The following is a 91,778-nucleotide window of genomic DNA, read 5'->3' as shown; positions in this document are numbered from 1 at the left end:
GTGCGTTCTTGAAGGTTGTGCGGCTCATGCCCATGGCCTTGGCTGTGCGGGTCATACGGCGCGCAAAGGCGGCCTCGGATCCGCTGAGAGCGATGCCGATCGCGGTCGCGGCGTCATTGGCCGATTTCACAGCGGCCGCGCGGATGAGATAACGGAACGCGATGGTCTGGCCCGCCCGCAGGCCCAGCTTGGAGGGCGGCTCGGCCGCCGCGGCCTTGGTGATCCGCACCTGGGTGTCCAGCGTGATCTCACCGTTCCGCACCGCTTCGAAGGCGATATAGAGGGTCATCATCTTGGTGAGAGAAGCAGGGTGCAGCCTGGTATCGGCGTTGCGGGAGTGCAGAACCTCACCGGTTCTGGCGTCAATGACCATTGCCGCATAAGGAGCCGCAAGCGCCTGAGTCGCCAGGACCAGCGCCATCCATACCACTGTGACTACGAGCAAGCCCGCCCGCGCCGGAACTATCCGCCGAATCTGCACGATCTTTGCCTCTGTCTGCCTCGCGCCGCCGAGTTTTCCCGGTCAGCCTTTTTGATTATTTGGTCGAGGCTAACACACAGCACTGCTGAAATAAACCGAAAGCTGAAAAATCCGCGGCAGCGGCTCCGCTCGGTGGCGTCTAGATGTTGCGGCCCAACGGATGGCCGCCACCAAAACGGCGAAGATGTCAAAAAGTTGGCGCGGCTTCGTCGTAAAAGTTTGAAACTGGGGCCAATCTGTCACAGGTCAGGAAATCTGCCGGACCAGATCAGGAAGATCTCCCAAATCGCGGATCTCCCGGAAACGGGGATGGCTTGTCGGGATCTCGGCCTGCTCGATCTCCCACACCAGACCGTGCGGTACGTGCACGCCCCAGCACCCCGCCTGGATCGGCGCGACCACATCCGACCGCATCGAATTGCCGACCATCATGGCACCGGCAGGTGACTGCCCCATCCGCCGAAAGACTTCGCTATAGGTGTCGGGCGTCTTTTCCGACACGATTTCGACCGCGTCGAACAGTTCACCCAATCCCGATTGGGCCAGTTTGCGCTCTTGATCAATGAGATCACCCTTGGTGATCAGAACAATGCGATGGGTGCCTGCGATTGTCTCGACCGTCTCCCGCGCGTGAGGCAACAGCTCGATCGGGTGGGACAGCATCTCCTGCCCAGCTTCGATCAGTTCGCGGATGACCCTGGCCGGGACTTTGTCTTCCGTCACCTCGATTGCGGTTTCGATCATCGACAGGACGAAACCTTTGATGCCATACCCATAGTGGCGGATGTTGCGCTTCTCGGCCGCCAACAACCGCTCCATCAGATGGTCACGGTCCGCATGATCCGCCAGTAGCGCAGCAAAATGCGCTTGGGTCAGCTGAAAGAAACGCTCGTTGTGCCACAAGGTGTCGTCAGCGTCGAAAGCGACGATGGTCAGGTTTTCATCCATTTCGAATCCGCCCGGTTGCTCTTTCCTCTGGGTGGGTCGACGTTATATAAGCCCTGAAACGACCCGAAGTGTGAATCGGAAAATCTCGCGACATGATTGAAGCCCGTTGGATGATGGCTGGCAAATCGGAAGACGATGGCGACACGTCAATCCTTGTTCAGACCAAGCCCAAGACCAAACGACCGCCCTTGTACAAGGTGCTGCTGTTGAACGACGACTACACGCCCATGGAATTCGTGGTTCATGTGCTCGAGCGGTTCTTCGGGATGTCCCATGCGCAGGCCTTCGAGATCATGTTGACCGTGCACAAGAAAGGCGTGGCCGTGGTCGGCGTATTCAGCCACGAGATTGCCGAGACCAAGGTTGGGCAGGTGATGGATTTCGCTCGTCGGCACCAACACCCGCTTCAATGCACCATGGAGAGAGAGGAGTAGGGTCGCGACGCGCGACTCTGCCCCCTTCAACCCGCTCTGATGTCCTCACGATTGTCTCTCGCCCTCGACTCGGGCCTGACCCTGTCGGAACCGATATCGGTCATTGGACCGACGCCGGATCATGACCTGTCGGCGCTGCCGAACGGTGTCGAGATTGTTCAACCTTTCAAACCATTCCACGACCATTTCCGGGACCGCGGCTTTGCAGCTGTGCCCGAAACCGACAGCGCCTGCGAAGACGTGGTTCTGTTTCTGCCCCGCGCCAAAGCGCAGGCACGCGCCATGATCCATCATGCGTGCAGCCGGGCCTCGGGAACGGTTGCCGTTGATGGTGCCAAGACAGATGGCGTGGACAGCTTGCTGAAGGACGTTCGCAAGCGGGTCGAGATCGAGGGCCCCATCGCCAAGGCGCATGGCAAGATCTTCTGGTTCAAGGCCGATCCCGACGCATTTGCAGACTGGGCCGCGTCCACAGGACAGATGGCGGATGGCTTCCAAACCGCGCCCGGGGTGTTTTCGGCCGACGGGGTCGATCCTGCTTCGACACTGTTGCGCCAGACCCTTCCACCAAAGCTTGGACCTCGGGTCGCCGATCTGGGTGCCGGGTGGGGCTATTTGTCCTCCGGGCTGCTGCAGGATGACACTGTGCGCACGCTGCATCTCGTCGAAGCCGACCATACTGCCCTGACATGCGCCCGGACCAACGTGCCCGACCCAAGGGCACAGTTCCACTGGGCAGATGCGGTGACGTGGTCTGCGCCAGAACCCGTGGACACCGTTGTCATGAACCCGCCGTTTCACACGTCGCGCAGCGCCGATCCCGACCTGGGGCGTGGGTTCATCACCGCCGCCGCGCGCAACCTGTCCCGCTCGGGCCACTTGTGGATGGTCGCCAACCGCCATCTCCCCTATGAAACGACTTTGACTGACGCTTTCGCGCGGGTCGAGGAAATTGCAGGCGACAACCGGTTCAAGGTATTCCACGCCTCTCGCCCTCGGCGGTGAAGCCGATTAACCTGCGCCGCGACTCAGGAGGAAACACATGTCCTTTTCCATAGCCGGCAAGACCGCCATCGTTACCGGAGGCGCCAACGGCATCGGCCTTGCCATCGGCCGTCACTTTGCCGATGCGGGCGCCAACGTGATGTTCGCCGACATGGACGAGAAACGTCTGGCAGAAGAACTGGGCGAACAGGCCGACGACAGCAACGTCCGCTACTTCGCCGGTGATCTGCGCGAAAAGCTGACGATCGCCAACCTCCTTTCGGCCACTCTGGATGCATTCGATCAGGTCGATATTCTGGTCAACGGGGCCAGACAGGTCATCCCGACGGATCCGCTGGACCTGGAAGACGACTCGGTTCGCACCCTTCTGAACCAGAACCTGATGCCCGCCCTGCGGCTGAGCCAGCTTGTGGCCAAGCGGATGATCAAACAATCCGAGGATCAGGAAGAGGGACCGAATGGTTCGATCATCAACCTGTCCTCGATCGCCGGTCAGCGCGCGCATCCAGGCCTTTTGGCCTATTCGGTTTCCAGCGCCGCGCAGGACCAGTTGACCCGGTCCCTAGCAGTGGCGCTTGCGCCTCATCGGATCCGCGTGAACTCGATTGCGTTGGGGTCGGTCATGAGCGCATCACTGCAGGCCACCCTGAAAGACAATCGGGACTATCGGCGGGACATTGAGGATCATACCCCACTGGCCCGCATTGCCGCCCCGGCCGAGCTGGCCGAAACGGCGCAATACCTTGCCTCGGACGCGGCTGCGTTCATTACCGGGCAAGTCCTGACAATTGACGGTGGACGGACCCTTCTGGACCCGGTTGCCGCTCCCGCGCATTGAGCCTGACGATGTTTGAAACGGAAAAATCCACCGCCTCGGCCTGGTTTCGCCAGTTGCGCGACGAAATCGCCGCGGCCTTCGAGGCTTTGGAAGACAGCCACCACGCGGGGCCGTTTTCCGATGCCCCCGCCGGGCGGTTCGAAGTCAAGGAAACTCGACGCCAGTCTGAGGATGGCTCGGACGCGGGCGGTGGGCTGATGTCGGTCATGCGCGGTGGCCGCGTGTTCGAGAAGGTCGGCGTCAATGTCTCGACCGTCTACGGCACGCTCGGCGAGCGGGCACAACAGGCGATGGCCGCGCGCAAGGGCATCCCCGGTATGGCCGACGACCCGCGTTTCTGGGCCTCGGGCATCAGCCTTGTGGCGCATATGCAAAACCCGCATGTCCCGGCCGTTCACATGAACACCCGCATGTTCTGGACGCCCCATGCCTGGTGGTTCGGCGGCGGATCCGACCTGAACCCCTGCATCGAATACCCCGAGGACACGGCGCATTTCCACGCCACGCAGAAGGCGCTTCTGGACCCGCACGGACCAGGGCACTATCCGCGCCTCAAGGAGTGGGCCGACGAGTATTTCTATATCCCGCACCGCAAGCGCGCGCGGGGCGTCGGCGGGATCTTCATGGATGATTACTGCACCGGCGACTGGCAGGCCGATTTCGCGCTGACCCAGGACATTGGCCGCGCTTTCCTGCCGGCCTTTCTGCCGCTGGTCGAAAAGCGGCGCGCGCAGCCATTTACCGAAGCGGACAAAAACACCCAGTTGGTGCACCGCGGGCTCTATGCCGAATACAATCTGGTCTATGACCGGGGCACGAAATTCGGGTTGGAAACCGGGCATGACCCAGACGCCGTGCTGATGAGCCTGCCGCCGCTGGCCAAGTGGGTCTGAGACGTCAGAACCCGAAATCCATGAAGTTGTCGTAGCAGTAGTTCTGCGCCGAGGACGCTGACATGTTCTCGCCCACCCGCTTGACGGTGATTGAATAGCCGGGGGTGGTATCCACGCCCGGCGGCGGCTTCAACGAGAATTGCACGGTTCGGACACCCGGCTCGTAAGCCCTCCAGATGTAGATCCGTTGCGAACCGGGGACACCCAACTGCCGAATGGCGAAATCGCCGATCCCGCACCAGTAGTTGACCGGTGCTGACGACCCGATTGCCTTGACCTCATACACACCGTCTCCGACGGATCTTATCTCGGTGCGGTAGGTCGGGCGGACGCCGATGCCAAACCCGACAGCTTGTGCGGCGATCGGAGCCAACAGAGTTGCAGACAGAACCAAGGCTGAAATCGAATGCTTCATCAAAACTATCCGCCAAAAAACCGGGTTGTGCCAATCATAGGCCGCATGTCCATTGAGTAAAGCCAAACCCGGTCACCTTTGGAAACAGGCCGCGCCCACACGCCCTCTCAGCTTCGGCGGCGACAGAAAACAAGTAACATTTCAAGACTTTGCCCGATATACTGCCGATGTCCCAAGGGGTTGAGGTCAGGTTTGAGCAGAAAATTTCCAATGGACTGGTTTGATATCTCTCCCGAGAAATACGCCGATTTCGGCGCGCTCTTCTACCTTGCCGGGCTGACCAAAACCCACCAGCAACGCAGCCTCGCCTAGGTTCTGTAAGCATTCGAAACGCCTTTGTGGCTGGGGCAGTATCACATCTTTCGCCAAAACGGATTCCCGCGCGGTTTCGTGACCTTTGCCGGGCTCAGCCCTGAAGCGGAATACCGATATGCGGTGCAGGAAAAGCCTTTGATGGATACTGATTTCACCAGCGGTTCATCTTTCTGAATCGTCGATTTGGTCGCACCTTTCGGACAGACCAACCAGATGGTCGAGATTCTGAAACGCGAGATTCCGCACCCGAGGGTGCGCACGAACCGCATGGACAGCGACATGACCCGAAACCGCATCGTCGAATGGACCCGGGATGAGGCCGGCAAGGTCCATATGAAGCTGTACCGGAAAAAGAGTTCTCGCAGCTTCTGAAAGAACAGGGTGATTGACCCTGCCGCCTAAGATTTGGCGACCCGTCCACCGACATCCTGCGGTGCCAAGGCTACGGTCTTGACGACCGCGTGGCACGGTTTGCCGGGCTGCAACGCCAGGGCATCGACCGACCGGCGCGTCACACGGGCCAGCAGCGTGCCCGCCGGTGTTCGGACCGAAACGATCGCCCCTGGCCCTTCGCCCGCGCGCACGGACTCGACGGTGCCCTGCAGGACGTTCAGCGCCGACAGACCCTCGGGCTTTCGGTCCGACAGTATGACTTCCTGGGCGGGGATGCGGATCCGAAGCGTGTCGCCAACCGAATGCGGGATGCGCGGCAGGAACAGTCGGACACCGTTTGCCGTCAGTTCCGTCAGGCCGTCTTCGTGATGCGCGGCCACACTGACCTCAAGCACCGCACCCACAGCCCGCACACCTGTCGGCGCAACCGAGGGATCCGCCAGCACTTCGGAGGCCGGTCCCTGCCGCAGCACCTTGCCGTCCTGCAACGCCACGACCGAGGTGGCAAGGCGGGCCACTTCTGCCGCAGAATGCGTGACATAGAGGATCGGCACCGAGACCTCGTCCCTCAATCGCTCGAAATAGGGCAGGATCTCGGCCTTTCGGGCTTCGTCCAGCGCAGCGAGAGGTTCATCGGCCAGGATCAACCGCGGGCTTGCCAGCAGAGCACGGCCAATGGCGACACGCTGCTTTTCACCGCCCGACAGGTGGGCGGGGCGGCGGTCCAGCAGGTGGCCGATGCCCAGCATCTCTATCACGTGATCGGGATTTTCACGGCGCGCGTCCCGGGGAGCGAACCACCGGCCGTACGACAGGTTTTGGCGCACGGTCAGGTGCGGGAACAAGCGGCCTTCCTGAAAGATATACCCCAGCCGGCGGCGATGCGGCGGCAGCCAATGGCCTTGCTCGGTATCGAACAGCACCCAATCATCCACCGCGACCCGCCCGGCTTGAGGGCGCAGCAACCCGGCCACGGCATCCACAATGGTGGTTTTGCCCGACCCCGATCGTCCGAACAGAACCGTCACACCCCGCGGTGCCTGGAACAGGATGTCCAGGTCAATGCCCGGCAGGCGGTGTCTTATCTGCACGGACAGGCTCATGTTCCCGCCACCCGGGCCGCTGCGCGACGCCCCACATATTCCGACAGAAGCAGCGCCCCCATGGCGATGACGATCGAGATGATGACCAGCCGCATCGCGGCGCTCTCACCGCCCGGCACCTGAAGGAAGGCATAAACGGCCGACGGCAGAGTCTGGGTCTGGCCGGGAATGTTCGACACGAAGGTGATCGTGGCTCCGAACTCGCCCATCGCCTTTGCGAAGGCAAGGATTGCCCCTGCGATGATCCCCGGCAAAATCATAGGCAAAGTCACGGTGACAAAGACAAAAGGTTGCGATGCCCCAAGCGTCGCTCCGGCCTGTTCCAGTTTTGGATCAACCGCCTCGATCGACAGGCGGATTGCCCGAACCATCAGCGGAAATGCCATGATCCCGGCGGCCAGTGCGGCTCCGGTCCAGCGGAAAGCCACAACGACGCCCAGATCAGCCAGCACCCGACCAACCGGGGCTTGTACGTTGAAGGTCAGCAACAACAGATAACCGGTCACGACCGGTGGCAGGATAAGCGGCAGATGCACCAGACCGTTCAGCACTTGTCGGCCGGGAAACCTCCAGCGGGCCAGTGCGTAGGCCACGAATATCCCGAGTGGCAGCGAAACGATCGTCGCCCAGAAAGAGACGCGCAGCGACAATCGCAACGCTTCGATCTCGGCGGGACCCAGCCAACCCATGGCGCTATCCGTGCGGCAGGGTGAAACCCTGCGCCTTGAATATGCCGGTCGCCGGTTCGCTCTGCAGGTAGTCGAGGAAGACCTGCGCCTCAGGCCGTGCGGTCGCGGTCAGGGCTGCGGGATAGACGATCACCGGGTGCGTGCCTTCAGGGAAAACTCCGACCACATCCACCCGAGCCTCGGCCTCCGCATCGGATCGGTAGACAACACCCATTGGTGCCGCGCCACTTGCGACAAGCGCCAAGGCCGCGCGCACGTTGTCGGCCTGAGCCACCTGATCCTGAACATCGTTCCACAGGTCCAGGGCAGTCAGCGCGGCCTTGCCGTAGATTCCGGCGGGAACCGCATCAACGAGGGCCATCGCCAGATAGCCGCCTTTCAATTGACCGCTCAGATCGAAGTCCGGCGTAAGCGTCTGTTCGCTGGGCTGCCCTGCGCGCGCAATCAGCACCAGCCCGTTGCCCACAAGATCGACGCGCGACGCCGGGTCGATGTCTCCGTTCCGCTCAAGAACATCCATCCAGGCGGTATTGGCCGAGATATACAGATCGGCCGGCGCGCCCAGCTGAATCTGCCGGGCCAAAACGGAAGAGGCTGCGAAGGAAACCGTAACCTGTTGACCTGTCGCGGCCTCGAATTCCGGAGCGATCTGGTCCAGCGCGGTCTTGAGACTGGCCGCCGCGAACACCAGGACCTCAGCCGCCGCAACCCGAACCGGGGCAACCAACGCGCCGCAAACGGCGGCAACCGCAACAAGACGGCGGCATGTGTCGAACTGCATCCCCGGCTCTCCTGTTCGGACGGTCGCACTGCTTTTGGCATATCGGAGGCAGCGGGCCACAGGCAAGGTGTATTCCCGCCGGCGTGCCATGCAGAGTCCGGAATCAATTGGTCTTTCCGGCGTCGAAAGAGTAAGCCCGGAGAAAAAGGCGGCATCCCAAACCCGCAATCTGTCGCAAACGAAATTGATGTCGCGAACTCGCAAGACGAGTCTGGGCATGAACTAAACAGGACGTACACCATGCTGCACCAAACCCCGGGATTGATCGACACTGTTCGCGCGCGGTTTGCCCATGTGGACATCTGCCCCTTTCAGGGTCCCCGAATCTTTTTCGAAAATGCCGGCGGCGCACTGACCTTGAACTCGGTGGTCGAAACCTCGGCCCGTTTTGCGGCCATCCCGGACAATCAGGGGCGGGACAACCCCGCCAGTCACGCGTTGGTCGACATCATCAGCCGTGCCAAGGCAGATCTTGCCGTGTTTATGAATGCGCCTTCGGGGCAGTTCTTCGTGGGTGAAAGCGGAACAGAGCTGCTGTTCCGCATGATCCGCACGGCCTGCGTGAATGCGCCAAAAGGGGCAAAGGTGATCGGCAGCTCGATCGAACATCCCGCCAGCCGCAGCGCCGCGCGTCGCTGGGCGGGCCTTGCCGGCTTGGACTATGTGAACGTGCCGCATAACGACGCGACAGGTCTGGTTACCGCCGCAGATTATTCGGCCCACATGACACCGGACGTCGCGGTCGCCACGATCCTGCACGCCTCGCCGGTTACGGGTATGGGAATGGACGTGGCTGAAATCTCGCGCGCGATCCGGGCGGTGTCACCGGAATGTTTCATCATCGTCGACGGCATCCAGCACGCAGCACACGGACAGTTGGATATCGACAGCTACGGAGTCGATGGATACGCGATTTCACCCTACAAAGTGTTTTCCCGGCATGGCTACGGCATAGCCTGGATATCCGACCGGCTGACCGCCCTGCCCCATGACCAACTGATTGACGCGCCCGCTGATGGTTGGGAATTCGGCACGCGCGATACCGGCGCCTACGCCACGATGTCCGACGTGGTTGCCTATTTCGACTGGCTGGGCGGACAGGTGTCGGACGCCGCTGACCAACGCACCAGAATCGAGGCCGCCGGCCAGGCGATTCATGCCTATGAGACCCATCTGACCGACGCGATGATCAACGGTGTAGGCAACCTGCCCGGCCTGCGCGACATGGATCACGTCGCGATTCTGGCCGGAGCAGACAACCCCGCCCGCGAAGGGTTGGTGTCGATCGTGGTCCGCGACATGCCCTCGACCGACGTGGTCTCGCGCCTGAACGCGCAGGGCATCCGAACCCACACCCGCAAGGCCGACCATTACAGCGGGAACGTGCTGAACCCGTTGGGCTTGTCCGACTGCATCCGGATTTCGCTGTGCCACTACAACACCGAGCACGAGGTTGCGCAGCTGCTGACCGCATTGAAGGACATAAATCCCTGAGACACACGGCCACCGGCGCAGAATTTCTGAAAGACCCTCTTGCGCCGGCCCACCAGCTTGGCTAAATCCCCCCTCACGGGTGATTAGCTCAGTTGGTAGAGCGCTTCGTTTACACCGAAGATGTCGGGAGTTCGAGTCTCTCATCACCCACCATCCCAACCGCTTCTCCATTTACAGTATTTGCGCGGGTATGACCTGCCATTTCCGGCGCGTCGCGCCAACCCATGCACAAATCAAAATACCATTTTGGTTTGGCAGCAGCCTCCTTTACTGTGGGGCAAAGCCAAAACGGGCTCACCGGAGGGACATCATGAAGACGGTACGGATCGCGAAACCCCTGATGCTTGGCCTGTCGCTGGCGATTTCAGCAGCGACCTCGGCACTGTCTCAGCAGTCCGACTGGTCGTATTCGGCCACGATCTACCTGTTCACCCCTGAAACGGAAGTGTCGCTGGACACACCGGCGGGCACGCTGGATGGCACGCTCAGCTTCTCTGACGCGCTGGAAAACCTCGACCTTGCTTTCATGGGCACGTTTGCCGCGTCGAACGGCCGTTGGTCGTTCCTTGCGGACTACAACTATACGAACCTGTCCTTCTCGAACGAGACTCCCGGACCGGCAAGCTCGGGTCTGGACACATCGTTCAAAACCCAGTTCCTGAGCGGCTATGTCGGCTACCGTGTCCTCGAAACACCGACAGCCAGCGTCGATCTGGCTGGCGGGTTCAGATGGTTCAGCACTGAAACCAAGTTCAACCTGTTGCCCGGAACAGCGCCCGGCAATCAGACCTCGGTTGACAGCAGCTGGACCGATCCGGTGATCGGCGTCCGTGCCCGGGTCGCGTTTTCGGACAAATGGTCGGGAACCGGGTTCCTGGACTATGGCGGGTTCCGCAGCGACAGCGAAACCTGGCAGGTCCTGCTGACCGCGGACTATGCGATCAACGACCGCTGGCTGTTACGCGGCGGGTACCGCTACATTTCCTTTGATCACGACATCAATGGCAATGACTTCAGCTTCCACCAATCCGGCCCGGTCATTGGCGCAACCTACCGATTCTAGGGCATTTGCCACCCACTAGGTGACGCTCGACATGCAAAGCCCGTCCTGCGACGCACAAATCCTGTCTTTCGGCACCCCGATGACGTTCGCTTTTTTGGAGTTCCGGCTTCAGACCCCCTAAGATCAACAGTCAAGGTTACTCTGCCGCGATCGCCTTCTCTTGCCGTCTCTCGACGTCTTCGATCAGCAGCGTGCGGGTCGGAAACGGAATATTGATATCGGCTTCGTCCAGCGCTTCTTTGACTTTGCGCTTCATGTCTGCCTGGTACTGGAAGTAGTCCGAAGACTTGCACCAAACGCGGACAAGAAAATCGACGCTGCTGCTGCCAAGATTGTTCACCTGGATGAACGGTTCGGGATCTGCCTGCGAACGGGCGTCCGACATGATCGTATCGCGAATGACACGCTCGGCCTCCGCCAGGTTGACGCCGTATCCAACGCCAAAGGTCCACTCGGCACGACGTGTTTCATAGACGGAATAGTTCTTGATGGTGTTTCCCCACACCTCGGCGTTGGGAACGATAACCTTGACGTTCCCCATATCAGCAATTTCGGTGTAATTAAGGGTGATATCTTTTACGGTTCCGAGCACGCCGTTCACGTCGACGAAATCGCCGATCTTGAGCGGCCGGAACAGGATGATCATCACGCCGGCTGCGACGTTGGACAATGTGCCTTGCAGGGCAAGACCAATGGCCAAACCTGCGGCACCGATCAGCGCGATGATCGACGTCGTCTGCACCCCGAACGTGTTCAGAATGAACAACCCCGTAAACGCCAGGATCGTATAGCGCGCCAGATTGCCAAGAAAGTTGAAAAGCGTGTCGTCAAGACGTTCCGATTTTTCACCGACGCCCCGGATCTTCCGGCTGACATATCTTGAAATCACAAGCCCAAGCACCAACAGGATCAGCGCGGCGATCGTGTTCGCGACGAGGCCAAGAAGGGCCTCGAGCGTCAACAGGTCGCTCAGCGATTTCCCGTCATACAGCTCGGTATTCAGAACTTGCGACAGTTCGGCCCAAACGGTGTTCGTCACGGTCTCTGCGGTCTGTGCAATCTCGTTTTCCATGGTGTTCCTCGTGTTTCATCGCCTGAATTTTCGTATCTTGCAGCGCGGCCCTGCCGCGTCAGACCTCGATTACGGCGCTAGAGGCAAAGAACATGGCCTGGCTGACGGCCGATTTGACTTGTTCTTCGGTGTAGGGTTTGGAAATCAGAAAGGCGGGTTCGGGGCCTTTGCCCGTCAGAAGGCGCTCGGGGAATGCGGTAATGAAAATGACGGGACAATCGCCGTGCTGGGCAATGATGCGGTTCACCGCATCGATTCCGCTGGATTTGTCCGCCAGTTGGATGTCCGACAGGATCAGGTCGAACGGCTCGTGCTCGGCCAGTTCGATGGCGGCGGTCTCGGTGCGTGCGACGCCGGTGACCCGGTGGCCTAGGTCGGTCACCATCGTTTCAAGATCCATCGCAATGATTGCTTCGTCTTCGATGATCAAAATGCGCCCAGAAGTGTGGCGGGCCATTTCCTCGTAGGCGATATCGATCAGCTTCTGAGCCTCGGCGGGTTCTATCTGCATGATTGCGGCGATATCGCTGACCGAGAACTCTTCGACCGTGCGCAGCAGCAAGGCCTCGCGCGTGTTCGGCGTCAGTCGTGCCAACTGGGCGTGGGCGCGCGATTGAATGTCGGAACTGCCGCCATCGGCGTCAACGGGCATTCCCGACGTTGACCAGATACCGTGAAAAACACGAAACAGCGCGACCCGCGGCGTGAGATCTGCATCGAACTGGGCGGGATCGGCAAGGATCGCCTCAAGCGACGCAGCGGCGTAGGCGTCGCCACTGTCCTGTGAGCCGGTGAGGGCACGGGCATAACGGCGCAGAAACGGCAGCAGCGGGCCAATTTGATCTGCGACGGAAACTCCGGTCAGCTCAGTCATCTATGTTTTCCTCATTTTTTTCTCTAAACTCGGGAACCAAACGCATACTGGGGCGTTATGGTTCCAGCAAAAGTAAAAATTTTTGATGATGCCATGACAAAACCACAGCCAAGCCGAAGCCATCGGCAAGAAATAGAAAAGCGGATCGACGAAAACCTCAAGCGAGCTTTCGATGAGGTTGCCAGCGAACCGGTTCCGGATCGGTTCGTCGATCTTCTTGAAAAACTGCGCAATCAGACCAGTGTCTCCAAAAGCGGTGACACGGGAGGCTCGGATGGTTGATCCGCGAGAAGAGCTCGTCGAACATATTGGCGCGATGCGTGCCTTTGCGATCAGCTTGTGCCGAAACGGCGCCACGGCCGATGACATCGTGCAGGACGCATTGATTAAGGCATGGAGCAATATCGACTCGTTCCAAGAAGGCACCAACATGCGGGCTTGGCTGTTCACCATTGTCCGGAACACCTATTTTTCCCTGCACCGCAAACGCAAGCGCGAGGTCGAGGATGTCGATGGTGTCATGGCGGAGAGCCTGTCGCAGAAGCCCGACCATGACGGACGTTTGGCCTTGAAGGATTTTGCGGTTGCTTTTGAGCAGTTGACGGATGAGCAGCGCGAAGCGTTGGTGCTGGTCGGTGCACAAGGGTTTTCCTATGAGGAAGCAGCCGAGATGTGCGGCGTCGCCCTTGGAACGATCAAAAGCCGGGTGAACCGGGCCCGCGCGCAACTGGCCGAACTGATGGATTTGGAAGATGACGAACCCATCGAATTGACCGATGCGGTAACGGCGGCAATCGTTCAGACGCAACCGGCGGCCTGACGATCAATGGATGCGAAGCCGCGCAGCCTGACCGTTTATCTTGCCGCGCTGGTCACCTTGGCGCTTCTGCCGCTAGGGCTGATTGCGGTATTGCAGACACGCGCTGTTATTACCGAGGCCGACGAAAGATCGCGGGCCTCAGTGCTGGCGCGCACGATTGAGGCTGCCAGCCGGGAACGGGAGCTTCTGCAGAAAGCTGTTGGTGCAAGTTCGGGACTCACAGCCGCGCTTGCCGAGGGAGGCTTGGACAATGCTGCTTGTTCGGACCTCATGCGCCGGTTCGTCGAACGCCAGCCCGAGTTCGTATTTGCCGGATTTATTCAGCCAAACGGGGTCATGGCCTGCTCGACCGTCGAGCGAACCATCGATTTGTCGGACGCGCCCGGTTTCGGGCAGATCTCTGAAAATCCGCAACTTACGTTTTCTGTCAATCGTGCCGGCGAGGCGACCGGGCAATCGGTGATCATCGTGACCCAGCCGGTCCTGAACAGGACCGAGCTTGTGGGGTTCGTTTCCATCTCGATACCTCATGCGCTGGCACGGACGCCCCTGGATGTTGGCAACATCGGGAGCGACGTCGTCATCGCCCTGTTCGACGCGACCGGAGAAGTGCTGTCGTCAAATGTGGGCTTGGACGCGGTCCAGCAATTCCTGCCGCCCGTGCAGGAAAATCTGTTGGTTCTATCCAGTTCCGGCAAGACCTTTTCCGCCAAGACGGTTGGCGGCGAGGATCGGGTTTTTGCAGTTGCCACCATCATTCCGGGCGAAGTTGCCGTGATCGGCAGTTGGCCGCGCGAGGCGGCGCTGGCCTCTGTTGGCGCGGGCAGTACGGCCCTGACCATTGCGTTTCCCATCCTGATGTGGGTGACCGGACTGGGAGTTGCCCTGTGGGGCCTGCATCGGTTGGTGATCCGGCATCTCGACAGCTTGCGTTCGGCCGTGCGTCGCTTTGCGTTGGGCGAGCGCGACCCCATTGAAAGCCTTGCAGGCGCGCCGCAGGAGTTCCAGCAAATCCAGACTGCATTCAACCGCATGGTCTTGTTGATCCGCGAGGCTGAGGCGCAGCACGAACGGGATCTTGTCGAAAAAACGCTGTTGTTGCGCGAGGTTCACCATCGTGTCAAAAACAACCTGCAACTGATCGCTTCGATCATGAACATGCATTTGCGCAAGGCTGAAACCCCCGAGGCCCGGCGCTTGCTGGAACAGTTGCAGCGTCGGGTTCGCGGCCTGGCCATGGTGCACCAAACCTTGAACCAGAACTCGCAGATGACGACGATCAACACCGAGGCTCTCATCGGGCATTTGGTGGCCGAACTGGCGCATCGACCGCCAATTCTGGGTCAGGTGGTCGAGGTCGACTGCCGGATCGCGCCGGTCGAACTGGGGCAGGATCAGGCCGTCACGATGTCGATGCTGGTGGCCGAGGCGCTGACGAACGCGGTCAAATACGTAGGCGTACCGCAGGACGGACCGCCGACAATCTCGGTGGAATTGACCCGCCCCGAGGAGAGCACCCTGCATCTGAAAATCTCCAACACGCGCGGGCAGTCGGACGACGGTTCGGATCTGTTCCACAGCGGCGGGATCGGTCAACGGCTGATGCAGGCCTTCCTTCGCCAATTGGACGGTTCGGAAACCATAACCGAGACATCATCGCATTATGTGTATGAGGTGACGTTCGAAATCGCCGAAGTAGAAGGGGATAGCGAACCACAGACCATTGCGGATGAGAGAGGCGGTGATGCCCGTGCCGCAGCAGAATGACTTTGAAGTCCTGATCACGGCCGAGCAAGCCTGGCCCGCCTTGGAAAAAGCGGTTCTGGAGGCCCGGCACCAGATCAAGGCAAGTTTTCGGATATTCGATTTCATGACACGGCTGCGCAGCGATGAGGCGCGCCGGATCGGCGATACCTGGTTTGACCTGATCGAGCATGTCATCCGCAAGGGTGTCTCGTTTCATTTGGTCATCAGCGATTTCGATCCGATCTTTGCGACCGAGTTGCACGAACTGAGCTGGCGCACCAAACGGCAGGCAATTGCGCTTGCGGAAATCCTTGGCCCAGATCTGGCCGCGCGCTTGAGCGTTCGCGTGTCCATGCATCCCGCGCAGGCCGGCGCATTGCCTTGGGCCACGCTGTTACCCGCGGTTTTGCGAAAAAAGGCGCAGCGGATGCAGGAGCTGTCCCGCGAACGACGCGAACGGCAGGCGGTACGGCTGGGGTCGGACATGTTGCCCCGGCTTCACACCGTGTCGCACCATCAGAAAGTCGCCGTGATCGACAATGAGGTCTGCTACCTCGGCGGATTGGACTTGAACGAAAGGCGCTTTGACACACCGGATCACGACCGTCTGGCCAAGAACACCTGGTCAGACGTTCAATTGCTGGTCCGCGGACCCGAGGCCGCCGAGGCCGCACGCCATATCGACCGGTTCGAACATGAAATCGCAACCGGACAACCGGACCCGCAGACGACCCATCTGCGCCGCACCCTGTCCAGCCCGCGCCGGTTTGCGTTCTGGCGGCTGTCGCCAAAGACCATCGCGCATGAGATCGAGGAGGAACACATCGCCGCCTTTCAGGCCGCGCGGCAACTTCTGCACATCGAGACCCAGTATTTCAGATCAACCCGGCTGGCCGAGGCCTTGGCTGAGGCGGGCCATTCCAAGCAGGATCTGAAACTGGTGCTTGTTCTCCCAGCCTTGCCCGAGGAAGTGGCCTTTGGCGGGCATGACGGACTGGACGCGCAATACGGTTTGGACCTGCAGGCCAAATGCCTGGAGATCATCCAGCAGGGGTTCCAAAACCGGGTTTCGGTGTCGACCCCGGTCCAACCGATTTCGGCCAGTGGGGCCGATGCCAGCGCTGAAGTTCTGAGCGGGTCTCCGATCATTCACGTTCACAACAAAGTTCTGGTCGTGGATGACAGCCATGCCTTGGTTGGGTCCGCCAACCTGAACGGACGGTCTTTGCGGTGGGACACAGAGGTCGCCCTTCGGATCACCGCCCGGCAGCGGGTCGCGGTTCTGCGGCAGGCCTTGGTGGACCATTGGTGGTTCTCGGACGATCTGCGCAGACAGATCGAGCCCGATGCCACGTTCGACTGGTGGGGGCGAGAGGTTCAGGCCAACGGCGTGCGGCGCCCCGAAGCGCGCAGCGGTTTCCTGGTCCCGCATGACGCAGACGTTGCGCGCGATATGCGGCAACCTCTTCCGGGGGTAACTGAAAACATCGTCTAGGTGGTCTAGACCGGGCTCATGACCTTGGGGTGCATCAAAACACCGAACCACAGCAGGATCGGCAGCGCGACGATGGCGCCGACCGGTCCCCACAGCCAAAGCCCAAAGATGATGGCGATGAATACGACCAGCGGGTTCACCTGCAGACGTTGGCCGACGAAGGCGGGTGTTACGAATTGTGCCTCGGACAGATTGATCGCCAGGAAAATCAGGGGGGGCAACAGGGCCGCGGCTCCGCCGAACTGGGTTAAGCCGGCGATCAGAAGGCCGGTCAGTATCATCAGCGGGCCGAGATACAGCACAAAATTCAGAAGGCCGGCGGCCACCCCCCAGACCACGGCGTCATTGATGCCGATCAGCCCCAAGGCCACGGCCGTTACCGTCCCGAGGCCGATATTGACCAACGTCACGGCAGCGAAATAGCGATAGACCGCGCGGTCGGCCAGATACAGCCGCTCCGTCAACGGGCCGGCTGCGGCATAGAGCTCGGGTCGGGTCAAAACGAAAAAGAAGAGCGTGCCGATGAAAATCAGGATCTTTGATCCGAAATTGGGCGCCAGCCACAAGGCATCCATCACTGACGGAAGGGCGGACTCCGTTTCCGCTGCCCCATCGGCGCCGACGGTTTCCTCGATCTCGCGTCCAAGCGTTTCGATACCCCGAATGAACTCGGACATCGCGGCGACCCAAGAGCGCAACTCGCGTTTGATGGCAGGCAACTGTTCGACCAGCGTGGACAGCAATGGTTCAAGCAGAAGGAATGCCGCGACGATGACGGTGCTGGTCACGAACAGCAGTGCCGAGGCGGATATCACACGCGGGCAACCGACCTTCTCAAGCTTGTCCGCAAGCGGGGCAACCACGACCCCCAAAACCAAAGCGAAGGTGATCGGCGCAACGATCGACCGGGCCAGGTACAAAGCGGTGATGATGGCAATCCCGGTCAGGATCGCCAGCATCGCACGCAGGGCCGATGGAGAGCTGAAAGCAGTTTGCATGGGTGCGCTTCACTGACTGCGCAAAGCGTCAGAGGCCCGATCAGCGGCCTCATCCAGCCGTGCGTTGGCCGCGGCATGCAGTTTGTCCAGTTCTTCGTTCAAAACCCGTTGGGCCTGTCGCATCAGCTGATCGCGCCGATGGCCCAGCAACTCGTCCTCTTTGCGGGTGTTGGGCAGCAGAGCGCCAGCCAGAATACCTACGCCCAGCGCTAATGCTCCGGCCGCCAGCGGCTGATCATGAACGAAGGTTTGCGAGGCCTTCGCCGCCTTCCGCGCACGCTTCTCGACCGCTTGCTGCGCACTGATTGCGGCCTTGCGCGCCTCGATCACCCGGGCACGGGATTGGGGGGACAGCTTGTCCAGACCACGGTCCAAGGCGGCGGACAGCGCACTGGCAGATTGGCTGTGTTCAGTCATTCCAGTCATCTCCTGTTTCATGCGGCTGTCAGCGTCGGCGACACGCCGGTCAAACCCGTCGAAGGCTTGCTGCGGAGGCACGGCCTGGGGCGGGGATTGAGTTCTTTTTGCGCCAGACCCGGGACCCGCAACCAAAAGGGCTGCCCCTGCACCGAACAGAGCAAATGCGGTCGGGTTTTTTCGAGCCGCGGACCAGAGTTGCGCACCGATCTGTCCGCCATAGGTTTCGAGCGTCGATTTCGCCTCGTCTGCCAGGCGCTGTGGCGCCAGCGTATCCGACAGAGCATTCAGCGAGCGCGCAAGGGCGCTGCGTTCATATGCGATCTGCCCCTCGAGGGGTGTCAGGTCAGACATGGGTCGACTCCTTCATCGCTTCGATGTCGCGCTGCAGGTTTTTCATGGCTTTCTCGGGGACCAGCGCGGTGGCGGACATGCGGGACCGGCCAAAAAGCGCCAGGCACGCAGCAGCCAGTGCCAAGCCCGCGCCAACGAGCAACGAGGCCATACCCGCCGACAATCCTTTGGCGGCGAAATACGCGACCAAGGCTGTGGCCATGAGGTTCAGCGCGATCATCAACAGGATCAGAGCAATGCCAATGCAGGCCAGCCCTACGCCCGCTCGCGTCAGGTTTCGGGACAACTCCTCCTTGGCTAGCTTCGCCTCAGCGTGAAGCAAACCCGACAGATGTTTGAGCGCGTTTGCCAAAAGCCCCGGTGCCGATCGCAGATCGTTGGGGTTATGCATCGCGGCCACCATTCATCCGCGCCAGCGCGCTGGTGTGGCCCGACGTATCGACCGAAGTCCCATGCAGCGGCGACGGATCAATATCCCAAGGATCTGCACCAAAAGATGCGGATTGAGCCGCGCCCGTATTGCGCGCGCTCAGAAAACGGGCTGCGGCAAACCCGGCCAGGGCAACCGATCCGACGAACAACAGCGGGTTTTGCTGGGCGAAATCAGAGACCTTTCGGCTCACACTGGCCAAATCGGCAGAGCGCACCTGCCCAGCCACGGCCTCCATGTTGTCCGCAATCCTCGACAGGACCTGATGCTGCACAGATTGGTCGGGAAATGCATCGGCAGCTGCGTCGGCTGCATGAGCGGCACTCTCAGCCTCCTGCGCTGCGCTGTCTTTCAAGGCTTCGGCCCGGGCCGAGGCCTCTGCGGTCACGGTGTCCTTAACCTTGTCGGCCAGATCTTGGGCATGGGCTTTTGCCTTCTCCGTGGTCTCAGTTCGACGTGGCATGGTTCGATCTCCTGTGTTGAGGTCTCGGTCACCCAACGCATGGCCGGCGAGATTGTTCCCAAGACCAGTTCGAACGCCACGGTGGACCCAGTTCGGATACCGTCAGATCGCCCTTGCACGTTGTCAGTTGCAGAAAAAACGCCGCCGCCCGGAACCAGCTCGCGTTTGGCGCGTTTCACTGACAGCGACGAAGCAATCGAAAGGAAGTTACGATGAACTGGGACCAAATTCTTGGACGCTGGACCGAATTCAAAGGCAAGCTGATCGAGTGTTTCGGCGAGCTGACTGATGACGAAATCGAACAAGCGCGCGGCGATCGCGAGCAACTGGAAGGCATCATCCAGAAGAAATACGGAGACTCGAAAGAGGACGTTCGGGAAATCGTGGATCGCCTGATGAAGGACATGTAGCGCAAAGGCGGATGCACATATCGCGTGGGGTGGCGTCAAACCAACGGCGCCCCACACACTCCCAAGACCGACCCCAAAGGTAATTACGAGCGCCATGAAGCTGTCTGACCTCATTAACACGCCCGTTGTCTCAGCTGGAACCGACCACTCAATTGGTCGTGTTTCCGATATCGTCATCCGCGCTGGGCAAACCGAGTTGGAGTACGTCTTGGTCAATCTGAGCGTGACCGGAGGGAATGACCCGGTGGCATTCACCGCCGATACGCTTGAACTTGGCGCAAGCGAAGTAACGTGCGCGTTCTCCCAACAACAATTGGATCACCTTCGTCAGCGCAAAGAAAAAGAAGATGAAGATCCCCTTGCAGTGGACATCGAAGGCTTGCCGCCCCTGGTCATAGGGCCGTTCGGCAACGCGATTGCACCGGTTGTGATGGGGGCGGTCCTGAAGGACGCCCTCCGCCAACGCCCCCAACCGACGCCACCCGGTAGCAACTTCCGATGGTTTACGAAGTTGCAGGGCAACCCCGTGTTTGACTCGACTGGTGAGTTGGGCAGATTCAAGGATATTGAGTTCGACCCTGACACCAAGGCACTGCGGTTTCTTCTGATCGACGGGCGACCAGATATCCTGAGTTTTCCATTCGCCGAGTTACGCAATATTCCCGACGACGAACACTACATGGTTCTATCCAGGTCCTCCGACCCGCTGCACCCGGTCTGAGTATCTGGACACAGCTTATTAAACCGCGCAGATGCGCGGTTTTTTCTTTTTAAAACAAATATTTTTGTGTTTTTTTGGGAACAAGTCGCGGCGTCATTCGTTTGTTCAACAAGACCGCGGGAAATGCGGTCAGAACAGACCAAAGGAGTGAGCTATGAAACGTTTTCTGACCACAACTTCGATCGTTCTGGTGATGTCGGCATCGGCCTATGCAGAAAGCTCGAATGTCGAAGAAGTCGGCAAGAACCTGGAAGAGGCAGCCGAGGCAGCCGGTGATGCGCTGTCCAATACCGCGCAGGATATCAAGAACGCTGCGCAGAACACGGCGGAAGACGTCGACCAGGCAGCCGAAGCAACCGGTGAGTACATCAGCGAAAAAGCCGGACAGATGGCTGATGCGGTTGATCCAACCACCATCGACATCGAGGGTTATGTCCCCGTTGCCCAGGGCACTATCCCGGCCGAAGACCTGACCGGCATGCGCGTCTATGACGTCTCGCAAGAGTGGATCGGCGAGATCGAAGAGGTCGTCGTCGACATGGACGGAACGGTCGATGGGGCCGTGATCGGCGTCGGCGGGTTCCTCGGCTTGGGGGAAAAGGATGTTCTGATCGATTTCTCGCGCGTGTCGCTGATGCGTGAAGTCGATGGAGACACCACCTATGCCTTCGTTCACGCTGACAAGGAGATGCTGAAGGATATGCCGGCCTACGAAGGGTCGTAAAACGGCTCCTCGGTCGCAAAGCATGTGATCAAGCCGCCGGCCGATTTTTCGGTCGGCGGTTCTTTAATTCCTGTCCATCCACCACGTTTAGATCAGCGGGCGCGGAACGGGTTCGGTGATTTCGACCAAGCCAAGCTCGGCCAGACCCTCAAGATCGTTGATCTGCAGCACATTGTTGGACCACTCGGCCAGACCGAGATCCTTCAGCCGGCGCAGGGTCTTGTTCGTGTGAACCAGCGACAAGCCCAACGCATCCGCAAGATCCTGCTGCCGGTAGGGCAGCGGACACCGCAAGCCTTTGGCCAATCCGACGGCCTGCGACCTTGTGTAGAAGCGGTGCAGGCTCCACGCGATCTTCTCGATCGCGCCGCGCTGGCCGACGGTTGTCAGGGCGTCGCCCAGGAAATGCTCTTCGACGGCTGCCAGGAATGTCAGGTCAAAGGCCCGATCAGGCTGGTTCTGATACAACTCGAACAGCCGCGAGCGATTGAACACGCACAGCCGCATCGCAGTTGTCGCTTCGACGGAGTGCCGCATCTCGCCCATGACCCCAGCCTGCAACCCGACCAGATCGCCGGGAAGCACAAAGCCGATGACCTGCCTACGACCGTTTTCCAGCGTTTTGTAACGAACGCCCATCCCGCTTAAAACCGTGAACAAATGCGCGGATTTCGCACCCTCGATGAACAGCTGTGTTCCGGGTTCGGCCTGCATCTCGCCAGTTTTGAAATCCTGCATGAACCGCAGGTCGTCTCCCGAGAACGGCAGGAATACATCCATCTGCCTCAGCGGACAGTCCGCACATGCGATCAGAGAAATTTTTCGTTGCTGTGTCATAGTTTATTGCGGCGCTGCGGGATTGCCCTACGGTGGCATCGAACAGATTTCAGGATGGTATTTATGGAAGCCTCTTCGCGCAGCGTAGCAGATGTTTTGATTGTTACGGAAAACTTTATCGAAGCAGCGGACATCAGTGACGCCATCCCCGGAGTTTCGACCGATCGCATTGTCCATATCCGCGAGCTGCACGCGGGTGGGCTTTTCTGGCAGGATCCCAAATTCGCCCCGGCCTTAAGCGTTCTGAGCTATCGCAGAAGCGAGACGTCATTTGACGCCGTCGCGCGTCTGTTGGTTGAACGCGGCAGTGCACTGTTGCTGTTGGACCCGTCCCCCGAGGTGCAAGCGCAATTTGAATGCGCGGCTCTGATACGGCCTTTCACGGCTGCAGATCTTGCACGCAAGATCGCAGCCATCGATTTCAGTAGGAACGGCTTGAAGGTCGGTTCAGATCCTAGGTGAGCCGGCGCAGGGCGCATTGTGGCCCCAAGATCCTTGAACCAAAAAAGCGCGGCCGATGCCGCGCTTTGATTTTGTACTAACAATTTCCGAACTTATCAGATGGCGCTGCGCGCGGCCTTCGGGCCAAAGATCAGCCAGCAGATGAATCCGATGACCGGAAGCAACAGAACGAAAAGGACCCACAGAATTTTCGCACCGGTCGTCGCAGACGAACCGATGATCGAGATTATGGCCCAGATCGATAAAACCAGGACGATCAGACCGCCGATGCCATATACTTCCACCATACCGAAGTTCCTTTCGAATTACGTGTCGTTGTTCCTACAAGGACACAACGCGATAGGTGGCTGAAAGTTCCCGACAAAGATCTGGGCGTGTTCCCAGTTCTTTCAGAAGGTTTGAGGAACTTTGTACCTGACGGAACCAAAACGACCGGCAGAACGTTGGGTTTGAAGGTCGATACATGGGGTCAAAATGTCCGATAAAAACAAAGCGCCGCGAAAAGATCTTGTCGAGAAGGAAAGTGAGCGCGAAGCGGTCGAAGAAGCGTCCGGCCTGTCTCCGCGCCTGATATTCGAGACCATCCGCCAAAACGGCGAGGAGGAACTGGACCGCCCGACCAAAGCGTTGTTCTGGTCTGGGATTGCCGCAGGCGTGCTGATCAGCTTTTCGGTGCTCGGCGAAGCGATCTTGCGGGCACATCTGCCCGAAACCAGCGGGCGCTTTCTGATCGAGAACCTGGGCTATTCCCTCGGCTTTGTCCTGGTCATCTTGGGGCGGATGCAGTTGTTTACCGAAAATACCATTACGACTGTCGTTCCAGCCATGCTAAATCCGTCCGTTGCCTGCTTCACCAAAACCGCGAGGCTGTGGGCAATCGTACTGGGTGCCAATGTGCTGGGGGCGTTTGCGATATCTGCCTTCCTGATCCATACGCCGGTGTTGTCACCAGAACTCGTCTCGGTCATCAACGACCTGAGCCACCACGCCACCGGCATGGGCGCCCGGGTTGGCTTTCTGCGCGGAATACCGGCGGGGATCCTGATTGCGGCGATCGTTTGGATGCTGCCTTCGGCACAGAACAACGAAGTGCTGGTCATCGTAATCTTCACTTGGATGATTGCGGCCGGTGACTTTACCCACGTCGTTGCCGGATCGGTGGAAATGGCGGTTCTGATGCTTCAGGGACAGTTGCCAGTAGGCGCAGCCGTTTTCAGCTTTTTCCTGCCCGTACTGGCCGGCAACATCATCGGAGGAACCGCTGTCTTCACGATGCTGGCCTACGCCCAGATAAAACCCGAAATAGAAGAAGACCCAAAGCGCGGCTGAGGCGCTTTGGGTCTTTGGGATGGCGGGCTGGTTGGCGTGGCAGTGACGAATAGCGCTGTCAGCGATTCCTGATGAAAAACCAGATCAGTAGACCGGCCAAACCCAAGCCGAGCATGGCCGGCAATACGTATTCGATGACCATATCGGTCGCGGTGTAACGCGTGTCCTAGCTGCGGTTCGCCTTGCGCAACGCGAGGCCCAGCAGGACACCCACGCCCAACGCTCCGACCATTGCCAAGCCCGGGTTCTCGCGCACGAATGCGGCACTTTTCTCGGATGTCCGTGTCAGCTGCTTTTGCGCCTCGTCGCGCGCCGTCTTCAACGTATCACGCGTTGCGGTTACGCCATCTTCCAACGCTGATTTGGCCTCCTTGGCCACTTCGTCGATCCGCGCCGCCATCTCGACATGGGGAGTGTCCTGAGGGGCCTTCTTCGCCGTTTTCTGTGTCATGTCAGTTCTCCTTTCATCGGCCCAACGCGGGCGGTCGCCAAAGGTTCCACCAAAATGATCCGGAACCAATCTGGGGTTCCAAGCGTTGACCCGTCAGTAGTCACAAAAATGAAAGGAAATCCCATGTTGTCTTGGGCGCTGATCTTTTTCGCACTTGCTATCGTTGCTGGCATCTTCGGGTTTGGCGGCATCGCGTCGGCCTCGGCCGGTATCGCGCAGATCCTTTTCGTGATCTTTCTGGTCCTGTTCATCGGTTCGCTGATCTTGCGGCTGATCCGTGGGTAAAACCCCGCGCATCCGCACTCCCTGAAACAGTACCCCGAGGTTCAAAGCCCTATGAAAGATGCCGTCCATACCCAAACCGCCGCCGAATTGCTGATTGCCTGCCTCGAGGCCAACGGCGTGACCTGTGCATTCGGTGTTCCGGGTGAGGAAACAACCGATCTGATCGCCGCATTCGACAAGTCGAGCATCGACTTCGTTCTGTGCCGGCACGAGCAGTCGGCGGCGTTCATGGCATCGGTTCACGGTCGATTGACGGGGAACCCGGCGGTTTGCCTTTCGACGCTTGGACCTGGAGCGACCAACCTTGTCACCGGTGTGGCTGACGCCACGCTTGACCATGTGCCGCTGATCGCCCTCACGGGGCAAGGCGCGCGGTCCAGGCTGGGCCGCGAAAGCCATCAGATCATTGATCTCGAAGCGCTCTTCGCGCCAGTCACCAAGTCGAGCCGAACGCTGATGGTCGCGGATGAAATTCCCCAAGTCGTGGCCGAGGCCGTGCGGTTGAGCAAGCTCGACAAACCCGGAGCCGTCCATCTTTCCCTGCCCGAAGATCTGGCCGAGGTCCCGATTCTGGCCGAACCTTTCGTGGCGCCGCCGCCAGCGGAGGTACGACCGGCAGCCGATGCGGTCATCCGTTCCGCGCGCCTGCTGGCCGAGGCGAAAAAGCCCTTGATCCTTGCAGGACACGGGGTGATCCGATCCGGCACCGCAAGCGACGTTCGGGCACTTGCGGAAAGCCTGTCTGCCCCGGTCGTCACGACATTCATGGCCAAAGGCGTTCTGCCTCCGGGGCACCCGCTCTCGCTGCATTCGATCGGTCAGCCGGGCAAAGAATTGGCATCAGAAGCCTTCGACCTGTGCGACCTGATCATCGCCATCGGGTTTGACCCGGTTGAATATCCACCCTCGAACATCTCGATGGGCGGTATGAAGCCGGTTCTCGAGATCTCGGATGTGGCCTCGACTGTTGATGTGGACTGGCCGGTAAAGGCCGCTCTGACAGGCGACCTTCCGCACTGCATCGACGTTCTGGCGAAGGCCACGGCCGAACGTCCCCCGCAAAGCTGGTTCAAAGGTCTCCAGCGGAGGATTGACGCCTCGCTGGAAGGTGGATCAACAGCTACCGATGCCGCTTGTGTCGCGCCGTCGGACATATGTCAGGCGATTTCCGAAACGCTTCGCGAAAGCGACGTTCTGTTGTCTGGCGTGGGCCTGCACAAACTTTGGGTCGCCAGCAAGGTTCAAGCGCGCCGGGCGGGGCAAATCATCATTCCGAACGGCCTGGCCGGTATGGGCCTTGCGCTGCCCGGAGCGATCGAGGCTGCCCGTCTGTTGGACGAGGGTCGGGTGATCGCCGTTTGCGGTGATGGGGACTTCCTGATGAACATTCAGGAGATGGAGACGGCGGCCCGGTTGTGCGTGCCCATTACCGTTCTGATCTGGGAAGACAACGGCTATGGTCTGATCGACGAAAAACAGCCAGGTGCGCGCGAGTTTTCCTTCGGCAACCCCGATTGGGAGTCACTGGCCCGATCCTTTGGCTGGGTCTACCACGATATCGAAAGTCACAGCAAACTTGCTCCTGCGCTGCAGGCGGCGGCTGACGTCGCCGTTCCGACCTTGCTGCGGGTATCGGTCGACTATTCGGCTGATGGCGGGATGCCGACTGTCACCTGATTTTTCCGCCGGAAGTGGAACCAAATCCGCCTTTGGGCGTTTCTTCCCCAGTAGAAAAAAGGAGTTGTCATGACCGACGCATTGAACGTTGTCCCGAACGAAAACCCCGTTTCCACTGGCGTGCGCGACACCGCACCCTTGGCCAAGGGTCTGGCTGATGTTCTGGCCGACACCTACCGACTGACTTTCAAAACACATGCGTATCACTGGAACGTGGAAGGCCCGCTGTTCTATTCAATCCACAAGCTGACCGAAGAACAGTACGAAAACATGTTCGCCGCCGCTGATGAGATCGCGGAACGCATCCGCGCGCTAGGACATCTGGCGCCCTCGCGTATGTCCGACATCCTGGATTCTTCGGCCATCAAAGATCGCGAAGGGGACTTGTCCGCCGCCGACATGATCGAAGATCTGGCCGCCGATCACGAGCGGGTGGCGCACCGCCTGCACGCCCTGACCGAGCTTGCAGGAAGCCGCAAAGACGTCGTGACCGAAGATCTGGCGACCGAACGTTCGGCATTTCATGAGCAGGCAGCTTGGATGCTGCGGGCGATCTCGAAATCAAGCTGACGGGGTGACCGGGCGCGTGTGTCGTTTTGCGACCCAACTGTGCGCGTCTTAGGTCTTGCGCAGGCTTGCCGAAAAACTGGCAAGCCTGCACATTCCGATCTGGCGGCCAGTCCAAAGGGCGACAATGTCTGACAAAAGCACGAAAAGCCAAAACTTGGCCGAGGAGCGGACCGACTGGGCCGAAGACCGCACCATTTTGGCAAATGAGCGCACATTTGCGGGATGGATGAGAACCGGAATGGCATGCGTGGCCATTGCCCTTGGCCTAAAGGCCGTATTTTCCGCCGTCGAGCCCGAGTGGCTGGCGAAAGCCGCAGCCACTCTTTTTGTGTTGATCTCCTTGCTGATCTATTGGGGAGCCTGGATGAACGCCCGCCGCGTATATTCCCGATTGGAAGCGCACAGCGCTCAACCGGCCTCCCGCTTCCACTTGCAATTGGTTGTTGGAAGCCTGTCCCTCGGATCAATCGCATGTTGTCTCGTGTTGTGGCTTGTCTAAATGAGGCGCCTGGCGTGCCCCCATCGGGTGGTACGGTTTGATAGTTGGTGTATCATCAGACTCTGGTCCACCGGCACGATGCATTCTGGCGCGAGCGGACAGTAGCCCAGTGAGCTGTGTGGCCTGACGGTATTGTAGTGGACACGCTAGTACTCGATCAGAATTCTGGCTTCCTTTAAGCCGTAGAATAGCTCGCCGTTGCGCAGTTCATCGCGGAACCGTGCGTTGAAGCTTTCGCAGCAGCCGTTTTCCCAAGGTGAGCACATCGGCCTCCCACAGGATGTCCTCGAACCCCCAGGCCTTGATCGGATCGAGCCCATGGCGCTGATAGCGGTCGAAATGCAGATCACCAAGAACCACGAGGGTACCGGTTTGGTACGGAATGGTCACATGGGTCATGGTGGTCGCCTCAGTGCAGCAAGGGGCGCATAGCCAGTGCCTCGGCGCGGTCGAGCATCCGGGCGACGGTGCGCAGGTTCAGGCGGCGGTTGGACAATGCACCGGTCTCGAAGATGGCGGCGAGGGCGTCGACAGCGGGCAGGGGAAGTCCACGCCGGACGGCTTCGTTCATGGCGAAGTCCCTCAACTGCCCCGTGATCAGATCCGGCAGGTCAAGCACCACGCAGCGGCTCTGAAAAGGTTCCGGCAGGCCCTGCGTGCTGTTCGCCGTCATCACCCAGTTGACCCAGGACATGTCCATCTTGACCTGAAAGAACGGGCATTCCCAAGTCGCCGCCGTCATCCGTTCCAGCAGCGGCAGGAGCGCATCCGTCAGCGTGTGCCGCGCGCCTTTGTTGGAGTGGACCTCGTCGGCCTTCTCGATCTCGTCGATGATGACCAGCGGTCCGGCATGCCGGTGGTTCAGGACCGTGGTGACCAGTTTGCCCGCATGGGCGCTGCCCCAGCCGCGCTGGGATCCGGTGAGCGCAAACGACGCCGGCTCCCCCGTTGCGTCAATCTTGGTCGCGGGGACCTCCAGATGATGGGCCAGTCGCCGGGCCCAGAAGCTCTTGCCGATGCCGGGCGGGCCGTTCAGGACGAGCGGGGTGAAACGGACACCCGGCAGGCCCTCACGCGCCGAGGCCCGCAGCCCGTGCCAGACGGCTTCGCTGGCGGGCGCCATCCAGGGCATCTCGGCGTGGAGCGCGGCGGCAATCTCTTCCGCCTCGTGTTCGGTGGTGATGCGGGTGACCGGCACCCCGCCACGCAAGGGCGTCAGCTTCGCACGGTTCTCCTCGCTGAGATGAGACAGGCCGGACAGGGCGTCCAGCCGCTGCACGTAGCGGTGCGCGCGACGCCGGATCTTCCGCCGCTCGGCCTCATTCAGATAGTCGAAGAACTGATCCATCTTGTCACGGCCGTCTTCATCGTCACCGGTCTGGGCGGCCTGGCGTTGCCTGCGGAGGCCGCGCAGAAATGTCTTCAGGCGCCGCTCGACCTCGTGCAGCGTCGGCAGGTCGTCTTCGAACCGCAGCGCATGGAATAGAATCGTGGTCGTGGCACGGGGCATCGCAGAATCCTTTCGTGGCGCGACAGGGCTTGCCGCGCTGGTGTCCACACCGCCGGGGCGGGCGGGGCTGATGGGTGTGAAAGGTTCCGGAACCTGTGGAACGATTAGGGAACATCTAACATGCTGCGTGTCAATGCATCCTGATTGGGTTGCGCCATCGAACCCGGCCGGAATGAACGAACCGCTACACGGCGCACAAGTTGTTGAAAGAACTGCGCTAAAAACAAAAGCAGATTCGAGTTCAATTCAAAAAACCGTTTTTTGTCGTAAAAACGGACTTTGGATGTCGAACGTCAACTAGGATCAGGAACTGGCGATCCCGGAAGGACTCGAACCCTCAACCTGCTGATTAGAAGTCAGCTGCTCTATCCAGTTGAGCTACGGGACCGCTGGGCCCTTCTTGATCGGTTTAGGGCCGGGGTTCAAGAGCCAAGCGCATGAACGCGCTGTTGGGATCGTCCCGATACCCAAAGATCGGACCGCAATAGCTGTATCCCAACGCTTCATAGAGTTTGCGTGCGGCGTCGTACTCGGCCAGATGGGCCGCGCCGGTTTCCAGAACCAGAGCAGAGATTCCGTCGGCGCGTGCGCATTCGGCCAGGTGGTTCATCATCGTCCGCGCCAAACCGCGCCCGCGCGCCTTGGCCAGGATATGGACCGACTTCACCTCGGCCGTCCCGTCCGGCAAAGCCTTCAATGCGCCGCACCCCACAAGCTCGTCGTCGTCGAACAGGGCCCAGAACCGAATATCCGGCCCAGAGAGCGCCTCGGCATCCATTGTGTGATTGCTTTCGGCGGGTCCCGCGGTTTCGCTGTGCGCGAAATGCGCCTCGACCACCGGCCGCAGCGCGGCCGAAGTCGGATCCGCCTCGCGGATGTCAATCATTCAGTGGGTCCAGGGACCGCGGCGGTCTGTTGCAAAGTTCTCGCCGTACCCGCGCTGGCGCAGGTTGGGTTTGCGCTTGTGCGGTTCGCTGACCAGAACTTCGATGCCATGATCCTTGGCATAGTCCAACGCTTCTTCCTTGGTGTCGAACTTCAGGCGAACCTGGGATTGCGTGTCCGAGGACGACGTCCAGCCCATCAGCGGATCAACCTCGCTCGCCGACGCAGGCGCGAATTCCAAAACCCATTTGCGGGTCTTGGCCATACCCGACGTCATCGCATTTCTTGCAGGCTGGTAAATCCGTGCGCGCATGTCGCCTCTCCATACTCGGTTGGTCGCGACCGTTTATGCGTCAGAGTGCGGGCGGGGACAAGATTGCAAATGCCGCAGGGCCATGCAAATGACCGGTGCTGCAGGGGTTGCATGCGGACAAAATAAGAACAAATGTAAGAAGCCCAAGCGGAGCCTGCCGATGCCCTATGCACATTCTGACAAAACCCAGCTGACCGTCGACGATGTCCGCGCCCGCCTGAAGCTTGAGGGCGGCAAGCGGTTCGTCATGCATACGGAGTTTGCACCGGCCGGGGATCAGCCAACGGCCATCAAGGAACTCGCCGCCGGTGTTTTGGACGGCGAACGCGATCAGGTGCTGCTGGGCGCCACCGGCACCGGTAAGACCTTCACCATGGCCAAGGTGATCGAGGAAACCCAACGCCCCGCCATCATCCTCGCCCCGAACAAGACGCTGGCGGCCCAGCTTTACGGCGAGTTCAAGGGCTTCTTCCCGGACAACGCGGTCGAGTATTTCGTCTCGTACTACGACTACTACCAGCCCGAGGCCTATGTGCCGCGTAGCGATACCTATATCGAGAAGGAGTCGCAGATCAACGAACAGATCGACCGGATGCGGCACTCGGCCACCCGCGCGCTGCTTGAGCGTGACGACGTCATCATCGTGGCCTCGGTCTCGTGCATCTATGGCATCGGCTCGGTCGAGACCTACGGGGCGATGACGCAGGATCTGAAGGTCGGGAACGAATACGACCAGCGGCAGGTGATGGCCGATCTGGTGGCCCAGCAATATCGCCGCAACGATCAGGCCTTCCAGCGCGGCAGCTTCCGGGTGCGGGGCGATTCTCTGGAGATCTGGCCCGCCCACCTGGAAGACCGCGCTTGGAAACTCTCGTTCTTCGGCGAAGAACTTGAGGCCATCACCGAATTCGACCCCCTGACCGGCGAGCGCACCGACACGATGGAGCAGATCCGGGTCTACGCCAACTCGCACTACGTGACACCGAAACCGACGATGCAGCAGGCGATCCTCGGCATCAAAAAGGAGCTGCGCCAGCGGCTGGATCAGCTGGTGGGCGAAGGCAAACTGCTGGAAGCGCAGCGGCTGGAACAGCGCACCAATTTCGACCTAGAAATGCTCGAAGCCACCGGCGTCTGCAACGGGATCGAGAACTACTCGCGCTATCTGACCGGCCGCGCCCCGGGCGAGCCGCCGCCGACCCTGTTCGAATTCATCCCCGACAACGCCATCGTCTTTGCCGATGAAAGCCACGTCAGCGTGCCGCAGATCGGCGGCATGTACCGGGGCGACTACCGGCGCAAGTTCACGCTGGCCGAACACGGGTTCCGCCTGCCCTCCTGCATGGACAACCGCCCGCTGAAGTTCGAGGAATGGGACGCCATGCGCCCGCAGTCGGTCTTCGTCAGCGCCACACCGGCCAAGTGGGAACTGGAGCAGACCGGCGGCGTCTTTACCGAACAGGTGATCCGCCCCACGGGCCTTTTGGACCCCGAGGTCGAAATCCGCCCCGTCGAAATGCAGGTCGACGACCTGCTGGACGAGGTGCGCAAGGTCTCGGCCAAGGGGTTCCGCACGCTGGTCACCACGCTGACCAAACGCATGGCCGAAGACCTGACCGAATACATGCACGAACAGGGCATCAAGGTCCGCTACATGCATTCCGACATCGACACAATCGAGCGGATCGAGATCCTGCGCGACCTGCGCCTTGGGGCGTTCGACGTGCTGGTGGGCATCAACCTGCTGCGCGAGGGGCTCGACATTCCCGAATGCGGGCTGGTCGCCATTCTGGACGCGGACAAAGAGGGCTTCCTGCGCTCGGAAACCTCGCTGATCCAGACCATCGGCCGCGCCGCGCGCAACGCCGAAGGCCGCGTGATCATGTATGCCGACCGCATCACCGGCAGCATGGAGCGCGCGCTTGAGGAAACCAACCGCCGCCGCGCCAAGCAGATCGCGTACAACGAGGAACACGGCATCACGCCCGAGACGGTGAAGAAGAATGTCGAGGATGTTCTGGCCGGGCTTTATGCCGGCGACGTGGACATGAACCGCGTCACCGCCACCATCGACAAACCGATGCACGGCGCCAACCTCGAGGCCCATCTGGACGGGTTGCGCGATCAGATGCGCAAGGCGGCCGAGAACCTGGAATTCGAAGAGGCCGCCCGCATCCGGGATGAGATCAAGCGTCTGGAAGCGGTCGATCTGGCCGTCGCCGACGACCCCATGGCGCGCCAATGGGCGGTCGAGAAAGCCTCGGAAGACGCGGTCCGGTCGCAGGGGCGGTCAACGGCTGGACGGCCGGGGCAGCGGGGTGGAAATGTGAAGAGACGGAAGAGGTAAATTGAATAAGCAAAAGGTTTCGAGCAAACACCACTACGTCGCTAAAGCGATACTTCGTAACTTCTGTGTGACTGGTGAGTCTCTGTATTATTTATCTAAGCAATCTGGCTCTACGGTTCCGGAGCGCCGTAACATCGACAGTGTTTTTCGGCGAATGCACTTTAACTCCTTCGAACGCAGCGATGGTTCCAAAGATGATACTATTGAGAAGTTCTTCGCATATGAATTGGACAATTACATTCCCGACTGGGTGGGTGCTTTTCAGCGTGCACTCGACACCGGCATTCTGACCTTTCCCAGTAAGGATCTTCGGTATAGGTTCATTCAATTTTTTTACAATCATATGAAAAGGTCCCCAGACTTCATTGACCCGATTGTCCAAGAGGTCGCGAAGGAGACTTTCACAGCTGACTTGGCAAGCGAATTTGAGGCCAAGTACCGCCCCTTGACCGAAGACGAGAAGTTACGTCTCAACGATGAGAACTTCAGAGCGCGGGCTTTGCGAAATAGCCGAGTAGAGAACTTTGGGCGTCAATCTCCAAAAATTCTTTCTAGGCTTGAAAAGATGAAGATCGTTATCGGCACTCCAAAGCGCGCGAACAAACAGTTCATTGTCTCCAGCAATCCTGTCGCACGGTTTGAAAATTATCCAAAGCAAGAGTTAGGTGAATTAGGTGTCGAGGAGTGGACAACGTTTTCACCAAAAATTGCAGTAGGCTTCGTCGCTGACCATTCGGCTCCCGACTGCATACTATTTGACGATAACGTCGTACGAAGGATGAACCGTGCCTTGACAAAAAATAGTCGAGCGGTTGCATCCGCTTCACAACGATTGCTTCGGTCGCTTGCAAACTCAGAGTGGTGAGCGGGCATGGGGCGGGTTTCAACCCTTCGCTGCGTTAACTTTCAATGCCTTTCGGAATAAAGTGCCCTACTGCTTCCCAACTCTTAATCCACGCTTGCCACCCACCTCCCCGTCCTCCACGTTTGAAATCACAAATTGTGATTCCAAACGGCTGCCATGACGAACGCCAAGAACCTGCCCTCTACACATGAGGTCCAAAACGCCATTCACCGGGTGCGCGGAACCCGCGTGGTGCTGGCCGAGGATCTGGCGCGGTTCTACGGAAAATCCGTCAGCGCCTTCAATCAGGCCGTCTCGCGCAACACCGACCTGTTCGAGGGCTACCGGTTTCAGCTGACCGACGACGAGGTGGCCGATTTGATATCACGGAATGTGATTTCAAAGCCCAAAGGCCGCGGCGGGCGGCGGGTCAATCCGTGGGTCTATACCGATTACGGCGTGGCCATCGCCTCGACCCTGTTCAAGGACCCGCGCGCGATCAAGATCACCCGGATGATCACCGAGGCCTTCGTCGACGGCGCCAACGCCCTGGCTGAAACCCCACGCAGCGCGCCCGAGATCCTGCCGCCCGAAGGCACTCCCGCCCCGCTGCTGCCCAATGGCGAGCAGTTGCGGGCGCTGGCCGAAAACATCCTCGATTCCGGGCAGCAGAGCCTGGTCGATTACATCGCCAACCCCACCACCAAGCGCCAGCAGGCGGTGGCGGTGATCATGAAGACCCTGGCCGAAACCGCAGGCGAAGAGGTGCGCACCCAGCACGAGCGTCTGCGCCTGCGCATCGCCGAACGTCTGGCTACGGGCGACTATGCCGATGACGATGACCGCAAGCGGCTGATCGAACTGCTGCAGGCGATGAAAGGCTAAAGCCCCAGCTCGGCCCGCATCTTTTTCGTCAGCTTGGCCACGACCATCTCGTAGGACGTCACGATGTGGTCGCGCAGGGACGCGTCGCTCAGTCCGCGTTCGTCATAAACCTGCAGCCATTTCATGCCGCGCGAGGCCAGATAGGGCGCGGGCCGGATGCCGGGCTGATCCTGCAGCACCTCATAGGCCAGGTCGGTGGCCTTGAAGGTAAAGGCGTCCTTGCCGTCGTTCCAGCCGCAGATCGCGAACACCTTGCCGCCCACTTTCCATACATCCGCATTGCCCCACTGCACGACGTGGCTTGTGGCCTTGAGAGAGGCGCAGAAGGCGTTGAATTCGTCTCGGGTCATGACGCCGATCCTGACCGGCCGGCAAGGATTTCGCAAGCAAGCATGACCTGTCGGGCCTAACCGAACAGGTCTTGCAGAACGTCGCCGATCTGCACCGTCGCCGCGCTGGACCAGTCTGGCCGATAGGACGGTTTTCGCACCTGATACTCGGTTCCGGTGCCCGTGCCCGACCAGACGCCATCGAAGAACAGAGCGCGCTCGTTGCGCCGCCGTGGGCGTATTTCAGGCGGCCGCCGCCAATACATGATCGCGCGTCGAGCACCGGCCACATCCCCGGCCTTCCACCTGCGCACCCAAACGGCCCGGTCTATGGCCCCGGTGTTGTAGTGAAAGGACAAGGCCGCGCCCAACTGCGCCTCGGTCAGGGCGTGGCCGGCAAAGGCCGTTTCCACCGCAGGCAGATAGTTGGTGCGGATGGCCCACTCATACACTTCAAAGCAGCGCCGCAAGGTCTGGGGGTTGTCCAGATAGCGCGGCCAGACCGTGTGGCCCGAGGCCGACGTGATCCCCACGCTCCAGGTCCAGACATCAACGGAATCCAGATAGGCCTCGCGCACGATCGCTTCGTGCGCGATAAGCTCGGCGGCAATACGCGGCGTGATCTTGTAAGGCATCAGGCCATCCCCGAGTGGCGGCCGATGTCACCCCTTGTCCCAATGGGCGATGACATCATACCCCATCGGCGTCGGAGGTCCTTCAAGATACTCGGCAAACTGGCCCCACAACTCGGCAACCTTGGGGGCGTTTGCGTTTGATGTCGCCTCGCTTTCGACGACCGAGATCACATAGCCGCTGCCATCCTCGTTCATCACATTCGTAAAGCAGTGCATACCGGGCATGCCCATGATCTGATCCTTCAGATCGTTCATTCGGGCCGTGGCGGCCTCGCGGGTGCCGGGCTTCATCTTGAACTGGGTAACGCGTGCAAACATGGTTATCCTCCCTCGCATGGGGTCCAGACCCCGAACCGCGGCAAACTGCCAGCGGACGGTATGATCCTACCACGTCCTGCCCAAATCACGCAGGGACACAGGCAACGCGGTCATCTGCGAGAAAAGGTTCAACCATGAAGATAGGCGTCTTCAAGGACCGTCACGGGCGGACAAATTTGGCGTTTCCGACAGCCCGGGGTTTGGGCGCCGCGCTTTGCGTGGACGCAGGAGCCTGGACCGGCACAGCCGACCGCGTCGCGGCCCGGACACTGGACTCGCATGCGATCCCGTCGCCGTCAGGGTCGTTGCGTTTGTGGTACCCAAGCTGTCCCTCGCGCATCGGTCCAAGACCAACGGAGCGAGCCGCGTCGCAACCAGCCAGCGCCACAAGGTGCATCACGGCTTCGGTCCGCTCCAGATCCGAGGTCCGGAGATATACGCCCAGCGCGATCATCCCAGTCGTCAGCGGCAGGGCCAGCACCATCAGCAGAATGCGCAGCGGGGACAGCGCATGTCGGCGCAGGGCATCAGCCTTGCGCTGGCGACGTGCCAAGCGTGGATCTGGTGCGGGTTCGTTGTATACGGTTGTCTTCAGCTTCATAAGCTTGGCGATACACCAACTATGTGGCAAAGCCGAGGCATCGGAATGACGCAATCCAGCGAGGGCGCCACGTGAACACTCGAAACCCATTTCGCCCGGTCGACGAGACTGCGCGGGAACTGGCCCTTGATCTTATCGCGCAGGCCCGTTTTGCCGCCCTGGCCGTGGTACATCCAGACAACGGACTGCCGTCGATAAGCCGCATCGCATTGGCCACCGACAGTGCTGGATGGCCGCTGACCCTGATCTCGGACCTAGCGGAGCACTCACGCGCGTTGGAGGCAAATCCGGCATGCGCGTTGCTGATCGGCGAGCCCGCTGACAAAGGTGATCCACTGACCCATCCCCGGCTGACCCTGCACTGCACGGCGCGCCCGATTCCACGGGCGACCGAGGAGCATACCGCGCTTCGGGCACGCTACTTGTCACAGCGCCCGAAGGCCGGACTATATGTCGACTTCGCGGATTTCCGTTTTGTGCGTTTTGAGATTGTCGATGGGCTTCTCAATGGCGGGTTCGGCAAAGCGTGGAAGATGACACGCGAAGACCTTTGCCCACCATCAGATCAGCGAACGACGTGAACTGCGCAGCTGGCGTGGCGCACCACATGTGTCGCGGTCGAGCCGAGCAACAGATCCTGCATCCCCGGTCGGTGCGAAGCCATGATGATCAGGTCAGGTTTGTTGGTTTCCGCCCAATCCAGGATTGTGCGCCCCGAATGGCCCTCGACCACAACGCCCTTGGCGTTCGGCAGCTTGGCGGCCAGAATGTTCAGTTCATCTTGGATCGCGCGCCGCGCCTCGGTCAGGTATTCGGCCGGCATGTAAGAGATTGCGTAGTCCGGAATATGCTCGACAACATGCAACAGGGTCACTTTGGCATCTGGCGTCGCCAACAGCTTGGCCAGCTTCAGCGGCCCCGACGTGTCACGCTCGGCATCGAAGGAAATCGGGACAAGAATATTGTGATACATGGTTGGCGCCTCCTTGAGTTTCGCGTTCAGATAGCAGTAGTCAAAGTCTTCTGACCTTGATTCAGGTCAGGATCAGTCAAATGTTTCGGCCACGTCGTACATCACCGGCTCGAAGCTTTTGCACAATTCGTTGATCTTGCGGTTGCGCTCGCGCATTTCAGGCGTTCGCAGCATGGCCAGAAAATCTTCCCGCCGCTCCCACTGCGAATAGTTCGCGATGCGGGTCTGGGCATCGTTGACATGCAGTCCGGCCGCGACAAAACCGGGCTGCTTGGAAATGAAGTTCGCATAGGCGTCGGTCAACGCTTCCAGCAGGTCCTGGCAGGTTCCGGGGGTCATTTCGAAAGTGGTGATAACGGTCTGAACACTGGCGTCTTTTGATATCTTCGGCATCGGTCATCTCCCTTGTCTGACCCAAGCCTAGCACAGGTTTTTCAAACGTCCTGCCTTTCGTTGAGCTGGCGCGAAAAAGTTTCCGAAAAATGAACCGAGCGCTAACCTTCCGTTAACCAAGGTTGATGATCCTGCGCCAATGGCCCGCCTAATCGCCTTCCTGTGTGCAAGCCTTGTGTTTTCGACTCCGGCCGTCGCCGGGGCGTGGCTGCGTGAAAAAGGCGCCTCGTTCACCTCGTTGGCCCTGACGGCGTTTTCCGAGCCCGGGAAGGACATCCGCTTCAAGTCCTCGCTCTATGGGGAATGGGGAATGCGTCCAAACCTGACGCTGGGTTTGGACGCGGAAGAGCATCAGGACCTCTACGGTCATGCCGTGGTGTTTGCACGCCTACCGGTTGCCGAATTTTCCAACGGTGGGCGGCTGGCGGCCGAGTTGGGTGTCGGCGCGCATCACCGTGAAACCCGCGCATGGGCGATGTACAAGGTAACCCTGTCTTGGGGCAAAGGATTTCAGGCCCGATATGGCAGTGGCTGGATGGCGGCTGATGCCGCGCTGGAATACCGAAGCCATGACGCTCTGATCCGCAAACTGGACCTGACAGTGGGTTTGTCGTCGCACCGTCGGGTCAATCCCCTGCTCCAGATCGAAACGTCCTATGTACCTGGCCGCCCGCTCTATTGGAGCGCGCGACCCTCGGCGATGTTTCGATCCGAAAGCGGCCCCAACACCTGGATATTCGGGGTCGAGCGCAACGCCGCCCGGGACAGGCCAGGCCTGAGATTCGCGTTGTGGCGCGAGTTCTGAATGCAGCGCGCCGGCCGCCCCAAAAGCGACCGGCCGACACGGATCAGACCTCGATCCGCATGATCACCGAAACTTCACCGCTCAAGGCCTCGGACCAACGCAACTTGATCTGGTCCTGGTTTGTCCCCTGCTGCAACTGAACATAGGGGGCCGTATAGCGCAGAGTTCCAAAGGCGGTTCTCAGCCCGTCCAGCACGACGACGCTGTCACAGCTGCGGGCCTGCCCACCAAAGGGGAATGCACCATCCGAGTCCACCGTCCAGGCAGAGGCCGCCGTATTCTGTTCGTGTCGGACCCGCAGCGGGTTCGCGGTCTTGAGTGTCACGTTGTGATACGTGTTGTCTGCGAACGTGACATTCACATGCCGATCAGGATTCAGATCGGCAAAAGTTGTATCAACCTTGTCCACGCGGTCGATTGACCCGTTCGCCGTTCGGAACTTGTTGCCCGTGACCGTCATTCCGTTCAGGAAATGCCCGACGCCATGCGGGCGCACGACGATATAGGCGAACCACGGGGCAACGTCACTTGAATAGAAGATGTTGTCGGTGATGCTCATGGCGCTGAAGGAATAGCCCGAGGTGTAGTCGGGCTCGGCATCGCGCTCATTGCTCCACTCGATGAAACAGTTGTCGACATAATTGTCGGCGATCGAAGAGCTGTTGTAGGCCCCGATCATCACCAAACCTGCATTGCGCACACCGTTCGACACGCTGTCGCCCTGAAAGAAATGGTTGCCGAGAACCAGGTTGTTGTCTCCACCCAGAACCGCGAAGTGGTGGAAACGAACGGCCCTGTTGTGGCGCAGCTTGACGTCGTTGGCATTGGCGTTGATGGCAATCGAACTGCGGTCGGGCACGTCCAGAGACTCCTCGCTGGACAGGAACTGGCAACCGTCGATCAACATGCCCTGGCACCCCACCCCGATCGAAGTGATACCGCGGTCCAACGGGCGGCTGACAAAGCAGTTCTTCAAAACGAACGTGTTCCCGCCCGGCGACAGGCGGATCGCGCTGCAGCGCCCGTTGCATTGAAACTCGATGTCTTCCATGGCGAATTTCTGGAGCGCACTGAAGCCCGAGAAATCCAACAGGTACTTGAAAGCAACGAACGTGAATGTCTGCGTGCCAGCCGCATCATAGATAGGTGCGTTCAAGGTGATCTCACCGGCACCTTCATCCTTGGACCGAACATAGATCTCACGTCCAACGCCGCTGCCCTGAACCAACGACCCGAGCGGGATATTGGCCACGTTGGCCACACCGGACAACTTGTAAGGATCCGCCGGATCGTATGTTGCGACAGAGGTAAAGGTCTCGGTGTCCCATGAGGCGCTGCTTTTGACGTCGAACTGCCCGTTGCGGATCACGCGGCGAGTGGAGTAGCTGCCGCGATTGGGTACGGCGGCCTGCATGTCGATCGGCTCGGACACCGAGATCTTGCGGCCGCCCAGGTCCAGCGATTCATGATCCGAGTTGTTCAACAGCGCCTGAAACGCCTTTTTGAAGGCCAGGGCTTCATCGCCGAAGGCGGAGATGTAAGTCGGCAGATCGAAATTCTTGGTCAGAAGAAGCATCTTGTCATCAGGCATCGTGACCGTGCCCTCAAAGTCGACCTCCGCGTCCAGCCCAACATCCTGTGCCAGGTGATAGGTTCCCTGCGGCACATAGATGCGGCGACCTCCCGCGGCTTGGTCTGCCGCTTCAAACGCGGCCGAGTCGTCGGCCACACCATCTCCCAACGCGCCATAGTCCCGCACGTCCACAAGGCTGATCATGTCGCGCAAGAAGACCCCGGTGACATCGGTAATTTCGATATCATCGATCCGAACGAGCGCGCCGTTTGCCCCCTCAATATCGAGGCCGAAATGCCCGTATAGCGCCGAAATGCCCCAAGGCATGTCCACGCCCGGCCGCTGCCCAATCCCAACGATGGCTGTGACCTCGTGCACCACGCCATAGGCCGACAGCTGAATGGCCGGGCCCTGTTCGGTCAGTCCGGAAAGGTGCACGTCGCCGGCCCCTCCGGCCCATCCAGCGATCCGGACCTGCGGCAATGGCCCGCTGATCGCTTTGACCCGCGCCTTGATCTGCAAATAGCAGCCCGGCAGAAGCGGCGTCTGCCCCATGTACCGCAGTTGCTGCGTGGCATTGACCTTCAGTATCTCAAGGCAACCGCCAAACTCCGCATCTGCAGGCACGAACACTCCCGTTCCCGATCCGTCATAGGTCGGTGAGCCCGGAGTGCCGTCGCCGCTGGACCACACATCCAGACCATTCGCGAATTGCGGCGGCGTGAAAACGATGCCGTCGGTGATTGCCTTGTTCATTGAATACCCTTTCCCAAACGCGCCCACTCTTCAGGCTATGGCGCATGCCAGATTTCGGATCCGGAAGCCGCCCGGACACGCTGGTCTGAGTATCGAAAAGGGATTAACCGTCGCTCATATCATCGTGACGGTGGGTGTTGCGTCAGGCGGATGGGTCGGAGTTGCCAAGCAGTTGCACCCCGTTGATCTTCCAGCCGTTTTTCAGCTGGACCATCTGATAGTCCAGGATGTGAACCCCGCCGTTCGCATCCACCACCATCACTTTCTGCCACCAGAACCCTGAGATCTGCCGCAATTCCAGAAACCGAATCTCAGCTGGGCGCCAGACCATTGGATAGCCGTTGCGCACCATCGCGCCAAAATTCTCGGGCGTACGGAACATTGTCTGGATGTTGGGGCTGGCGAAGGTGAAGGCCGTGGCGAAGTCATCGGCCTTGAAGGCTTCGATCTGCGCCGCGATATTGGCTTCGATGTCGCCACTTTGGGCAACTGCGGCTGTTGCCAGACCGGCGTTCAGGGAAACTGCAAGCAAAAGTCGACGCATGGGGTCACCTCCTGCCGGAAAGGTAGCCCCATGCAGTATGTGGTCAAATCAGGCCAGGTCTCCGGCCAGGGCCTTGTCGATCAGTGCAATCGTTTCGGGGACGCCATAAAGGGCGATGAACCCGCCGAACCGAGGACCTTGGCTGGCGCCCAACAACACCTCGTAAAGGGCTGTGAACCAGCCGCGCATCGGGTCAAAGCGTTCGCGGCCGATGGAATAGACCACCGATTGCAAAGCTTCGTCCTCGACCGGACCGTCATAGGCTTCAAGCGCCGACCTCAGGGCCTCAAGCGCCTCGCGCTCTTGCTCCGTCGGCGTCCGATGCTTGCGGGTCGGCTTCACGAAGTCGTTGAAGTAGCGCACTGCAAAACCGGCGGCCTTGTCGAGGTCCGGGTGGCTTTCGGCCGTGGCTTCGGGCGCATAGCGGCGGATGAAGCCCCATAGCGTCTCTTTGTCCTCGGCACCTGAAACCGACGCGAGGTTCAACAGCATTGCAAAGGGAACGATCAACGTCGATTCCGGCACGTCACCGCCGTGAATGTGCCAGACCGGGTTGTTCAACTGAGCCTTCAGATCCTGCCCGGGGTAGGCACGCAACTGCTGATGGTATTCATCATACGCCTTCGGGATGACGTCAAAATGCATCCGCTTTGCCGTCTTCGGCTTTTGATACATGAAATAGGCCAGACTCTCGGTCGGCGCATAGGTCAGCCACTCGTCGATCGAAACTCCGTTTCCGGACGATTTCGAGATTTTCTGCCCGTTTTCATCGAGGAACAGCTCATACGAGAAATGCTCGGGCGCACGGCCGCCCAGCGCCCGGCAGATCGCGTCATAGATCTTTTCGTTGGTCGCATGTTCCTTGCCATACATCTCGAAGTCGACGCCCAACGCCGCCCAGCGCGCCCCGAAATCCGGCTTCCACTGCAACTTCACATTGCCGCCGGTCACGGGTAGCGTCCACTCCTTGCCATCTTCATCATCGAAGGTGACGGTGTAGGTCTCGGCGCACACCTTTCTCATCGGCACATAAAGAACCCGGCCCGTTTCCGGATGGATCGGCAGGAAGATCGAATAGGTCTGCTGACGCTCCTCGCGCAGGCTTTTCAGCATGATGGCCATGATGTCGTCATAACGTTCGACTGCACGCTTCAGGATTTCGTCGAACTGACCCGAACGATAAAAGTCGCGCGCCGAATAGAACTCGTATTCGAACCCGAACGTATCAAGGAACCGACGCAGCATGGCGTTGTTGTGTTCACCAAAGCTGGGATACTCGCCGAACGGATCAGGGACCGAAGTCAGCGGCTGCTGCAGATAGGCTTCAAGGGCCTCGGGGTTCGGCACGTTGCTGGGGACCTTGCGCATTCCGTCCAGATCATCCGAAAAGCAGATCAGCTTGGTGGGAATGTCCGACAGGGCCTCGAAGGCGCGCTTGACCATCGTGGTCCGTGCCACCTCACCGAAAGTGCCGATATGCGGCAGGCCCGACGGGCCATATCCCGTTTCGAACAGAACGAAGCCCTTCTCCGGTGGAGACTTCTGATAGCGTTTGAGCAACCGGCGCGCCTCTTCGAAAGGCCAGGCCTTTGACGTCATGGCGGTTTCACGCAGTTCAGACATTTCGTTCGTTCTCCATCGGGAAATCAGCGAGGGTCGCTCAATGCGACCGACCGGCATCTCCTATTGTGCAGATGCAGCGTGAGTCAATGACCACAGGCGAGAAACGCCGCCCCTGCTACGATTTCAGACGGTTGCTCGTGACCAGGAACACGGCAAAATCTGATCAGGGCACAAGCAGACATCGGTATGTATTGGAAAACAAGATATTGAACCCTTTGCCACACCTCAATAACGTGCGGCACGATACCAATCGCAGGACGTTCCCATGACCCAACCCGTTTCCCACCCGATGTCGCCGCAGGATTGCCTTGTGGCGATCATGGTGGCCGTTTCAGCCTCGGACGAGAACATCCGCACCGTCGAACTGGTCAAGATTGAGACAGCCGTGAACATGCTGCCTGTGTTTGCCGACTACGATATCGACCGTATGCGCCGGGTTTCGCAGATCGTGTTTGATCTGTTCGAGCAGGAAGATGGTCTGGACGCACTGTTTGGTCTGATCCGGGACAACCTGCCTGAGCGGTTGAACGAAACGGCCTATGCTCTGGCCTGCGATGTCGCCGCCGCCGACGGCTCGCTGGCCGAAACCGAACTGCGGCTGCTGGAAGAGATCCGGTATGAGTTGGAGATCGATCGGCTGCACGCCGCGGCGATCGAGCGCGGCGCACGGGCGCGTCACACCGTCTGATCGGATTCAGCTGCCATAAAGCGCGCCCCAGCGTTCGATGAGGGCCTGCTGTAGTTTGCGAGACCTGCGATTCCAGCTGCGCGCGCCTTCAGGGCGTTCGCGGCTTTCACGCGCGATGGTCGCCCGATGCGGAAGATCGGCCGTGAATATCGCAAAGGCCAGTTCTGATCCTCCGGCGGTGGTCAGATACCCGCCCAGGCCAGATACAAAGTTCAAGGTCCCGGTCTTGGCGTCGACCTTGATCGGGTGCCCTTGGATCCGCTGGCCTTTGGCGTCGGTCAGGGTAAACGGCTTCAACAGATGTCGCAGCGTTTCATGTTGCTGAGCGGCCACCAGAACTTTGACCAGGCCAGACGGCACCATTCGCGAAGCATCGCCCAACCCCGAATGATCCACCATAGCAATACCGGACGCGCCATAGGTCTGAGCCGACCAGCGATTCATCTCATCCGCGGACTCTGCCAGTGTTTGCGGCCGCCTACCCCGCGCGACGGTCGCAGCCAGCCCCACCATCTCGGCCGTGAGGTTGGTCGAATATTTCAGCATCCCTTTCACTATGCTGGTAAGTTCATCGCTCTGATGCGTGACCAGAACGGTGCCGCTGGGGGCCTCGCGTGTGACTTGAACCCGCCCCAGGACGATGCCGTTCACCCGGGCCAGAGTGCGGAACACATCCCCGGCGTACAAGCCCGGTTTGCGCACGGGCAACCACCTGGCGCCACCATTACCCAGCGCGCCCTTGGCAACTGTCCAGCGGTCCTGCCGCGCGCTGGGTTGATAGCTGTAGACCGGAAGATTGCGATTTTCGATCCGCATCGCGGCCATGTCCACCGACGGCGTATAACTGGCACTGCGTGCGTCCATGGTCACGTCATAGCTGGACCCTTGGCGTTTCCACTCGAAATGCACACGGTTGAAGTTCAGGGAAATTCCACTGATCGCAGGGCTATAGCCCACATGATCAGGCTGACCGGGGTCTATGCTGAATACATAGGGCAATGCGCCGCTGTACACTTTGAACGCCCCCCGAACCTCGGTCAGTCCGGCCTTGCGCAGGTTGGCGGCCATCGTGGCCAGAGCATCGGTATCCAATACCGGATCGGCGCCTCCGACCAGTATCAGATCACCCTTGAGGATCCCGTTTTCAATCGGACCATCTGCGATCAGCTTTGTTTCGAACCGATGGTCCGGCCCCAGAACGTCCAGCGCGTAAAGCGCGGTCAGGGCTTTGGCGACGCTGGCCGGCGGCAAGCCGCGGGCCCCGCCGAATTCCTCCAGTTGCGCGCCGGTTTTTACGTCGGCCACAGCGAAGACCACTTCGCCGTTCAATCGCGCCGCCTGAATGATGCGTTCGACACCGCTCAACTCGGCGCCACGGGCAACAGGCCGCAACGAGACCGTTGGCGCCCCGGCAAGACCCGCGGTGGGGATCAGAAGCGAACCGGCGCCGGCCAAAAAGAAACGTCTCGAAATACGATCAGTCATGGGTCAAATAAAATCCCAGAGATCACAGGCAAACAACCATGCACCTGAATTATGTGCCCATCGGGGCTGTTCAGGCAACACCTGTCAGGTCCAGCCGCCTTTGGAACGTATCTGAGTCGAGCTGACATCGACCATCGGCACGTTCACGAAACACCAGGCCGGCGCATCGGCCCGACCCAAAAGATGCCGCGCCGTTCCGTCAATCCGGTATTTGGCATAGACACGCGCCGCCGGTGACATGCGCGCCGAAATCCGATCTCCGGGGCGCGCCACCACGCCCACAGGAACGGTGTCCATGATCAACCGCCAGTCCTTCCATTTGTGAAACTGGGCCAAGTTGTCAGCCCCCATCAGCCAAACGAACCGAACCTGCGGATAAAGCCGCCGCAAGGCAGCAAGTGTGTCAGCCGTGGCGCGGGTGCCGGTCAGATCCTCAATGTCAGTCACCTCAACCTTGGGATGCTGCATGATGGACCGTGCGGCCTCAACTCGCTGATCGATCGGAGCCGGGCCGCGAGCCTTCAGCGGGTTCCCCGGCGACACCAACCACCAGACCCGATCCAATCCAAAAGCCTTCATCGCCTCCAGTGTAACGTGCACATGCCCCTGATGCGGTGGATCGAACGATCCCCCGAACAGCCCCACGACCTGACCGGGCCGCGCATATGGTATCGCGCTTCGCAACATCCCCTGCTGTAGTCCAGAACTCGCCGGCCTTGTCAATCAACAGGTTGCACAGCATCGCCCAAACCGACCGCCCCCGATCGCACCACTTCGGCACACCAGCCGCCATGCCCACGCACGGCAGAGTACCCCCCGTTGCCCAACGCCTCTTCCATCCTGCTGCAAGGCGCGCAGATAACCGTGATCCGCAAAATGGCTGTGCCGACCTGAACCTCGCGCCCTTTGAGAGCGCCCAGATTGATGCCGGAAACCACCAGATTGCGCCGCAGCACGTCCGGTGTGACCGGACCTTGTCCCAAATAGCTGCCGATCGCGGCAAGATGCTCGTGCTGAATCAGGGTCACCGCACGCTTCCCCGGGCGACTCCGATCGCCCTCAACCCCGTCTTCCCGGATCATCGCCTGACCCAGCGCCATCATGTCCAATCGTCGCCCCGGTCTGACGCCGATCCATTCGATCCGTCCCGCCTTGGCCCAACCCGATACCAATTGCGCAAGTTCCGGCATTCCCAGCATCCTTCCCAGTCCGGTCCGGCCGGCGCATAAGGCCAGCCAGAAATTCGCCAAAGCACCAGCTTGCCCCGCCCGTCCCGCTTGGCTATCAAGCGGGTCAACCTGAATTCCCCGACCCAGAGGACGCGACATGGCCGCCTATCAATATGTCTACCACATGCAGGGTGTCTCGAAGACCTATCCCGGTGGCAAGAAGTGCTTTGAAAACATTCACCTGAGCTTTCTGCCCGGCGTAAAGATCGGTGTCGTCGGCGTGAACGGCGCCGGTAAGTCGACCCTGATGAAGATCATGGCCGGCCTGGATACCGATTTCACAGGCGAGGCGTGGGCCGCCGAGGGCGCAAAGGTCGGCTATCTGCCACAGGAACCTCAGTTGGACGAATCCCTGACCGTCCGTGAAAACGTCATGCTGGGCGTGGCCGAGAAAAAGGCCAAGGTCGACCGTTTCAACGAGATCGCGATGGAGATTGCCGAGAACTACTCGGACGAGTTGATGGAAGAGATGACCGCCCTGCAGGACGCGATCGACGCGGAAAACCTGTGGGACCTCGACAGCCAGATCGACGTTTCGATGGAGGCGCTGCGCTGCCCGCCGGACGATGCCAACATCGCCAACCTCTCGGGCGGCGAGAAACGCCGCGTAGCGCTCTGCAAGCTGCTGCTGGAAGCGCCCGACATGCTGCTCTTGGACGAACCGACCAACCACCTGGACGCCGAGACCATCGCCTGGCTGCAACAGCACCTGATCGACTACAAGGGCACGATCCTGATCGTCACGCACGACCGCTACTTCCTGGATGACATCACCGGCTGGATCCTCGAGTTGGACCGCGGCCGTGGCATCCCGTACGAGGGCAACTATTCCTCGTGGCTGGAGCAGAAAGCCAAGCGGCTTGAGCAGGAAGCCCGCGAGGACAAATCCAAGCAGAAGACCCTGCAACGCGAACTGGAATGGATGCGTCAGGGTCAAAAGGCCCGTCAGGCCAAATCCAAGGCCCGGATCAACGCCTACAACGAGTTGGCGGAACAGTCCGAGCGCGAAAAGCTGACCCGCGCACAGATCGTCATCCCCAACGGCCCGCGCCTGGGCAGCAAGGTGATCGAGGTCAACGGGCTGGCCAAGCATATGGGCGACAAGCAACTGATCGAGAACCTGTCCTTCAGCCTGCCGCCGGGCGGCATCGTCGGTGTCATCGGCCCCAACGGCGCCGGTAAATCGACCCTGTTCAAGATGCTCACCGGCCAGGAAAAGCCTGACGCGGGCACCATCGAATACGGCGACACGGTACAACTGTCCTATGTCGATCAGTCGCGCGACGACCTCAATGACAACGACACCGTGTGGGAGGCGATCACCGGCGGCGCCGAGATCATCCAACTGGGTGACGCTCAGGTCAATTCCCGCGCCTATTGCTCGTCCTTCAACTTCAAGGGCGGCGACCAACAGAAGAAGGTCTCGCTGCTGTCAGGGGGTGAGCGTAACCGCGTCCACATGGCCCGCCTGCTGAAAGAGGGCGGCAACGTCCTGCTGCTGGACGAACCGACCAACGACCTGGACGTCGAAACCCTGCGCGCGCTGGAAGATGCCCTTGTCGACTTCGCCGGCTGCGCCGTGGTCATCTCGCACGACCGTTTCTTCCTCGACCGGATCTGTACGCACATCCTGGCCTTTGAAGGTGATGCGCATGTCGAATGGTTCGAGGGCAACTTCGAAGACTACGAAGAAGACAAGAAGCGCCGCCTGGGACCGGACGCGCTGGAACCCAAGCGGCTTAAGCACAAGAAATTTGCGCGGTAGTAACACTGACCCAAGCAAGCAGTGCAACGCTGTATTCGCATAGGCCATCGACCGGCTAAGAAGAAGGCACACAATGCAGCAAAAAGGATTTGGGACGTTCTGGCACGGGTCCGGTCTCGGGCCGTTGGAGCGCGCTTGTCTGTCTTCGTTTGTGCGAGCGAACCAATCGCTTCAGCTCTTTTCTTACGAACCAAACCAAGTTTGTCCACCAAAGGGAGTAATGCTCCGCAACGCAAACGATGTACTGCCGCTAACCGATCTCCTGAAGCAAGTGCTAACGAAGCATCCGGCAAGGTTTTCAGACTTATTTCGGTTGAAGATGATGCAGGTTGAGAACCTAATTTGGGTAGATTGCGATGTCTATTTTCTTCGACCGGTAACTTGTAACCCAGAAATTGTGACAATCGGCAGGCAACTCAGAGATGGAACCCGGTACTGCTGGAACGGGGTCATCTATCTGGAACCTTCCTCTAACCTTTTTGCTGATTATCTGGAGCTGTTAACGACCAGCCGTATTGAATACAGGGAAAACTGGGATACTAATATCGACATCAAGGGTGAAGACAAATCAGCCCGCAACTTCTTCCTAAAAAACCGAAACATAAACTTCCATTCCGAAAACCTTCCGAGAAATTTCTTTGGCCCTGTATTGCTTTCGCTACTCGTACTTGATCACAAAGAGGTAAAATTGACGCCGTCGCATGTTCATTATCCATACGGTGCGCCAAAACTTCGAAAGAACATCCTTGATCCGCAAAGCTATTCGCTTTCTCCACCGAAGAATAGCGAGACGATTCATTTTTATGGATCTATGGTTCGACAGGTTTGCGCAAGATATTGGGCGCAGTCACGCAGCTTCAAACAAGACTTACCCCAAGGTAGTCTCCTGGCTCAAGCACTAAGTGGAAGGTTGGGTCCAGTGTCAGGACAATACCCCTGATCGAATTGAAAACGCTTGGAAGCGATACCCCTTGCCTCATGGCGTTCTCAGTGCCATATGCAAAGAGCTTACGTTTTTCTACTTCGACCTACTGTCTCCGTTTTCGGCGTTCAGTCTATCGATCCAGACAACGACGCCGGGCTGCCGCAATTCCGTGGGCAGCACTAATAACAGGAGATACGGATATGCCCGCAGGCACCGTAAAATGGTTCAACACCACCAAAGGCTACGGCTTCATCGCACCCGAAGAGGGCGGCAAAGACGTGTTCGTGCACATTTCGTCCGTCGAGCGTTCGGGCCTGACCGGCCTGGCCGACAACCAGAAAGTCACCTACGAACTGCGTTCGGGTCGTGACGGTCGCGAAAGCGCCGACAACATCGAACTGGCCTAAACCAGGTCTCTGGGGGCGACGGATGACCGTCGCCCCCATTTTTTTGCGCGGTTTCTGATCGCGCTTTCCAGCCCCGGTGGGGCAGGAAAACAACATCACTTTCCGGTGAAACCCGCGCGGGAATTGACCGGATCGGCTATTCTGAACAGACTGCTACCCTGTTTTCTTTGTTGATTAGCCGAGTATTGCCATGTTCTCACGCCGCAATTTTCTGATCTCCGCTGCCGCTCTCAGCGCCGTGCCTGGCACGGCCCACGCGAAAAAGAAGCCGGTCGAATACGACCCGACCCCGCAAATCGTTCGGATCAAGAAGCAGTTTTTGCCCGGGCAATTGTTGGTCGCGCCACGTTCGTTCTACCTGTATTTCGTGACCGAGCCCCGCAAAGCCATCCGTTATGGCTGTGGCGTCGGCAAGGCCGGGCTGGAATTTACCGGAACTGCGACGATCGACGTGAAAAAGGAATGGCCCACCTGGCGCCCGACCGAAGAGATGATCGAGCGGGACCCCGTTGCCTATGCCAAATTCAAGGACAATGACTATGTCCAGCCCGGTGGAGGAGACAACCCGCTGGGCGCCCGTGCCTTGTATCTGTTTCAGAATGGCGTCGACACGTATTTCCGCATCCATGGAACGACCCAGCCGCAGACCATCGGACGAGCCGTGTCGAACGGGTGCATCAGAATGCTGAATGAGCACGTGATCGACCTGTACAACCGCGTCCCGATCGGAACGGTCGTCACCGTCGTCTAAGGCAGCGGTCAAGGCCCCGACCAATCCACCCCTTCGGCTTTTTCAATCTTCAGTCTTCCGTTTGGCCACGGGACACAAAGGCTTGCCGCTTGCCTGTCCGATCCGTTCAGCCAGGTCCGGACGTCTTCGGGCCGCAACAGGACACCCATGCGGTGGTGGATCGGCCGCAGATCATCGTTCGGCTCGCAGGTCACAGCAGCGAACTGATCGACATGCTGACCACCGGGCGCGATCCATCTGTCCGTAATCGCGGCAAACAACAAGGGGATTCCGTCGGCGGATTCAATCCGCCACGCGGTTTTGCGGCGCTTTTCGCCGGTCCACTCGTACCAGCCATCAACCGGAACAACCGCGCGACCGACACCTAGAAAAGCAGATTTGTCAAAAACCGTTTCCGACCGCGCATTGATGATCGTTTCCATGACCGGCCGCCCCCGGGCATTGACGCGCCCTACGGGAATCATGCCCCACCGCATGGGCCCGGCGCCTTCAGCGGTCAGAACGATAACTTCCTGACCGGGTTGTATGTTCTGGCGCGGCTGTTCATCCGGCCAAGCAGTTTCTCGACCCAGGAATTCGGAAATCTGGGAAAACGGCCGCGTCAGAAAGAACCGCCCGGGCACGGTTTACGGCCGCTGTTTTGCGGCGGCGATCAGATCAAGGACAGCAGGTCCAAGATCATCCACGATCAGCGCAACGCCGCGCGCATTGGGATGAATCCCGTCTGGTTGCATGTAGGTCTGCACGGCTTCAGGGTCGCCACTCGCCTGCAACCCGGAAAAAAAGCTGGGGGAATAAAGTGTGCCGAACTGGGTGACCAAATCCGGATACATCGCATCAAACGCCTGTTTGTAGTCCGCGCCATAATTGCCCGGAGCCTGCATGCCGATCAGCAGAACCGGAACCTTGGCCGTTTGCGCCTCGGTCAGAATTTTTTCCAGATTCGACTTCGAGACCGCCGGGTCGATCCCACGAAGAACGTCGTTTCCGCCCAGCGCCACGATCATCCCGTCCACCTCTGGTGTCAGGGTCCAGCCCACACGCGCCGCACCACCGGCCGTTGTGTCCCCGGAAACACCGGCGTTGATTATCTTCACCTCGACGCCTTGCGCATCCAGCCACTGGTTCAGTTGAGGGACGAACCCATCCTCCTCAACAAGGCCGTAGCCTTGGGTCAGCGAGTCTCCGAGAGCGGCCAGGACCACCGGCTCGGCTGTGGCAGCAATGCCGCAGAGCGACAACAGCCCCGCCGCCAGAGCCTTGCGCAAATTCCTGACCGCTCCATATCCCAAATGACTGCCCCTTTCGGAAAGACTTATGACTGAACCCGTTCTGACACTCCAAAATGCCGCTTTGTCGCTGGATGGCAATGCCGGACCCGTTGAAATCTTGCGGGACATCAATCTGACCGTCAAAGAGGGAGAGACGCTGGGCCTCGTCGGCCCATCCGGTTCGGGCAAATCCTCGCTGTTGATGCTGATGGGCGGGCTGGAGCAGACGACCGCAGGTCGCATCACCGCACTGGGGCAGGACCTGACCTCGATGAGTGAGGATGCGCTTGCCCGGTTTCGGCGCGATGCGATGGGCGTCGTTTTCCAGAATTTCCATCTGATTCCGACCATGACGGCGCTTGAAAACGTGGCCACCCCGCTGGAACTGGCCGGTCACCGCGATGCCTTCGAGCGGGCCGAGGCCGAATTGGCGGCGGTGGGGCTTTCGCATCGGCGTGATCACTACCCGGCGCAACTGTCGGGCGGCGAACAACAGCGGGTCGCGCTGGCCCGCGCTTCGGCCCCGCGGCCTCGGATCCTGTTGGCGGACGAACCGACCGGCAATCTGGATGAGGCGAATGGCGCGGCCATCGTTGATTTGCTGTTCGGCCTGCGTGACCGGCACGGGGCAACGCTGGTTCTGGTCACACACAGCCACTCGCTGGCCCGCAGTTGCGACCGGGTCGTCCGATTGCGCGACGGCCGCATCACCGAAGAGGCCAGCCAAGAGGCAGCGGAATGAGCTTGCGCCTGGCGACGCGCCTGGCCCGACGTGAACTCAGGGGCGGCTTACGCGGCTTTCGGGTTTTTCTGGCCTGTCTGACCCTGGGGGTTGCCGCCATTGCTGCGGTTGGATCGGTGCGGCAAGCAATCATGACTGGCCTTGCACAGGAGGGGGCAGCCTTGCTGGGCGGCGATGCCCAGATCGAGCTGACCTACCGCTTCGCAAACGAAGCAGAAACCGCATGGATGGAGCAGAACGCCGATCGCGTGTCCGAAGTCGTCGATTTCCGCTCGATGGCCGTGACCCGCAGCGACGCACCGCAACGCGGACTTACTCAGGTCAAGGCCATCGATGACGCCTATCCTCTGATCGGCACCGTCCAACTGGACCCCGAAATCTCGCTGTCCGAGGCGTTGGACGGAAATGCCACTCTTCCCGGGGCAGTGATGGACCCGGTTCTGATCGAGCGTCTGGGGCTGGACATCGGCGACAGTCTTGCACTGGGCACGCAGGACTTTGTGCTGTCCGCCGCCCTGATATCCGAACCCGACGCGGCCGGAGATGGGTTCACCTTGGGCCCGCGCACATTGGTTCGCACAGCCGATCTGAAAGACTCGGGCCTATTGCAGCCCGGCACGCTGTTTTCCACTAAATACCGTATGGACCTGCCGGTCGGAGCCGACCTCACAGAAGTCTCGGAACAGGCAGAGAGCGTTCTGCAGGGTTCGGGGCTGCGCTGGACCGATGCGCGCAACGGCGCACCCGGAATTGCCGAATTCGTTTCGCGCCTCGGCGCGTTCCTGGTGCTGGTGGGTCTCTCCGGTCTGGCTGTGGGCGGCATCGGCGTGTCCGCGGCCGTACGCGCCTATCTCGCCCGAAAGACCGAAACCATCGCCACATTGCGCACCCTCGGCGCTGACCGCGCCACGATCTTTCAGACCTATCTGATCCAGATCGGCGTCCTTTCGGTTGTCGGGATCGCCGCTGGTGTAGCCCTTGGCGGGCTGGCCCCGATTCTCCTGGCATCCCTGATTGAAAGCCGGCTTCCCGTACCGGCCGTTTTCTCTGTCTATCCGCAACCGCTGTTCGAGGCGGCATTGTATGGCCTGCTGACCGCCTTGCTTTTCACCCTGTGGCCCCTTGCCCGGGCGGAGGACGTCCGGGCAGCGACCCTGTTCCGCGATGCGCTGAGCAGTGCCCGCAGGTTGCCCCGCGCCGCTTACCTGTTGGCGACGGGCCTTGCCCTGGCGACACTGATCGCCACCGCCGCTTGGTTCAGCGGATCCCCCTGGCTGACCCTCTGGACCGGAGGTGGATTTGTCGGCGCATTGGTGCTGTTGGCGCTGTCGGCCCAAGGCATCCGCTATGTGGCAAAAAGGGCCGCCACACGCGCCCGTGGCCGCCCGGCGTTGCGTTGGGCACTTGCCGCAATTTCCGACCCCCGTGAAGGTGCCGCATCGGTGGTCCTGTCTCTGGGATTGGGCCTGTCGGTTCTGGCTGCGGTCGGACAGATCGACGGCACTCTGCGCAATGCGATATCCGGGAACCTGCCGGACGTGGCGCCGTCGTACTTTTTCGTGGACATTCAAAAAGACCAGATGCCCGGCTTCAGCAGCCGGCTTGAAAATGACCCCGGTGTCACACGCGTAGAAAGCGCACCAATGCTGCGCGGAATCATCTCGCAGATCAACGGCCAGCCCGCACATCAGGTTGCGGGCGATCATTGGGTTCTGGAGGGCGATCGCGGCGTGACCTATTCGGACAACGCGCCACAAAACGCCCGCATCACCGCCGGGGAATGGTGGCCAGAGGACTATTCAGGCCCGCCTCAGATCAGCTTCGCCGCGGAAGAGGCCGAGGAAATGGGTCTCAAGCTTGGTGACGAACTGACTGTGAACATTCTCGGGCGTGATATCACCGCGACCATAACATCGCTGCGCGAGGTGGATTTCTCGAACGCGGGCATGGGATTCATCATGTCGATGAATCCGTCCGCACTGGCCGGCGCGCCTCATAGCTTCATTGCAACGGTTTACGCCGAGGAAGAGGCCGAGGCAGCCATTCTTCAAGACCTTGCGACCCAGTTCCCCAACATCACCGCGATCCGGGTTCGGGACGCGATCGACCGTGTCTCGGGCCTGCTTGCCGGTTTGGCCTCGGCCACCTCCTACGGCGCCGGTGTCTCTTTGCTGACCGGTTTTCTGGTCCTGATCGGCGCAGCGGCCGCGGGAGAGCCCGCACGTCGCTACGAGGCCGCAATCCTCAAGACGATCGGCGCAGATCGCCGACGGATACTTCTCAGCTTTGGCTTGCGCTCGGCGCTTCTGGGTGCGGCCGCCGGCTGCGTGGCGCTGCTGGCCGGCATCCTTGGCGGCTGGGCTGTGGCGACATTCATTTTCGATACCAGCTTTGCGGTGATATGGCCTTCGGCATTGGGTATCGTCGCTGCCGGGCTCGCCGTCACGCTGCTGGCGGGGCTGTTCTTCGCCCTCCGCCCGCTATCCGTCAGCCCGGCCCGCGTCCTGCGGGCCAGCGATTGAATTCAACGCGCGCAGGTGACGGGTTGCAGAATTTTCAGCAGCGGATCGTTGTCGCAAACCAAAGCGTCCAGCGATATCTCATCCAGCGACGCAAAGAAGACCTCGGCCGCGTCCTGCAGCGCCAGACGCAGGCGGCAGGCATCGGTCAACGGACAGGTGTTGTCGGCATCCGCAAAACACTCGGCGATCGGCAAACTGCCCTCGACATGGCGGAAGACGGATCCGATTCGGATCTGGTCCGCCGGCCGCCCAAGAGTCATGCCACCGTTGCGACCGCGCTGCGTGCTCAGATACCCCAACTGACCCAACTGGTTGATGACTTGCGCCAGATGGTTTTCCGAGATGTTGCAGACATCCGCAATCTCGGATTTCGTGACGAGCCGGTCCGGATGTGCAGCGCAATACATCAACAGCCGCACGGCGATATTTGTTCGTTTGGTGATCCGCATCAGATCCTCCCCCCGAATTTCAAGATGCAGCCTTATTGCACAGACCGCAAAAAAACGGTTTGACATACATCAATCGTCAAAAAGGACAGCACGCGACATGGCAGAGCCCTATTTCTTTGGCTATGGCAGCCTCGTAAACCTTGCCACGCATGACTTTCCCGACCCGCGACCGGCGCAACTCAAAGGCTGGCGCCGGGCGTGGCGGCATACCGATCTGCGTCCGGTCGCCTTCTTGACCGCGGTGCCGGATCCCGCCTGCGAGATCGACGGCATGATCGCACATGTCCCCAAAAACGACTGGGCAGCACTGGATGAACGGGAGTGGGCCTATGATCGGATCCCCGCCACCCACGCCATAACTCATCCTCTGAAGAAAGAGGTCGAGATTGCGGTCTATGCTGTTCCGGAACAGCGCCGCAAGGACCCGACGCACAGTCACCCGGTTTTGCTCAGCTATGTGGACGTTGTGGTGCAGGGGTATTTGCGCGCATTCGGCTTGCCGGGTGTCGAGCGTTTCTTCGCCACGACCGACGGGTGGGACGCGCCGATCCTGAATGACCGGAACGCGCCGCGTTATCCGCGCCACCAACAGCTTCACCCCGACGAAACAGCCTTGGTCGATGAGCACCTGTCCCGGGTCTCGGCCCGGATCGTTCAGACCGCGTGAAAAAGGCGGGCGCCTGCAGCACCCGCCTCTGGTTCTTGTTCAGATCGAAGGCGACACCGCTCCGCGGTGTCTTATTTTCGCGCCCGCACGACCTGCAGCAACGGCAGAAAGGTCGCCATCTCGGGGCCACGCTCCATTCCGGTCAGCGCCTTGCGCAACGGCATGAACAGGCCCTTGCCCTTGCGGTCGGTCGCCTCTTTCACTGCCGCGGTCCACTTGCCCCAAGTCTCGCCGTCAAACGGCCCCTCGGGCAGCAGTTCCATCGCCTGCGCGACGAATTCGCGGTCTTCGTCGTCGATCAGCGGCTCGGCCCCGTCGCGGCACAGCTCCCACCAGCCCTTCAGGTCGTTCAGCGTGGTGATGTTCTCGCGCGCCATCATCCAGAACGGCTCGGCCAGTTCATCGGGTACACCGGCCGCGGCCACCGCGTCGGCAACCTTCTCGAGCGGCAGCGTCTGCAGATACCGGGCCGTCAGCGGGAACAGATCCTGCAAGTCGAACTTGGTTGGCGCCGACCCGAACCGGGTCACGTCGAAACCTTCGATCAACTCGGCCATGTCGCTGCGCAGTTCGACCGGGTCGGACGAGCCCAACCGCGCCATCAGGCTCAACAGCGCCATAGGCTGCACACCCTGCTCGCGCAGATCGCGCAGCGCCAGCGTTCCAAGACGCTTGGACAGCGCCTCACCCTGCGGGCCGGTCAGCAACGAGTGATGGGCAAAACGCGGAACGGTTCCGCCCAGCGCCTTGATGATCTGAATCTGGGTCGCTGTGTTGGTGACGTGGTCGGCGCCGCGCACCACGTCGGTCACGCCCATCTCGGTGTCGTCCACGACCGAGGCCAGCGTATACAGCACCTGCCCGTCGCCACGGATCAGCACCGGATCCGATACCGAGGCCGCGTCGATCGACACGTCACCCAGAATGCCGTCCGTCCACTCGATGCGCTCATGATCCAGCTTGAACCGCCATACACCGTTGCCACGTTCGGCTCGCAGCGCCTCTTTCTCGGCCTCCGACAGGTTCAGGGCGGCCCGATCATAAACCGGCGGCTTGCCCATGTTCAGCTGCTTCTTGCGCTTGAGGTCCAGCTCGGTCGGGGTCTCAAAGGCTTCGTAGAACCTGCCGATCTCGCGCAGCTTGCCGGCGGCTTCCGCATAGCGGTCCAGCCGGTCCGACTGCCGCTCCACCCGGTCCCAGTGCAGACCCAGCCACTCGAGATCCTGCTTGATCGCATCAACATATTCTTCCTTCGACCGTTCGGGGTCGGTGTCGTCGATACGCAGAATGAACGTGCCGCCGGCCTTGCGGGCGATCAGATAGTTCATCAGCGCGGTGCGCAGGTTGCCCACATGAATATAACCGGTGGGCGAAGGGGCGAAACGGGTGGTTGTCATGGATGTCTCCTGTTGGCGCGGCTCATGTCACATGAGCGCGTTTTTGTCCAGAAGGCGGTGCGAATGCTTGCCGTTTACTCGGACTTGATCGGCCAACGTGATGACAGGTCATCCAACCCTGCGCGGATCAATTCGGCCAACACGTCCTCGTCAATGTCCGACAGCTTGTTCACGTACAGACATGATTTGCCGGTCTTGTGCTTGCCCAAGCGCGCCAGAATACTGCCGAAATCGGAGTAGCCCGGCATGATATAGATCGAAAACGCGGCCTTGCGTGGGGAAAACCCGGTGGCAAGAAATGTGCCTTCCCGCCCGGACTTGTAGCGGTAGCCATATCGCCCGTATCCAACGATGGATGGCCCCCACATGACCGGCCGAAACCCGGTGACGGTTTCAAACAGGGTGTTCAGCCTCTGCGCATCCGCAGCGCGCGCGGCCGGCAGGATCGCCGCCAAGAATTCCTGGACGCTTTGATCCGTCGGAACGGTTTTGTTTCCTGAGCGGGACATGAACAAGATTTAACATGCGATCGGCCAACGCGCAGCCCATATGGTAGAGTGGAAAGTGGCAATTATCCGAAAGCGTTCTAATTCGTCGCACGTAATCTGACAGGGAGACTTTGAAATGACCATGAAACTGACCCGCCGGGCCGCTTTGGGCACGGCCGCTGCGCTACCTTTTGCATCTATCGCGACACAGTCACTGGCTGCCGGGGCCGAAACCAAGGCCAACTCGACCGTCGCCCGCAGCTTTCAACTGGGCGATTTCACGGTCACGACCCTGCTGGATGGCAGCCTGCCGCGAGACGGCGCCCAAGAGATTTTCGGCGGTGGCGCGTCAGACGAGGAGTTTGCCAAGGTATCGGCCGACAATTTCATCTCGCCCGACATCGCCCAGTTCTTCTTCACGCCAACGCTCGTCAATACCGGATCCGAACTGATCCTGTTTGACACGGGATTGGGCCAAGGCGGTATCCAGAAGGCTCTGGCCGATGCGGGCGTTGGCCCTGAGGCGATCAACGTCGTCGTCCTGACCCACATGCACCCCGACCACATTGGCGGCATGACGACCAACGATGCCGCGACCTTTCCGAACGCACGCTATGTGACCGCCGCGGCCGAGTATGACTTCTGGTCAGCACAGGAGGCCGGCAACCGCGTCGGCGATCTTGTGGCAGCCAAGGTCACTCCGATGGCTGAAAAGATGTCGTTCATCGAAGACGGTGGCGAGGTCGCATCCGGCGTGACCGCCATGGCGGCCTTCGGGCATACGCCCGGCCATATGGTCTATCATCTCGAAAGCAACGGTCAGCGGCTGATCCTGACCGCCGATCTTGCCAATCACTATGTCTGGTCCTTCGCGCATCCGGAATGGGAAGTCCGGTTTGACATGGACAAGGCAGCGGCCACCGCATCGCGTCGGAACGTGTTGGGTATGCTGGCCGCGGACAAGGTCCCGATGATCGGGTACCACATGCCTTTCCCGGCCGCCGGCTATGTCGAGCCGCGCGGCGGAGGCTTCCGATTTGTGCCTGTCAGCTATCAGATGATGGGCTGATCAATACCCTGGGTCCGGCCGTACTTTCGTACCGTCCGAAAACCGCGACAGTCGAAAGGCGGCCGGGTCCACACAAGGCGCTGTGTTCGTCACCAGATCGGCCACCAGGCGGCCGGCCCCGGGCCCTATGCCAAATCCATGTCCCGAAAATCCGGTTGCGATCACCAGTCCCGGGATTTCCTGCACGTTTGAGATGACCGGGATTGCATCCGGGGTCACATCGATCATCCCTGCCCAGCTCTGCACGATTTCGGCACCAACCAGTGCCGGAAGCGCCTGACGGGCCTTGGCCCATGACTTGCGGAGCGCCCTTTGCGACGGCTCGGGGTCCAGTATCCGACAGAGTTCGAACGGGGTTACGTCGGTGGGCGCCCATGACCGGCGCTGACGCGCCTCAATGGTCCAGCGGTGCGACAGGCGGAATCTGAGCGATTTCCATTCCTGCGCGAATGCCGGCAGGAATTTCGCGGCCAACCGAAAACTGTCAGGAACGATATCCACCGTGTTTTCATGGCCCGAGGCGATCGTGTACCCGCCGTCGGCGCGTTTGCGAATGGCAAAATCATCCGACCACAGAGCTGTTTCCGGACCCGGCTCCACAGGCGAGGTCCGCAGAACCGTGTTCAGCACCTTCAGCTGTGGCAGGGCGATTCCTTCGTTACCGGCAAACAACCGAGACCAAGCCCCCCCGGCCAGAACCACTTGATCGCAAGCGACCCGCCCCCGTTCCGTGTAAACCCCGGCAACACGACCAGCTTTCAGGTCGAGACAGCGTACCGCGCAATTTGTCATGATGACCGCGCCTTGGTCACGCGCCGCCTCGGCCAACGCAGGAGCAACCCATTGTGGCTCAGCCCGTCCGTCCTGCGGCGTGAAAAGCGCGGCCTTCAACTTGGTCTGGAGGCCGGGCATGTTCTGTTCCAACTCGGATCCGGAAACCATGCGCGCTCCGGTCTGGTAGCCCTCGAGGTTTCGCAACCAGCGCTCCATATCAGCTGCGGACCGGTCGGTCCGCGCACCGAACAGAATGCCGGATTGCACATAGCCGGTTTTGCGTCCGATCCGCTCATCAAGCGATTGCCAGATCCTGAGCGACTCGGTCATCAACGGTATTTCGCGCGGGTCGCGCAGCCCCAGGCGAACCCAGCCCCAGTTCCTGGAACTCTGTTCAGCGCCGACCTGGCCCTTTTCACACAAGAGGACGGAATTGCCACGTTCCGCCAGTTCCAGCGCAGTTGAGACACCGATAATCCCTCCGCCGACGATCACGACGTCAACGGATTTGGGCAGGCAAAGATCGGATTCAACAGGGTTGGGCTTGGGGCCGGGCATCAACGGATCTTGTTAGTCAGACACGAGCTTCATCGAGCCTTGGCAAACGTCATCCGGCAATCCTGAATAAAGGAAAAAGCATCACTTTGTTCGGCTGTGTGGCGTCGATGCAAACGCCACAATGCAATTAGACCGGCACCCGGTTCAGGCCGCGCCCGAGAACTCGGCCCATTTCTGACGCAACAAAGCTGCGACACCCGAGTTTTGGGTCTCTGTCTCGGTCTCTTCGGGTTGAAGCTCGGGCAATTCCGGGTGTTTGGCTGAAAACTCCTCGGACGGCTCCTCGCTCTCTGCATCAGCCTCGGCCAACACACCGGCGATTGCCGCTTCCAGACGCGCCTCATCCAATTCGCGCGCCGGTGTCTCCATTGTCTTGTACCTCAACGGCGCATGCAGCGGTTTGTCATATCCATCAACCATCGGACCACCTAAACCTTATAACCGGCACCCCACCACGGATGCGTCACCAGAAAACTTGGTCTTCAACTGCGCTTCGGCCGACAGATCAATGCCCGGCCCCCGCGCGCCGATCTTTCAAAATATGTGGCAAGATCGGTCCTAAACTATGGCAAAAAAATGTCCAAAAAACAAGGATGCGGCCAAGCGCTGTCAGCAATTCCGCCCCACCTGCAGAACAGTTAGCATGAGACCCCCCTCATTGCCGCCCATTTGTAAACAAACACCCGGACCCGGGCACGGGGCGCTCAGCCGCAGTTTCCGTCAGCTCGGATCGCGCCAACGATTCACGATCGGATAGCGCCGGTCCAACCAGAAGGCCCGAGGTGTCAGGCGCGTGCCCGGCGCGGACTGAAAGCGTTTGTATTCGCTGATATAGATAAGGTGCTCGACCCGGCGGGCATCAGCCTCGTCGTACCCGGCTGCAACACAATCCGCGATCGAGCCATCCTGATCAACCAGGATGTCGAGAATGCCGTCCAGGACCGGGTAATCGGGAAGGCTGTCGCTGTCCTTCTGATCCTCGCGCAGCTCGGCACTGGGTGGTTTGTCGATGACCGAGGGGCGAATGACCTCGCCGGCCGGTCCTTTCATCCAGTCGCGGTGATTGGCATTGCGCCAGCGGCAGGTTTCGAACACCCGGGTCTTGTACAGATCCTTGATCGGGTTGTAGCCGCCATTCATGTCGCCATAGATCGTGGCATACCCGACCGCCACTTCGGATTTGTTGCCGGTGGTCAGCAGCATCTCGCCAAACTTGTTGGACATCGCCATCAACAGCAGACCGCGCAGACGGGACTGGATGTTCTCCTCGGTAATATCGGCCTGAAGACCATCAAACAGCGGCGCCAGGGTCTCGGTGACGGCGGCGCGGGACTGGCTGATCGGAACATAGTCGTATCGCACACCCAGCGCCTTGGCGACGGCTTCGGCATCCTCCAGCGACTCGGCGCTGGTGTATTCCGACGGCAGCATCACGCAACGCACATTTTCGGCCCCGAGAGCGTCAACCGCGATGGCCGCAACAAGCGCGGAATCGACCCCTCCGGACAGTCCCAGCAGTGCTTTGGAAAATCCGGTCTTGCCCATATAGTCGCGCAACGCCTGCACCATGGCGCGATAGTCCTGCTCCCACGCGTCAGGCTGCTCGGCGATTTCGGCGGGGACGATGGCCCATCCTTCATCACCGCGCCGCAGATCGATCTGCATCACCGCCTCGTCGAAGACTGGCATTCGAAAGGCCAGTTCGCCGCCGGGATTCAGGCCAAATGTCCCGCCATCGAAAACCTGATCATCCTGCCCGCCCACCATGTTGAGGTAGATCACCGGCAGCCCGGTTTCGACCACACGGGCCACCATCTGGTTCAGGCGCACATCGTGCTTGTCGCGGAAATAGGGTGATCCGTTGGGGATCAGAAGAAACTCGGCGCCCGTCTCCTGCAACGTCTCGGCAACATCCTCGTGCCAACCATCCTCGCAGATCGGACTGCCGATGCGTGTGTTGCCCACCGCATAGGGGCCACCCAACGGCCCGGCGTCGAACAACCGAACCTCGTCGAACACAGTTTCGTTGGGCAAATGGTGTTTCAACACCTTGCTGACGATCCGCCCCCGGCTGAGGATCAGATAGGCGTTGTAGAGATTGCCACCTTCGACCCAAGGCCCACCAATGGCCATCGCCGGTCCATCCGCGCAGGATTCCGCCAACTGCTGCACAGCCGCCATGGCAGCCATGTGAAACGACGGCTTCAGAACCAGGTCCTGAGTGTTGTAACCGGTGACGAACATCTCTGGCAGAGCCACCAGATCGGCCCCCGCAGCGCGGCCCTGCTCCCATGCGGAACGGGCTTTTGCGGCGTTGCCTGCAATGTCGCCCACCGTCGGGTTCAGCTGCGCCAGCGTGATGCGGAAATGGTCGGCCATCTTTGCCCTCTTGCCCTCGTCACCTGAAAAGGCATTTAGCAGATCAGGCCGCAAGTGAAAGGCCAATGCGGCAAAACCCGTTGCCCGACCTTCATCAGTGTCATAGTTTTGCACGAACCAATGCACCACGGGACAATCGGGCAGGCAGGGACTACCATGAACGCTTTTCGTACAACGATTGCCGTTGCCGCAATGGGCATCGCCGCACAGAGCGCGTCCGCGCAGCAGGGCCAGATCATCACCGCAGATGACGATGTGGGCGGGGTCTACGAAGGCACCTTTGAAAACGGGCTGCGTCACGGAACCGGCACCTATCGCCTACCCGACGGCTTTGAATACACCGGTGAGTGGGTCGAAGGAGAAATTCAGGGCAAGGGCGTGGCACGTTACGCCAATGGTTCGGTCTACGAGGGCGATTTCGTCAAAGGTCGCCCGCACGGCAAGGGCAAGATCACCTTTGCCGACGGCGGCACCTACGAGGGCGACTGGACCGACGGCGCGATAAACGGAACCGGCATCGCGCAATACGCAAACGGAATGCGTTTCGAAGGTGGCTTCAAGAATGCCCAGCATGACGGCAAAGGCGTCATGACCGACCCCGGCGGCTATGTCTATGATGGCGACTGGGTGGACGGAGTTCGCCAGGGCAAGGCCAAGATCACCTATGCGGACGGCGCGGTATACGAAGGCGATATCATTGCCGGCCAGCGTCAGGGCAACGGATCGCTGACCTTGCCCGACGGCATGATCTATTCCGGCGAATGGACCGAGGACCGGATCACCGGAACCGGCGTACTGAAACAGGCCAACGGTGACGTATACGAAGGCGCCCTGGTGGACGGGCGCCGGCAGGGCAAGGGAAAGGCGACCTACGCGAACGGCGATACCTACGAAGGCGATTTCGTCGACGACCGCCGACACGGCAAGGGTACATTCACTGGCACCGACGGCTATGTCTACACCGGAGACTGGAAAAACGGTCAGATCGAAGGGTTGGGCGAACTGACCTATCCCGACGGCTCGGTCTATGTCGGTGACTTCAAGGCGGACCTCGCCGATGGCAAAGGCCGGATCACCTATCCCGACGGGTCGTCCTATGACGGCGACTGGGTTGCAGGGGTGATCGAGGGTCAGGGCACCGCGACCTACACAAATGGTACGATCTACAAAGGACAGTTCAAGAATGCCCGAACGCATGGCACCGGCGTTCTGACCCGTGCCGACGGGTCCAGCTATGACGGAGACTGGGTGGACGGCGTGCGCCAGGGCAAGGGCAAGGCGACCTATGCCGACGGCACTGTCTATACCGGCGATTTCCTGAACGGCCAGCGCCACGGCCAGGGCGAGGTGGTGATGCCCAACGGCTTCAAATATTCGGGCGCGTGGTCCGAGGGCAAGATCACCGGATTTGGCGTTGCGACCTATGCCAACGGCGACGTGTACGAAGGCAATTTCGTCAATGGCAAGCGTCAGGGCAGCGGCACGATGCGCTATGCCAACGGGGAAGAGGAAACCGGCACCTGGGAAAACGGTGCGCTGACCGAAGCCGACGCCGAACAGCCGACCGAGGCTGAACCGCAAGCGCCCGAGGCCGAAACGGACCCGGATGCCGCCCCGTCGGACGGGTAGAACGTCACCAGGGCACCGGCTTTCCGGCCCAGTCGAAGAACTGCCCTGTCTGCTCGGGACGTAGACCATCGACAACCTGCATCAGGTTGCTCGCCGCCTCGTCCGGCGGGACCGCAGGGTGCCGGCCCAGGTATTTCTGCGTGAACGGGGTCTTGACCGTTCCGGGGTGCAGGGCGACGCAGATCGCATCCTTGTGGGTTCGGGCCAGTTCGATTGCGGCCGTATGCACGATCTGGTTCACCGCTGCCTTGGCCGAGCGATAACTGACCCAACCGCCCAGACGATTGTCCCCGATCGAGCCCACGCGCGCCGACAGTACCGCAAACACCGACCGACCGTTGCGCGGCAACAGGCGATGCGCGTGTTTCAGCACCAGAGCCGGTCCCACCGCGTTCAGGGCGAACTGGTCCATCATGGCCTTAGCCGAAACCGCCCGAATAGTCTTTTCCGGTTCCGCCCCGTCGATCTCGAGCGCACCGGATGCCACCAGAACAAGGTCGAACGGCCCTTCGACACGGCCCAGCATCTCGTCGGCCAGTTCCGGCTGCATCAGATCCAGCCCGTTTTCCGACCGCGACAGACCGACGACATGAACCGACCGCGACAGAAGCTCATTGCAGACGGCCCGGCCGATCCCGCCGCTTGCACCTATGACCAAAGCATTTCTCATCGCTCTCCAGCTAGCGGAGTTGCCTGCGCAATCAATCCCCGTTTCCGATCCTTTCGCGAAATCGGACGGCCGCGCATTTTCCTTCTTTTCATTCCCGGTTCGGGGTGTATAACCTCGAACCCATGATCAACCGCGCAGATATCCCCTCGTTCGACGCCACCGCCCGTGGCGCGTCCCTGCGTGGCCTACTGATCCTAATCCGCCTCTGAGCGTGCCATCCGGCGCGCCCGCTCAGAGGAGGACGCCTGCGCGCCAATGGCTTTAGGACAGACAAGAAAGTGACCCCCATGACCAACGTGACCGACCAAGACCGCGTCTTGATCTTCGACACCACTTTGCGCGACGGCGAGCAAAGCCCCGGCGCAACCATGACCCATGACGAAAAGCTGGAAATCGCCGAGCTGCTGGACGACATGGGCGTCGACATCATCGAGGCCGGCTTTCCGATCGCTTCCGAGGGTGATTTCAAGGCCGTGTCGGAAATCGCGCAGCGCGCCAAGAACGCCCGCATCTGCGGCCTGGCCCGTGCGAATTTCGCCGATATCGACCGCTGCTGGGAGGCGGTGAAACACGCCGAGAAGAACCGGATCCACACCTTCATCGGCACCTCACCACTGCACCGGGCCATTCCGAACCTGACTCAGGACGAGATGGCCGAAAAGATCCACGAGACCGTCAGCCACGCCCGCAACCTGTGCGAAGACGTGCAATGGTCGCCGATGGATGCGACCCGGACCGAATGGGACTATCTGTGCCGCGTGATCGAGATTGCGATCAAGGCCGGCGCGACCACGATCAACATTCCCGATACGGTGGGCTATACTGCTCCGGCGGAGTCGGCCGATCTGATCCGCAGGTTGATCGAAACCGTTCCGGGCGCCGACGAGGTGATCTTTGCCACCCATTGCCACAACGATCTGGGCATGGCGACCGCAAACGCCCTGGCCGCGGTTGCCGGCGGCGCACGGCAGATCGAATGCACGATCAACGGGCTGGGCGAACGCGCGGGCAATACCGCGCTGGAAGAGGTCGTGATGGCCCTGCGTACCCGCAATGACATCATGCCGTGGAAAACGGGCATCGACACCACCAAGATCATGCATATCTCGCGTCGGGTGGCGACGGTTTCGGGCTTTCCGGTGCAGTTCAACAAGGCGATCGTCGGCAAGAACGCCTTTGCGCATGAAAGCGGCATCCATCAGGATGGCATGCTGAAGAACCGCGAGAATTTCGAGATCATGCGCCCCGAGGATATAGGCCTTTCGGGCACCTCGCTTCCGCTGGGCAAGCATTCGGGCCGGGCCGCGCTGCGCGACAAGCTGGAGACACTCGGCTACGAGGTCGGGGACAACCAGCTCAAGGACATCTTCGTGCGGTTCAAGGAACTGGCCGACCGCAAGAAAGAGGTGTTCGACGACGACCTGATCGCGCTGATGAGCGCTGATGACGCGACCAACGACCACCTGCAGCTGGTCTCGATGAAAGTCACCTGCGGCACCGGCGGTCAGGCCGAAGCCACGGTCGAACTGGAGGTCGACGGCAAGGATGTCATCGCCACCGAGCACGGGGACGGGCCGGTCGACGCCACCTTCAAGGCGATCCGAGTGATCTACCCGAACAAGGCGCATCTGCAGCTGTACCAAGTGCATGCCGTGACCGAAGGCACCGACGCACAGGCCACCGTTTCCGTCCGCCTGGAGGAAGACGGCATGATCGCCACGGGCCAATCCGCGAACACGGATACCGTGGTGGCGTCGGCCAAGGCCTATATCAGCGCGCTGAACCGCTTGATCATGCGCCGCGAAAAGGCCGGCCCGGGCGCGGATGCACGCGAGATCAGCTACAAGGATCTGACCTGATCAGAAATGGCAGGCAGGGCTCCCGCGCCCGCGGCAGCCCGGCTTCGCCGCGCAGCCTGGCGGCCTTGGGCCCGGCACCGCGCCAAGGCGCGGTGCCGGGCCCAACACGTTTGGCGGCATCTTTGATGCTGTCAGACGCGGCGGGAAACCATCGCCCCTGAAGCGCCGTCAGATCTTTGCGAACAGGTCGGAAAGACGCGCCGCCTCGTCTTCGATCCCGAAGGGTGCATTGACCACGAACATGCCCGAACCGATCATCCGGTGCCCCTTCCGCGCAGGCGGAAACCGAACTTCGTGCACGAACGTTTTGGGAAGATCCAGGCTCTTCAGTGCCGACACCATCGAAACGTGCCGATCGTCCGTCAGGATCGGGTACCACAGGGCAATGAGGCCCACGTTCCACTTGCGGTGCAACTTGGCGATCAGCCCAGGCAGGCGGCCATAATCCGCCTTAACCTCGTAGCTGGGGTCAATCAGCATCATCCCGCGCCGAGGTGTGGGCGGCAGAACCGACTGAGCCAGCTCGAACCCGTCCTGTCTGTAGGTCTTGGCACCGCGCCCGGTCAGCGCATTTTTCAACGCTGCGTATTCCTGCGGATGAAGCTCGGCGAAATGCAGACTGTCCTGCGGACGCAGCAGGCTTGCCGCAATCATCGGCGAGCCCGGGTAGACCGTTTCGCCAAACTGCGCCTGGACCGCGTGCAACGCGCGTGCCAGCGGGTGATCGTCGGCAAACCACCCGTTGCTCAGCGCGCGCCCGATCCCTGCCGCCGCCTCTCCGGTCTGCACGGCCTCGGCCGCATCGAGGTGGTACAGACCACGCCCCGAATGGGTCTCTAGATAGCTGATCGGCTTGTCCTTGCGGGTCATGTAGTCCAGCATCCATGCCAACAAAGCGTGCTTTTGCACGTCCGCCAGATTTCCCGCGTGGTAAATGTGTTGATATGAGAGCATGTTGCCTTCTAAAGTCCCTGTCAAAGAGGCGGAAAGGTGCTGATTTACGCGGAATCAGGCCTTTAACCGGGCGTCATGGCACCCTATAAGTCATCCGTCCCGGAACCGTCGAGTCGCGGGCAGTAGAAAACATCTGACAGACAGGATCAGGGGAATATGGGGATCTTTGACAGTTTGGGCGGCCTGTTCACAGCGGATATGGCCATCGACCTCGGGACGGCCAACACGCTGGTCTACGTCAAGGGGCGTGGCGTGATCCTGTCGGAACCCTCGGTTGTTGCCTACCATGTCAAGGATGGGGTCAAGAAGGTTCTGGCCGTGGGCGAGGACGCCAAGCTGATGCTGGGCCGCACCCCCGGCTCGATCGAGGCCATCCGCCCCATGCGCGAAGGGGTGATCGCCGATTTCGACACCGCGGAGGAGATGATCAAGCACTTCATCCGCAAGGTGCACAAGCGTTCGACCTTCTCGAAGCCCAAGATCATCGTCTGCGTTCCCCATGGGGCAACGCCGGTTGAAAAGCGCGCAATCCGTCAATCGGTTCTGTCAGCAGGCGCGCGGCGCGCGGGTCTGATCGCCGAGCCGATTGCCGCCGCCATCGGAGCCGGGATGCCGATCACCGATCCCACCGGCAACATGGTCGTGGATATCGGCGGCGGAACCACCGAAGTGGCTGTCCTGTCGCTGGGAGACATCGTCTATGCTCGCTCAGTCCGCGTGGGGGGCGACCGCATGGACGAGGCGATCATCTCGTACCTGCGTCGTCAGCAGAACCTGCTGGTGGGCGAATCCACCGCCGAGCGGATCAAGACCACCATCGGCACCGCCCGGATGCCCGATGACGGGCGCGGGCAGTCGATGCACATCCGCGGGCGCGACCTTCTGAACGGTGTTCCCAAAGAAATCGAGATCAGCCAGGCCCAGGTGGCCGAGGCGCTGTCGGAACCCGTCCAGCAGATCTGCGAGGCGGTGATGACCGCGCTGGAAACCACCCCGCCGGATCTGGCCGCGGACATCGTGGACCGGGGCGTGATGCTGACCGGTGGCGGCGCGCTGCTGGGTGATCTGGACCTGGCCCTGCGCGAACAGACCGGATTGGCCGTGTCGATTGCCGACGAAAGCCTGAATTGTGTGGCTTTGGGCACCGGCAAGGCACTGGAATACGAAAAACAGCTGCGCCACGCGATTGACTACGAAAGCTAAGGCGCGCACCCTCTGATCTGAGGGTTCAAGATCGGGCACGAGCAGCACGGGAAGGAGTCCTGTGGCAAAAGACCGAGCACAGCGCGACGACTACACCACCCCCTTGCGCCGCTTGTTCATGGGGATCCTTGTTCTGTGTCTGCTGGGCATATTCCTGATTTGGCGCATCGACAGCCCGCGGGTCGAAAGGTTCCGGGCCCAAGTGGTGGATGCCGTTGTGCCCTCGATGGAATGGGCGATGGTTCCGGTCACGGCCGCGATTAACCTCGTACGGGATTTCCAAAGCTACCAAAGGCTGAGCGAGCAGAACCAGGAACTGCGCAGTGAACTGCGCCGCATGCGCGCCTGGAAAGAGGCGGCCCTGCAGCTGGAGCAGGAAAACGCGCGGCTTCTGGACCTGAACAACGTTCGACTGGATCCGCGTCTGACTTATATTACCGGGGTCGTCATGGCCGACAGCGGCTCGCCATTTCGGCAATCTGTCTTGCTGAACGTCGGCGAGCGTGACGGGATCGTCGACGGCTGGGCCGCAATGGACGGCATCGGGCTGGTGGGCCGGATTTCTGGCGTTGGCCCGGATACCGCGCGGGTCATCCTGTTGACCGACGCCTCGAGCGCGATTCCCGCCACGATCCAGCCCTCGGGCCAGACCGCGCTGATTACCGGTGACAATACCCCTGCCCCAGCCGTCGAGTTTCTTGAAAACCGTGAACTGGTGCGACCCGGCGACCGTGTGGTGACCTCAGGCGACGGCGGCGTATTTCCTGCGGGCCTTCTGATCGGCCAGATCGCCGCCGATCCAGGGGGGCGTCTGCGCGTCCGACTGTCCGCGGATTTCGAGCGTTTGGAATTCCTACGCGTCCTGCGCTACCACTCGGCCGCCCCGATCCGAGACCCGGGCGGCATCGTCGGACCTCCGCGCCCCGAGGCTCTTCTCCCGACCGAGGAGGCCGCCGATGGATAGCGCCGCGTCACGTCTATGGCTGATGCGGGGCCTGTACCTGTTCCTCGCTCTGACGGTGATGTTCTTTCACCTGTTGCCTCTGAACACGCAACCGGGTCGTCTGCCCTTTCCTGACTTCCTGATCTGCCTGACCTTTGCATGGGTCCTCAGGCGGCCGGAATATGTACCGACACTCAGCATAGCTGCGGTCATGCTGATGGCCGACCTGTTGCTGCAACGGCCGCCGGGACTGCTGGCGGCATCCGTCGTCATCGGTTCTGCCTATCTGCGATCGGCAGGCCCCGGAATGCGCGACGTCGGATTCGTGGGCGAGTGGACGACGGTGGGCGTCGTCATCGCGGCAATCTTTGCCTTCAACCGGACAGTTCTGGCGCTGCTGTCCGTCAGTCAGGCCAGCATTGGCCCGGTATTTGTCCAAGTGGTCTTCACGGTCCTCGCCTACCCGCTTGTCGTTGCATTCAGCCAAACCATATTTGGCGTCCGCAGGCCATCTGCGGTAGATGTTGCCACTGTGGGAACACGCTCATGAAACGCACACCCAAAACACAAGGTGCCGCATACAAAAGGCTGACCCGGCGCGCGCTGGTGCTGGGTGGCATGCAATTCGCATTCGTCGGCGGCCTGGCGGCCCGCATGCGTTACATGCAGGTCGATCAGGCCGACCAATATCGCCTGTTGGCCGAAGAAAACCGCATCAACATCCGGCTCATTCCGCCAACCCGAGGGCGCATTTATGACCGCAATGGTCAGATCATCGGGCAGAATGCGCCGTCCTACCGCATCGTGATCGTGCGCGAGGATGCGGGCGACGTCGACAAGGTCATTGCCAAACTGTCACAACTGATTCCGCTGAACGAAGACGAGATCGAGCGGGCCAAAGCCGAGATGAAACGTACAGCGCCGTTTCTGCCGGTTACGCTGGCCGACCAGGTCACCTGGGAAGATATCTCGAAGGTGGCGATCAATGCCCCCGCCCTTCCCGGCGTCACGCCCGAAGTCGGACTGACCCGCCAATATCCCCGCTACGAGGATTTCGCCCATGTGGTCGGGTATGTCGGACCTGTCAGCGACTATGACCTGAGCAAGATGGAAGACCCCGAGCCGGTTCTGATGATCCCGCGCTTTCAGATCGGCAAGGTCGGGCTTGAGGCCAAGAAGGAAGACCTGCTGCGCGGCAAGGCGGGCGCCAAGCGCGTCGAGGTCAACGCGACCGGCCGGGTGATGCGGGAACTTGACCGCCGCGAGGGCCAGCCCGGCGCCGACCTGCAATTGACCATCGATGCCGACCTGCAGGAATACGCGCAGGCGCGGCTAGCCGGCGAAAGCGCCGCCGTGGTCGTGATCGACTGTGAGACGGGCGATCTGCGGGCCATCAGTTCGACCCCCAGCTTCGACCCCAACCTGTTCGTGCGCGGGATCTCGGTCGCGGATTACCAGGCTCTGACCCAGGACAACCACCGCCCGCTGGCCAACAAGACGGTTCAGGGCACCTACCCGCCCGGTTCGACATTCAAGATGATCACCGCGCTGGCCGCGCTCGAGGCCGGCGTCGTCGGTCCGGGCAACACCGTCTATTGTCCCGGCTACCTGAAGGTGGGCAGTCGGCGGTTCCACTGCTGGAAGCGCGGCGGACACGGGATGGTCGATCTGGAGACCTCGTTGAAGCGCAGTTGCGACGTCTACTATTACGACGTGGCCCTGCGAGTCGGGATCGACAAGATTTCGGACATGGCGCGCAAGTTCGGCCTCGGCATCAAACACGACCTGCCGATGTCTGCCGTGGCGGCCGGCCTGGCGCCGAACCAGGAATGGAAGCAGACCACCCACGGACAGGACTGGCTGGTCGGTGACACGGCAAATGCCTCGATTGGGCAGGGCTTCATGTTGGCCTCGCCGATGCAACTGGCCGTCATGACTGCACGCATCGCGACCGGCCGATCGGTGACACCGCGTCTGATCCGCAGTGTCGACGGGGTCGAACAGCCTTCGGGCGCGGGCGAGCCGCTGGACGTCAATCCGGCCAACTTGGAACAGGTGCGCAACGCGATGTACAAGGTCTCGAACGACCGTCGCGGCACCGCTTATCGCAGCCGGATCATCGCAGACGAGTTCCGCATGGCCGGCAAGACGGGCACCAGCCAGGTGCGCAACATCACCAAGGCCGAACGGGCCGCCGGGGTCATCCGCAACGAAGACCTGCCTTGGGAACGGCGGGACCACGCGCTGTATGTCAGCTTTGCCCCTTACGACAATCCGAAATATGCGGTGGCCGTCGTTGTCGAACATGGCGGCGGCGGTTCGAAGGCTGCAGCCCCGGTGGCCCGGGACGTGATGCTGCAGGCGCTGTACAACGGCACCCCGCCGCTGGATGCATATCCCGTGGCCGACCGCGACCGCATCAAGGAACAGCAGAAACGTCTGGAAGGCGATCGCCGCCCGAAAGCGCGCCCTGACGAAAAGGACCGCGCATGAGCTATCTTGAATATGCGGTCAAGACCACGCCGACGGGGATCCGCAAGGTTCTGTATATGAACTGGCCGCTGACGCTTTTACTGATCAGCGTCGCAAGTGCCGGTTTTCTGATGCTGTATTCGGTGGCCGGCGGCTCGTGGTCGCCGTGGGCGGAACCACAGATGGAACGGTTTGGCCTGGGCCTGACGGTCATGTTCATCGTCGCATTGGTTCCGATCTGGTTCTGGCGCAACATGTCCGTCGTCGCCTATCTTGTTTCTTTGGGGCTTCTGCTGTTCGTCGAACTGTTCGGCACCATCGGCATGGGCGCGCAACGCTGGATCGACCTGGGGTTCATGCGCCTGCAGCCCTCCGAGCTGGCAAAGGTGACTTTGGTCATGTTGCTGGCGGCCTACTACGACTGGCTTCCCTCCTACAAAACCTCGCGCCCGGTTTGGGTCTTGATCCCGGTTGTCCTGATCCTGATCCCGACCTTCATGGTGCTGCGTCAGCCTGACCTGGGAACTGCAATCCTGCTGTTGGCGGCCGGAGGCGGCCTGATGTTTCTGGCAGGCGTGCATTGGGCCTATTTCGCAGCGGTCATCGCGGCGGGTGTCGGCTTGGTTTCAACGGTGTTCAAAAGCCGCGGCACCGATTGGCAGTTGCTTAAGGACTATCAGTTCCGGCGCATCGACACATTCCTTGACCCCTCGACCGATCCGTTGGGCGCGGGGTATCACATCACCCAGTCCAAGATTGCCCTGGGATCCGGCGGCTGGAACGGTCGAGGCTTCATGCAAGGCACCCAGTCACGCCTGAACTTCCTGCCCGAAAAGCACACCGACTTCATCTTCACGACACTGGCCGAAGAGTTCGGTTTTGTCGGGGGCACAACCTTGTTGCTGCTTTACGGACTGATCCTGATCTTCTGCCTCGTCACGGCGCTGTCGACCAAGGACAGGTACTCATCGTTGGTGACACTGGGCATTTCGCTGAACTTCTTCCTGTTCTTCGCCGTCAACATGTCGATGGTCATGGGGCTGGCGCCGGTGGTCGGTGTTCCGTTGCCGATGGTCAGCTATGGGGGCTCGGCCATGTTGGTTCTGATGGCCGCCTTCGGCATCGTGCAAAGCGCGCATATTCACCGTCCTCGTTGATCCGAAAGGCCGACCATGTCCGTGAACGTCCTGTTTTCCGCCCGCCCGACACTTTGGCCGGTTTACGAGCCCTTGCTGAACATCGGGCTGGCCGATGCGGGGATCAAAGCCACTATCGCCACCGACCTGCCGCCCGATCAGGTGGATTACATCGTCTATGCACCCAATGGCGGGCTGCTTGATTTCACGTCCTACAAGCGCGCAAAGGCCGTGCTCAGCCTATGGGCCGGTGTCGAGAAGATAGCCTCGAACGACACGCTGACCGTGCCGTTGGCCCGGATGGTCGATCACGGTCTTACCCAGGGCATGACCGAATGGGTCGTGGGGCACGTTCTGCGCTACCATCTGGGCATGGATCGACACATCACGGTCCAGGATGGGGAATGGGCCCCGGATCCGCCTCCGCTTGCCACACAGCGATCGGTCTGCGTTCTGGGACTTGGCGCCCTGGGGCAGGCTGCGGCACAGGCGCTGGCGGCGTTGAGCTTCAACGTGACAGGGTGGAGCCGTTCGGCCAAGGACGTGTCTGGTGTCACGTGCCTGCACGGACCAGACGGGCTGCGCGTGGCCCTGAGCCAGGCCGAGATACTCGTCCTGCTGCTGCCTGAAACGGCAGCCACGGAGAACACTCTGAACGCGGACACTCTGGCACTTCTGCCAAAAGGTGCGCGCATACTGAACCCCGGCCGAGGCCCGCTGATTGACGACGAAGCGCTGTTGCAGGCGCTGAACACCGGCCAAGTGGGGCATGCCACGCTGGATGTGTTCCGCGCCGAGCCGCTGCCCCCCGATCATCCGTACTGGGCGCATCCAAATGTGACCGTCACGCCGCATATCGCGTCGGAAACCCGGCCCGAAACGGCTGCGCAGGTGATCTGCCAAAACATCCAACGCAGCGAATCCGGACGGCCGCTGCTGCATCTCGTCGACCGCGCACTCGGGTACTAGGGCCATCGGGGGCCGCCGCCCCCGTCTTGCCGGGCGCTATTCGACCGCTACGCGTCCACCAGTCCCCGACCTTTCAGCAGGGCTTCGACACCCGGCAACCGGCCCCGGAACGCCAGATAGAGATCTTCGGCCTCCTTCGAGCCTCCTTTGGACAGAATGTTGTCCTCCAGAGCCTGCGCCCGCTCGGGATCAAACGCGCCTCCTGCCTCTTCGAAGGCAGCAAATGCGTCGGCATCCATCACTTCGGACCACATGTAACTGTAGTAACCCGAGCTGTAGCCATCACCCGCAAATACATGGGCGAAATGCGGCGTTGCGTGGCGCATACCAATGGCATGCGGCATCCCGATCTCGGCCTGAACCTCAGCCTGCTTCGCCATGGGGTCAGCCGGGGCCGGACCGTCGTGGAAGGCCAGGTCGACCAGTGCCGAGGCGACGTATTCGACCGTCTGAAAACCCTGATCGAAATTGGCGGCACCCAGAACTTTGTCCAGCAGTTGCGGAGGCATCGGAGCTCCGGTTTCGGCATGAGTTGCGAACTCGGCCAGAACCTCCGGTACTTCCAGCCAATGCTCATACAGTTGGCTAGGCAGCTCAACGAAATCCCGCGCAACGCTGGTCCCCGAGATACTGTCATAGGTCACATCCGACAGCATTTGGTGCAGCGCGTGCCCGAATTCATGAAACAGGGTCCGTGCGTCGTCATATGACAGCAGCGCCGGATCGCCCTTGGCGAAGTTGCAAACATTGATGACGACTGGCGTCTGGACCTTGGGAAACTTGGCCTGCGCCCGCATCGCGCTGCACCACGCACCCGACCGTTTCGATCCACGCGCAAAATAGTCTCCGATGAATACGGCAACGTGTTTGCCACGCCGGGTCACCTCCCAGGCTCGGCAATCCGGATGGTACAGCGGCACGTCCAACGGCGCGAACTCCAACCCGAACAAGCGGTTGGCGCAGGTAAAGGCAGCCTCGATCATGCGCTCCAGCTGCAGGTAGGGTTTGAGTTCTGCCTCATCCAGATCATGCTCGGCCTTGCGCCGTTTTGCGGCATAGTACCGCCAGTCCCAGGGTTCGAGCGGACCGTTGGCGCCGTCCTCCTGCATCATCCGCGTCAGGATCTCCGCGTCGGCCTCGGCCCGGGCCTTGGCGGGTGCCCAGACCTGCATCAGCAAGTCGCGCACCCGTTCGGGGGTTCGGGCCATCTCGGTCTCGAGCTTGAAGGCCGCAAAGCTGTCATAGCCCAACAGCTTGGCCCGTTCCTCGCGTAGCTGAAGGATTTCGGCGGCAATCGCGCGGTTGTCGGTCTCGCCTCCGTTTGCCCCGCGTGACGCCCAGGCGCGGTAAGCCTTTTCGCGCAGGTCGCGACGTGGCGAGAACTGCAGGAACGGCACGATCAGAGACCGCGACAGCGTGACAACCGGCCCCTTGGCCCCTTTTTCCCGACCGGCCGCGTGTGCCGCATCAACCACGAAACCCGGCAGTCCCGCCAGATCATCTTCGGTTAGTTCCATGAACCAGCCACGCTCGTCCGCCAGCAGGTTTTGCGTGAACGCGGTGCCCAATGACGCCAGACGCGCCTTGATCTCCTGCATCCGGGCATCTTCCGCCCCGTGCAGCGCCGCACCCGAGCGGACGAACCCGCGATGGGTGAGCATCAAAACCCGATCCTGTTCCTCGGTCAGATCCAGCGTATCTCGTTTCGCCCAAAGGTCGTCCACACGCTGGAACAGCGCCTTGTTCGAGGAAATTGCGGCGAAATGCGCTGCAAGCTTGGGCGAAAACTCCCGTTGCAACGCCTCGCGCTCCGGGTTGCTGTCTGCGCCAGCGACCGTGAAGAACACCGACAGAACCTTGTTCAAGGCCTCGCCCGCCGCTTCCAGCGCTTCGATCGTGTTGGCAAAACTCGCGGGCTGGGTATTCGTCGCGATGGTGTCGATCTCGTCGGCATGGGCCTGCAGAGCAGCTTCCAGTGCCGGGGCAAAATCGTCATCCGAGATTTCGGCAAAGGGCGCGATTTCAAACGGGGTCGTCCAGTCGGACAGGATCGGATTGGTCATTGGGGTCTCCTTCAAGCGTCAAGCTAGGAATGCAGGGCAAGATCGTCCAGTGGCCGCGATCAAACGGATTGCCCGCAAACCGGGCAATCGTCCCGCCGGGACAGGGTGATCTTGCGGCTTTCGCCATAAAGCGCGTCATAGATCAGCATCTCGCCACGCAAGGCCTGACCTGCACCCGTGACTACCTTGACCGCCTCAACCGCCATCATCGCCCCCACCACGCCCGGCAGTGGCCCGACCACCCCGGCCTCGGCACAGGAAGGCGCAAGACCCGGCGCAGGCGCTTCGGGAAAAATGCATTGGTAGCAAGGGGCGTTGTTGGCGGGGTCAAACACGCTCAGTTGGCCTTCCCATTGGGACAGCGCGCCTGAGATCAGGGGCTTGCCCAAAGCCACGGCGGTGCGGTTGGCCAGATACCGGGTTTCGAAATTGTCGGTGCCGTCGAGGATAAGGTCATAATCCGCGAACAGGTCGGCCGCAATGTCGTCCGTCAGGCGGCGGTGATAGGGGCGAACGATGACATTAGGGTTCTGCGCCTCCATTGCTTGCTGCGCAGAAAAGACTTTGGGCATTCCGATGTCTGCATCCCGATGGATTACCTGCCGCTGCAGATTGGCATTCTCGACCATGTCATCGTCAATGACGCCAATCGTGCCCACGCCGGCGGCTGCAAGGTACTGCAGCGCCGGTGCGCCCAATCCACCTGCCCCGATCACCAATACCCGAGCAGTCTTCATCCGTTTCTGCCCGGGTCCACCAAGCTCGCGCAGGACGATGTGACGGGCATAGCGCTCCAGTTCGGCTTCGCTGAACTGGTCAGATGGGCTGTTCGGACGAATATCCGACGGTGGATTGGCCCGACGCCGCAGGGCTTTCACCACAGCGCCATAACCCATGGCAAGCAGAACGAAACCACCCAGGATCAGCCACATCGCGGCCGAGCCGCCTGTGGCCTCGCGCAGTGGGTTCCCGTCGGGCAAAACCAGATGAGACAGAACCACCCCTGCCAGCAACACCAATACCGACACCCAACGGGCTGTACGCGAGGCACCAGCGAGGTAGCCAAGCCCCCACAGCCCCGCTGCCAGTGCCAGTACCAGAACCATCAGGCGCGCCCCGTGGATCCGAACCCACCGGAACCGCGCTGCGACTCCTGCAGGCTGTCCGCCATCTCGAACCGCGCCTGGATCACCGGGGCCACGACAAGCTGCGCAATTCTGTCGCCATGTCCGATTTCAAAGGCTTCCTGACCCGCATTCAGCACGATCACCCCCAAGGGACCGCGATAGTCGCTGTCGATCGTGCCCGGTGCGTTCGGCAGCGTGATCCCGTGTTTCAACGCAAGTCCCGAGCGCGGACGCACCTGGATCTCATATCCATCCGGAATCTCTACCCGCAGGCCGGTCGGGACCAAGGCGCGCTCACCGGGTTGAAGGGTGATCGACCCTCGATCAGGCAGGTTGGCCCGCACATCCGCGCCGGCTGCCCCGGCCGTTTCATAGGACGGCAATGCAATGGCCGGATCGGCCCCGTCTTCTCGGATCACCCGGATTGCCACCATCAGCGCATCCCAACCTTCATCTTCTGTCAAACAACCGCATCACCCCGCCAGCGCGGCCGCGATCTTTTCCGCCAGCCGTACGGCCACTGCGTCCTTGCCCATGCGCGGCCACTCCTCGGCACCCGCATCCGAAATCAGTATGACCGCATTTTCGGCCCCACCCATGATGCCGGTCACCGGACTGACATCATTGGCCAGGATCCAATCGCACCCTTTACGCGCCCGCTTGGCGGTTGCGTGGGCGATCACATCATCCGTCTCGGCGGCGAAACCCACGACCAAGCTGGGTCGGCCGGTCTCCAGATGCGAAATCCGTTTGAGGATGTCCGGGTTTTCGGCAAATTGCAGCGCAGGCATTCCGTCGCGGCTTTTCTTCAACTTGCGGTCTGATGCCCCATCTACCCGCCAATCGGCCACGGCTGCGGCAAACACGCCCGCATCCACCGGCAGAGCCGCGTCCACCGCATCCGACATTTGTTGCGCGGTCTCAACCTGCACAACCTGGACGCCCTGGGGTGGTGGCACATCCGCGGGGCCGGTTACGAAAACGACTTCGGCCCCCAGGGCCGCCAAAGCGTTGGCAATCGCCGTCCCCTGCGCCCCCGAGGATCGGTTTGCAATGTACCGAACCGGATCAATCGGCTCATGCGTCGGCCCGGACGTCACGAGAATCCGCTTACCCTTCAGTGGGCCATCCGACAATGCGGACTCGACCGCCGCCACGATCTCGAGAGGTTCCGACATGCGGCCGGGACCGAACTCGCCACAAGCCATGTCACCGTCGTTGGGTCCGACAAACCGGACGCCGTCCGCGATCAGCTGCTTGTGGTTCCGGCGCGTTGCCGGATGGTTCCACATCCGCACGTTCATCGCCGGCGCACATAAAACAGGGGTATCCGTGGCCATCAACAGGGTCGATGCCAGATCATTGGCCAGACCCCCGGCCATCTTTCCCATCAAATCCGCGGTCGCCGGTGCCACGACGATCAGATCGGCCGAACGTGACAGCTGGATATGTCCCATCTCGGCCTCGTCCGTCAGGTCGAACAGATCACGATAAGCTTTTTCACCGGCAAGTGCAGACACGGATAAGGGGGTCACGAATTCCTCGGCAGCGCGGGTCAGGACCGGGGTCACCGCCGCCCCGCGCTCCTTCAACCTTCGGATCAGATCCAGCGATTTGTAGGCCGCGATCCCACCGCCAAGGATCAGGAGGATCCGTTTGGATGCCAGCATGTTCAGCCCTTCCCGGTCGTGCTCGGCCTCGACACTATGCAACCCGTGCCCCGAGTTCCAGCGCTTAATTCTGAGACTCGAAGGCCTTGCAGGGGTCTTCGCGTTCGGCCGCGGGGCTGTCAATCACCGCGTCAAATTCACCGGTCACGACACCGTCTTCGGCCTGACCGAGAACAAAAACCTTAAGGCCCGGACGCAGGCGCGACAGAAAGGTCGGAATGCCCTGATCCTTGCGCGCGTGCCCGTTTCCGGTAATCACCGCCACCGGACCGCCAGTTTCATCAATTGCACGCAGAATGGCCCGGGTCAGAACAGCATCGCGCAGACGCTGGATCGCCACCAGTTGCGGCAAAGCCTCGGCGGGAAGTGCGTTGCAATGCGCTGCCAATTGCTCGGCCTCGCGCGCCGCCTGATCCTCGGGCGCCAACGGAATGTTCAACCCATATCGCGCCGCATCCGCGCCCAGAGTCGTTGCGGCACCGCGTTCCATCGCAGCCCGCGCAGCCGCGCGCGGCACCATCGCTCCGTATACCGGGGCCTCTGATGCTTGGAAAACAGGGTAATACATGCTGAGCGGCGGCCATCCCGTTTCGGCCCATCTCAGGATGCGTGACAACTCCTCGGGATTCGAGGCGGCAGTCTGCGCCAGTCTCTGAGCCCCTTCCTCGGTTACCATTTCCCAGACCATCGCAGACGGGTCGATGTCCGCAATCGCTTCGGTCTGGACCAAGTGATGCAGCGGGTTGTCGTGAACTTCGCCAAGGATCACGACATCGGCATCCTTCATCTGTGCCAAAATATCGTCGGGGATAAGGTCCCCGGCCAGAACTGGCCGGGTCAAAAGAGTCAGCGACAGCACGGCCGCCGTCAGAATCGCAAGATGTCTCATGCGAAGAAGTGTTGCACCTCGCGCGATTGAGCTTCAAGGTTCTTGCGCATCTTCACGAACGCCGCTGCCTCAAGCTGTCGCACGCGTTCCTTGGACAAACCCAGTTCCTGACCCAGGCTTTCCAATGTGCGCGCCGGCTCGCGCAGCTTGCGCTCGCGCACAATGAACCGCTCCCGATCGTTGAGCGCCTGCATCGCCGTGATCAACCATTCCCGCAATTGGCGGGTATCGTGGCTGTTCTCTACAGTTTCAGCAGCCTGCTCGCGATCATCCTCCAACGCGTCGATCCACTCGCGACCATCCTCGTCAGCCGATTGAACGGCGTTCAGGGAAAAGTCTGAGCCGGCCAGCCGGCCGTGCATCATTTCCACATCGCGCAGCGGAACACCGATCTCGGCCGCGATCATCTGGTGCAGCTGATGACGGTCCAATTCTACGCCATCGGTCGCGGCTTCGCGCTCCAGCCGGGCCTGAACGCGACGCATGTTGAAGAAAAGGGATTTCTGGGACGATGTGGAACCGGTCCGTACCATCGACCAGTTGCGCATCACGTAGTCCTGAATGCTGGCCTTGATCCACCACACCGCATAGGTCGAAAAGCGGACCCCGCGATCCGGGTCGAACTTGTCAGCGGCCTTCATCAGGCCCAGCCCGGCCTCTTGGATCAGGTCATTCATCGGCGCGCCATAGCGTTTGAACTTGGCCGCCATTGAAATTGCCAGCCGCATATAAGCCGTTATCAACCGGTGAAGGGCCTGTTCGTCGCGTTCGTCGCGCCAAGCATACGCCAGGCGCAATTCGGTTTCCGCATCCAGCAATTCGGCTTTCATAGCCTGCCGGGACATCGAGAAGTCGTTCGGGTTATCCAGTGCCATGCAGCTCTCCCATCTGTCGTAGGCGCCGCCGGTCTTGCCTTGCCGACGTATGGTCGATACGCAAGGGCGCACCGGGTGGATCACTGTAAAGGTAGTAAAAAATGCATCCCGATTTAACCTTTGTCCTGGGTGGCGCGGCATCGGGAAAATCTGCATTTGCCGAGCAAATCGTTGTTTCAACAGAAAAAACCCGCATATACTTGGCAACATCACAAGTGTTTGATGATGAGATGCGCCTAAAAATCAGGCGCCATGTGGACCAAAGAGGCGACGGCTGGGCCACGATCGAAGCCCCGATGGACCTGCGCCCGGCGCTGGCGGGGATGAGCCCGGATCAGGTCTGTCTGATCGATTGCGCAACGATGTGGCTCAGCAATCACCTGCTGGCCGACAGCGATCTTGAACAGGAACAGGCCGCCCTTTTGGCCGCGCTACGGGCCTGCCCCGCGCAGATCGTGATCGTCTCGAACGAGGTGGGGCACGGTATCGTTCCCGACAATGCGCTGGCCCGCAAATTCCGCGAGGCGCAGGGGCGGTTGAACATCGCCCTCGCCGCCCAAGCCGACCTTGTGGTTCAGGTCATCGCGGGACTACCGCAGGTTTTGAAAGGTCAGTTGCCGTGACCCGGCTGCATCTTGTCCGCCACGGCCCGACCCATGCCAAGACGATGGTGGGCTGGTCCGATATTCCCGCCGACCTGAGCGACCACGCGGCCCTCGCGCGCCTGCACGCCCACCTGCCGCGGGATGCGCTGGTCATTTCGTCGGACCTGTCGCGCGCCGCGGATACGGCCACGGCCATTCAGGGCACGCGCCGCCGGCTGCCGCACCATCCCGACCTGCGCGAGATCCATTTCGGCACCTGGGAAATGCGCGCATTCGCCGAGATCGAGGCCGAAGACCCCGTACTGGCCTTTGCCTATTGGGACAGCCCCGGCGACGTACGCCCGCCCAACGGCGAAAGCTGGAACGCGGTCCGCGCCCGGGTCGACACGGCGATCGACGGGTTGATCGGTATGCATACAGGCGCCGATCTGGTCATCGTGGCCCATTTCGGCGTGATCCTGACTCAGGTACAGCGCGCTCTTGACCTAGACGCGCAACAGACCTTCGCCCATCGCATCGACAACCTCTCGGTGACCGAGTTGGCCTTTGACGGCAAAACCTGGTCGGCTGGCCGGATCAATCATCTTCCGTGAACACGGCGCGCACAATTCAGCGTTTTACTGATATCGGGCGTTCGACCATCCTCGGGCCATGACATATGACCTTTTCATCGGGGACCGCCTGTTTTCAAGCTGGTCCATGCGCGGCTGGCTGATGCTGGAAAAATCCGGTCTGCCCCACACGACCCACATGATCGGCCTGTATTCGGGCACGATGGCCCGGGATATGCAGCCGCTGGCCCCGGCCCGTCTGGTCCCTGCGCTGCGCCTGCCCGACGGCACGGTGGTCGGCGAAAGCCTCGCCATGGCCGAGACGCTCGCCGAACGCCACCCCGATGCCGGGCTGTGGCCGCAAGACGCTGCCGCCCGCGCAACCGCCCGTTGGCTGTGTGCCGAGATGGTCGCCGGGTTCCAGGCGCTGCGGTCTGCCTGCCCCATGCAACTCAAGCACCGCTGGAAAGGGTTCGAGCCGACCAACGAAACCCGCGCCGATCTGACCCGGATCGAGACCCTGTGGGCGCATGCGCGCAAAATCTCAGGCACGGAGACCGGCCCATTGTTCGGCAGCTATTCCCTGGCCGATGTGTTCTATACGCCGGTCGCAGCCCGGATCATCGGCTACGGTCTGCCCGTGTCCGTGCAGAACCACGACTATTGCATGGAATTGTTGTCAGACCCGGCGGTTCGGCAATGGCGCGCGATGGGGCTGACGGTCGACTACGACCCGTTCCCCTATGACCAGCCGCTCGACGCCGAGCCCTGGCCGATCGGCGGAGCCTCGACGGCCCGCGTAGTTGAGGCGGGGCCGTCGGTCAATGACCTCTGCCCCTATTCCGGCAAGCCGGTGACCGCATTTCTGGAGCTGGATGGAGTTCGATGGGGCTTCTGCAACACCTTCTGCCGCGACAAAACCGTGGCCGACCCCGGAGCGTGGCCGAAATTCACGCAAATGATCCGGCAAGCGGTGTGACCGTTAACCATTCCTAAACCGGCGCCATGGCAGCAAGGTCCTGTTAACCAAGAACAGGATCGCCATGGTCGCCCGCGCTCATACCGTTGCCTTTCAGGGGGTCGAGGCCCGCCCGGTCGAGGTGCAATGCGCCGTTTCCCCCGGGTTGCCCGCCTTTTCGATCGTCGGCCTGCCGGACAAGGCCGTGTCCGAGGCCCGCGAACGCGTGCGCAGCGCGCTTGGCGCGATGGCCATTGCGCTGCCCTCCAAACGCATCACGATCAACCTGTCGCCCGCCGACCTGCCCAAGGAAGGCAGCCATTTCGACCTGCCGATCGCGCTGGCCCTGCTCTGTGCGATAGACATCCTGTCCGCCGACGCCGCCGAAGCCACCATGGCTCTGGGCGAGCTTTCGCTGGACGGCTCATTGGTGCCCGTGGCCGGCGCCCTGCCCGCCGCGATGACCGCCGCGGCCGAGGGCCGCACGCTGCTGTGTCCGCGCGTGTCAGGTGCCGAGGCGGCCTGGGTCGACGCGACCCAGGTGATCGGGGCCGCGTCCCTGGCCGACGTCGTGCGCCATTTCACCGGCCAGTCGCCCCTGCCGGTCGCCCAGCCCGGCGAGGTCAGGTTGGAGCCCTCGACCCGCGATCTGCGCGACGTAAAAGGGCAGGAACGGGCAAAACGCGCATTGGAAATCGCAGCGGCCGGCCGTCACCACATGATAATGATCGGCACGCCGGGGTCAGGCAAATCCATGCTCGCCGCCCGCCTGCCCGGCATATTGCCGCCGTTGACGCCCACCGAGGCGCTCGAGACCTCGATGATCCAATCGCTGTGCGGCATGCTGGACGAAGGCGGCATCAGCCGGACCCGCCCGTTCCGCGAACCGCATCACACGGCGTCGATGGCGGCGATCGTGGGCGGCGGAAAAGGCGCGAAACCCGGCGAAATTTCCCTGGCCCACAACGGCGTGCTGTTCATGGACGAATTTCCCGAGTTTCCGCGAACGGTTCTGGAAACCCTGCGCCAGCCCATCGAGACCGGCGAAGTCATGGTCGCCCGCGCCAACGCCCATGTAAAATACCCCTGCCGGTTCATGTTGGTGGCGGCGGCGAACCCCTGCAAATGCGGATATCTCAGCGACCCGTCGCGCGCCTGCTCGCGCGCACCCGTATGCGGCGAGGACTATCTGGGCCGCATCTCGGGGCCGTTGATGGACCGGTTCGACCTGCGGATCGAGGTGCCGCCCGTGGGCTTTACCGACCTTGACCTGCCGCCATCCGGAGACAGCTCGGCCACCGTCGCCGCGCGGGTGCAGCAGGCGCGCGTTGTTCAGGCCCGGCGCTTTCAGGACACGCCCGGCATTCGCCAGAACGCCGATATCGAGGGCAATCTTCTGGAAGAGGTCTCCGCTCCAGATGCCGAGGGCAAGGACCTGTTGGTCAAGGCGGCCGAGCGGTTCGGCCTGTCGGCACGGGCTTACCACCGCATCCTGCGCGTGGCCCGCACCATTGCCGATCTCGAGGGCGCGCCCGATGTGCGCCGCCCGCATGTGGCCGAGGCGCTGAGCTACAGGATCAGCGCGCGGGTTGCGGCTTAGACCTTGGCCTCGATCGCCTGCCAGATCTTTTCGGCAATATTTGTACCGTTGAACCGCTCCAATTCCTGGATTCCGGTGGGCGAGGTCACGTTGATTTCGGTCAGATAATCTCCGATCACGTCGATACCCACAAAGATCTGGCCCTTTTCCTTCAGCAGTGGGCCGATGGCCGCGCAGATTTCAAGATCGCGGTCGGTCAGCCCGATCTTTTCGGGACGGCCGCCCACATGCATGTTCGACCGGGTCTCACCCTCGGCCGGAACGCGGTTGATCGCACCGACCGGTTCGCCATCGACCAGGATCACCCGCTTGTCGCCGTTGCGCACATCCGGCAGGAATTTCTGAACGATCAGCGGCTCTCGCGAGAAACCGGTGAACAGCTCGTGCAGCGAGGTCAGGTTGCGGTCATCGGCGTCCAGCCGGAACACGCCCGCCCCGCCATTGCCATAGAGCGGCTTGAGGATGATGTCGCCGTGCTTTTCCTTGAACGCCTTGATGGTCTGCAGATCGCGGGCGATCGTTGTGGGCGGAGTCAGGTCGGGAAAATCCAGAACCAGCAGTTTTTCCGGGTAGTTGCGCACCCAGAACGGATCATTCACCACCAGAGCCTGGCCACGCAACCGATCCAGCAGGTGGGTTGAGGTGATATAGTGCATGTCGAACGGCGGGTCCTGCCGCAGCCAGACGACATCGAAATCCGCCAGATCAACCTCGCGCTCAGGCCCCAGAACCGCCGGCTGGTCCGCAACCCGCTGCACCGTCATGTCGTGACCGCGGGCGGTGATGCGCCCCTCTTGATAGGCCAGTTGATCGGGTCCGTAGTAAAACAGCTGGTGCCCACGGGCCTGGGCTTCTTCGGCCAGCCGGAACGAGCTGTCGGCATTGATGTCCACGGCCCCGATCGGGTCCATCTGAAAGGCGATTTTCATGGCGTGTCCCTCGTAGTCACGCCAGATACATGGCCCAGAGGGGACGGGTGTTCAATGGCGATCAGCCCTGACCAAAGGCGTTTTCGAGGATTTGCACGGCGCCTGTTGCATCCACCAGAGCCGCATCGAACCGGACATCAGTCAGCTGCCCGCCCGGTTCCTGCTCCAAATACTGCGCCGCCGAGGCGCATATCCGGTCGATCTGACGCTTGCTGATCCGCGCGGCGGCGCTGTCAAAGGTTTGGCTTTTCTTGACCTCGACGAACACAAGGCCCTGCGCATCCCGGACGATCAGGTCGATCTCGCCACCCGCGCCGCGCCAACGCCTGTGACAGACCTTGAACCCTCGGCTTTCGTAATCGGCAGCGACGCTGTTTTCGGCCGCCTGCCCGGCGTGATAGGAAACCGAGCCCTGGACCGACCGTCGCGCCATGTCATCCCTTTCCCAGTTGCAGGGCCTTCTGGTAAATCGGCCGCCTTGGCAAATCATACATCCTGGACACCAGATCCGCCGCATCCCGGACCGAGTGCGTTTCCAGAGCCTGTCTCAACGCCCCTTCTACATCGGCATCGTTAACGGCTTGTGAATGGGCACGGTCCACCAGCAAGACGATCTCGCCCTTCACAGTGGCATCTCGATACTGTTCGGACAGCTCTGCCAAGCTACCCCGCCGGACTTCTTCGAACTTCTTGGTCAGTTCACGACAGACCGCGGCCTGACGCTCGCCACCCAGAACCTGCGCCAGATCCGACAGGCACGCCCCCAAACGCTTGGGAGATTCGTAGAACACCAGCGTCCCGGGAACATCCCGCAACGCCTCGATCCGTGTTCGGCGGGCGCCGGACGCATTCGGCAGGAATCCGGCGAAAAAGAAGGCGTCCGTCGGCAAGCCCGCCAGGGTCAGCGCCGTAACGACGGCTGACGCTCCAGGGGCGCAGGTCACGCTGAACCCGGCCTCGGCCGCCTTCTTGCCCAGATCATAACCCGGGTCGGCGATCAGGGGCATGCCGGCCTCGGACGCGTAGGCCACGGACTTGCCCTGGGACAGTTCGGCAATCAGTTTTTCACGCGCAGCCGTGCCGCTGTGGTCGTGATAGGCCAGGATGCGCCGCCCTTCGAGGGGTACACCGTGAATCTCCATCAATCTGCGCAGGCTGCGTGTATCTTCCGCCGCGATCACATCAGCCGAGGCCAGAACGTCCAGCGCCCTGAGCGTAATGTCGCGCGCCGTTCCGATCGGAGTGGCAACAAAATACAGCCCCCCAGCCAATCTTACCTTTTGGAAATTCAAAGCTGGACCCTCGCAGCGTGACGTTTATTATCGCGGCGTGATAGAACAGCAGCGTTCTTTGCCGCCGGATCAGGGAGTTTTCATTTAGATGTTTACCGTTTGCAAGCCCGTTCGCAAACTGGCGAAATTCGCCATCGGCCTGACCGCGGCGGCATTTTTGGCCGCCTGCGAACCCGGCGCCACCGGGCGCGGACCGTCGATAGACACGTCAGAGCCGATCCCCGTTGCCCTGCTGGTGCCCAAATCGGGCGACGCCGCGTTGGCGCAAAGCCTTGAGAACGCTGCACGGCTGGCCATGGCCGATCTGAACAACGTCAAGATCGATCTTCGCGTCTATGACACTGCCGGCAATCCGAACACGGCAGCCGCAGTTGCACAACAGGCCGTTGCCGACGGCGCAAAGGTCATTCTGGGGCCGGTCTACGCGCAGGCTGCAAATGCTGCCGGCCTTGCGGTTCTGAGCAAGAACGTGAACGTTCTGTCCTTCTCGAACAATACCAGCATTGCCGGCGGAAACGTGTTTGTCCTTGGCCCGACCTTCGACAACACGGCCAACCGGCTTGTCAGCTACGCCGGCAAACAGGGAAAGAAAAGCACCGTCATCGTGCACAGCAACGATGCGGCAGGCCAATTGGGCCAGGCGGCAATCTCGAACGCACTTGGCAACAGCCGTGTGGCGAATGCGGGTGTGGTCGGTTTTGATCGATCTCAGCAGGGCGTGATCGACGCCATCCCTGCAATCAAGGCAACGGTGGACTCGACGGGGGCGGATTCGCTCTTTTTGACCGCCACGACCGCCGGCGCGCTGCCGCTTTTCAGCCAGTTGCTGCCCGAGGCCGGTGTCTCACCGGCAACCGTGCAATATATTGGCCTGACACGCTGGGACATTCCGGCCCAGACGCTGGAGCTGCCGGGAGTGCAGGGCGGATGGTTTGCCTTGCCTGACCCTGCCAAGGCCCAGGCCTATCGCGTGCGCTACAACGCGACCTATGGCGAGGCCCCGCATCCGATCAGCGGCCTGGCCTATGACGGCATCGCCGCCATCGGCGCTCTGGCCAGCCAAGGGAAGTCCAATGCCCTCTCCGCCGCGGCCCTGACCCAGAATGCCGGGTTCCAGGGTGTTGGCGGTATTTTCCGTCTGCGCCCGAACGGTACGAATGAACGAGGTCTGGCCGTGGCCACGATCCAGAACAAACAGGTAGTTGTGATTGACCCTGCCCCGCAAAGCTTCTCTGGCGCCGGTTTCTGATCAGCTTGTGACGATCCCCGCGCCGGCTGGCGCATTGATCTGCGACGCCAGCGAAATCTTCGATGGCGAAAAGGTCAACGCGCTGCTGTCGAAGGCCCTGAAAGACATTCCGGAAACGGCCGCAGCCCGAAACGAGGCCGTCCGGATCCTGCGGGACGCTCAGAAATCCGGGCGTCAGGCCATCGAAGAGGCATTCGCCGCCCGGCCCTTCGACGCCCGGCCTTTGACGCGATCCTACACCTATCTGACCGATGGGCTGGTCTGCGCCGCGATGACTGTGGCCGGACAGCATCTGCATCCATTGGCCAACCCGACCCAGGGCGAGAAGATGGCGGTTTTGGCCGTGGGCGGCTATGGGCGCGGCGAGATGGCGCCGTTTTCGGATGTCGATCTGCTGTTTCTGACTCCCTACAAGATCACCGCCTGGGCCGAGAGCGTGATCGAGTCGATGCTGTACATCCTGTGGGATCTACGGCTGAAAGTCGGGCATTCCTCGCGCACGATCCGTGATTGCCTGCGTCTGGGAGACGAGGATTTCACGATCCGGACAGCGATGCTGGAACAGCGCTACCTGGCCGGCGATCGGGACCTGGCGGATGAGCTGGAAAGCCGGCTGAAATCCGAACTGTTCAAAGGAACCGAACGCGAGTTCATCGAAGCCAAACTGCATGAACGCGACGAACGCCACCACAAGCAGGGCGAGCGTTACATGGTCGAACCGAACGTGAAAGAAGGCAAAGGCGGCCTTCGTGACCTGCAGTCGCTGTATTGGATCGCCAAATACATCTACGGCGTTCAGGACGTGGCTGAACTTGTCCCGCTGGGGCTGTTCACCCAGGACGAATTCAACACGTTCGTGCAGGCCGAAGACTTCCTTTGGGCTGTACGTTCGCATCTTCATCTGGTGACACGGCGCGCAACCGAACAGCTGACCTTTGATCTGCAGGTCGAGGTGGCCGACCGCATGGGTTACGAAGACCGAGCGGGCCGCCGGGCCGTCGAAATCTTCATGCAGCGGTACTTCCGAGAAGCCACGAAGGTGGGAGAACTGACACGGATCTTCCTGACCAAGCTTGAAGCGTCACATATGAAGAACGCGCCGTTGCTGGAACGCATCTTCAGCCGCAAGCCACGGGTCAAGCCGGGCTATAGGGTTGTTCATGGCCGGCTGGACGTGGCCGACCCCAAAAGCTTTTTGTCCGACAAGCTGAATCTACTGCGTCTGTTCGAAGAAGGTCTGCGCACGGGTATGCTGATCCATCCCGATGCGATGCGGCTGGTCACGGCCAACCTGCACCTGATCGATGACGAAATGCGCAACGACAAAGAGGCGAGGCGCATCTTTCTGGATCTGATGCTGAAACACGGCAATCCCGAACGCGCGCTGCGCCGCATGAACGAGTTGGGCGTTCTGTCGGCCTTCATCCCCGAGTTCGAGCCCATCGTGGCGATGATGCAGTTCAACATGTACCACAGCTACACGGTGGACGAGCACACAATCCAGTGCATCATCAACCTGGCGCAGATCGAACGGGGCGAACTTGTCGAAGCGCTGCCGCTGGCCTCGTCGATCCTCGAGGGCGGAGTGAACCGGCGTGTGCTTTACGTCGCTTTGCTGTTGCACGACATCGCCAAGGGCCGCCCCGAGGATCACTCGATACTGGGGGCCAAGATCGCACGGACGGTCGCGCCTCGGCTGGGGCTGAACAAGAAAGAATGCGAAACCGTCGAATGGCTGGTGCGCTATCACCTGCTGATGTCGGACATGGCACAGAAGCGCGACATCTCGGACCCACGCACGGTGCGCGACTTTGCCAAGGCGGTTCAGACCGTCAAACGGCTGGATCTGCTGACTGTCCTGACAGTCTGCGACATCCGCGGCGTTGGGCCGAACACCTGGAACAACTGGAAGGCCACCCTGCTACGGGCCTTGCATGCGGAAACCAAGCGCGCACTGGAAACCGGCATGGAGGACCTCAACCGTGCCAATCGTGGCGCCGAGGCCAAGAAAGCGCTGCGTGACGCGTTGTCTGCCTGGTCCAAGGCCGATCTCAAGACGGAAACCGGGCGGCACTATGATCCGTATTGGCAGGGGCTCAACCTCTCGACCCATGTCGAATTCGCTGAGATGTTGCGCGCACTGGAAGCCGATGGTGACCCTGGCGCGATGGAGATCCGCCTGCAACCAGACGAGGATCGCGACGCCACCCGCGCCTGTTTCGCGATGGCCGACCACCCAGGTATCTTTGCCCGCATCGCCGGCGCGCTGGCGCTCGTGGGCGCAAACGTGGTTGATGCCCGCAGCTATACCACCAAGGACGGCTACGTGACCGACGCGTTCTGGATTCAGGACACTGACGGACACCCGTTCGAGTTGTCGCGTCTGCCGCGCCTGACCCAGATGATCCACCGAACCCTCAAGGGCGAAGTGGTAGCCCGCGAGGCGCTCAGGTCCCGCGACAAGATCAAGAAGCGGGAAAAGGCGTTCAACGTCCCGACGCACATCACCTTCGACAATGAAGGGTCCGAAATCTACACGATCATCGAAGTCGACACCCGCGACCGGCCGGGTCTGCTATATGATCTGGCCCGGACCCTTGCCGCCGCCAATGTCTATATCGCCAATGCCGTGATCGCGACCTATGGCGAGCAGGTGGTGGATACGTTCTACGTCAAGGACATGTTCGGGCTCAAATACCACTCGGAGGCCAAGCAGAGAACGCTGGAAGCCAAGCTGCGCACCGCGATCACCGAAGGCGCCGAGCGGGCGGCCTCATGAAGCAGATCCGCCTGTTCTCGGGCCTGTTCACTGTCGGGTTCTGGACCCTTGCCAGCCGTATTCTAGGCTTTCTGCGGGAAATTCTGCTGACAGCCTATATCGGGCCGGGGCCGGTCATGGATGCTTTTGTCGCAGCCTTCCGCCTGCCCAACATGTTCCGCCGGTTCTTCGCCGAGGGCGCTTTCAGTGCGGCCTTCGTTCCGATGTTCTCGAAACGGCTGGAGGGCGGCGAAGACGCGCAAGGGTTTGCGCAGGACGCGTTCAACCTGCTGGCGGCGGCCGTTCTGGCGCTGGTCGGGCTGGCCATGGTCTTCATGCCGGGGCTGGTCTGGCTGACGGCCGAGGGGTTTTATGGCGACGAACGTTTCGATCTGGCGGTCGACTACGGATATGTCGTCTTTCCCTACATTCTGTTCATGTCCCTGGCCGCGCTGTTTTCCGGGGTTCTCAATGCCACCGGCCGCTTTGCCGCCGCAGCGGCGGCGCCGGTTCTGCTGAACATCTTCGCCTGCACAGCACTGATCGTAGGCGCGGCAACCGGGGGCGAGGTCATCCGTTGGCTCATCGCAGTTATACCCCTTGCCGGGGTCGCTCAACTGGCGCTGGTTTGGGTCGCCACCGAACGCGCCGGAATTCGCATCCGGTTCGGCCGGCCGAAGCTCAGCCCTGAAATGCGCAACATGGTTCGGATCGCGGTACCGGCGGCACTTGCCATGGGTGTGACGCAGGTCAATCTCGTTGTCGGGCAGCTGGTCGCGTCAAAGACCGAAAAGGCCATCAGCTGGCTCTTTGCCGCCGACCGGCTGTATCAGCTGCCGCTGGGCGTGGTCGGCATCGCCGTTGGCATCGTGCTGTTGCCCGACCTGTCGCGCCGCCTGCGCGCGGGGGACGGCGATGGCGCGCGCAACGCCTTTTCCCGCGCCGGAGAGTTCACCCTGTTGCTGACCATTCCGGCCACCGTGGCTTTCGT

The 91,778-nt window shown here is 60.9% G+C and carries 100 protein-coding genes, 2 tRNA genes and 1 pseudogene (2 of these 103 cut by a window edge); 51 read left to right on the top strand and 52 right to left on the bottom strand.

The annotated features are described in order from the left end of the window. Together K3752_RS01400 and K3752_RS01395 are read right to left on the bottom strand one after the other, a co-directional pair. Positions 1-421: the beginning of a D-alanyl-D-alanine carboxypeptidase family protein gene (locus K3752_RS01400; RefSeq protein ID WP_093963052.1), read on the bottom strand. Its footprint begins 953 nt before the window's first position; only the first 421 of its 1,374 coding nucleotides appear in the window; it begins with the start codon at positions 419-421; the stop codon falls past the left edge of the window. A gap of 306 nt (positions 422-727) precedes the next feature. After that, positions 728-1,429 (bottom strand): HAD family hydrolase, encoded by a 702-nt coding sequence (locus K3752_RS01395; protein WP_170342015.1) that lies wholly within the window; start codon positions 1,427-1,429, stop codon positions 728-730. Between the two features lie 92 nt (positions 1,430-1,521). Here K3752_RS01395 and clpS point away from each other — a divergent pair, with 92 nt between their 5' ends. Genes clpS through hemF form a run of 4 tightly spaced genes read left to right on the top strand, consistent with a single transcriptional unit; the run spans position 1,522 to position 4,599 of the window. Continuing rightward, positions 1,522-1,863: an ATP-dependent Clp protease adapter ClpS gene (gene clpS / locus K3752_RS01390; protein ID WP_093963054.1), complete on the top strand. Its 342-nt coding sequence runs from the start codon at positions 1,522-1,524 to the stop codon at positions 1,861-1,863. Between the two features lie 39 nt (positions 1,864-1,902). After that, entirely contained in the window at positions 1,903-2,868 is a 966-nt protein-coding gene (locus K3752_RS01385; RefSeq protein ID WP_260064334.1) for a class I SAM-dependent methyltransferase, read from the top strand. 37 nt (positions 2,869-2,905) lie between these two features. Further along, entirely contained in the window at positions 2,906-3,706 is an 801-nt protein-coding gene (locus K3752_RS01380; RefSeq protein WP_170343228.1) for an SDR family NAD(P)-dependent oxidoreductase, read from the top strand. Between the two features lie 8 nt (positions 3,707-3,714). Then, positions 3,715-4,599 carry an oxygen-dependent coproporphyrinogen oxidase gene (hemF, locus tag K3752_RS01375; RefSeq protein ID WP_170360341.1) on the top strand — a complete coding sequence of 295 codons (885 nt, stop codon included), beginning with the start codon at positions 3,715-3,717 and terminating at the stop codon, positions 4,597-4,599. Between the two features lie 4 nt (positions 4,600-4,603). On the opposite strand, the gene K3752_RS01370 is transcribed toward hemF, so the two are convergent. Continuing rightward, the gene (locus tag K3752_RS01370; RefSeq protein ID WP_093963058.1) at positions 4,604-5,014 is read right to left on the bottom strand and encodes a hypothetical protein; all 411 of its coding nucleotides are present in this window, start codon (positions 5,012-5,014) and stop codon (positions 4,604-4,606) included. A gap of 390 nt (positions 5,015-5,404) precedes the next feature. Here K3752_RS01370 and K3752_RS01365 point away from each other — a divergent pair, with 390 nt between their 5' ends. After that, the gene (locus K3752_RS01365; protein ID WP_260064314.1) at positions 5,405-5,503 is read left to right on the top strand and encodes a hypothetical protein; all 99 of its coding nucleotides are present in this window, start codon (positions 5,405-5,407) and stop codon (positions 5,501-5,503) included. A gap of 39 nt (positions 5,504-5,542) precedes the next feature. Next, on the top strand, positions 5,543-5,701 hold the full coding sequence (locus tag K3752_RS01360; protein WP_260064313.1) for a hypothetical protein: 159 nt from the start codon (positions 5,543-5,545) through the stop codon (positions 5,699-5,701). A 26-nt stretch (positions 5,702-5,727) separates the two neighbouring features. On the opposite strand, the gene modC is transcribed toward K3752_RS01360, so the two are convergent. From modC to modA, 3 genes are read right to left on the bottom strand one after another with little or no spacing between them, the layout of a single operon-like run. Further along, positions 5,728-6,825, bottom strand: a complete 1,098-nt coding sequence (modC, locus tag K3752_RS01355) for a molybdenum ABC transporter ATP-binding protein (protein ID WP_260064311.1) — start codon at positions 6,823-6,825, stop codon at positions 5,728-5,730. Then, on the bottom strand, positions 6,822-7,514 hold the full coding sequence (modB, locus tag K3752_RS01350; RefSeq protein ID WP_170342025.1) for a molybdate ABC transporter permease subunit: 693 nt from the start codon (positions 7,512-7,514) through the stop codon (positions 6,822-6,824). The genes modC and modB overlap by 4 nt, the downstream gene beginning before the upstream one ends. 4 nt (positions 7,515-7,518) lie before the next feature. Next, positions 7,519-8,295 (bottom strand): molybdate ABC transporter substrate-binding protein, encoded by a 777-nt coding sequence (gene modA, locus K3752_RS01345; RefSeq protein ID WP_260064302.1) that lies wholly within the window; start codon positions 8,293-8,295, stop codon positions 7,519-7,521. A gap of 240 nt (positions 8,296-8,535) precedes the next feature. Between modA and K3752_RS01340 the strand changes: the two genes are divergently transcribed. The 3 genes from K3752_RS01340 to K3752_RS01330 all read left to right on the top strand — a co-directional run bounded on the left by K3752_RS01340 (position 8,536) and on the right by K3752_RS01330 (position 10,852). Then, positions 8,536-9,789, top strand: coding sequence for an aminotransferase class V-fold PLP-dependent enzyme (locus K3752_RS01340; protein ID WP_260064297.1), 1,254 nt, complete (start codon positions 8,536-8,538; stop codon positions 9,787-9,789). A gap of 77 nt (positions 9,790-9,866) precedes the next feature. Further along, positions 9,867-9,942, top strand: a tRNA-Val gene (locus tag K3752_RS01335). 157 nt (positions 9,943-10,099) lie between these two features. Beyond that, positions 10,100-10,852 (top strand): outer membrane protein, encoded by a 753-nt coding sequence (locus K3752_RS01330; RefSeq protein ID WP_170369637.1) that lies wholly within the window; start codon positions 10,100-10,102, stop codon positions 10,850-10,852. Positions 10,853-10,988: 136 nt separating this feature from the next. Here the strand turns inward: K3752_RS01330 and K3752_RS01325 are convergent, their stop codons facing one another. Then, positions 10,989-11,924: a mechanosensitive ion channel family protein gene (locus tag K3752_RS01325; RefSeq protein ID WP_170360317.1), complete on the bottom strand. Its 936-nt coding sequence runs from the start codon at positions 11,922-11,924 to the stop codon at positions 10,989-10,991. A gap of 58 nt (positions 11,925-11,982) precedes the next feature. Continuing rightward, positions 11,983-12,798 (bottom strand): response regulator, encoded by an 816-nt coding sequence (locus K3752_RS01320; RefSeq protein WP_170436652.1) that lies wholly within the window; start codon positions 12,796-12,798, stop codon positions 11,983-11,985. Between the two features lie 57 nt (positions 12,799-12,855). Between K3752_RS01320 and K3752_RS01315 the strand changes: the two genes are divergently transcribed. Genes K3752_RS01315 through K3752_RS01300 form a run of 4 tightly spaced genes read left to right on the top strand, consistent with a single transcriptional unit; the run spans position 12,856 to position 16,859 of the window. Beyond that, entirely contained in the window at positions 12,856-13,080 is a 225-nt protein-coding gene (locus K3752_RS01315) for a NepR family anti-sigma factor (RefSeq protein ID WP_260064296.1), read from the top strand. After that, positions 13,073-13,618: an RNA polymerase sigma factor gene (locus tag K3752_RS01310; protein WP_170360312.1), complete on the top strand. Its 546-nt coding sequence runs from the start codon at positions 13,073-13,075 to the stop codon at positions 13,616-13,618. Before K3752_RS01315 ends, K3752_RS01310 begins: the two co-directional genes overlap by 8 nt. A 6-nt stretch (positions 13,619-13,624) precedes the next feature. Then, positions 13,625-15,385 carry a sensor histidine kinase gene (locus K3752_RS01305; RefSeq protein WP_260064295.1) on the top strand — a complete coding sequence of 587 codons (1,761 nt, stop codon included), beginning with the start codon at positions 13,625-13,627 and terminating at the stop codon, positions 15,383-15,385. Next, positions 15,363-16,859: a phospholipase D family protein gene (locus K3752_RS01300; RefSeq protein ID WP_260064293.1), complete on the top strand. Its 1,497-nt coding sequence runs from the start codon at positions 15,363-15,365 to the stop codon at positions 16,857-16,859. Before K3752_RS01305 ends, K3752_RS01300 begins: the two co-directional genes overlap by 23 nt. 5 nt (positions 16,860-16,864) lie before the next feature. Here the strand turns inward: K3752_RS01300 and K3752_RS01295 are convergent, their stop codons facing one another. The 4 genes from K3752_RS01295 to K3752_RS01280 are packed head-to-tail and all read right to left on the bottom strand — an operon-like array spanning position 16,865 to position 19,521. Next, a complete protein-coding gene (locus K3752_RS01295) occupies positions 16,865-17,857 on the bottom strand; it encodes an AI-2E family transporter (RefSeq protein ID WP_170420620.1) in 993 nt (330 codons plus the stop codon). 9 nt (positions 17,858-17,866) lie between these two features. Further along, positions 17,867-18,628 (bottom strand): hypothetical protein, encoded by a 762-nt coding sequence (locus tag K3752_RS01290; RefSeq protein WP_260064292.1) that lies wholly within the window; start codon positions 18,626-18,628, stop codon positions 17,867-17,869. Continuing rightward, complete coding sequence (locus K3752_RS01285; RefSeq protein WP_260064289.1) at positions 18,621-19,019, bottom strand: phage holin family protein; 399 nt, start codon at positions 19,017-19,019, stop codon at positions 18,621-18,623. Before K3752_RS01285 ends, K3752_RS01290 begins: the two co-directional genes overlap by 8 nt. Then, positions 19,012-19,521 (bottom strand): hypothetical protein, encoded by a 510-nt coding sequence (locus K3752_RS01280; protein WP_170441704.1) that lies wholly within the window; start codon positions 19,519-19,521, stop codon positions 19,012-19,014. The genes K3752_RS01285 and K3752_RS01280 overlap by 8 nt, the downstream gene beginning before the upstream one ends. 212 nt (positions 19,522-19,733) lie before the next feature. On the opposite strand from K3752_RS01280, the gene K3752_RS01275 reads away from it, so the two are divergent. From K3752_RS01275 to K3752_RS01265, 3 genes are all read left to right on the top strand, one after another. Further along, positions 19,734-19,931, top strand: coding sequence for a CsbD family protein (locus K3752_RS01275; protein ID WP_260064283.1), 198 nt, complete (start codon positions 19,734-19,736; stop codon positions 19,929-19,931). Between the two features lie 94 nt (positions 19,932-20,025). Further along, complete coding sequence (locus tag K3752_RS01270; RefSeq protein WP_260064281.1) at positions 20,026-20,652, top strand: PRC-barrel domain-containing protein; 627 nt, start codon at positions 20,026-20,028, stop codon at positions 20,650-20,652. Between the two features lie 154 nt (positions 20,653-20,806). Further along, complete coding sequence (locus K3752_RS01265) at positions 20,807-21,376, top strand: PRC-barrel domain-containing protein (RefSeq protein ID WP_260064280.1); 570 nt, start codon at positions 20,807-20,809, stop codon at positions 21,374-21,376. Between the two features lie 87 nt (positions 21,377-21,463). Here the strand turns inward: K3752_RS01265 and K3752_RS01260 are convergent, their stop codons facing one another. After that, complete coding sequence (locus K3752_RS01260; RefSeq protein WP_260064279.1) at positions 21,464-22,213, bottom strand: Crp/Fnr family transcriptional regulator; 750 nt, start codon at positions 22,211-22,213, stop codon at positions 21,464-21,466. Between the two features lie 63 nt (positions 22,214-22,276). On the opposite strand from K3752_RS01260, the gene K3752_RS01255 reads away from it, so the two are divergent. Further along, positions 22,277-22,675 carry a hypothetical protein gene (locus tag K3752_RS01255; protein WP_260064278.1) on the top strand — a complete coding sequence of 133 codons (399 nt, stop codon included), beginning with the start codon at positions 22,277-22,279 and terminating at the stop codon, positions 22,673-22,675. Positions 22,676-22,770: 95 nt separating this feature from the next. On the opposite strand, the gene K3752_RS01250 is transcribed toward K3752_RS01255, so the two are convergent. Beyond that, complete coding sequence (locus K3752_RS01250; RefSeq protein ID WP_093961670.1) at positions 22,771-22,962, bottom strand: PLD nuclease N-terminal domain-containing protein; 192 nt, start codon at positions 22,960-22,962, stop codon at positions 22,771-22,773. A 187-nt stretch (positions 22,963-23,149) separates the two neighbouring features. Between K3752_RS01250 and K3752_RS01245 the strand changes: the two genes are divergently transcribed. Then, positions 23,150-24,004 (top strand): formate/nitrite transporter family protein, encoded by an 855-nt coding sequence (locus K3752_RS01245; RefSeq protein WP_260064277.1) that lies wholly within the window; start codon positions 23,150-23,152, stop codon positions 24,002-24,004. A 166-nt stretch (positions 24,005-24,170) separates the two neighbouring features. On the opposite strand, the gene K3752_RS01240 is transcribed toward K3752_RS01245, so the two are convergent. Then, on the bottom strand, positions 24,171-24,455 hold the full coding sequence (locus tag K3752_RS01240; protein WP_260064276.1) for a hypothetical protein: 285 nt from the start codon (positions 24,453-24,455) through the stop codon (positions 24,171-24,173). A gap of 123 nt (positions 24,456-24,578) precedes the next feature. Between K3752_RS01240 and K3752_RS01235 the strand changes: the two genes are divergently transcribed. The 4 genes from K3752_RS01235 to K3752_RS01220 all read left to right on the top strand — a co-directional run bounded on the left by K3752_RS01235 (position 24,579) and on the right by K3752_RS01220 (position 27,486). Beyond that, the gene (locus K3752_RS01235; protein ID WP_093961673.1) at positions 24,579-24,740 is read left to right on the top strand and encodes a DUF1328 domain-containing protein; all 162 of its coding nucleotides are present in this window, start codon (positions 24,579-24,581) and stop codon (positions 24,738-24,740) included. 51 nt (positions 24,741-24,791) lie between these two features. Further along, positions 24,792-26,417 (top strand): acetolactate synthase large subunit, encoded by a 1,626-nt coding sequence (locus K3752_RS01230; RefSeq protein ID WP_260064275.1) that lies wholly within the window; start codon positions 24,792-24,794, stop codon positions 26,415-26,417. A 69-nt stretch (positions 26,418-26,486) separates the two neighbouring features. Then, positions 26,487-26,987 (top strand): Dps family protein, encoded by a 501-nt coding sequence (locus K3752_RS01225; protein ID WP_260064270.1) that lies wholly within the window; start codon positions 26,487-26,489, stop codon positions 26,985-26,987. A 124-nt stretch (positions 26,988-27,111) separates the two neighbouring features. Further along, positions 27,112-27,486: a YidH family protein gene (locus tag K3752_RS01220; RefSeq protein ID WP_260064268.1), complete on the top strand. Its 375-nt coding sequence runs from the start codon at positions 27,112-27,114 to the stop codon at positions 27,484-27,486. Here K3752_RS01220 and K3752_RS01215 read toward each other — a convergent pair. From K3752_RS01215 to K3752_RS01190, 6 genes and pseudogenes are all read right to left on the bottom strand, one after another. Beyond that, positions 27,483-27,749: pseudogene (locus K3752_RS01215) on the bottom strand (transposase); the annotation flags it as partial. The gene K3752_RS01220 and the pseudogene K3752_RS01215 overlap by 4 nt on opposite strands. Further along, a complete protein-coding gene (locus tag K3752_RS01210) occupies positions 27,694-27,885 on the bottom strand; it encodes a hypothetical protein (RefSeq protein ID WP_260064266.1) in 192 nt (63 codons plus the stop codon). The gene K3752_RS01210 and the pseudogene K3752_RS01215, both read right to left, overlap by 56 nt. A gap of 10 nt (positions 27,886-27,895) precedes the next feature. Further along, the gene (locus K3752_RS01205) at positions 27,896-28,996 is read right to left on the bottom strand and encodes an AAA family ATPase (RefSeq protein ID WP_260064265.1); all 1,101 of its coding nucleotides are present in this window, start codon (positions 28,994-28,996) and stop codon (positions 27,896-27,898) included. Positions 28,997-29,307: 311 nt separating this feature from the next. Then, a tRNA-Arg gene (locus K3752_RS01200) sits at positions 29,308-29,384 on the bottom strand. A gap of 21 nt (positions 29,385-29,405) precedes the next feature. Further along, a complete protein-coding gene (locus K3752_RS01195) occupies positions 29,406-29,882 on the bottom strand; it encodes a GNAT family N-acetyltransferase (protein WP_260064261.1) in 477 nt (158 codons plus the stop codon). Then, positions 29,883-30,194: an ETC complex I subunit gene (locus K3752_RS01190; RefSeq protein WP_260064260.1), complete on the bottom strand. Its 312-nt coding sequence runs from the start codon at positions 30,192-30,194 to the stop codon at positions 29,883-29,885. Positions 30,195-30,354: 160 nt separating this feature from the next. On the opposite strand from K3752_RS01190, the gene uvrB reads away from it, so the two are divergent. From uvrB to K3752_RS01175, 3 genes are all read left to right on the top strand, one after another. Then, the gene (gene uvrB / locus K3752_RS01185; RefSeq protein WP_170372128.1) at positions 30,355-32,541 is read left to right on the top strand and encodes an excinuclease ABC subunit UvrB; all 2,187 of its coding nucleotides are present in this window, start codon (positions 30,355-30,357) and stop codon (positions 32,539-32,541) included. Between the two features lies 1 nt (position 32,542). Next, the gene (locus K3752_RS01180; RefSeq protein WP_260064257.1) at positions 32,543-33,406 is read left to right on the top strand and encodes a DUF4238 domain-containing protein; all 864 of its coding nucleotides are present in this window, start codon (positions 32,543-32,545) and stop codon (positions 33,404-33,406) included. Positions 33,407-33,562: 156 nt separating this feature from the next. Beyond that, complete coding sequence (locus K3752_RS01175) at positions 33,563-34,270, top strand: ORF6N domain-containing protein (RefSeq protein ID WP_260064254.1); 708 nt, start codon at positions 33,563-33,565, stop codon at positions 34,268-34,270. Here K3752_RS01175 and K3752_RS01170 read toward each other — a convergent pair. The 4 genes from K3752_RS01170 to K3752_RS01155 form a co-directional block, all read right to left on the bottom strand. Then, a complete protein-coding gene (locus K3752_RS01170) occupies positions 34,267-34,620 on the bottom strand; it encodes an MmcQ/YjbR family DNA-binding protein (RefSeq protein ID WP_260064253.1) in 354 nt (117 codons plus the stop codon). The two genes, K3752_RS01175 and K3752_RS01170, sit on opposite strands and share 4 nt — an antisense overlap. Positions 34,621-34,676: 56 nt before the next feature. Continuing rightward, complete coding sequence (locus tag K3752_RS01165) at positions 34,677-35,234, bottom strand: lysozyme (protein ID WP_260064251.1); 558 nt, start codon at positions 35,232-35,234, stop codon at positions 34,677-34,679. 27 nt (positions 35,235-35,261) lie between these two features. Then, on the bottom strand, positions 35,262-35,552 hold the full coding sequence (locus K3752_RS01160) for a hypothetical protein (RefSeq protein ID WP_170360267.1): 291 nt from the start codon (positions 35,550-35,552) through the stop codon (positions 35,262-35,264). 160 nt (positions 35,553-35,712) lie between these two features. Then, positions 35,713-36,153: an excalibur calcium-binding domain-containing protein gene (locus K3752_RS01155; RefSeq protein WP_170342067.1), complete on the bottom strand. Its 441-nt coding sequence runs from the start codon at positions 36,151-36,153 to the stop codon at positions 35,713-35,715. Positions 36,154-36,224: 71 nt separating this feature from the next. Between K3752_RS01155 and K3752_RS01150 the strand changes: the two genes are divergently transcribed. Continuing rightward, a complete protein-coding gene (locus tag K3752_RS01150; RefSeq protein ID WP_170460844.1) occupies positions 36,225-36,734 on the top strand; it encodes a HugZ family protein in 510 nt (169 codons plus the stop codon). Here the strand turns inward: K3752_RS01150 and K3752_RS01145 are convergent. Together K3752_RS01145 and K3752_RS01140 are read right to left on the bottom strand one after the other, a co-directional pair. Then, positions 36,719-37,126, bottom strand: coding sequence for a universal stress protein (locus K3752_RS01145; protein WP_093963399.1), 408 nt, complete (start codon positions 37,124-37,126; stop codon positions 36,719-36,721). The genes K3752_RS01150 and K3752_RS01145 overlap by 16 nt on opposite strands. 72 nt (positions 37,127-37,198) lie before the next feature. Beyond that, positions 37,199-37,519 (bottom strand): antibiotic biosynthesis monooxygenase, encoded by a 321-nt coding sequence (locus K3752_RS01140; protein ID WP_093963400.1) that lies wholly within the window; start codon positions 37,517-37,519, stop codon positions 37,199-37,201. A gap of 139 nt (positions 37,520-37,658) precedes the next feature. Between K3752_RS01140 and K3752_RS01135 the strand changes: the two genes are divergently transcribed. After that, positions 37,659-38,324: a hypothetical protein gene (locus tag K3752_RS01135; RefSeq protein WP_260064246.1), complete on the top strand. Its 666-nt coding sequence runs from the start codon at positions 37,659-37,661 to the stop codon at positions 38,322-38,324. A gap of 43 nt (positions 38,325-38,367) precedes the next feature. Here K3752_RS01135 and K3752_RS01130 read toward each other — a convergent pair whose 3' ends face one another. The 3 genes from K3752_RS01130 to K3752_RS01120 all read right to left on the bottom strand — a co-directional run bounded on the left by K3752_RS01130 (position 38,368) and on the right by K3752_RS01120 (position 42,820). Next, complete coding sequence (locus K3752_RS01130) at positions 38,368-40,653, bottom strand: glycoside hydrolase family 55 protein (RefSeq protein ID WP_260064239.1); 2,286 nt, start codon at positions 40,651-40,653, stop codon at positions 38,368-38,370. Between the two features lie 142 nt (positions 40,654-40,795). After that, the gene (locus tag K3752_RS01125) at positions 40,796-41,197 is read right to left on the bottom strand and encodes a DUF4864 domain-containing protein (protein WP_260064238.1); all 402 of its coding nucleotides are present in this window, start codon (positions 41,195-41,197) and stop codon (positions 40,796-40,798) included. Between the two features lie 48 nt (positions 41,198-41,245). Further along, entirely contained in the window at positions 41,246-42,820 is a 1,575-nt protein-coding gene (locus tag K3752_RS01120; RefSeq protein ID WP_260064237.1) for a lysine--tRNA ligase, read from the bottom strand. Positions 42,821-43,085: 265 nt separating this feature from the next. Between K3752_RS01120 and K3752_RS01115 the strand changes: the two genes are divergently transcribed. Further along, complete coding sequence (locus K3752_RS01115; RefSeq protein ID WP_093963405.1) at positions 43,086-43,508, top strand: tellurite resistance TerB family protein; 423 nt, start codon at positions 43,086-43,088, stop codon at positions 43,506-43,508. 6 nt (positions 43,509-43,514) lie between these two features. Here K3752_RS01115 and dacB read toward each other — a convergent pair whose 3' ends face one another. From dacB to K3752_RS01100, 3 genes are all read right to left on the bottom strand, one after another. After that, positions 43,515-44,993: a D-alanyl-D-alanine carboxypeptidase/D-alanyl-D-alanine-endopeptidase gene (gene dacB / locus K3752_RS01110; RefSeq protein WP_260064236.1), complete on the bottom strand. Its 1,479-nt coding sequence runs from the start codon at positions 44,991-44,993 to the stop codon at positions 43,515-43,517. Between the two features lie 84 nt (positions 44,994-45,077). Next, positions 45,078-45,680, bottom strand: coding sequence for a nicotinate-nucleotide adenylyltransferase (locus tag K3752_RS01105; RefSeq protein WP_409233606.1), 603 nt, complete (start codon positions 45,678-45,680; stop codon positions 45,078-45,080). Positions 45,681-45,712: 32 nt separating this feature from the next. After that, entirely contained in the window at positions 45,713-46,183 is a 471-nt protein-coding gene (locus K3752_RS01100; RefSeq protein WP_260064233.1) for an MOSC domain-containing protein, read from the bottom strand. 136 nt (positions 46,184-46,319) lie between these two features. Here K3752_RS01100 and ettA point away from each other — a divergent pair, with 136 nt between their 5' ends. The 4 genes from ettA to K3752_RS01080 all read left to right on the top strand — a co-directional run bounded on the left by ettA (position 46,320) and on the right by K3752_RS01080 (position 50,070). Continuing rightward, complete coding sequence (gene ettA / locus K3752_RS01095; RefSeq protein WP_170343264.1) at positions 46,320-47,987, top strand: energy-dependent translational throttle protein EttA; 1,668 nt, start codon at positions 46,320-46,322, stop codon at positions 47,985-47,987. A gap of 73 nt (positions 47,988-48,060) precedes the next feature. After that, positions 48,061-48,927, top strand: a complete 867-nt coding sequence (locus tag K3752_RS01090; protein WP_260064229.1) for a hypothetical protein — start codon at positions 48,061-48,063, stop codon at positions 48,925-48,927. A gap of 185 nt (positions 48,928-49,112) precedes the next feature. Next, positions 49,113-49,319, top strand: coding sequence for a cold-shock protein (locus K3752_RS01085; RefSeq protein WP_170360243.1), 207 nt, complete (start codon positions 49,113-49,115; stop codon positions 49,317-49,319). Positions 49,320-49,509: 190 nt separating this feature from the next. Then, positions 49,510-50,070 (top strand): L,D-transpeptidase, encoded by a 561-nt coding sequence (locus K3752_RS01080; RefSeq protein ID WP_170365294.1) that lies wholly within the window; start codon positions 49,510-49,512, stop codon positions 50,068-50,070. A gap of 8 nt (positions 50,071-50,078) precedes the next feature. Here the strand turns inward: K3752_RS01080 and K3752_RS01075 are convergent, their stop codons facing one another. Together K3752_RS01075 and K3752_RS01070 are read right to left on the bottom strand one after the other, a co-directional pair. Further along, positions 50,079-50,693 (bottom strand): SOS response-associated peptidase, encoded by a 615-nt coding sequence (locus tag K3752_RS01075; RefSeq protein WP_170372153.1) that lies wholly within the window; start codon positions 50,691-50,693, stop codon positions 50,079-50,081. Positions 50,694-50,696: 3 nt separating this feature from the next. Continuing rightward, positions 50,697-51,338: an arylesterase gene (locus K3752_RS01070; protein ID WP_260064228.1), complete on the bottom strand. Its 642-nt coding sequence runs from the start codon at positions 51,336-51,338 to the stop codon at positions 50,697-50,699. Between the two features lie 49 nt (positions 51,339-51,387). Here K3752_RS01070 and K3752_RS01065 point away from each other — a divergent pair, with 49 nt between their 5' ends. Next, positions 51,388-52,083: an ABC transporter ATP-binding protein gene (locus K3752_RS01065; protein WP_260064226.1), complete on the top strand. Its 696-nt coding sequence runs from the start codon at positions 51,388-51,390 to the stop codon at positions 52,081-52,083. Continuing rightward, positions 52,080-54,605: an ABC transporter permease gene (locus K3752_RS01060; protein ID WP_260064222.1), complete on the top strand. Its 2,526-nt coding sequence runs from the start codon at positions 52,080-52,082 to the stop codon at positions 54,603-54,605. The genes K3752_RS01065 and K3752_RS01060 overlap by 4 nt, the downstream gene beginning before the upstream one ends. A 2-nt stretch (positions 54,606-54,607) precedes the next feature. Here the strand turns inward: K3752_RS01060 and K3752_RS01055 are convergent, their stop codons facing one another. Continuing rightward, a complete protein-coding gene (locus K3752_RS01055; protein WP_093963764.1) occupies positions 54,608-55,054 on the bottom strand; it encodes an Rrf2 family transcriptional regulator in 447 nt (148 codons plus the stop codon). A gap of 97 nt (positions 55,055-55,151) precedes the next feature. Here K3752_RS01055 and K3752_RS01050 point away from each other — a divergent pair, with 97 nt between their 5' ends. Continuing rightward, positions 55,152-55,721 (top strand): gamma-glutamylcyclotransferase family protein, encoded by a 570-nt coding sequence (locus K3752_RS01050; protein ID WP_260064211.1) that lies wholly within the window; start codon positions 55,152-55,154, stop codon positions 55,719-55,721. A 71-nt stretch (positions 55,722-55,792) separates the two neighbouring features. On the opposite strand, the gene gltX is transcribed toward K3752_RS01050, so the two are convergent. Together gltX and K3752_RS01040 are read right to left on the bottom strand one after the other, a co-directional pair. Beyond that, entirely contained in the window at positions 55,793-57,118 is a 1,326-nt protein-coding gene (gene gltX / locus K3752_RS01045) for a glutamate--tRNA ligase (RefSeq protein WP_260064210.1), read from the bottom strand. A 74-nt stretch (positions 57,119-57,192) separates the two neighbouring features. Then, positions 57,193-57,627: a DUF1801 domain-containing protein gene (locus K3752_RS01040; RefSeq protein ID WP_170448408.1), complete on the bottom strand. Its 435-nt coding sequence runs from the start codon at positions 57,625-57,627 to the stop codon at positions 57,193-57,195. Between the two features lie 115 nt (positions 57,628-57,742). On the opposite strand from K3752_RS01040, the gene K3752_RS01035 reads away from it, so the two are divergent. Next, positions 57,743-58,675: an MBL fold metallo-hydrolase gene (locus tag K3752_RS01035; protein ID WP_170448410.1), complete on the top strand. Its 933-nt coding sequence runs from the start codon at positions 57,743-57,745 to the stop codon at positions 58,673-58,675. Here the strand turns inward: K3752_RS01035 and K3752_RS01030 are convergent, their stop codons facing one another. The 3 genes from K3752_RS01030 to K3752_RS01020 form a co-directional block, all read right to left on the bottom strand. Continuing rightward, positions 58,676-60,007 (bottom strand): FAD-binding oxidoreductase, encoded by a 1,332-nt coding sequence (locus tag K3752_RS01030; RefSeq protein WP_170448412.1) that lies wholly within the window; start codon positions 60,005-60,007, stop codon positions 58,676-58,678. A gap of 144 nt (positions 60,008-60,151) precedes the next feature. Then, positions 60,152-60,427 (bottom strand): hypothetical protein, encoded by a 276-nt coding sequence (locus tag K3752_RS01025; RefSeq protein ID WP_170343276.1) that lies wholly within the window; start codon positions 60,425-60,427, stop codon positions 60,152-60,154. A gap of 300 nt (positions 60,428-60,727) precedes the next feature. Then, positions 60,728-62,386 (bottom strand): NAD+ synthase, encoded by a 1,659-nt coding sequence (locus K3752_RS01020; RefSeq protein ID WP_170438447.1) that lies wholly within the window; start codon positions 62,384-62,386, stop codon positions 60,728-60,730. Positions 62,387-62,542: 156 nt separating this feature from the next. Between K3752_RS01020 and K3752_RS01015 the strand changes: the two genes are divergently transcribed. Further along, entirely contained in the window at positions 62,543-64,015 is a 1,473-nt protein-coding gene (locus tag K3752_RS01015) for an MORN repeat-containing protein (RefSeq protein WP_260064204.1), read from the top strand. Between the two features lie 4 nt (positions 64,016-64,019). Here K3752_RS01015 and K3752_RS01010 read toward each other — a convergent pair whose 3' ends face one another. Next, positions 64,020-64,685 (bottom strand): SDR family NAD(P)-dependent oxidoreductase, encoded by a 666-nt coding sequence (locus tag K3752_RS01010; protein ID WP_260064203.1) that lies wholly within the window; start codon positions 64,683-64,685, stop codon positions 64,020-64,022. 287 nt (positions 64,686-64,972) lie between these two features. On the opposite strand from K3752_RS01010, the gene K3752_RS01005 reads away from it, so the two are divergent. Beyond that, entirely contained in the window at positions 64,973-66,544 is a 1,572-nt protein-coding gene (locus tag K3752_RS01005; RefSeq protein ID WP_260064196.1) for a 2-isopropylmalate synthase, read from the top strand. Between the two features lie 168 nt (positions 66,545-66,712). Here K3752_RS01005 and K3752_RS01000 read toward each other — a convergent pair whose 3' ends face one another. Further along, on the bottom strand, positions 66,713-67,498 hold the full coding sequence (locus tag K3752_RS01000) for a 23S rRNA (adenine(2030)-N(6))-methyltransferase RlmJ (protein WP_260064195.1): 786 nt from the start codon (positions 67,496-67,498) through the stop codon (positions 66,713-66,715). Between the two features lie 156 nt (positions 67,499-67,654). On the opposite strand from K3752_RS01000, the gene K3752_RS00995 reads away from it, so the two are divergent. From K3752_RS00995 to K3752_RS00970, 6 genes are all read left to right on the top strand, one after another. Beyond that, positions 67,655-68,701, top strand: a complete 1,047-nt coding sequence (locus K3752_RS00995) for a rod shape-determining protein (protein WP_093963423.1) — start codon at positions 67,655-67,657, stop codon at positions 68,699-68,701. A gap of 61 nt (positions 68,702-68,762) precedes the next feature. After that, positions 68,763-69,665, top strand: a complete 903-nt coding sequence (gene mreC, locus K3752_RS00990; protein ID WP_260064189.1) for a rod shape-determining protein MreC — start codon at positions 68,763-68,765, stop codon at positions 69,663-69,665. Further along, a complete protein-coding gene (locus K3752_RS00985; RefSeq protein WP_170342115.1) occupies positions 69,658-70,194 on the top strand; it encodes a rod shape-determining protein MreD in 537 nt (178 codons plus the stop codon). Before mreC ends, K3752_RS00985 begins: the two co-directional genes overlap by 8 nt. Continuing rightward, positions 70,191-72,137: a penicillin-binding protein 2 gene (gene mrdA, locus K3752_RS00980; protein WP_260064188.1), complete on the top strand. Its 1,947-nt coding sequence runs from the start codon at positions 70,191-70,193 to the stop codon at positions 72,135-72,137. Before K3752_RS00985 ends, mrdA begins: the two co-directional genes overlap by 4 nt. Next, positions 72,134-73,273: a rod shape-determining protein RodA gene (gene rodA, locus K3752_RS00975; RefSeq protein WP_170372184.1), complete on the top strand. Its 1,140-nt coding sequence runs from the start codon at positions 72,134-72,136 to the stop codon at positions 73,271-73,273. The genes mrdA and rodA overlap by 4 nt, the downstream gene beginning before the upstream one ends. A 15-nt stretch (positions 73,274-73,288) precedes the next feature. After that, entirely contained in the window at positions 73,289-74,221 is a 933-nt protein-coding gene (locus tag K3752_RS00970) for a glyoxylate/hydroxypyruvate reductase A (RefSeq protein ID WP_260064181.1), read from the top strand. 47 nt (positions 74,222-74,268) lie between these two features. Here K3752_RS00970 and K3752_RS00965 read toward each other — a convergent pair whose 3' ends face one another. The 6 genes from K3752_RS00965 to K3752_RS00940 form a co-directional block, all read right to left on the bottom strand. After that, positions 74,269-76,284 (bottom strand): M3 family metallopeptidase, encoded by a 2,016-nt coding sequence (locus K3752_RS00965; protein WP_260064179.1) that lies wholly within the window; start codon positions 76,282-76,284, stop codon positions 74,269-74,271. Between the two features lie 59 nt (positions 76,285-76,343). Further along, positions 76,344-77,390 carry a molybdopterin-synthase adenylyltransferase MoeB gene (locus K3752_RS00960; protein WP_170373056.1) on the bottom strand — a complete coding sequence of 349 codons (1,047 nt, stop codon included), beginning with the start codon at positions 77,388-77,390 and terminating at the stop codon, positions 76,344-76,346. Continuing rightward, the gene (gene dut, locus K3752_RS00955) at positions 77,390-77,845 is read right to left on the bottom strand and encodes a dUTP diphosphatase (RefSeq protein ID WP_170342597.1); all 456 of its coding nucleotides are present in this window, start codon (positions 77,843-77,845) and stop codon (positions 77,390-77,392) included. Before dut ends, K3752_RS00960 begins: the two co-directional genes overlap by 1 nt. Before the next feature lie 39 nt (positions 77,846-77,884). Next, positions 77,885-79,081 (bottom strand): bifunctional phosphopantothenoylcysteine decarboxylase/phosphopantothenate--cysteine ligase CoaBC, encoded by a 1,197-nt coding sequence (gene coaBC, locus K3752_RS00950; RefSeq protein WP_170373126.1) that lies wholly within the window; start codon positions 79,079-79,081, stop codon positions 77,885-77,887. Between the two features lie 64 nt (positions 79,082-79,145). Next, a complete protein-coding gene (locus K3752_RS00945) occupies positions 79,146-79,970 on the bottom strand; it encodes a ChaN family lipoprotein (RefSeq protein WP_260064177.1) in 825 nt (274 codons plus the stop codon). Further along, on the bottom strand, positions 79,967-80,845 hold the full coding sequence (locus tag K3752_RS00940; protein ID WP_093963433.1) for an RNA polymerase factor sigma-32: 879 nt from the start codon (positions 80,843-80,845) through the stop codon (positions 79,967-79,969). The genes K3752_RS00945 and K3752_RS00940 overlap by 4 nt, the downstream gene beginning before the upstream one ends. Before the next feature lie 101 nt (positions 80,846-80,946). Between K3752_RS00940 and cobU the strand changes: the two genes are divergently transcribed. The 4 genes from cobU to K3752_RS00920 all read left to right on the top strand — a co-directional run bounded on the left by cobU (position 80,947) and on the right by K3752_RS00920 (position 84,559). Then, a complete protein-coding gene (gene cobU / locus K3752_RS00935; RefSeq protein ID WP_170369726.1) occupies positions 80,947-81,468 on the top strand; it encodes a bifunctional adenosylcobinamide kinase/adenosylcobinamide-phosphate guanylyltransferase in 522 nt (173 codons plus the stop codon). Next, positions 81,465-82,043, top strand: a complete 579-nt coding sequence (locus tag K3752_RS00930; protein WP_260064172.1) for a histidine phosphatase family protein — start codon at positions 81,465-81,467, stop codon at positions 82,041-82,043. The genes cobU and K3752_RS00930 overlap by 4 nt, the downstream gene beginning before the upstream one ends. 58 nt (positions 82,044-82,101) lie before the next feature. Further along, the gene (locus tag K3752_RS00925; protein ID WP_260064171.1) at positions 82,102-82,980 is read left to right on the top strand and encodes a glutathione S-transferase; all 879 of its coding nucleotides are present in this window, start codon (positions 82,102-82,104) and stop codon (positions 82,978-82,980) included. A 64-nt stretch (positions 82,981-83,044) separates the two neighbouring features. Beyond that, entirely contained in the window at positions 83,045-84,559 is a 1,515-nt protein-coding gene (locus K3752_RS00920) for a YifB family Mg chelatase-like AAA ATPase (protein ID WP_260064170.1), read from the top strand. Here the strand turns inward: K3752_RS00920 and gshB are convergent. The 3 genes from gshB to rsmI form a co-directional block, all read right to left on the bottom strand. Next, positions 84,556-85,488: a glutathione synthase gene (gshB, locus tag K3752_RS00915; protein ID WP_170360189.1), complete on the bottom strand. Its 933-nt coding sequence runs from the start codon at positions 85,486-85,488 to the stop codon at positions 84,556-84,558. The genes K3752_RS00920 and gshB overlap by 4 nt on opposite strands. Positions 85,489-85,549: 61 nt before the next feature. Beyond that, entirely contained in the window at positions 85,550-85,921 is a 372-nt protein-coding gene (locus K3752_RS00910) for a YraN family protein (RefSeq protein ID WP_260064167.1), read from the bottom strand. Between the two features lies 1 nt (position 85,922). Next, positions 85,923-86,780 (bottom strand): 16S rRNA (cytidine(1402)-2'-O)-methyltransferase, encoded by an 858-nt coding sequence (gene rsmI, locus K3752_RS00905; protein WP_260064164.1) that lies wholly within the window; start codon positions 86,778-86,780, stop codon positions 85,923-85,925. Positions 86,781-86,868: 88 nt separating this feature from the next. Between rsmI and K3752_RS00900 the strand changes: the two genes are divergently transcribed. The 3 genes in view from K3752_RS00900 to murJ are tightly spaced (each overlapping or abutting the next) and all read left to right on the top strand, a layout consistent with a single transcriptional unit that may run on beyond the window. Then, complete coding sequence (locus K3752_RS00900; RefSeq protein ID WP_170360183.1) at positions 86,869-88,029, top strand: penicillin-binding protein activator; 1,161 nt, start codon at positions 86,869-86,871, stop codon at positions 88,027-88,029. Beyond that, entirely contained in the window at positions 87,989-90,808 is a 2,820-nt protein-coding gene (locus K3752_RS00895) for a [protein-PII] uridylyltransferase (RefSeq protein WP_260064157.1), read from the top strand. Before K3752_RS00900 ends, K3752_RS00895 begins: the two co-directional genes overlap by 41 nt. Continuing rightward, positions 90,805-91,778 carry the 5' portion of a murein biosynthesis integral membrane protein MurJ gene (murJ, locus tag K3752_RS00890; protein WP_260064154.1) on the top strand. It continues 568 nt past the right edge of the window, so only the first 974 of its 1,542 coding nucleotides appear in the window; it begins with the start codon at positions 90,805-90,807; the stop codon falls past the right edge of the window. Before K3752_RS00895 ends, murJ begins: the two co-directional genes overlap by 4 nt.

Origin of the sequence: Ruegeria sp. B32 (assembly GCF_025141855.1) — a bacterium.
In the GTDB taxonomy this organism is placed as follows: Bacteria; Pseudomonadota; Alphaproteobacteria; order Rhodobacterales; family Rhodobacteraceae; genus Ruegeria; species Ruegeria arenilitoris.
Note: the sequence above shows the minus strand (reverse complement) of the source record. Positions and strands in the feature narration are given on the sequence as shown.

What these genes read in the sequence shown, in the direction of transcription:
- K3752_RS01395 (WP_170342015.1), bottom strand. Translation starts at nt 1,429, where the DNA reads ATGGATGAAAACCTGACCATCGTCGCTTTCGACGCTGACGACACCTTG.
- clpS (WP_093963054.1), top strand. Translation starts at nt 1,522, where the DNA reads ATGATTGAAGCCCGTTGGATGATGGCTGGCAAATCGGAAGACGATGGC.
- K3752_RS01385 (WP_260064334.1), top strand. Translation starts at nt 1,903, where the DNA reads ATGTCCTCACGATTGTCTCTCGCCCTCGACTCGGGCCTGACCCTGTCG.
- K3752_RS01380 (WP_170343228.1), top strand. Translation starts at nt 2,906, where the DNA reads ATGTCCTTTTCCATAGCCGGCAAGACCGCCATCGTTACCGGAGGCGCC.
- hemF (WP_170360341.1), top strand. Translation starts at nt 3,715, where the DNA reads ATGTTTGAAACGGAAAAATCCACCGCCTCGGCCTGGTTTCGCCAGTTG.
- K3752_RS01370 (WP_093963058.1), bottom strand. Translation starts at nt 5,014, where the DNA reads ATGAAGCATTCGATTTCAGCCTTGGTTCTGTCTGCAACTCTGTTGGCT.
- K3752_RS01360 (WP_260064313.1), top strand. Translation starts at nt 5,543, where the DNA reads ATGGTCGAGATTCTGAAACGCGAGATTCCGCACCCGAGGGTGCGCACG.
- modC (WP_260064311.1), bottom strand. Translation starts at nt 6,825, where the DNA reads ATGAGCCTGTCCGTGCAGATAAGACACCGCCTGCCGGGCATTGACCTG.
- modB (WP_170342025.1), bottom strand. Translation starts at nt 7,514, where the DNA reads ATGGGTTGGCTGGGTCCCGCCGAGATCGAAGCGTTGCGATTGTCGCTG.
- modA (WP_260064302.1), bottom strand. Translation starts at nt 8,295, where the DNA reads ATGCAGTTCGACACATGCCGCCGTCTTGTTGCGGTTGCCGCCGTTTGC.
- K3752_RS01340 (WP_260064297.1), top strand. Translation starts at nt 8,536, where the DNA reads ATGCTGCACCAAACCCCGGGATTGATCGACACTGTTCGCGCGCGGTTT.
- K3752_RS01330 (WP_170369637.1), top strand. Translation starts at nt 10,100, where the DNA reads ATGAAGACGGTACGGATCGCGAAACCCCTGATGCTTGGCCTGTCGCTG.
- K3752_RS01325 (WP_170360317.1), bottom strand. Translation starts at nt 11,924, where the DNA reads ATGGAAAACGAGATTGCACAGACCGCAGAGACCGTGACGAACACCGTT.
- K3752_RS01320 (WP_170436652.1), bottom strand. Translation starts at nt 12,798, where the DNA reads ATGACTGAGCTGACCGGAGTTTCCGTCGCAGATCAAATTGGCCCGCTG.
- K3752_RS01315 (WP_260064296.1), top strand. Translation starts at nt 12,856, where the DNA reads ATGGTTCCAGCAAAAGTAAAAATTTTTGATGATGCCATGACAAAACCA.
- K3752_RS01310 (WP_170360312.1), top strand. Translation starts at nt 13,073, where the DNA reads ATGGTTGATCCGCGAGAAGAGCTCGTCGAACATATTGGCGCGATGCGT.
- K3752_RS01305 (WP_260064295.1), top strand. Translation starts at nt 13,625, where the DNA reads ATGGATGCGAAGCCGCGCAGCCTGACCGTTTATCTTGCCGCGCTGGTC.
- K3752_RS01300 (WP_260064293.1), top strand. Translation starts at nt 15,363, where the DNA reads ATGCCCGTGCCGCAGCAGAATGACTTTGAAGTCCTGATCACGGCCGAG.
- K3752_RS01295 (WP_170420620.1), bottom strand. Translation starts at nt 17,857, where the DNA reads ATGCAAACTGCTTTCAGCTCTCCATCGGCCCTGCGTGCGATGCTGGCG.
- K3752_RS01290 (WP_260064292.1), bottom strand. Translation starts at nt 18,628, where the DNA reads ATGTCTGACCTGACACCCCTCGAGGGGCAGATCGCATATGAACGCAGC.
- K3752_RS01285 (WP_260064289.1), bottom strand. Translation starts at nt 19,019, where the DNA reads ATGCATAACCCCAACGATCTGCGATCGGCACCGGGGCTTTTGGCAAAC.
- K3752_RS01280 (WP_170441704.1), bottom strand. Translation starts at nt 19,521, where the DNA reads ATGCCACGTCGAACTGAGACCACGGAGAAGGCAAAAGCCCATGCCCAA.
- K3752_RS01275 (WP_260064283.1), top strand. Translation starts at nt 19,734, where the DNA reads ATGAACTGGGACCAAATTCTTGGACGCTGGACCGAATTCAAAGGCAAG.
- K3752_RS01270 (WP_260064281.1), top strand. Translation starts at nt 20,026, where the DNA reads ATGAAGCTGTCTGACCTCATTAACACGCCCGTTGTCTCAGCTGGAACC.
- K3752_RS01265 (WP_260064280.1), top strand. Translation starts at nt 20,807, where the DNA reads ATGAAACGTTTTCTGACCACAACTTCGATCGTTCTGGTGATGTCGGCA.
- K3752_RS01260 (WP_260064279.1), bottom strand. Translation starts at nt 22,213, where the DNA reads ATGACACAGCAACGAAAAATTTCTCTGATCGCATGTGCGGACTGTCCG.
- K3752_RS01255 (WP_260064278.1), top strand. Translation starts at nt 22,277, where the DNA reads ATGGAAGCCTCTTCGCGCAGCGTAGCAGATGTTTTGATTGTTACGGAA.
- K3752_RS01250 (WP_093961670.1), bottom strand. Translation starts at nt 22,962, where the DNA reads ATGGTGGAAGTATATGGCATCGGCGGTCTGATCGTCCTGGTTTTATCG.
- K3752_RS01245 (WP_260064277.1), top strand. Translation starts at nt 23,150, where the DNA reads ATGTCCGATAAAAACAAAGCGCCGCGAAAAGATCTTGTCGAGAAGGAA.
- K3752_RS01240 (WP_260064276.1), bottom strand. Translation starts at nt 24,455, where the DNA reads ATGACACAGAAAACGGCGAAGAAGGCCCCTCAGGACACTCCCCATGTC.
- K3752_RS01235 (WP_093961673.1), top strand. Translation starts at nt 24,579, where the DNA reads ATGTTGTCTTGGGCGCTGATCTTTTTCGCACTTGCTATCGTTGCTGGC.
- K3752_RS01230 (WP_260064275.1), top strand. Translation starts at nt 24,792, where the DNA reads ATGAAAGATGCCGTCCATACCCAAACCGCCGCCGAATTGCTGATTGCC.
- K3752_RS01225 (WP_260064270.1), top strand. Translation starts at nt 26,487, where the DNA reads ATGACCGACGCATTGAACGTTGTCCCGAACGAAAACCCCGTTTCCACT.
- K3752_RS01220 (WP_260064268.1), top strand. Translation starts at nt 27,112, where the DNA reads ATGTCTGACAAAAGCACGAAAAGCCAAAACTTGGCCGAGGAGCGGACC.
- K3752_RS01210 (WP_260064266.1), bottom strand. Translation starts at nt 27,885, where the DNA reads ATGACCCATGTGACCATTCCGTACCAAACCGGTACCCTCGTGGTTCTT.
- K3752_RS01205 (WP_260064265.1), bottom strand. Translation starts at nt 28,996, where the DNA reads ATGCCCCGTGCCACGACCACGATTCTATTCCATGCGCTGCGGTTCGAA.
- K3752_RS01195 (WP_260064261.1), bottom strand. Translation starts at nt 29,882, where the DNA reads ATGATTGACATCCGCGAGGCGGATCCGACTTCGGCCGCGCTGCGGCCG.
- K3752_RS01190 (WP_260064260.1), bottom strand. Translation starts at nt 30,194, where the DNA reads ATGCGCGCACGGATTTACCAGCCTGCAAGAAATGCGATGACGTCGGGT.
- uvrB (WP_170372128.1), top strand. Translation starts at nt 30,355, where the DNA reads ATGCCCTATGCACATTCTGACAAAACCCAGCTGACCGTCGACGATGTC.
- K3752_RS01175 (WP_260064254.1), top strand. Translation starts at nt 33,563, where the DNA reads ATGACGAACGCCAAGAACCTGCCCTCTACACATGAGGTCCAAAACGCC.
- K3752_RS01170 (WP_260064253.1), bottom strand. Translation starts at nt 34,620, where the DNA reads ATGACCCGAGACGAATTCAACGCCTTCTGCGCCTCTCTCAAGGCCACA.
- K3752_RS01165 (WP_260064251.1), bottom strand. Translation starts at nt 35,234, where the DNA reads ATGCCTTACAAGATCACGCCGCGTATTGCCGCCGAGCTTATCGCGCAC.
- K3752_RS01160 (WP_170360267.1), bottom strand. Translation starts at nt 35,552, where the DNA reads ATGTTTGCACGCGTTACCCAGTTCAAGATGAAGCCCGGCACCCGCGAG.
- K3752_RS01155 (WP_170342067.1), bottom strand. Translation starts at nt 36,153, where the DNA reads ATGAAGCTGAAGACAACCGTATACAACGAACCCGCACCAGATCCACGC.
- K3752_RS01145 (WP_093963399.1), bottom strand. Translation starts at nt 37,126, where the DNA reads ATGTATCACAATATTCTTGTCCCGATTTCCTTCGATGCCGAGCGTGAC.
- K3752_RS01140 (WP_093963400.1), bottom strand. Translation starts at nt 37,519, where the DNA reads ATGCCGAAGATATCAAAAGACGCCAGTGTTCAGACCGTTATCACCACT.
- K3752_RS01135 (WP_260064246.1), top strand. Translation starts at nt 37,659, where the DNA reads ATGGCCCGCCTAATCGCCTTCCTGTGTGCAAGCCTTGTGTTTTCGACT.
- K3752_RS01130 (WP_260064239.1), bottom strand. Translation starts at nt 40,653, where the DNA reads ATGAACAAGGCAATCACCGACGGCATCGTTTTCACGCCGCCGCAATTC.
- K3752_RS01125 (WP_260064238.1), bottom strand. Translation starts at nt 41,197, where the DNA reads ATGCGTCGACTTTTGCTTGCAGTTTCCCTGAACGCCGGTCTGGCAACA.
- K3752_RS01120 (WP_260064237.1), bottom strand. Translation starts at nt 42,820, where the DNA reads ATGTCTGAACTGCGTGAAACCGCCATGACGTCAAAGGCCTGGCCTTTC.
- K3752_RS01115 (WP_093963405.1), top strand. Translation starts at nt 43,086, where the DNA reads ATGACCCAACCCGTTTCCCACCCGATGTCGCCGCAGGATTGCCTTGTG.
- dacB (WP_260064236.1), bottom strand. Translation starts at nt 44,993, where the DNA reads ATGACTGATCGTATTTCGAGACGTTTCTTTTTGGCCGGCGCCGGTTCG.
- K3752_RS01105 (WP_409233606.1), bottom strand. Translation starts at nt 45,680, where the DNA reads ATGTTGCGAAGCGCGATACCATATGCGCGGCCCGGTCAGGTCGTGGGG.
- K3752_RS01100 (WP_260064233.1), bottom strand. Translation starts at nt 46,183, where the DNA reads ATGCCGGAACTTGCGCAATTGGTATCGGGTTGGGCCAAGGCGGGACGG.
- ettA (WP_170343264.1), top strand. Translation starts at nt 46,320, where the DNA reads ATGGCCGCCTATCAATATGTCTACCACATGCAGGGTGTCTCGAAGACC.
- K3752_RS01090 (WP_260064229.1), top strand. Translation starts at nt 48,061, where the DNA reads ATGCAGCAAAAAGGATTTGGGACGTTCTGGCACGGGTCCGGTCTCGGG.
- K3752_RS01085 (WP_170360243.1), top strand. Translation starts at nt 49,113, where the DNA reads ATGCCCGCAGGCACCGTAAAATGGTTCAACACCACCAAAGGCTACGGC.
- K3752_RS01080 (WP_170365294.1), top strand. Translation starts at nt 49,510, where the DNA reads ATGTTCTCACGCCGCAATTTTCTGATCTCCGCTGCCGCTCTCAGCGCC.
- K3752_RS01065 (WP_260064226.1), top strand. Translation starts at nt 51,388, where the DNA reads ATGACTGAACCCGTTCTGACACTCCAAAATGCCGCTTTGTCGCTGGAT.
- K3752_RS01060 (WP_260064222.1), top strand. Translation starts at nt 52,080, where the DNA reads ATGAGCTTGCGCCTGGCGACGCGCCTGGCCCGACGTGAACTCAGGGGC.
- K3752_RS01055 (WP_093963764.1), bottom strand. Translation starts at nt 55,054, where the DNA reads ATGCGGATCACCAAACGAACAAATATCGCCGTGCGGCTGTTGATGTAT.
- K3752_RS01050 (WP_260064211.1), top strand. Translation starts at nt 55,152, where the DNA reads ATGGCAGAGCCCTATTTCTTTGGCTATGGCAGCCTCGTAAACCTTGCC.
- gltX (WP_260064210.1), bottom strand. Translation starts at nt 57,118, where the DNA reads ATGACAACCACCCGTTTCGCCCCTTCGCCCACCGGTTATATTCATGTG.
- K3752_RS01040 (WP_170448408.1), bottom strand. Translation starts at nt 57,627, where the DNA reads ATGTCCCGCTCAGGAAACAAAACCGTTCCGACGGATCAAAGCGTCCAG.
- K3752_RS01035 (WP_170448410.1), top strand. Translation starts at nt 57,743, where the DNA reads ATGACCATGAAACTGACCCGCCGGGCCGCTTTGGGCACGGCCGCTGCG.
- K3752_RS01030 (WP_170448412.1), bottom strand. Translation starts at nt 60,007, where the DNA reads ATGCCCGGCCCCAAGCCCAACCCTGTTGAATCCGATCTTTGCCTGCCC.
- K3752_RS01025 (WP_170343276.1), bottom strand. Translation starts at nt 60,427, where the DNA reads ATGGTTGATGGATATGACAAACCGCTGCATGCGCCGTTGAGGTACAAG.
- K3752_RS01020 (WP_170438447.1), bottom strand. Translation starts at nt 62,386, where the DNA reads ATGGCCGACCATTTCCGCATCACGCTGGCGCAGCTGAACCCGACGGTG.
- K3752_RS01015 (WP_260064204.1), top strand. Translation starts at nt 62,543, where the DNA reads ATGAACGCTTTTCGTACAACGATTGCCGTTGCCGCAATGGGCATCGCC.
- K3752_RS01010 (WP_260064203.1), bottom strand. Translation starts at nt 64,685, where the DNA reads ATGAGAAATGCTTTGGTCATAGGTGCAAGCGGCGGGATCGGCCGGGCC.
- K3752_RS01005 (WP_260064196.1), top strand. Translation starts at nt 64,973, where the DNA reads ATGACCAACGTGACCGACCAAGACCGCGTCTTGATCTTCGACACCACT.
- K3752_RS01000 (WP_260064195.1), bottom strand. Translation starts at nt 67,498, where the DNA reads ATGCTCTCATATCAACACATTTACCACGCGGGAAATCTGGCGGACGTG.
- K3752_RS00995 (WP_093963423.1), top strand. Translation starts at nt 67,655, where the DNA reads ATGGGGATCTTTGACAGTTTGGGCGGCCTGTTCACAGCGGATATGGCC.
- K3752_RS00985 (WP_170342115.1), top strand. Translation starts at nt 69,658, where the DNA reads ATGGATAGCGCCGCGTCACGTCTATGGCTGATGCGGGGCCTGTACCTG.
- mrdA (WP_260064188.1), top strand. Translation starts at nt 70,191, where the DNA reads ATGAAACGCACACCCAAAACACAAGGTGCCGCATACAAAAGGCTGACC.
- rodA (WP_170372184.1), top strand. Translation starts at nt 72,134, where the DNA reads ATGAGCTATCTTGAATATGCGGTCAAGACCACGCCGACGGGGATCCGC.
- K3752_RS00970 (WP_260064181.1), top strand. Translation starts at nt 73,289, where the DNA reads ATGTCCGTGAACGTCCTGTTTTCCGCCCGCCCGACACTTTGGCCGGTT.
- K3752_RS00965 (WP_260064179.1), bottom strand. Translation starts at nt 76,284, where the DNA reads ATGACCAATCCGATCCTGTCCGACTGGACGACCCCGTTTGAAATCGCG.
- K3752_RS00960 (WP_170373056.1), bottom strand. Translation starts at nt 77,390, where the DNA reads ATGGTTCTGGTACTGGCACTGGCAGCGGGGCTGTGGGGGCTTGGCTAC.
- dut (WP_170342597.1), bottom strand. Translation starts at nt 77,845, where the DNA reads ATGGTGGCAATCCGGGTGATCCGAGAAGACGGGGCCGATCCGGCCATT.
- coaBC (WP_170373126.1), bottom strand. Translation starts at nt 79,081, where the DNA reads ATGCTGGCATCCAAACGGATCCTCCTGATCCTTGGCGGTGGGATCGCG.
- K3752_RS00945 (WP_260064177.1), bottom strand. Translation starts at nt 79,970, where the DNA reads ATGAGACATCTTGCGATTCTGACGGCGGCCGTGCTGTCGCTGACTCTT.
- K3752_RS00940 (WP_093963433.1), bottom strand. Translation starts at nt 80,845, where the DNA reads ATGGCACTGGATAACCCGAACGACTTCTCGATGTCCCGGCAGGCTATG.
- cobU (WP_170369726.1), top strand. Translation starts at nt 80,947, where the DNA reads ATGCATCCCGATTTAACCTTTGTCCTGGGTGGCGCGGCATCGGGAAAA.
- K3752_RS00925 (WP_260064171.1), top strand. Translation starts at nt 82,102, where the DNA reads ATGACATATGACCTTTTCATCGGGGACCGCCTGTTTTCAAGCTGGTCC.
- K3752_RS00920 (WP_260064170.1), top strand. Translation starts at nt 83,045, where the DNA reads ATGGTCGCCCGCGCTCATACCGTTGCCTTTCAGGGGGTCGAGGCCCGC.
- gshB (WP_170360189.1), bottom strand. Translation starts at nt 85,488, where the DNA reads ATGAAAATCGCCTTTCAGATGGACCCGATCGGGGCCGTGGACATCAAT.
- K3752_RS00910 (WP_260064167.1), bottom strand. Translation starts at nt 85,921, where the DNA reads ATGGCGCGACGGTCGGTCCAGGGCTCGGTTTCCTATCACGCCGGGCAG.
- K3752_RS00900 (WP_170360183.1), top strand. Translation starts at nt 86,869, where the DNA reads ATGTTTACCGTTTGCAAGCCCGTTCGCAAACTGGCGAAATTCGCCATC.